This window comes from Paenirhizobium naphthalenivorans, from assembly GCF_007992095.1.
GTDB classification, from domain to species: domain Bacteria; phylum Pseudomonadota; class Alphaproteobacteria; order Rhizobiales; family Rhizobiaceae; genus Allorhizobium; species Allorhizobium naphthalenivorans.
In genome coordinates this window covers 1-111,798 of the sequence record NZ_BJZP01000004.1, presented here as the reverse complement: position 1 = coordinate 111,798, position 111,798 = coordinate 1, and the positions used below count along the sequence as shown (strand labels likewise).

The following is a 111,798-nucleotide window of genomic DNA, read 5'->3' as shown; positions in this document are numbered from 1 at the left end:
TCGCCGAGTGGCTCGATGTCGATAACGCGCCCGCGAAAGAAGCTGATAAGCCGGTGACCGACATGCGCGGCGGAGTAAAGGCGGGCGAGGATGCCAAGCACGCCTGTCCGGCTCGCCCCATGCAAGACGCCGATGTCGAGCAGGCCGTCGCCAAGGTCGGCGAAGGGCACGACATGCATTCCGCCGCCGAACCAGGCGCCGTTTGCCACCGCCACAACCGTGACCGGCCCCTTGAAGACCTCCACCCCGTCGACGACCAGACGAACGCCCTGGGATCGATAGCGGAGAATCTCGCGCACCGAGCACAGCAGAAAGCGCAGCGAACCACTCGCGACGCGCCGCCCTCGGCCGTTGACGGCCTGGACGATGCGGCCCGAGACCCCGACGCTGGCGATATTGGCGAAGTGGCGCTCGACGATGCGGCCGTCCGTGGTCCGACCACGCATGCGGGCAACGTCGATCCTGCGCACCGGCGCGTCGACAATCTGCCGTGCCACGGCCTCAGGATCGTGCGGCAAAGCGAAGTTGCGGGCGAAATCGCAACCCGTACCGGTCGGAGCGAAGGAAAACGGCGTCTCGGGTCTCGCCGAGCGCATGAGGCCGTCGACCACATCGCCGATCGTGCCGTCGCCGCCGAGGGCGATGATCAGTTCGCATCCCGCCTCGACCAACTCGATCGCAAGGCGTGTTGCGTCACCGGCGGAAGCGGTCTGGCGAAAGACGCAGTCGGAAAAATGCGCAGCCAAGGCCGCGCTTATTTCCCGCCCGCGCGCACGGCCGAAACGGCCGCCCGAGACGGGATTGCTGATAATTCCGACTTTCACCCATGCCCCCCGGCATTCGGGCGCGATCGACAGCACAGCGACTGGCGCTCCGTTTCGCTACCGTATTCCCGGAACGCCGCGCCCTGAAGTCGCCTCCCCTTGCTGCTTATTTCTTTACCGGCCCTTCATCGAAACCGATATGAACCTTGACCAGGCCGCCGAGATCGCCTGGCACTGCTACGTCCTTGGTGAAGACGAACTGCGTCGCCTGGGCGACGTCGGCGAGCGTTACAGGGAACTGCGTCAGTTCGGAATAAAGGACCTTGTCACCGTCCGTCACGGCGACCCGGATCGGCAGCGTGACCGGTCCAGCCTTGCCCTCAGGACCGGCCACCAGCCTGCCCTGGACCATGGCGGTGATGGTCAGCGTCGTTTCCGAGCGAGCGCAGGAGCGCGTCGTGTCGGCAAGCGAGGCCTGATAGATGACCTTGGTGGGATCATCCTTGGCGCCCTTGGCATAGGTGCGGTAGTAGGCCGTGCCGTCGCGCAGTGTGATCGGCGGGCAGAAGCCCTGCACCGCTGCGGCGGAACTGGCGGCGGGGGTCGCCGCCGGCTTGTCGGCGGCCGAGCCGAGCACGCCCCCCGGATTGCCAGCGTTGCAGCCGGCGAGAACCATCAACAAGGATGCGGCCAAGATCCCGCGCGATACCTTCACAGACACGATACTCCAACCTTCCGCAATGCTGGCTTGAAGAAGCCAGAAGCCATTCGAATTGAGGCCTTTTCATGCCCCTTGCCGATGGTCTATACCAGCGGCGCAGCGAAAAATCGATTGGGTCGCCGGTGTTTTGGTTTAATTTTCAACGCCTCCGGGGCGGCAATGCCCCAGCTTTGCCGGATGGCGCCATTCCTTCATCGGTGCGAGAACAGGAACAGCCGGGGTCGACCGGCACAAAAAGACGAACAACAGCGCCTGGAAAGGCTTAGCCTTCTCCCGCGAACCAGGCCCTTCCCTTCTTCAAGACCAAGGACAAGCATCGTGGACTATATCTCGACCCGCGGAGAGGCAAAAAGCCTCGGTTTCTGTGACGCTCTTCTCGCCGGCCTGGCCCGCGACGGCGGCCTCTATGTGCCGCGCAAGTGGCCACACCTGACGAAGAAAGAGATCCGGGCGCTGCGCGGTAAGAGCTATCAGGACATCGCCTTTGAAGTGCTCTATCGCTTCACCGGCGGCGAGATCGAGGCCGGTGTCTTCCGTGCGATGATCGACGAGGCCTATGCCACTTTCCGCCATCCGGCGGTGGCGCCGCTGGTCCAGACCGGGCCGAATTCCTTCATCCTGGAACTGTTCCACGGCACGACTCTGGCCTTCAAGGACGTCGCCATGCAGCTGCTGGCGCGGCTAATGGACCATGCGCTTGCCCAGCGCGGCGAGCGCGCGACCATTGTCGGCGCGACCTCGGGCGATACCGGCGGCGCGGCGATTGATGCCTTTGCCGGACGGGCGCGCACGGATGTCTTCATCCTTTTCCCGCATGAAAAGGTCTCACCCGTCCAGCAGCGGCAGATGACAACCTCCAAGGCTGAGAACGTCCACGCGATCGCCGTCAAGGGCAATTTCGACGACTGCCAGAATCTGGTGAAGGCGATGTTCAACGACATCGACTTCCGTGACCGGCTGAAGATCTCCGGGGTAAATTCGATCAACTGGGCGCGCATCATGGCGCAAGTGGTCTACTATTTCACCGCCGCGATCTCTCTGGGCAGCCCGGACCGCAAGGTCTCCTTCACTGTGCCGACCGGCAATTTCGGCGACATCTTCGCCGGCTATGTCGCCAAGAAGATGGGCCTGCCGATCGACAAGCTGGTGATAGCCACCAACGAGAACGACATCCTGGCCCGCACGCTGAAGACCGGCCGCTACGAGATGAAGGGCGTATCGGCCACGACCTCTCCGTCGATGGACATCCAGATCTCGTCCAACTTCGAGCGCCTTCTGTTTGAAGCCTACGATCGAGACGACAGCGCCATCCGCGCGGCAATGGAAAGCCTCAAGCAGTCCGGCGGCTTCGAGATCAAGCCGGCCGCCCTGAAAGCGATCCGCAAGGAGTTCCGCGCTGGCCGCGCCAGCGAGAAGCAGGTCGCCGCGACGATCCGCGACACGCTGGCCGAGACCGGCTATCTGCTCGACCCGCACACCGCCGTCGGCGTCTTCGTCGCCCAGAAGTTCGAGAAGCCGTCGAGCCCGATGGTGACGCTTTCGACCGCTCATCCGGCGAAATTCCCGGCTGCGGTAAAATCGGCGAGCGGTATTGACCCCGCGCTTCCGGCGTGGCTTGCTGACTTGATGGACCGGGAGGAGCGTTTCGACGTCCTCGAGGCGGAACTTAAAGCCGTCGAAACCTTTGTCGACGAGCATGCCCGCCGCGAGAATTAAGAAGCGCAGAAAGACAGATAGATGAGTGTAGAGTGTACCCGACTGCCTTCGGGGCTGACGGTGGTGACGGAAACGATGCCGCATCTCGAATCCGTGGCACTCGGGACCTGGATCAAGTCCGGATCCCGTGACGAGACGGAGGGCGAGCATGGCATCGCCCACCTGCTCGAGCACATGGCCTTCAAGGGTACGAACCGTCGCAGCGCGCGCCAGATCGCCGAGGAGATCGAGAATGTCGGCGGAGAACTGAACGCCGCCACCTCGACGGAGACCACATCCTATTACGCGCGCGTGCTGAAGGACGACGTACCGCTGGCGGTCGACATGCTCGCCGACATCCTGACCGGCTCCACCTTCGACGAGGAGGAACTGGCGCGTGAAAAACACGTCATCCTTCAGGAAATCGGGGCGGCAAACGACACACCGGACGACGTGGTGTTCGACCGTTTCTCGGAACTCGCCTATGCAGGTCAGCCGCTCGGCCGGCCGATCCTCGGCACGCCGGACACGGTAAAGGCCTTCACCAGCGCCGAAATCCGCGCCTATCTCGACCGCAATTACACGACGGACCGCATGTTCGTCGTGGCCGCCGGTGCGGTCGATCACGACACTTTCGTCAAACAGGTCGAGGAGCGCTTCGCCACACTGCGCACCAAGCCCGAGGTCAGCCCGATCATCGAGGCCGCCCGCTATACCGGAGGCGAGGCCCGCGAGGAGCGCGACCTGATGGACGCGCAACTTCTCATCGGCTTCGAGGGCCGCGCCTATCACGCGCGCGACTTCTACGCCTCACAGATCCTGGCCAACATTCTCGGCGGCGGCATGTCCTCGCGTCTTTTCCAGGAAGTGCGGGAGATCCGTGGCCTCTGCTATTCGATCTACGCTTTTCACTGGGGCTTTTCCGACAGCGGCATCTTCGGCATCCATGCCGCGACCGGCGGGGAAAATCTTCCGGAGCTTGTCCCGGTCATCATCGATGAATTGCGCAAGGCCTCGCAATCCATCGACAGTCAGGAGATCGACCGTTCGCGCGCCCAGGTGCGCGCCCAGCTTCTGATGGGCCAGGAAAGCCCGGCCGCGCGTGCCGGCCAAATCGCCCGGCAGATGATGCTCTACGGTCGTCCAATCTCCAACCAGGAGATGATGGACCGGCTCGCCGGCATCACCCCCGAGCGACTGACCGATCTCGGCGGACGGTTGTTCTTCGAAACCACGCCGACACTCTCGGCCATCGGTCCGCTCGAACACCTCGCGCCGATGAGCGAGATCAACGGCGCGCTGTCGGCGGGGCGCGCAACGCCGCTCAAGGCGGCCGGCTGAGTTTGCCGGGATCGCGCTAAAGTAACCGCCGACGGACGCGCTCCCGCCGGCACGGGCCTGAAGGGATTGCGATGACACGTTCGGTCTTTCGGTTTCTGTCGCGGCAGCCGGAAACGCCGGAACTGGTGAATGCCACCCATCGCCTTCGCCTGCCGCGTTACGACGATTTCGAGCAATGGCATGAACTGCGTCGCGACAGCCGTGCCTTTCTGCAACCCTGGGAGCCCACGTGGCGAGCCGATGATCTGACCGAGCGTGCCTTCCGTTCGCGCGTCGTGCGCAACGGCCAGGAGTTCCATTCCGGCCTCGCCGTTCCCTTCCTGCTTTTTGGCGGTCCCGACGAAGTCCTGCTCGGCGGCCTGACCATCGGTCTGATCCGCCGGGGTGCGTCACAAAGCTGCATGATCGGATATTGGATGGGCGAGCGTCATGCGGGCAAAGGCCATATGTTTGCCGCACTTCGCCTGGCTATTCCCTACATCTTCGGGGTGCTTGAGTTGCACCGGATTGAAGCAACCTGTATCCCAGAGAACGAGAAAAGCATCCGGCTCCTCGAGGGGGTCGGATTTGAGCGGGAAGGTCTCTTGCGACAGTATCTGAAAATCAACGGGCAATGGCGCGATCACACGATGCTGTCTCTCCTCAGCGACCGCGCCTCGGGGAACGGGAAAAAAGAAAACTCATGACGTCTGACCGGAACAGGCAAGCGGCAGCCGGCCGTCGGCTTGCCGCCGCGCTGGCCGCGGCAATTCTTGCGTTCGTCGGTCTCTTCTCGTCGCTGGCGCTTGCCGCGGAACCGGTGAAGATCGCCCGCGACGACACCGCGCTCGACCTCACCGCCACAACGGAGATCTACACCAACCAGGGCAATGCCTTCCAGGTCTCGACCGCGGCCGGCGCCGATGGCATTCGCCGGCGCATCGAGGTGCGGGCCTCCTCGGAGGACCACCAGGGCGACTGGGCGGTCTTCGCGCTCGCCAATGTTTCGGAGGAGCAGCTGGAGCGCGTCATTGTCGCCCCGCACTTCCGCCTTGCCGGCTCGCACATCTTCTGGCCGGATCTTGGCTCGCAGCGCATCATCTCGATCACCCCGTCGGAGGGCTTCGCGCTTGACCGGGTACCGAGCCCGGACGCTGACGTGTTCCGCATCACGCTCAACCCCGGCTCCGTGATCACCTTCGTCGCCGAACTCGCGACCCCCAACCTGCCGCAGATCTACCTTTGGGAACCGGACGCCTACAAGGACACAGTCAACGCCTTCACCCTCTATCGTGGCATCGTGCTCGGCATTGCAGGCCTGCTTGCGGTATTCCTGACCATCTTCTTTGTCGTCAAGGGCACGTCCATGCTGCCGGCGGCGGCGGCGCTCGCCTGGGCGGTGCTCGCCTATATCTGCGTCGACTTCGGCTTCCTCGAAAAGCTCATCAGCATTACCTCCAGCGACCAGCGCATTTGGCGAGCGGGCGCGGAAGTGGCACTGGCGTCGAGCCTCGTCATCTTCCTCTTCACCTACCTCAATCTCAATCGCTGGCATGTCCATCTCGGCTATGCGACATTCGCCTGGATCCTTGGCCTCGCCCTTCTGTTCGGCGTGGCGATTTACGATCCGTCGATCGCCGCCGGCATCGCCCGCCTGTCCTTCGCTCTGACCGGGACGGTGGGCATCGCGCTGATCTTCTATCTCGGCTTCAATCGCTACGACCGCGCCATCCTGCTCATACCGACCTGGGCGCTGATCATCGTCTGGTTGTTCGGCGGTTGGCTGACCGTCACCGGGCAGCTCGACAATGACATCATTCAGCCGGCGCTCGGCGGTGGACTGGTGCTGATCGTGCTCCTGATCGGCTTTACCGTCATGCAGCACGCCTTTGCCGGCGGCGCCTATCAGCAGGGCCTGTTCTCCGACCTCGAGCGCCAGTCACTGGCCTTGACCGGATCGGGCGATACGGTCTGGGACTGGGACGTGGCACGCGACCGTGTGGTGACGATCCCCGATATTTCCGTCCGCCTCGGCCTTGCGCCCGGAACCATGCACGGCGCCGCGCGCAACTGGCTGCCGCGGCTCCACCCGGACGACCGGGACCGGTTTCGCGCCACGCTCGACGTGCTTCTCGAGCACCGGAAAGGGCGGCTCAACCACGAATTCCGTATCCGCGCCGAGGACGGCCATTTCCACTGGTTGAAGATCCGCGCCCGGCCCGTGCTCGGATCCAACGGTGAGGTCATCCGCTGCGTGGGCACGATTATCGACGTCACCGAGCAGAAGAACTCGATCGACCGGCTGCTCAGCGACGCCATGCACGACAATCTGACCGGCCTGCCGAACCACGAGGTTTTCCTCGACAGGCTGCAATCGATGCTGACCCTGGCCAGCGGCACTGAGACCGTCCGACCGACCGTTCTTGCGATCGACATCGACCGTTACAAGCTGGTGAACGACAGTCTCGGCATCGCCGCCGGTGACAATATCCTGATTGCACTTACCCGTCGCCTCCGCCGGCTGATGAAGCCGCAGGATACGCTGGCGCGTATCGGTGGCGACGAATTCGGGCTGATCCTCGTCTCCGAACGTGATCCGGTCAAGATCGCCGACTTCGCCGACGCCGTGTCGAAGGCGATCATGGTGCCGATCAACTTCGCCAATCGCGAGGTCATCCTCACCGCCTCGATCGGCCTTGTCTCCTGGGTCGACCAGCAGGAAAACGCCGCAAGTCTGCTCTCCGATGCCGAACTTGCCATGTACCGCGCCAAACGGGCGGGCGGCAATCGCGTCGAACCATTCCGCCCCGCCTTCCGCACCGCCGGCACCGACCGGCTGCAACTTGAGACCGACCTGCGCCGTGCGATAGAGCGCAAGGAACTGTCGATGGTCTACCAGCCGATCGTCCGCCTTGCCGATGGCGAGGTCGCCGGCTTCGAGGCTTTGATGCGCTGGGACCATCCGAAGCGTGGCAATATCCCGCCGTCGGAATTCATTCCGATCGCCGAAATGTCGGACCTGATCGAACCGCTCGGCATGTTCGCGCTCGAACGCGCGACCACCGACCTGATGGAATGGGAGCGGCACACGGGCGAGATCCCGGTCTTCGTCGCCGTCAACCTGTCGAGCGCGCAGCTGCTCTCAAGCGAACTCTACAGCGACATTCGCGCCTTGCTGGGCAAGACACGATGCGACCCGCACCGCATCAGGCTTGAACTGACCGAGAGCGTGGTAATGGAGAACCCGGAACAAGCGCGCCTGCTGCTTGCCAAGTTGAAGGAGACCGGCATTTCCCTGGCGCTCGACGACTTCGGCACCGGCTATTCCTCGTTGGCTTACCTCACCCGCTTCCCGTTCGACACGATCAAGCTCGACAAGGCGCTAGTCAACGACCGCTCCGACAAGCGGTCCGTGCTGCTGAAATCCGTCATATCCATGGCCCGCGGGCTGGAGATGCAGGTGGTGGCGGAAGGGATAGAGAGCGATGCCGACGCCGAGGAACTCGCCAAGCTCGGCTGCGATTTCGGCCAGAGCTACCTGTTCGGCGCGCCGCTCGGCTCGGAATCGATCCAGCGGCTGCTCAAGGAACGGTTCCCGCTGACCAAGCGGGCATAAGAGCCATAGGGGCGCGTGACGCGCGTCCTCTTCACGCGTGGCCGGCTTCCATCGACAGCATGGCGGGGCTCACCCCCATCAGCGCCAAGGCCCGGTCGTATTTGTTGTCGAGCGAGCGGTCGAAGATGATGTCTTCCGTTGCAGGGCAATGCAGCCAGCCATTGGCGGCCATTTCCAGCTCGAGCTGACCCGGCCCCCAGCCGGCATAGCCGAGCAGCATGGTGGCACGGCGCGGGCCGCGGCCAGCGGCAATCTCGCGAACGATGTCGAGCGTCGCCGTCAGCGAGATGTCGTCGCTGACGGGAATGCTGCTGTCCCCGCTATAATCGTCGCTGTGCAGCACGAAACCACGGCCGGTCTCGACCGGTCCACCGCTCTGGATGGGAAAATCGCGCGCGTGCTCCGGCAGCATGATCGCGTCCGTCCTGTCGATCAGATCAAGGTGAAGCAGCACCTCCGCGAAGGTAACCGGCTGAGCGCGGTTGATGATGAATCCCATCGCGCCGGCAGGTGAATGCGCGCAGATAAAGACGACGGAGCGAGCAAAGTTGCCATCTGCCATGCCCGGCATGGCGATCAACAGCTGACCGTCGAGAAGTCCCCGTTCACGATCCTTCTTCAGCGTCGAGAAAGCCATACTTTACCTCCACGGACCCCTTTGGGGCGGCTGATTCAAGGCCGGATCGTCCGGCCATGAACTCGTCAATCAACGGAGGATGGGGCAGGAACGGCAATCAATCAACTAAAAATGATCCGGCTATCGCAAGCGTTACTGGTCGAGCGGCAAACGTTGGAATAAACGGCTTTCCCATGATGAGAACAGTGCGCGCAAATTTTCGTCGACCCGGCCTTGCTCTTGCGGCGCTCGCGGCCGCCCTTATGGGCCAAACCTGTGCAGCCTGGGCCGAGAGCAGCGACTGGGCGGTGAACCAGGGCGGTCGTATGCGGCTGGTGGTCTTGCCGGCCGACGCGCAGGGCACACGCGCTGCGGCTTTGCAGATCGAACCCTCGCCCGGCTGGATCACCTATTGGCGCGAGCCGGGCGATGCCGGCATACCGCCCTCTATCACCATTGCGCCGGAGAGCGGCTATGCGCTGACGGAGGTCGCCTACCCGGTGCCGAAGCGGATCGACAACGGTGACATCCACGACATCGGCTATGACGCCCCGGTGACGCTCCCGCTCACCCTTGTGGCCTCCGGTGCTGGCACCTCTTCTCCGGGCGAGATCAATGCCTCCGTGTTCATCGGTCTTTGCCGCAATATCTGCATTCCCTTCCAGGCGGAGTTGCGACTGACGCCGAACGATGCGGAAGAGGCGGAAGAGACAGCGTTGATCGTTGCGGCGCGCGCGAGACTGCCGGAGCCTCCCGCCGCCGATTTCGCGCTCAAGGCCCACGCACTTTCGGCCGATGGCAAGCATCTCTCGCTGACGCTGACCGTTCCAACGCAGACCAAAGAGCGGGACGCCGAGATCTTCGTCACCGGACCGAGCGGCCATGTCTTTCTCGACGAGAGCGAACGCAAGCTTTCCGGCGACGAACTGACCGTCGTCCTTCCGATCAGTGGGCTGCCGCGCAAATATGACATCCACGGCAAGACCTGGGGAGTGCTAGTCAAGGCCGGCGGTCGCGCGATGGAAACCCATCTTGCCTTTGACTAGCGTCAATCTATATTCCGCAGCGACCGGCCGGCCGAACGGAGCCCGCCCGAACCCAGCGAGGAGATTTTCATGACGATTGCGATTGGCGAGCGCCTGCCCCAGGCGACCTTCAAGGAGAAAACGGCCGATGGTGCGGTAGAGCTGACGACCGACGACCTGTTCAAGGGCAAGCGCGTCGTCCTGTTCGCCGTACCGGGCGCATTCACCCCGACCTGCTCGCTGAACCATTTGCCGGGTTATCTGGAAAACCGCGACGCGATCCTCGCCCGCGGCGTCGACGATATCGCCGTCATCTCCGTCAACGACTGGCATGTCATGGGGGCCTGGGCGCAGCAGAGTGGCGGGCTCGGCAAGATTCATTTCCTTGCCGACTGGGACGCTTCCTTCACCAAGGCGCTCGGGCTCGACGCGGACCTGTCCGCCGGTGGGCTTGGCGTGCGCTCCAAGCGTTATTCCATGCTGGTCGAGGACGGCGTGGTGAAGTCGCTCAACGTCGAGGAAAACCCCGGCCAGGCGACCGTTTCGGCGGCTGCGGCGATGATCGAACAGCTCTGACAACAATCGCCGGATTGCCAAAAGGCGGCGGAGCGATCCGCCGCCTTTTTGTTGTATTCAGATCTCCATATCGAAAACGAGTATCCCGGAAAGCCCGCCATCGGTTGCCTTGACGATGCGGTCGCCGACAGCGATGTGGTCAGGGTGCTTGAGGTAGTAATCCCGCACCATGGTATCTTCGAAGGTGATGATGAATCCATCGAGATAGCCTCCGTGCAACCCTTCCGGCGAGACATTCGGGCCATACTTGACCTCAAGCATGCCGGGTATGATGTTCTTCAGAGCCGCGATACCCTGATAGATCGCCAGTTTCTCGGTTTCTTGCGTCGACGCTTTGAAGCGCAGGAATACGCAATGCTGGATCATGGCGTCTTTCTCCCATGTGGTTTCTTGCCGGCGCAGGATAGGCAGAAAGGTCTGGATGGCAAGGCGAGATGTGTCGCCACGCGGCGCGCTCAGCGCCCCTGCAGCAGCGCTCGCCCGAGATTGGGCTTTTTGAATGGTTCCATTCCCTTGCGCGCCAGCTCGTCGGCACGCTCGTTTTCCGGATGACCGGCGTGGCCCTTGACCCAGTGCCAGGTGACCTTGTGACGCTGATTGGCGACATCCAGCGCCTGCCAAAGCTCGCCATTCTTGACAGGCTTCTTGTCGGCGGTACGCCAGCCGTTTTTCTTCCAGCCGAAGATCCACTTGGAAATGCCGTCCATCACGTATTTGCTGTCAGTGTGCAGATCGACCTCGCAGGCGCTTTTCAGCGCGTTCAAGGCGCTGATCGCGGCCAGAAGCTCCATACGGTTGTTGGTGGTTTCAGCCTCACCGCCGCACAGTTCCTTTTCCGTTTCGCCATGGCGCAGCACCGCACCCCAGCCGCCAGGACCGGGATTGCCGGAGCAGGCGCCGTCGGTGAAAATATCGACATGCTTCATCGGATAAGTCCGTATTCGGCGCTTGTGGCCACCTGACGGTGGAAGCGCAGCTTCTTCAGGTATTCGAGCGGGTCCTTCTTGACCACCAGCGCGCCGGCCGGCGTCATCAGCCAGTCGTAGAGGCGGGTCAGGAAAAAACGCAGCGCCGAACCGCGGCAGAGAGTGGGCAAGGCCGTGATTTCAGCCTCGGACAGCGGGCGGACCGACTGGTAGCCCTCGATCATCGCCATGCCCTTGGTGATATTGTAGGCGCCGTCCTTCTCGAAGCACCAGGCGTTGAGGCAGATCGACAGGTCGTAGACGAGGAAGTCATTGCAGGCGAAATAGAAGTCGATCAGGCCCGACAATTCGTCGTCGAGGAAGAAGACGTTGTCGGGAAACAGGTCGGCGTGGATGACGCCTTGCGGCAGATCCTTCGGCCAGTGTGCGGCGAGGAAAGCAAGCTCATTGCCGATCTCCTCTTCGAGCCCGGTCTCGACTTCGTCGGCGCGATCCTTCGACTTGGCCCACAGTCCCTTCCAGCCCTCCAGCGCGAGCGCATTGGGACGCTTCAGCGCAAAGCCCTCTCCCGCCACATGCATGGCGGCCAGCGCGCGGCCGACCTCGCGGCAGTGCTTGACCTCGGGCTTCCTCAGCCACATGCCCTCGAGAAAGGAGATCAGCGCCGCCGGACGGCCGGACAACTCACCGAGAAGCGCGCCATCCTTGCGCGGCAGAGGCAGTGGGCAGGACAGCCCGCGATCGGCGAGATGATGCATCAGGCCGAGGAAAAACGGCAGGTCGTTCTTCTCCACCCGCTTTTCGTAAAGGGTGAGGATCAGCGGAAATTTGGAGGTATGCAACAGGAAGTTGGAATTCTCCACTCCCTCGGCGATGCCCTTGTAGGACAAAAGCTCTCCCGCATCATATTGCGTGAGGAAGGCCTTGAGATCGCCCTCGTTGATATCGGTATAGACTGCCACGTCAAAAAATCCCGCGCTGCGTTCGTTGTGCCGCCAATGATAGCGCAAGCCATACAGCGGGGGAAAAGGGAGTGCCAGTGCCGGCGGGGAAATGGGCACAGGAATTGAAGGCGGTATTGGCGAACAAGATGCTCAAGGCGAACGTGTTAGGCGGATTGCGCATAGCCACGCAGGTTGCCGGGATTGTCTCCGGTTCGTGTCTGTCGCAAGGCAGCCCGCGCCAAAGATCCAGACCGCGCCAGCCCATGCTCTTCTTGCCTCAAAGTTAGGAAAGAAGGTCTCTACAAATCTCGGGGCTATTCATAGGCATCGACTTCCCGCAGGACATCCTCCGGCAGACGAATATTCAGCCACACCGCTTTCTTTGCCTCGGATTTCAACGGAATGAAGACGGCGACGCCATCCTTGTTGACCGGATCACTCATGATCGCCTCCAGCGAGGATGGTTCGGGAATAGGCGCCATCCTCAATCATGCCTTCGACATGCAGGCCGAGCGCCTCTTGCGCCATACGCTCGTCGAGGTGTCTGCCCGGCCGTCACAACGCCCGGAAAATCGGCAAAGGAGACGTCGACATCGCTGTCAACGTCCTTGTGGACATCGACGGCAGGGCAAACTCGACCGCCGTTTTCTCATCCTTGATCACGGCAGCCAAGACTATTGCCTTGAAGGCGGGGGCTGACGGCGGGGGGGCATTTCGTCATCATAGCTCTTATTCCTAGCAGACTGCCGTCTTCATGAGCCAAAATCCAGTTATCTCAACCGTTCAATTTTCGCGAGCCACCGCTATCGCCATATGGTTCGATTGGCGCCTCAGCCTCATTAACACAAGAAAACAGCATCGGCCGCAACGCGCCCGATGCTGTTTCAGATCACCGATTCTCTCCGACCAAAGTAACGGTGAGAATAATCAGGCGCTTTTCTGTCGCGCCTGAAAAAGAGGGCCTACCAGAGGAACTTGACCGAAACAGTGCCACGATGCTCGGAGACGCCATCACCAATGCGGCCGTTATAGTCCAGCCCCAGAGCTATATTTGACGCGCCATTATTGGCCAAGACGGCGGAAATCCCCGCATTCAAGAGAACGAAGGTATCGCTTCCCGTCGTCACAGGCGTATTCCACCCTGCCGGCAAGCCGCCCACAAAGCTCGTATTGACGGTTCGGTCAGTGTCGCCGAATTCGTGGACAACCATGGCCTTGCCCCGCATGACAAGACTGCCCCAATCCTGCTTCAGCCGATAATCGGTACGCAGGCCGAAGCCGCCTTGAACGGAGCTGATGTCCTGGGAGCCGACGTTCAGCGCGACACCGCCGCCTGCTTCAGTGAAGTCGCCGACTTTGGTGTGGACGATCGACAGGTCACCGACCGGCCCGATTTTCCAGCCGTCGTTTTCATAGTCGTAGCCGGCCTGCACGCGGGCCAAGATTGAATGGCCGGTGGTGTCACCCTCGTAGGTGTTGTTGATCGCGCCAATCGAAACGGTGCGGCTCGAGTTATAATCCGAAAATGCGTACCCCAATGCTCCGTCAAGGTAGAAGCCGTTCGCCCAGTTGGAGCCAAAGTAGCCGGTGAAGGAATAGGTATCCGCATCAAGAGAGCCGACGCCGCCATCAACATTAGCAGAACCAGAGGTGAAGCCGAAGGCGGAACCCAGGAGCAGGGTATCGCTCAGCTTAACGTCGCCACCTACGGATGCCGACCAGCTGTTGTAGTCGAAGCCCATGCTGTCCGCCCGGGCGTCGTTGCTTCCATAGAAACCGCCACCCGCGAAGAAGACGGAGAACGCATCATTATAAGTATGGCTGTTCTGCCCATCGACCGAGGCGGCGCCAAACCCCGTTCCATAACGCGATCCGTCGATGCGGAAGAAAGCGTTGTCCATCTGGTTGCGCGCCGCGCCATTGGTCAGAGCATCAAAGGCGCTAAGAAAACCGAAACCGGTCTGGGCGATGGCGGCAGAACGCTGCGCAGCAGGCAGAGCCTCGATCGCCGTGGCGACATTGTCCAACTCCGGGTCCAGTGCCAAGAATGGAACACGAGCGGCATCGAGATTTGCTGCAATGTCGAACTGATAGTCATCCACCGCAGCGGCTACGACCGGTGCGAAAACAGGCACGACACGGATCGTGAACTCGCCATTGTTGAAGCCATCGAGATCAGCGATGTCGATACCGAAGTTAGCATTTACCTTCGAAATGTCCTCGACAACATCTTGCGAATAGATAGGGTTCGCAAGGAGAGCATCGATTTGGGCCTGCGTTAGAACGACAGCGGTTCCGGCGCCGGTCGGATCCGGGACCAAAGTACCACCGGCAGGAATACCAAGTCCGAGGGTGCTCGGATCTACCACCGCGAAGCTGCCGTCGGCATTGAGCGCCCGGTAGGTCACCCATTGGCCGTTGAGATAGGCCGCCATAAGCACGCCGTCCGTCGAGGGATCGTTGTCGTTATCCCAGAAGATACCCTGCGGGGAGAAAGCAAGCGGAAGCAGCGCGGTATCAGCGCCGAACAGATCGGCATAGGTCGTTCCAACCACCGCGCCGGTGGCCGGATCGAACTGAACCGGCGCGCCAGCATTCAATTGCTCCTGAACACTGCCGGCAGTTGCAACGGCAGGATCAAAGGTCAGAGCAACGCGCTGATCCGGCGTGAAAAAGCCAATAGTAGCGCCGTCATTGGTGCCGTCACCGTTTGTGTCCTGGCCCTCCAGGCCAAACAGACCCGCCGCATAGAAGGTTCTCTGTAGTGGTGACTGGACAAGAGCGGTCGTCGAGCCGGCCCAAGTGGCCGCTGACGGATTTGATGCCAAAGTCTTGGCGATTAGATTGTCGAATTACACCGAAGTGTTGCCGGCAACCGATACGGTCCGGAAATTGTCCCCCGTGCCGTAGCCGATCTGCAACTGATAGCCGGTCATGCGAGCGCCGGTCGTATTGGTGACCTTCGAGATCGCCACATAGTCCGTCGTCCCATCACTCGTATCGATGGTGTCGAAGACCAGATCAAGCGGATTCGCTCCGTTCAGCAAGATCTTGTCACGCTTGCCGCTTTTTTGAGGGGCGTCGCAAGTGATGCCGACGCCGCTTGCAAGTATACAATTTTCATTGTCCTTAAGCGAAAAACCGTTGCCGACGAAGTCCGTCCCGGTGTACCCGGGGAAGGCGGCGTTGTTTCCCGAATTTCCAGTTATGACGGCAACGCCGGGCGCAACAATGCCCTCGGCGGGATCAACGAGGATCGATCCATCTCCGACAGCTTCCAGGAATTCCGAGATGTTATCAGCCTTGGCGCTGCCGGCAATACCGGTTGCGATCAACGCGACAATGGACACCGAACTGGCGTAAGTGAACAACGAGCGCATCAGCCCTCCTCTATTTTGCTTTGTCTAATCCTTGGCCGGATGCGGGAATCAAGACCCAATCAGCAGAATTGCATTATGAAATCACTATGCTTAATTTTTCAATGATCAAATTTCGCAGACAAGCGATCTTGATCGAGGTATTTACGGCATCGTTGCTTATGCGCAACAATGACGGAGCACCGATCGCGTCTTCGTGCAGCCCCCCCCTATCTAACTGAAAACATGTATTTTAATCTGAACTCAAAGCGCTTCGGGTTGAGTCCTTTTTCGCGAAAAACAAGGGCGCCGACATAAATAATGCCTTTCAGCAAATTACGCACCCGAGAGGGTTCTCCTCAAAATTCCTGGAATCGGCCCTGAAGGAAAATCTATTAACCTAGTGGATTGTCCCTAGATTTGTAGACGCCTTTTTCCTCCAAATCGCTATCAGCGTCTTTGTGGAACAATCAGCTATAATTGCGCATCTCACGACATCAACTTCTCCGGGGAGTTCGCTGCTCGAAGCACGCCACAAGCGCGTTTCTCCGGCTTCGCCGAAGCAACTCACCCATTGACCCAGGCCATGTCCTCGTGGGTCAGTTCGATCGAGCGCAGTTCCCGATTAACGAGGAAATGCTCGTTCTCGATCGAGAATTCGGCAAGCTCGATCGTCGCGCCGTAGCGCTGACGGAAGGCCTCGATGATCTCGTTGACGATCACTTCCGGGGCGGACGCGCCGGCCGAAAGGCCGAGCGTCGAGATCGAACCGATCGTATCCCAGTCGATCTCGGCGGCCCGCTGGACGAGGATCGACTGCTTCGCGCCGGCCTTCAGGGCCACTTCGACGAGACGCTTGGAATTCGACGAATTCGGTGCGCCGACGATAAGAAAGAGGTCGCAGCCGGGTGCTGCCTGTTTCACCGCTTCCTGACGATTGGTCGTGGCATAGCAGATACTGTCGGCCGAGGGCGCCGTCAGGTTGGGGAAGCGCTGCCGCAGCCGCGCGATAACGCCGGCCGTGTCATCGACGGAGAGCGTCGTCTGGGTGACATAGCCGAGGTTGTCCGGATCGGCCGGCACATAGCGATCGGCATCCTCGATCGTCTCGATCAGCGACACGGAGCCCTCCGGCAGTTGCCCCATTGTACCGATCACTTCCGGATGGCCGGCATGGCCGATCAGCACCACATGGCGGCCGAGACGCTGATGGCGCATGGCCTGCTTGTGCACTTTGGAAACCAGAGGGCAGGTCGCGTCGAGATAGAACAGGTTGCGCGACTGGGCGTCTGCCGGCACGGATTTCGGCACGCCATGGGCGGAAAAGACCACCGGCTGCTTGCGGTGTTCCTCGGGAATCTCGTCCAGTTCCTCGACAAAGACCGCGCCCTTGGCCTCAAGCCCCTCGACCACATAGCGATTGTGGACGATCTCGTGGCGCACATAGACCGGCGCGCCATAGCCTTTCAGCGCCAACACGACGATCTGGATGGCCCGGTCGACGCCAGCGCAGAAGCCGCGCGGGCCACACAGGCGGATCGTCAATTGCGGTTTGGACACGGTCTCGTTCATCATCAGCCAGCAAAAAGGACAAGGATCAGGGCGACGGCGGCAGGAAGCGCCTGGATATAGAGGATCTTGCGGGAGGCCGTCACGCTTCCATATAGGCCTGCGACGAAGACGCAGCCAAGGAAAAACAGCTTCAGCTGAAAGGTGAAATCCGCATTCGGCTGGACCAGCGACCAGAAAAGGCCAAGCGCCAGGAACCCGTTGTAGAGACCCTGATTGGCGGCCATGACCTTGGTCATTTCGGCCTGCGGCGGTCTCATGCCGAAGGCCTTGAGGCCAGTTGGTTTGGTCCAGAGGAACATCTCCAGCACCAGAATGTAGACATGTTCGAGCGCCACCAACGCGACCAGCAGATCGGCAATGAATTTCATTTCATTCTCCCAAAGGCGCGCCGGGCGCCTCTCCACGTTCAGGTCAAGTCAGGGGACGATCGGTTGACGACCATCCGCGCCCGACGGTTTCAGGACTTTCGGCGAAACATGCCGTAGAGGACAACGCCCGCCAGCGCGAGCGCCAGGCCATACCAGGTGATCGCATATTGCAGATGGCTGTTCGGCAGATCGATCTGGGTCACGCCGCCTTCCGGCAAGCCGCCCGGAACGGGCGTCGCGTCGGCATCGAGGAAGAACGGCAGCACCTTGTCCTCGGGCAGACCGACACTCGCGGCCATACGGTCGAGGTCCTTCCAGTAGAAGACATTCTTGACCTCGTCATTGTCAGGCACCATTGACGACGGCTTTGCGTCCAGACGGGCACGGGCAAGGCCTTTCACGGTTTGCGGGCCACTCAACTGGCCCTCAGGCCGACTTGCCGGCTCCTTCAACTCGTAGGGCACGAAGCCGCGATTGACGAAGAGATAGCGCCCGTCGGCAAGCTCCAGCGGCGTATAAACGTAGAAGCCGGCGCTGCCATGGAAGGTCGCGAGAAAGTGGCGCTCCTTGTCGTTGAGATAGGTGCCTTGCGCTTCGGCGGCGCGATAGTCCACGTCGCCGCCGGCAGCCAAGATCGCCTCGATGGCCTCGAGCGGCAGGGGGGCCGCGTTGCGGCGCTCCTCGATCTCGGCGATCAGCGCCTCCTTCCAGTGCAGTCGTTTCACCTGCCAGGTGCCGAGCGAGAGCAGGATCGCCATGGCAAGGATCACCGCCACCGCCGTGAGGACAAGCCGGACAGGTCCGCGCCGCGCCGTCTCAGCCACGATCAATCGTCCCTTGGGAGGCCTTGTTCTTGTATTGCAGAGCGATCAGCATCGCCTTGATGGTGCGCAGCAACCACAGCGAGACGATGATCGCCATCGGTCCGAACAGGACGAAATGCAGCCAGACCGGCGGGTGGTAGGTGAGTTCGGTCCATACCGCCAGGCCGACAACGAGGAAATCGGCCAAGAGAATGACGAAGATCGCCGGACCGTCGCCCGAATCGACGAAGGAATAGTCCAGTCCGCAGTTGCTGCAACGGGCCTTGATCGTGGAAAAACCGTCGAACAGGCGGCCTTGGCCGCAGCGCGGGCAAGAGGCCGTTAGGCCGGCCTTGACCGGATCGACGGGCGCGAAATGGGCATTGTCCTCGCTCATGGTCTTCCTTTCATCTCGGCATAGGTCGGTCTGCCGCTGGCGACCGCATTTTCATATCCTGGCTTATACGCCGCGATTGGCAAACAGCAAATGCGGCACAATCCTGCCAGGAGCTGTCACCGGCCTTTTGCCCGGCAACAAAAAAGCGGCACCCGTAGGTGCCGCCAGTGTTTCTTGTCGTCTCGCTCGGCTCAACCGTGCGCGAGCGGCGCGCCCCAGCCGCCCCAGATGTAGATAGAGAAGAACAGGAACAGCCAGACGACGTCGACGAAGTGCCAGTACCAGGCGGCCGCCTCGAAACCGAAATGCTGCTTCGGGGTGAAATCACCCTTCATCGCACGCAGCAGGCAGACGAGCAGGAAGATCGTGCCGACAAGCACGTGGAAGCCGTGGAAACCGGTCGCCATGAAGAAGGTCGCGCCGTAGATGCTGTCCTTGAAGCCGAACGGGGCGTGCATGTATTCATAGCCCTGGACGAAGGAGAACAGCACGCCGAGAGCGACGGTCAGAGCGAGGCCGTTCACCAGCCCCTTGCGATCACCATGCAGAAGCGCGTGGTGAGCCCAGGTGACGCAAGTGCCCGACAGCAGCAGGATGATGGTGTTGTAGAGCGGCAGATGCCAGGGATCGAGTACTTCGATGCCGCGCGGCGGCCACTGGCCACCGGTGAATTCGACGCGGCTTGCCTGGATCGCTTCGCTAGGGAACAGGCTGGCGTCGAAGAAGGCCCAGAACCAAGCGACGAAGAACATCACCTCGGAGGCGATGAACATGATCATGCCGTAGCGCAGGTGGAGCGAGACGACGCGGGTATGCGCGCCTTCATGCGCTTCCTTGATGGTGTCCGCCCACCAGCCGACCATCGTGTAGAGAATGATGATCAGGCCGATGTAGAACAGCCACGGATTGGCAAGCTCCAGACCGAACAGCTTGAACGAGCCGCCGTTCAGGTATCGCATATAGCTGACGCCGCCGAAGGTGATGATGAACGCGCCGAGTGAGGCCAGGATCGGCCACGGGCTCGGATCGATGATGTGGTAGTCATGATTCTTCTGATGCGCTTCGGCCATGTCAGCAATCCCCGAATGTCAAATTTCCATGAAGCCCGGCGGACCGGGCTCCTCCTCTCACAGTTTTGGCTGAACCTTGTCACCCTGCTGCGGCAGCGATGCCACAGGCTTCTCCCCCTCATGCGGATAGAAGGTGTAGGACAGCGTAATCGTTCCGATGTCCTTCGTCTCGGCGGCCTCGACTATGGCCGGATCAACGAAGAAGACCACCGGCATTTCCAGGCTTTCGCCGGGTTTCAGCTCGGTTTCCGTAAAGCAGAAGCACTCGACCTTGTTGAAATAGGCTGCCGCTTCCATCGGTGTTACGTTGAAGATCGCCTGCCCCGTCGTCGCAACCGGCGATCGATTGGTCGCAGTGTAGTTGATCCGCACCGTTTCGCCGATCTTCAGCGTGATCTGGCGGTCAATCGGCTTGAAGTCCCAGTTGAGGCCCGAGGAGACATTGGCGTCGAAGGTGACCTTCATCGTCTTGTCCAGCACGACGTCGGAGGCCTGCTCGACCCGTTGCGTCGTGCCGTTGTAGCCCGTCACCTGGCAAAAAATCCGGTAGAGCGGAACGGAGGCGAAGGATGCGCCGACCATGCAACCGACGAAAACAACGCAGGCGACCAGAATCGTCGCGTTGCCGCGCTTCGCCACGTTCTTATCGTTGCCCATCATAGCCATGACCGCCTCCCTGTTCTCAATTGATGGTCGCGCCGAATTTGATCAGCGTGACGACATAGAAAATGGCGACCAGCGCGGCCAGCACAACGCCGAGCGCGATATTGCGTCCGCGGCGGGATTTCTTCTGCGCATCGTTGAGCCGGATCATTTCCATCAGGCGGTACCTCCAAACAGGGTCGCAAGCGTCACGACATAATGATCGACCAAGAGGGCCGAGAAGACGGCGAAGAGGTAGAGGATCGAATAGGCGAACAGCTTCTTGGCCGGCAGCATCTTCTCGTCGCCATCCGCCATCCGCCAGACGGCGATGGAACAGAGCACCAGATAGATGCCGAGCGCGCCAGCGAAGAGGCCGTAGTAGAGCGAGGCGAGACCGGTGAAGGCGGGGATGACCGCCGTGATTGCGGTCAGTACCGCATAAAGGGCGATCTGGTGCTTGGTGACCCGCTCACCCGACACATTGGGCAGCATGGGCACGCCGACCGAGCCGTAGTCGCGCATCTTGAACAGCGCCAGCGCCCAGAAATGCGCCGGGGTCCAGAGAAAGATGATGAGGAAGAGAACAATGCTGTCGAGCGACACACCACCCGTCACGCAGGCCCAGCCGACCATGGGCGGGAAGGCGCCGGCAGCACCGCCGATGACGATGTTCTGCGGCGTCGAGCGCTTCAGCCACATCGTGTAGACGACGGCATAGAAGAAGATGGTGAAGGCGAGCAGGCCAGCGGAGAACCAGTTCACCGTCAAGCCGAGGATGGAGACCGAGAACACCGAAAGCACGAGGCCGAAGGCAAGCGCCTCGCTCGGTTCAATCCGGCCGGCGGGAATGGGGCGCGTCGCGGTGCGGGTCATAACCGCGTCAATGTCGGCATCGTACCACATGTTGAGCGCGCCAGAGGCGCCGGCTCCGACGGCGATGCAGAGAATGGCGATGAAGCCGAGAACCGGGTTGATCGTGCCCGGCGCCAGCACGAGGCCGGCAAAGGCGGTGAAGACAACGAGGGACATGACCCGCGGCTTCAGGAGCGCGAAGAAATCGCGCGCACTGGCTTCCGAAAGGCGTACTTCGCCTTCGAGGCCGGTGATGTCGCGGCTGTCGATTATCGTCATTGTCTCCATCCCATTTTTGTTCTGTCGGGCGCCGCGCCTTTCAAGGAGCGCGACACCCGTAAGTCGTTGAGGGCCAGCCCGCGCTTACTTGATGCGCGGCAGCTGTTCCCACTGGTGGTACGGCGGCGGCGAAGACAGCTGCCATTCCAGCGTGGTCGCACCTTCACCCCAGGGGTTGTCGCCAGCGACGCGCTTCTTGGCGAAGGCTTCGAATACGCCGACCAGGAAAATCAGCACGCCGAAGGCCGAGATGTAGGAACCGATCGAGGATACGTAGTTCCAACCCGCGAATGCGTCCGGATAGTCGATGTAACGACGTGGCATACCGGCTAGACCGAGGAAGTGCTGCGGGAAGAAGACCATGTTGACGCCGATGAACATGACCCAGAAGTGCAGCTTGCCGAGAAACTCGTTGTACATGTAGCCGGACATCTTCGGGAACCAGTAGTACCAGGCGGCGAAGATGGCGAACACGGCGCCGAGCGACAGAACGTAGTGGAAGTGGGCAACCACATAGTAGGTGTCGTGCAGCGAACGGTCGAGGCCGGCATTGGCGAGCTGCACCCCGGTTACACCGCCGACGGTGAACAGGAAGATGAAGCCGATCGCCCAGATCATCGGCGTGCGGAAGGACAGCGTGCCGCCCCACATCGTCGCGATCCAGGAGAATATCTTGATGCCGGTCGGCACCGCGATCACCATGGTGGCGAAGAGGAAGTAGCGCTGCGCGGCCAGCGAAAGGCCGACCGTGTACATGTGGTGAGCCCAGACGATGAAGCCGACGGCGCCGATCGCGACCATGGCGTAGGCCATGCCGAGATAGCCGAAGACCGGCTTCTTCGAGAAGGTCGAGACGATGTGACTGATGATGCCGAAACCGGGCAGGATCAGGATGTAGACTTCCGGGTGACCGAAGAACCAGAACAGGTGCTGGAACAGGATCGGGTCACCGCCGCCTTCCGGCGCGAAGAAAGTCGTGCCGAAGTTGCGGTCGGTCAGCAGCATGGTGATGCCACCTGCCAGAACCGGCAGCGAGAGCAGCAGCAGGAACGCGGTGACGAGAACGGCCCAGGCGAACAGCGGCATCTTGTGCAGCGTCATGCCGGGAGCGCGCATGTTGAGAATCGTCGTGATGAAGTTGATCGCACCGAGGATCGACGAGGCACCCGAGATGTGGATGGCGAAGATCGCCAGGTCGACAGCCGGGCCAGGCTGGCCGGAGGTCGAAAGCGGCGGATAGAGCGTCCAGCCGCCGCCAACACCATAAGCGCCTGCCGGGCCTTCGACGAACATCGACAGAAGGAGCAGCAGGAAGGCGGGAACGATCAGCCAGAACGAGATGTTGTTGAGGCGCGGGAAAGCCATGTCCGGAGCGCCGATCATGATCGGAATCATCCAGTTGGCGAAACCGCCGATCAGCGCCGGCATGACCATGAAGAAGATCATGATCAGGGCGTGCGCGGTGGTGAACACATTGAACATGTGCTTGCCACCGTCGATGGCGGCGTCACCCTCGAAGCCATAGACGAGCGAGGCCAGACCATGGAAGATCTGGATGCCCGGCTCCTGCAGTTCCATGCGCATGGCGACGGACAGCGCACCGCCGATCAGACCGGCGATGATCGCGAAGATCAGGTAGAGCGTGCCGATGTCCTTGTGGTTGGTCGACAAAAACCAACGGGAGAAGAAACCGGGTTTATGGTCATGATGGTCGTGATGCGCGCCTTGACCGTGGGCGTGATCATCATGGGCAACAGGTCCAGCCATTGTCCGCACTCCTCTTCCTTAATTCGAAACGTTTTCGGCGAGCTGCACGGACTTGTCCGCACCGTCGACGGCAGCCATCAGCGCCTTGTTGGCACCAGCGAGATCAGCGCCGGCGGCCTGCAGCCATGCTGCGTATCTCTCATCCGAGACCACACGGATGGCGATCGGCATGAAGGCGTGATCCTTGCCGCAAAGTTCCGAACACTGGCCATAGTACAAGCCTTCGCGATCGGCGCGGAACCAGGTCTCGTTGAGACGACCCGGAACGGCATCGATCTTGATGCCGAAAGCCGGCATGGCGAAGGAATGGATGACATCGGTCGGGGCAGCGGTCACGAGCACACGGACGGTCTTTCCAACCGGAATGACCATCTCGTTATCGACGGCGAGCAGGCGCGGATAGACCCCTTTATCCACCTTTCCGGCGGCAGCGCGGTCCTCCTCCTTCAGCATATAGGAATCGAAGGCAACCTCCGTTTCGCCCTGATACTCATAATTCCACTGCCACTGGGTGGCGGTCGCCTTCACCGTCACGTCCGGATTCTCCGGCTGCGTGAGCTCCATGGACAGCAAATTGAAGGATGGGATCGCGAAAAACAGCAAAATGAGAACCGGCGCGACCGTCCAGACGATCTCGATCGCCGTATTGTGGCTGACTTTCGACGGAACCGGATTGGCCGCGGCGCGGAAACGAACAACAACGATAATGAGCAGCAGCAGCACGAAAATCGTGATCGGCACGATGAACCATAACGTATAGTGTTCAAACCAGCGGATCTGCTCCATGACCGGCGTCGCCGGCTGCTGCAAGTCGATCTGCCACTCGACCGGCTGGTCTGCAAAGCTACCGGAGGCGAAAAGCAGACAGACCACGGCGGCCAATGCTGCAAAAGCTCTCTTCATCACGATTGTCTCTCCCCAAGCGTTTGATCCACATCAAATCATAACGCGAATTTCATGCTATCATGGATGTTTAAAATCACAGATCGGCCACATTCGCAATACGCCCGCCCCAACCCTGGCGGCGCATTTTTGCGCTTCATCAATTCCAACCGCTCGTCATCCCCGAACAATCAGTCTGTGATCACCGTCGCCGTGATGGCGGTCGGTCGCAATTAAGCCGCACTCGCTTGGAAAACACGGGCCGGGGCTTTCATTTTGCCCGCCCGGACGCCATGAATGTCAGGGATGATTCGATTTCCAGAGGTACCCATGGGTCTTCCAAGACTTTACCGGTCGGGCCTGGTCGCTAGCGCCATTGCCATTGCTGCCTTGGCCGCTCCGGCCGGGGCCCAGCAACAGCAACCCGGAACCATCCGTTCCAATCACGGCGCATGGTCGGTGATATGCGATACGCCGGCCGGCGCCTCGGCGGAACAATGCGCCCTGATGCAGAACGTCATCGCCGAGGACCGGCCCGAAGTGGGCTTGTCCGTCGTGGTGCTGAAAACCGCGGACCGCAAGGCCAAGATCCTGCGTATTCTCGCCCCCCTCGGCGTCCTGCTCAAGGATGGCATGGAGCTCTATGTCGACGGCAACAATATCGGCCGCGCCTATTTCACCCGCTGCTTTTCCGAAGGTTGCTATGTCGAAGTCGAGATCGATGACGAGCTGATGAAGATCCTGCGGGCCGGCAAGAACGCGGTGTTCGCCCTACGCGAATCGGCCGACCAGGACCGCGTCGGTATTCCGATCGAGCTTGCCGGCTTCAGCGAAGGCTACGATACGCTGCCCTGACGCTCGCCGTTCTCTCAATCTAAATGTGTCGCGCGACCGGGGCTTGCTCCGGTCGAACCTTGTCGGCGGGTCGCATTGCGCCTACATCGGAGCCAGCACCTCAAGGAGACTTCCATGACCAACGACCTTCTTGGCCTTTTCGACTGCGACGAGGCAACCTTGCAGCGGCGCGTCGCCGAAGCGCTGGCCGGCGCCGACGACGGGGAGTTGTTCGTTGAACATGCGCAGGCGGAATCGCTGACCTTCGACAACGGACGCCTGAAGGGTGGAAGCTTCAACACAGACCAAGGTTTCGGTCTACGTGCCGTTGCCGGCGAAGCGGTCGGCTACGCCCATGCCGGAGAGCTTTCGCTGGCCGCCCTGTCGCGTGCCGCAGACGCCGTGGGCGCCGTCACCAAGGGATATGGCGGCTCCTATGCGAGCGCGCCCCAGCGCACCAATGCCAGGCTTTACGGCGAGGACAATCCGATCGGTTCACCGACCTTCGAGGAAAAGGTCAAGCTGCTGACCGAGATCGATGCCTACCTGAGGGGCAAGGGCGATACCGTCCGCCAGGTCACCGCCTCGATCTCCGCGAGCTGGCAGATGGTCGAAATCCTGCGCGCCGACGGCCACCGGGTGCGCGACATCCGCCCGATGACGCGGATCAACATCTCCGTCATCGCCGGCAAGGGCGAGCGACAGGAGAGCGGATCGTTCGGCACCGGCGGACGCATGGCCTTTTCCGACTTCCTGACGCAGGAGAGCTGGCAGCACGGCGCGGACGAGGCGTTGCGCCAGGCGTTGGTCAATCTCGAGGCGATCGATGCGCCAGCCGGCACCATGGACGTCGTGCTCGGCAACGGCTGGCCGGGCGTCATGCTGCACGAGGCCGTCGGCCATGGACTTGAAGGCGACTTCAACCGCAAGAAGACCTCGGCCTTTGCCGGCCTGATGGGCGAGATGGTCGCCGCCCCCGGCGTCACGATCGTCGATGACGGGACGATCGACGCCCGCCGTGGCTCGATCACCGTGGACGACGAGGGCACCCCCTCCGGCTACAATGTGCTGATCGAGAACGGCAAGCTGGTCGGCTACATGCAGGACCGCCAGAACGCCCGGCTCATGGGCATGAAGGCGACCGGCAACGGCCGGCGTCAGGGCTATTCGCATCAGCCCATGCCGCGCATGACCAATACCTACATGCTGTCCGGCGACAAGAGCCCGGACGAGATCATCGCCTCGGTCAAGAAGGGCATCTACGCGGTCTCCTTCGGCGGCGGTCAGGTCGACATCACCTCCGGAAAGTTCGTGTTCGGCTGCACCGAGGCCTACATGATCGAGGACGGCAAGATCGGAGCGCCAGTCAAGGGCGCCATGCTGATCGGCAACGGGCCGGAAGCGATGAAGCGGATTTCCATGATCGGCAACGATATGGCGCTCGACAAGGGCATCGGCAATTGCGGCAAGGCCGGCCAATGGGTTCCCGTCGGCGTCGGCCAGCCGCATCTGCGAATGGACCAGATCACCGTGGGCGGGACGCGGACCTAGGAAGCCTCCTCCCCACGCGTATCTGATCGAGACATACAGACGAAAAGAGCGCCGCGGTCTTGCCGGGCGCTCTTTTCGTTGTCGAAATTTCGGTGCCCTGCCCTCACCCCCTGGCCGGCATCAGCACACAGTCGTAACGGTTTTTCACCAATTGATCGCAGGCGGAGCGGGCCTCGCTCTTGCTGGAAAATCCGGTGAAGCGGGCGCGGTAGAAGGTAGAGCCGTCGCGGGTCACCGCTTCTGTATAGGTGTCACGGTTGGCGAGCGCGCCGCCGATCTTGGCCTTGGCATCGGCAAGCAGTTCCATCGCCAAGCGCGCGCTGGTGGCGGCGGCGATCTGGATCTGCCAGCCACCCGCCTTCGGTGCCTGTGCCGCAGGCCGCGCCCGCGGGATTTCAGCCTGCGGCGTCAAGGCGGCGACGTCGCTCATTACGGGGGCGGCGGCTACTTCCATCGGATTGGCATAGGCCGTTCCATAGCGGGTGGCCGGGATCGGCGTCGCATTGGCAAGGCTGATCACAGCGGCCACAGCATCGCGCCGCGGCGCCGGAACCGGTATGTCGTCACCGAGACGCGCCAGGTCCATGCCGACCCGTGTCGAATTGCTGGCCAGAAGCCGCGTGCCGCTCGACGCCTTGGCAATGTTACCGGCAATCAGCTTCTCCATGACCTTGTCGCGGCTGGCCGCCGAGCGTCCGCCCATCACGACACCGATCACACGACGCTTGCCGTCCGTGACGGCGCTGACCAGATTGAAGCCCGAGGCATTGGTATAGCCGGTCTTGATCCCGTCCATGCCCTTGTAGCGATACATCAGATTGTTGTGGCCGTTGATGGTGCGTCCACGGAAGGCGAAGCTCTTGGTGTTGAACAGCTTGTATTCCTGCGGGAAGTCGCGCAGCAGCGCGACGCCGAGCGTCGACATGTCGCGCGCCGTGGTGATCTGGCGGTCATCCGGCAGGCCGGAGGCGTTGACGAAGGTGGTGTTCGACATTCCAAGCGCACGGGCCCGCTTGGTCATCATCGCGGCAAACTGGCTTTCCGTGCCGCCGAGCTTTTCCGCCATGGCGGCGGCGGCATCATTGGCCGACTGGACGATCATGCCGAGCACGGCTTCCTTGACCGTGATAGCATCGCCGGCCTTGACGCGCAGCTTCGTCGGCGGCCGCGAGGCCGCGTATTTGGAGAAAGGCACCCGACTGTTCCAGGACAGTTCACCGCGCCGAATGGCCTCAAAGGCCATATAGAGCGTCATCATCTTGGTCAGGGAGGCCGGATGATTGAAGCTGTCAGGGTTTTCCGATGCGAGTACCTCGCCCGTGCGGGCATCGAGGAGAAGCTGGGCGCTGCCGGCCACTGCACTTGTCGAAAACGCGACGATCGACATCAAGAACGAAAGCGCGATCAACAACTTCTTCATAATTCCTCCAAAGGCGACGGGACTGTGGCAGGGCACCACGTGTTCGGCGGCAGGGTCTATCGTGACAAAAGACGGGCTTCGGTAGAACAAGATTGGGGCGACAATTGTGCAAGCGCGGGGCCCTGCATATGTTAACCAAAAGTTTCACGTTCACACTTAACAAAAGGTAAATGTCGCGAGGCTGGATCCGGGGGGCTCAGCTGAAGCGCGACGAACGTCGCGACGCTCTCCGGCCGCCCAGCGGGTGGCGGCTTGCGTCCTTGCCGCCCGGGTTCGCCGCCATTTCGGCGAGGGTCACGGGTCCCGACCCTTCTTCGCCCAGCCGATCATCCGGATACGGCGGTTGATTTCGCCTGACCAGCGGGGGGCGATCTTATTCCAGTCATCGTGATCGGGTGCGCGGTTTTCCGGCAGCACGGAGAGTTGGTCGGCGACCTCGGACAAGGGCACACCGATCTGCTGAGCCAGCTTGATGAGGGCGATGCGCCGTGATCAACCCCTTGCGTTCATAGAAGTGGATGGCCGACACGGCGACGCCGCTGCGCCTGGCTATTTCACCGACGGTCATACCCCGCATTTTATCAGTCCTTCGCCTCTTTACCTCAACATTGGTTTAGGTTGTAGCATCCCGCAGAATCAAAATCCAAGACGGGAAGAAGAGAAGCATGGAGTCGAAGACAGAAACGACAACCGGCACAGATACGTTGGTTGCCAATGCCCTCGATCGAACCGCGGAAGCGCCCGCGAGCGGGCGTTGGATCGAGCTGCTCGCGCCGCGCTATCTCGCGACGACGACGATGCTGTGCATGGGGGTGGCGCTCTATGCTTTCAACGGATTTCTCGTGAGCACCGTCCTGCCGACGGCAGTCGGCGAGATCGGCGGCGCGGAATTGCTCTCGTGGTCGATGACCCTCTATCTCGTCGCGTCCATCGTGGCGGGCGCCAGCGCCGCCCTGCTCAAACAGCGATACGGCGCAAGGACAGTTCTCTTTACCGCCGCCCTGATCTTCCTGGTCGGAACACTGGCCGCCGCCTTCGCCACCGACATGAACACCGTGCTGTTCGGGCGGATCTGCCAAGGGATCGGCGAAGGGATCATCGCCGCCATCTGCTATGCGCTTATCCCGGAAATGTTTCCGCCCGCGCTGGTGCCGAAGGTGTTCGGGGCCGAGGCGAGCGTCTGGGCGGTCGCCGCTTTCGGCGGGCCAGTGCTTGCCGGCTCCTTGACGGAAGCCTTTTCCTGGCGGGTGGCCTTTCTCGTGAATGTGCCGCTCATCGCCCTCTTCCTGTTGCTCGCACTCGTCCTCGTGCCGGCGGGAGCGGAGATCGGCCGGCGGGTGCAATTCCCGACGCTGCGGCTGACCCTGCTTTCCCTTGGTCTCGTTTCCATGCTGGTGGCAGGTCTTGCCGGTCCCATATCCCTCACCGTGGCAATGGTGGCGGGATCTCTGCTCATGGTTCTCGGCGCCGTTCGCCTCGACCGGCGCGCGCAGGATTCGATCCTGCCGCAGGGGGCTTTCTCCACCCGATCGCCGCTCGGTCTGGGACTCTGGGTCATTCTGCTGATGCCGCTCTCGCAAGCGACGAGCAGTGTCTATCTCGTCTATTCGCTGCAATACCTGTTCGGCTACCGCCCGACGTTGGCCGGCGCCCTTGGCGCGCTGATGGCGATCAGCTGGAGTATTACGGCGAACGGCGTCGCCAACCTGAGGACAGAACGGTCGAGGCAGGTCGCGATATGGCTGGGGCCCATGCTGCTGGTGCTGGGCTTCGCGAGCCTTGCCGGCGCAATCGGGACAATGAACATCATCATGCTTGCGATCGCACAGATCATCATTGGCGCAGCCTTCGGGTTGAGCTGGGGTTATCTCAGCCAGATGCTGATGGAGGTGACGCCGGACCACGAACGTGACAAGACTTCGGCGATCCTGCCGACACTGCAATCGGCAGGCTTTGCGCTCGGCGCAGCGCTTGCCGGTCTCAACGCCAATGGTGCAGGGCTTGCCACGGCACAATCCGTCGATACGATGCGTAGCGTGCTGACCTTCACCTTCGCCATTGCGCTGGTTTGGGCCATCCCCGCCTTCCTGGCGGCTCGCCGCGCTGTTCGACTGATGGTCTAGCACTCTGGCCGCGCCGCAAGAAAGACATCGGGAAAACGGGGCTCGATCATTCAGCAAGGCTTAACGCGCGCCTGTTAGGCCTGACCAATGATACTGCGCCGCAAACCCAGGAGGGACGATGAAGGCGATCCTGAAAGGCTTCCTGCGCAGGGCCGTTATTTCCGGTGGTTTGGAGGCATCCCAACTCCTCAACCAGCTCGGCGCGATGCGCAAGGCACGTGGCCGCGGCGTGATCTTCACGCTGCACCACGTGCGTCCGTACCGGTCGCTGCCGGTCAATGTAAATGCTCACCTTGAGATCACACCGGAATTCCTGGACACGGCGATTCGGAGGCTGAAGGCAGAGGGCTACCAATTCGCGGCACTCGACGACGTTCCGCGCCTGCTCGCGGCCCCACCAGACCAGCCACCCTTTGCCGTCTTCACCCTCGACGATGGTAATCGCGACAATGCCGAACATGCCCTGCCCGTCTTCGAGCACCACAATGTGCCGTTCACGGTCTTCGTCACCAAGGGTTTTTCCGAACGCAGCCACACAATCTGGTGGGAAACCGCCGAGGCACTGCTGAACGCCACCGACCGTTTCACGATCGAATCTGACGCGGGTATGAAGAACCACACCATTAAGACCATTCACGCCAAACTGGCGGTCAGCGATCTGATCAACAACGGGATTTGCGGACCACGGGAGCCACTGGCAATCGCGCGGCTCGACGCCGCCGCGCGCCGTGTCGGCGTCGACCCTCAGGCGATTGTTGCTGCACTGGTGATGACGGCCGACGAGTTGAAGACACTGGCGCGTCATCCGCTCGCCAACCTCGGGGCCCACACGATCAGCCACCGGGGGCTGGACTTTCTCGACGATGCGGAAGCGCTGAACGAACTGGTTGGCGGCGCTGACTATGTGGAGTCTCTGACCGGCCGCAGGCCGACATGCCTCGCCTACCCTTACGGCGATGCGCGCAGCGCCTCGAAACGCATCGCCGCACTGGCGGCCAAAGCCGGCTTCACCCTCGCCGTGACGACCCACGCAGGAACCCTTGACGCCGGAGCCCTTGCCGAGCCGCTGCTTCTGCCGCGCGTATCGCTGAACGGCTATTACCAGAAGTCACGCTATGTCGCTGCGCTCGCCTCCGGCATTCCCTTTCGCCTGGCCGGCTGATCCGCTCAAGCCGTATGGCCGGCGACGGCAGATGCGCCGGCCATGCCTTTTCGATCAGGGGTACATCCGCACCTTATGCCACGGCGCGTCCGGCGTCTCGCGGCGGAATTCGATACGATCGTGCAGCCGGAACTTGCGATCGTGCCAGAATTCGATTGAAACAGGCCTGATGCGGAAGCCGGACCAATAGGGTGGTCGGGGAACATTTCCCAGCGCATAACGGGCCGTGTATTCGGCAACCGCCTTTTCCAGCGCGAAACGACCTTCCAGAGGGCGAGACTGTTTCGACGCCCAGGCGCCGATGCGGCTGCCAAGCGGGCGGGACTGGTAATAGGCATCCGCCTCCGCATCCGAGACGATCTCGACCTCGCCCCGCAGACGCACCTGGCGACGCAGCGATTTCCAGTGAAAGCACATGGCGGCCTTTTTCTGACCTAGAATTTCCTGCCCCTTCTGGCTCTCGAAATTTGTGTAGAAAACGAAACCACGGCTATCGAAGTCCTTGAGCAGAACCATCCGCACGTTTGGCAAGCCGTTCTCATCGACCGTCGCGACCGCGACCGCGTTGGGATCGTTGATCTCCGAAGCCGTGGCGTCCTTCAACCAGGCGCCGAAAAGCGCGAAGGGTTCGTTTTCCTCGGTGAAGTCACTGCTTGTTAACTCAGTTTCTGACATATTGATTCGAATGCTCCCGAACTTTATCACCATTGCCCAGAGGCGAAGCACTGGACAGGACGTCTATTGAGAGACATAGCAAAGTCCAACGAGCGCAAAAAGGGCGAGCCATTGGGTAAAAGCAGATTACTCATCGTTCTCGCCGTGACACTGCCGGTCAGCGGCTGTTTCGGTGGAGGAATGGACCTGTTCGGTTCCGATGTCGATCGCTCGATCTCCACCAATACCGTCTCGCCGAAGAAGACCGAGGAGGGACGCTCTGACGAGCTGACGGTGCAGAACGCCGTCTCTTCCGCGGATTTGTCGCGTACCGGGAGCGCCCTCCCCTGGGCCAATGCGAGCACCGGTAGCGCCGGCGTGGTTACAGCGATCGAAGAGCAGAAGGCAAACGGCGTCGTCTGCCGCAATTTCTCCACGACCCGTCATTCCTATGAAGGCATCGCCTATTTCTCCGGCAAGACCTGCACCACGGGCGCCGGCCAGTGGCAGCTGATGAGCTTCGACCGCCGCCCGTAAGAGCCGCAACCTGAAACAAGGACCAAGGCGCTCCGATCCGGGACAGCCTGGCACCTCGTCGCCCGCCTCCCGCGTAACCACTGATTAGCAACTTCTTGCCATAATCTCCGAACTGTAAGGCCGGACTGCCGGAATAAAGGCGGAGCGGACTCTGTTTATCGCAGCGCATTGGCCGTGGGGGCTTGGATGCGCGGTCAATTGTACTGGGTGGGCTAAATGCGCGATTTCTATTCAGTGCTCGGCGTAAAGCGTGATGCGGGCGCCGATGAAATCAAGTCGGCCTGGCGGATGAAGGCGAAGAGCGTGCATCCCGATCAGAACCGCCAGGACCCCGATGCCAACCGCCGCTTCACCGAAGTCGGCCGCGCCTACGAAGTATTGAAGGACCCGGAAAAGCGTAACCGTTACGATCAGCAGCGCGACAAGGTCGAAGCAATCGAGCGCGAGCAAACAATCATGCAGCAGCGCCAGGCCGCGCGCGAAGCCGCTGAGAAGGCCAAGATCGCCAAGGCCAACGCCGAGCGCGTGCTCGCCGAACTCGCGCGCGCCGAAGCCGAAAAGGCCAAAGCCGACAAGCAGGCCCAAGCTCAAGCACAGTCGAAAGCGCAGGCAACCCAGGCCAAGTCGGAAAAGCCGCAGCAAGGCGCGCCCCAGGCGCAAGCCCAGCCACAAGGCCAAGGTCAGGGGCAGGCCGGCCCGCAGGCCCAGAGCAAAGCCAATGCCGCCGGGGAGAGCCCCGAGGATCTCGTGTCGCGCATCTTCGGCGATACGCCGGAAGCGGCCGCTGTCGCTGAGACACTGAAGCGCGATGCGGAGGCAGAGGCCGAGCGGAACGAGAGCGAGCACCCGTCCGGCATCGTCAAGCCCGCCTCAATCCTCGCGCCGATCGAACTGCTGACATCCCTGGTCCGCCGCATCCGCGGCATCCAGCCGCCGCCGGAAAAGGCGCCCGACCTCGTCGTCGAGGCGACCGTCACCATAGATGACCTGCTGGCGCAGAAGTCCGTGCCGATCACGCTTTCCGACGGCCGTGACCTGCGTGTGCCGCTCGACGGCGGCGTAACCCACGGTCAAGTGGTGCGGCTCAAGGGTCAGGGCCTGAGGCTACAAGGCATGGGCCGCGGCGACGTGGCCGTGACCGTGCGGGTAGCAAAGGACGAGAAATTCTCGGTCGATGGCCACGACCTGAAGACCGTTTTGCCCATCACGCTTGAGAACGCGGTTCTCGGCTGCGAGACCAAGGTCGATACGCCAAACGGCACGGTGGACATCACCATTCCGGCGTGGTCGAGTTCCGACCAGGTGATCCGTCTCGACGATCTCGGCCTACCCACCGGCGATGGCGGGCGCGGCGCGCTGGCCGTTGAGCTGCGGGTCATGCTGTGGGAAAAGCCGGACGACAAAGTCACCGACTTGATGCGCGTCATGCGCGAAGGCCTGTTTTTATGAAGTATTTTTGACAGCCACACCCTTTGTTACGCTGCCTAACAGTTGATGATCCGGTGCAATCTTGAACCGTGATGCGGGCTATGCCATAGGCAGGGTCAATTAAAAGTCTCAGGGAAGCAGAACATGGTTCAAGGTTCCGGCCTTATGGCAGGCAAGCGCGGCATCATCATGGGCGTCGCAAACAATCGCTCGATCGCATGGGGTATTGCCAAAGCCTGTCATGAACAGGGAGCCGAAATCGCCTTCACCTGGCAGGGCGAGAACCTGCGCAAGCGGGTCGAACCGCTCGCCCAGGAGTTGGATGCCTTCATGGCCGGTGATTGCGACGTCACCGACCTCGACAGCATTGATGCCGTCTTCAAGAATCTCGAGGACAAGTGGGGCAAGATCGACTTCGTCGTGCATGCCATCGCGTTTTCCGACAAGGACGAGCTGACCGGCCGCTACATCGAGACAACGCGCGACAACTTCGCCAGGACGATGGACATTTCCGTCTATTCGTTCACGGCGGTAGCCGCCCGCGCAGAGAAGATCATGAATGACGGCGGCTCGATCATCACCCTCACCTATTACGGCGCGGAAAAGGTCATGCCGCACTATAACGTCATGGGCGTCGCCAAGGCCGCGCTCGAGGCTTCGGTGCGCTACCTCGCCGTCGACATGGGCGGTCGCGGCATTCGCGTCAACGCCATTTCGGCCGGCCCGATCAAGACACTCGCAGCCTCCGGCATCGGTGACTTCCGTTACATTCTGAAGTGGAACGAGTACAACTCGCCGCTGAAGCGCAATGTGACGACGGACGAAGTGGGCAGATCGGGCATGTATCTGCTGTCCGACCTGTCGACCGGCGTGACCGGCGAAGTCCACCATGTGGACTCCGGCTATCACACCGTCGGCATGAAGGCGGTCGATGCGCCGGACATCTCCGTCGCCAAGGAATAGTCCAAGCTTCGAGGTCACTTGCCGTGCTCATCTATTTGATCCGTCACGGCCAGACCGACTGGAACGCCGAGGGGCGCCTTCAGGGGCAAAAGGACATCGGCCTCAACGCGCTTGGCCGTCGCCAGGCGAGCGAGAACGGCATTCGCCTGGCTGAGGAACTGGGTGAGAGCGCTGTCGATTTCGATTTCGTCGCCTCGCCGCTCGGGCGAACCCGCGAAACCATGGAGCGGGTTCGCGCGGCCATGGGCCTCGACCCCGATGCCTATCGTACAGATCCCCGCCTGATCGAGCTTTCCTTCGGCGACTGGGAGGGGTCGACCATACCGGAATTGCAGCGCATCATGCCCGAACGGGTGGAGGCGCGGGCGCGGCAGAAATGGGACTTCATCCCGCCGGGCAAGGATGCCGAGAGCTACGAGATCCTGTCGTGGCGGGTCGGCGCCTGGCTGACCTCCGTGGAACGACCAACCGTCTGCGTCAGCCATGGCGGCATCGTTCGTAGTGTTTTCCGTATCGTCGGCGGCTGGAGCGGTGACAAGGCCTGCGACATGGATGTTCCGCAGGACCGGATTCTCAAGATCGACCGCGATAACGGCCTGATCGGCTGGCTCTGATGTGCCTGCCTGGAATAGGCTCTCACGCCGGCGTCGCCAGACTTATTGCACGATCTCCAGATCGTCCACGACGCGCTTGCCGTCAACCTCGGTGTAGAACACAATAACCTTCACACCACTTGCGAGGCCGTCGAAATTGAACTCCTCGGGCACGGAATAAGTCTTCCCGTCGTCCAGTACGAGGCTGAGATTGTCGACGTTTACGGCCTGGATCGTGGCCTCCACGTCATCGCTTCCCGCCAGCACGCTGAGCGGCGAGAGAAAGCTCGCTGTCGCCAGAAGCACTGCAATCATCATACGCATGCGGGTTACCTTTGCCAGTATCGACGGGGTTCGGAAAGTTTTCAAATTAGGCCTCCGGAATGTGGCAAAAATCGCCCGCAACAATGACATTTTCGGTGCGATTGATGACCGCAAATGCGGCGAGGTTCAAGCACGTGTAGCGCGCATCGAAGACTATAAACGACTTTTGCGGATACGGCCGATCTGGCAGACGTTGCTGACGTCTCCGGTTTATCGCGAGAACTTATTGGCAAGACAATACTATTAGCGGATTCAATTCTATATTAACCGCGCCCGCTTAGGATGACCTCACAGAACTGGGGGACTTCCTGACTTGAGACTTTTCGATCGGATTCGGCGGGGCAATCACGAGAAGATGCCCGGCGCGGGCATCTTCTTGGTCGGCGGCGTGTTGGTCAGCCTGACGATCATCGCAGCCGGCGTCTTGCTCGACCAACGCAGCAGCCTCGTAGATCGCCAACGGCTTGAGCGCCACGTGGCGGACGACATACGTCTGATCCGTGCAGCCCTGACGGCACGGATCGAAACCGACATCGATTCGGCCAATCGTTTTGCCGATATCCTGGCCAGCGATCCGGGCACGCCTTCGCGTGAGTTCGCGGTCATGGTGGAACATCTGAAGCGGCGCTCTCCTCACATCCAAAGTGTTTCATTCCGTGCCGCCGACGCCTCCACCCCCAAAACGACGGAGCCGAGACTGAGCCTTGTCGGCGGCGACCAGTTTGTCCTTGAGGCTCCGGCAGTGCGTGATAGCGACGGTGCCTCGGATGTTTCGGGCTCGGTGCTATTGACCATGAACGTCGCCGAATTCTTCTCGGCAAGCGCTATTGGCCAATCCTTGCATTCCTCGAACCATGGCAGTGACGTCGCGCCGCATGACGAACTCGGCAAGCTCGCGTTGGCTGTCCGCACCGTCCCGGCATCGGGTGAACCGGTCTATCTTTTCGGCTCCGCCGCCGTGACCGGTGGCGAGCCCTTGATCGAGCGCTTCGACTATCCGGGCGGAGCATGGGACATCCTGGCTCTGCCTGTGGATGGCTGGAACGGGATATCCAACCACCAGTTCATCACGCGACTCATCATCCTTGCCGCCTGTAGCAGCATGATCGCGGCGATTGTTTTCAGTCTCTATCTGCTGCGTGAACGCAATCGCCATATCTCGCAACTCAAGGCCCGCGAGAAAAAACTGCTCGATCTTTCGCGGAGGTTCCACCTCGCCATGGAAACGGCCAATATCGGCATCTGGGAAATCCACGAAGCCGACGGTCTTCTGTCATGGGATGCCCGCGCCGCCGTCCTGCATGGTCTTGCACCGAACGAAGGCCGCGATAGAATCGCGCACTGGTACTCGGTCATCCATCCGGACGACGCCTCCCGCGTCGAGGCGGCCTTCGCTGAGAGGCTCGGCAGCGGTTCGACCGCAAGCTGGGACATAAGCTACCGCGTTACACTGGCCAACGACGGCACGGTCCGTCATCTTCGCTCGGTCGGCGCCTACTCGAGCGGAGACACGGATACACCGCGCCTGACCGGCATTGTCTGGGACGTCACCAACGACACGCTCTTCACCCAGGCACTGCACGAGGCAAAGGCGACCAGCGACATCAAGAACGCCGAGCTGGAACTGGCCCTCGACGAGCTTTCCAGCCGCGAGCACGAGCTGTCGGAACTCTCCCACAAACTCGACCTGGCGCTCGCCTCCTACAACTGCGGCATATGGGAGGGCGATCCGCTGACGACCACCGCGAACTGGGACGACCGGATGCACCAGCTCTACAACCTGCCAAACAACAACCGGCCGGTCACGCGTCAGGAATGGATGAACGCCCTCCATCCCGATGATCGGCAAGAGACCTTGCTGGCAGCCAACCGGGCGACGAGCTTCGGCACGACGCTCAATACCATCCAGCGCATCCAGCTGCCCAATAGTGAGCTGCGCTATGTCCGCACCGTCGGCCACGTTCACCTCAGCAGGGACGGCAAGAAGAAGATCATCGGCATCGCCTTCGACGTGACAGCGGATGCCCTTCTCGCCGAACAGCTACGGACCGCCAAGGCGGAAGCCGACAGCCGCAACCTCGAGCTCGAACTCGCCAAGAATCGCATCGAATTCAACGCGCTGCACGATCCGTTGACCGCGCTCGCCAACCGCCGCAAGCTTGACATCGAACTCGATGAACTCAGCCAGTCCGGCCAGCGCCAGCGTCTCAGGTTCACCATCCTCCATCTCGACCTCGACCGCTTCAAGGAGATCAACGACACGCTCGGCCACGCAGCCGGCGATGCCATGCTCGTTCATGCATCCAGAGTTCTGACCCGCAATGTACCGCATGGCGATCTGGTGGCGCGCATCGGCGGCGACGAATTCGTCATCCTTGCCCGCCGAACGACCACGACGCAGGAAATCTCGGAACTGTCCGAACGGATCATCGAGGAGATGAGCAAGCCGATCGATTTCGAAGGCTTTTCCTGTCGCTGCGGCATATCGATCGGCATCGCCCACTCCGCCGGTCTTTCCGTCGATGCGCGCCGGGTTCTGGTCAACGCCGACCTGGCGCTCTATCAGGCGAAGGAGAAAGGGCGGAACTGCTTCGAGTTCTTCACCCCGGACCTGCAGGCCAACGTCGTTTCCAGGAGGCGCATGGCCGACGAGATCCTGACAGGTCTCGAACGTGATGAGTTCACCGTCTGGTACCAGCCGCAATTCGAGGCGGCGACCATGCGGCTTATCGGCGCGGAAGCCCTGGTGCGATGGAACCATCCCGATCAGGGCGTGCTGGCCTCGGGCCATTTCCTCAAGGTCGCGGAGGAGCTCAATGTGATGGGCCAGATCGATCAACTGGTGCTGGAAAAGGCGCTGCGCGACCAGATGCTCTGGACGGCGCTCGGCGTCAAAGTGCCGCGCATCTCGGTCAATGTCTCGTCCAAGCGCCTGCATGACTCCGCTCTGGTGGATCAGTTGCACGGGCTTGCCATAGACCCGGGTACGATCTGTTTCGAATTGGTGGAATCGATCTTCCTCGACGAAAGCGACGACATCGTCACCGACAATATCGAGCGGATCAAAGCGCTCGGCATCGACATCGAGATCGATGATTTCGGCACCGGCCACACCTCGATCGTCAGCCTCCTCAGGCTCAAGCCCAAGCGGCTCAAGATCGACCGCCAGCTGGTCATGCCGATCGTGAACTCGCCGCAGGAGCGCGCCCTCGTGCGCTCCATCATCGAGATCGCCCGCTCGCTTGGCGTCGAAACAGTCGCCGAAGGGGTCGAGAGCCTCGACCATGCCGGCCTTCTGCGCCAGTTGGGCTGCGACTTCCTCCAGGGTTACGCTTTCGCCAAGCCTCTGCCCTTCAGCGAGTTCACACGCTTCTCCAAGGGCTATCCGCAGCGCAAAGCATCGTGAAACAAGGACGCAGCGTTCGCCAAGTAGGGCTTGTCCCGCTTGGCCCTTTTCCACTATGAGTGAGCCCAACAAAGGCCGCGGCGGCACTGACAGCAATGTGCCGCCCGAACGTTCCGGTGCATAGACATGTCGCACAATACCTTCGGTTACCTGTTCCGCGTCACCACCTGGGGCGAAAGCCACGGGCCGGCGCTCGGAGCCGTGATCGACGGCTGCCCACCCGGTCTCCGCTTCACCCTCGACGACCTGCAGTCCTTCATGGACAAGCGCAAACCCGGCCAGTCGCGTTTCGTCACGCAGCGGCGCGAAGATGACATCGTCAAGGTGCTGTCCGGCGTCATGCCGCAGGACGACGGATCGATGATCACCACCGGCACGCCGGTGTCGCTGATGATCGAAAATACCGACCAGCGCTCCAAGGACTACGGCGATATCGCCAAGCGCTACCGGCCAGGCCACGCCGACTTCACCTATGACGTCAAATACGGCATTCGCGACTATCGCGGCGGCGGACGCTCCTCGGCCCGCGAGACGGCTGCGCGTGTGGCGGCCGGCGCGCTTGCCCGCCTCGTCATCCCCGGCGTCACCATTCGCGGCGCGCTGGTACAGATCGGCAAACACAAGATCAACCGCGCCAACTGGAACTGGGCCCAGGTCGAGCAGAACCCGTTCTTCGCGCCCGACGCGGAAATCGTGCCTGTCTGGGAAGACTATCTCGACGGCATACGCAAGGCCGGCTCATCGGTCGGCGCCGTGATCGAAGTGGTGGCCGAAGGCGTGCCGGCCGGCATCGGCGCTCCGGTCTACGGCAAGCTCGACCAGGACATTGCCAGCCTGCTGATGTCGATCAACGCGGTCAAAGGCGTGGAGATCGGCAACGGCTTCGGATCGGCCGAGATCACCGGCGAGGAAAACGCCGACGAGATGCGGATCGGCCCGGACGGCAGGCCTGTCTTTCTGTCCAACAATGCCGGCGGCATCCTCGGCGGGATTTCGACCGGCGAGCCTATCGTCGCGCGCTTTGCCATCAAGCCGACCTCGTCGATCCTCACCGAACGGCGTTCGATCGACGCCGACGGGCAGGAGGTGGACGTGCGCACCAAGGGGCGTCACGACCCCTGTGTCGGAATTCGGGCGGTTCCTGTCGGCGAAGCGATGCTCGCCTGCGCGATCGCCGATCATTATCTGAGAGATCGCGGCCAGACAGGCCGATTGAAGTGACGAGGAATAATCATGAGCTATGACCAGAGCCGCGTCGTCGACGCCATCCGCGCCTTCGAGGCCGGCGAGATCGTTGTCGTCACCGATGACGACGGCCGCGAAAACGAAGGCGACCTGATCGTCGCCGCCGTGCATTGCACCGCCGAGAAAATGGCTTTCATCGTGCGCTATACCTCGGGCATCGTCTGCGCGCCCATGCCGAAGGAAGAGGCCAAGCGCCTCAACCTCAACGCCATGGTCGCCGAAAACGACAGCGCGCACACGACCGCCTTTACGGTGACCGTCGACTTCAAGCACGGCACGACGACCGGCATTTCGGCCGACGACCGCACGCTCACCGTGCGCAATCTCGCCAATCCGAATGTCGGCCCGGCCGACTTCGTCCGTCCCGGCCATATCTTCCCGCTGGTTGCCCGCGAAGGCGGCGTATTGATGCGCTCCGGTCATACGGAAGCGGCCGTTGACCTGTGCAAGCTCGCCGGCCTTCCGCCGGTCGGCGTCATCGGCGAACTGGTCAACGACAACGGCACCGTCAAGCATGGGCCGGAAGTCTTCGCCTTCGCCGAGGAACACGGCCTCAAGCGCGTTTCCGTCGCCGACCTGATCGCCTATCGCCAGCGCAAGGAAACGCTGATCCAGCTCGCCTCGAGCTTTACCATCGAGACGCCCTACGGCCCGGCCAAGGCCCATGCCTATTCCTTGCCATGGGACCCGATGCAGCATCTCGCGGTCGTCTTCGGCGACATTCGCGACGGCGTCGACATTCCGGTTCGACTTCATCTCGAGCACGTCGGCAAGGACGTGTTCGGCAAGGACCGCCAGATCGACGGCGTCATGAAGAAGATCGCCGAAAAGGGTCGCGGCGTCATTGTCTATCTGCGCGAGGGCTCGGTCGGCGTCGGCGTATCGACCACCGCCAGAGGCGGCCTGCATGAGCGCGAAGCGCATGAGGAGGCCCAGGCGCGCGAAAGCGAATGGCTGGAGATCGGCCTCGGCGCGCAGATCCTCAAGGACCTCGGCGTCACCTCGATCCGCCTCTTCGCCTCTCGCGAGCGCCACTATGTCGGCCTCGAAGGATTTGGCATCCGCATCAGCGGCACCGAAATCGTCTGAGGGGCCTGTGCCACACGATTGAGATCGCCCCCGGTTCGCCGGGGGCAAGACCGATCTTCCCGCTCGATCGCTTGGGCGCCGCTCGCACCTAGCTGGCGAAGCGCTTCGCCCCCGCGACGCAGGCCACAACGGCGGCGGTGACCGCGACCATGGACCCGCTCACCGCCTCGCCGAGCAGGCCGGCCGCCAGCACCAGGCCGAAGAAGGGCTGCAGCAGCTGCAGCTGGCCGACCGCAGCGATGCCGCCCTGGGCAAGCCCGCGATACCAGAAGACGAAGCCAATCAGCATGCTGAACACCGAGACATAGGCAAGGCCCAGCCAGGCCGACTGGCCGGTTCCGGCAAAGGACGGCGGCATGGTGGCGAGCGCCAGCACGACCATGACCGGCAGGGAGAGCACGAGCGCCCAAGAGATCACCTGCCAGCCGCCGAGCGTGCGGGAAAGCTTGGCACCCTCGGCATAACCCAGCCCGCAGACGATGATGGCGCCGAGCATCAGCAGGTCGCCGACCGGCGCGGCCGTCACGCCCTGAAGCAGGGCGAAGCCGGCGACCAGCAGGCTGCCGAGGCCGGAAAACAGCCAGAAGGCCGGCCTTGGCCGCTCTCCGCCGCGCAAGACCGCGAAGCTGGCGGTGGCGAGCGGCAGGAGCCCGACGAAGACGATCGAATGCGCCGAGGTGACGTGTTTGAGCGCCAGCGCGGTCAAAAGCGGAAAGCCGACGACGACGCCGAGCGCGACGACGACCAGGGACACCAACTCGCCGGGCTTCGGCCATTTCTCCCGGAAGGCCAGCAGCAGGACCAGCGCCAGCGCGCCGGCGATCGCCGCGCGGGCGACGGTCAGAAAGACCGGGTCGAAATCGGCCACCGCCACCCGCGTGGCAGGAAGCGAGCCGCTGAAGATCAGCACCCCGAGAAACCCGTTGACCCAGCCGCTTGTCGTCTTGTCCATCCAATCCATCCTCATTGATTGGCCCCAAGGATAGGCGATCGCGGATGGATTTCTCAGAGACAGTGCATTACAGTTTTGCCGAACTGTAATGGTCACGAGAGCAGTACGGATGCTGGACAGGATCGGGCGCGACGACGAGGGCGACGGCGAAGACGGCACGCGCGTCGGCCGCGTCATGGGCGCCATCCGCCGGCGGATCGGCGGGCGCACGCTGGCGCCGGGGGCGAAGCTGCCGTCGATCCGCGGCTTTGCCAAGGTCATGGCGGTCTCCACCTCGACCGTGGTCGAGGCCTATGACCGGCTGGCGGCCGAGGGCTTGATCCAGTCGCGGCCGGGCTCCGGCTTCTATGTCGCCGGCCACCTGCCGCCGCTGTCGCTGGCCGAGATCGGCCCGAAGCTCGATCGCGTCGTCGACCCCTTCTGGGTGTCGCGGCAGTCGCTGGAGGCCGGCGCGGACACGCTGACGCCCGGCTGCGGCTGGCTGCCGGCGGCGTGGATGCCGCAAGACGAGTTGCGCCGGTCGCTGCGCCAGCTGACCCGGGCCGACGACACGGTGCTGGCCGACTACGGCACGCCGCTCGGGCTTCCGCCGCTGCGCCAGCTTCTGTCGCGGCGCATGGCCGAGCGTGGCATTCCGGCCTCACCGGACCAGATCATGCTGACGGAATCGGGCACGCAGGCAATCGACCTTCTCTGCCGCTTCCTGATCGAGCCGGGCGACACGGTGCTGGTCGACGATCCCTGCTATTTCAACTTCCTGGCGCTCTTGCGCGCCCACCGCGTCAAGGTCGTCGGCGTGCCCTATACCGCGACCGGCCCGGACATCGCGCTGTTTGCCGAAGCGCTCACCGAACACCAGCCGCGCCTCTACATCACCAATTCGGCGCTGCACAATCCGACAGGTGCTACGCTTTCGCCGGCGACCGCCCACCGGCTGCTCAAACTCGCCGAGCAATCCGGCCTCACCATCATCGAGGACGACATCTTTGCCGATTTCGAGCCGGAGCCTGCGCCGCGCCTTTCGGCCTTCGACGGGCTGGACCGGGTGATCCATATCGGCAGCTTTTCCAAGACCCTGTCGGCGGCGGCGCGCTGCGGCTTCATCGCTGCCCGCCCCGACTGGATCGAAGGGCTGATCGACCTGAAGATCGCCACGAGCTTCGGCGGCAACCCGGTCTCCGCCGAACTGGTGCTGAACATCCTGAAGGACGGGACCTATCGCAAGCACATCGCGACCTTGCGCGACCGCCTGTCCCGCGCCACGGGCGAGACCAACAGGAAGCTCCAGGGGCTCGGCCTCAAACCCTTCCTCGAACCGCGCGGCGGCATGTTCCTCTGGTGCGAGCTGCCGGACGGCCTCGACGCCGCCGACGTCGCGCGCCGGGCGCTCGCCGACAAGATCGTTCTTGCCCCCGGCAATGTCTTCAGCGTCTCGCAGACGGCGACGCGGTTTCTCAGGTTCAATGTGGCGCAGTCGAGCGATCCGCGGGTGTTTGCGGCGGTGGAGCGGGCGATGCGGGGGTGAGGATGGGGCGCTGTAAGCGACCGAAGCAACGGTGCTTTCTGTCGGTGCACCCGCACGAAGGCCCGGCGCCGGTTGCATATTGGTTTTTTTGGTTTTGCGCCTTGGCCATGAAAACGGCGCTGGATATAATCCTACGCCGTTCTCAAAATGAGTTTATGTCTCCGATCAACGTACGTGGCGGGCATGCATAGCCACATGCTCGCGCACCTCATCCTCAATTTTACTAACCAATTGAGGTATTTCAGTTTCTTCGTAAATCTTAGGCCGGAAAGCAGCTTCACTTAATATCTTAAGAGCATTTTGATAGGCCCCCTGAAGTGCAGGATTTTGCGGCGCACCAACAACAAAATGCAACTCAATATCACTCTTTAGGCCATCATGAACTGCCTCAAGGTGTCCGCGCCAACGGCGAGCCTTGTCCTTGATGCCTTCAGCGTCCGCCAGATCAAAAGATAGAGGTTCGTAAGCGTGCCATACGCCGTTGCGCCACGCACGTTTGAACACGATTTCGTCGGATGTACCTGCTATGATTTTTTCGGCGAAATCGATCGGGACGTTTTTCTCTTCCAGCAACTGACGCACTGGACGCCAAACTTCGTCATCGCTGCGACGATGCGGTGACTTTGCATCGTAGCGGCTGACATATCTTCGGTAAACGCGGTCGAATGTCTTCTCGGCATCTTCCGTTAGTCCACCGGACACGGGGGACCATTGTAGCGAACTATCGTCGGCAACCAGAACCTTCCGGGCAATTGAAGCGGCGTCTCCAAACTCTGCTAGCAAGTCGCCGTGTTCCAAGCCTTTGCTGATTTTTCGCACTGAGCGCTCGGCAGCCTTCACCGCGCTCAAAAATGCCTGGCGGTCCAAATCGGGGAAAACATGCTTGATGCGTCCGATAGATGTGCGTACGGCAACTTTAACGAGATTGCTTTTCGGCGCGTACAGCAACACACCAACGTTGACGAACTCTCCCGTCACCACATCATGTACATAGCGTAGAACCGTGTATGTGTACCTCTGTTTTGATATCATTGCAGCACCCGTTCAATTTCCGTAATGCACGCATCAATGCTATCACGCGCATCCTTAATCAGTTGTAGCGCGCTGGCAACCGAATTCGATGCGCCCGCCCACTCTGCCGGAACAGCGTTCCCATACGCTGAGATTTGGGCATCTGACAAGCCTGCCCATGCCGCACGGATTGGGCTGTAGTCGATTTGCTTTCCTTTCAATCCCGACCGGAAGATATGCGAGCCGGGCGTCTCAAAATTTTGCAGTCCGCCAACCTTCCACGGGGCCTTCCAAAACAGGATCAATCCATGAGCGAATGCCAATTCGTGATCGATTATTCTGATCTCGTCACCGCGAACCAAGCAATTCGGGTTACCGTCACGCCGGTCAGGGTTTTGAATAATCCCGTCGAAAGCGAACACGGCGGCAGCGCTTGGCAACATTGCTTCGGAAATAAGGTTTCCGTTTGTCCAAGCTGAATATTGGCCGGTGATGTGTTTCGATCCAAATGCGACAAAGTTGCTCGCCGCCATCCGTTCCCGATGCACAGCGTCGGGAACGGATGCGATAAACTCCGGGTCCAATTCAACCAGAAACGGCTCAAGAATGGGGAGGCCTAAATCGGCGGCAAGACAAGCTCCGATCACCTCGGCGGCAAGACTTGTTTCCTTTTGTTCGCAACCGGCAGAACATTTCGTCACAACTTCGACATCGTCACCGTTTGCCCTTTGGCAATTGACGAGGGCTGGACCGGTCTTCCCGTTGATCATAGGGCGCATAAATTCTGTGGCAAAAACCCGCGATATCAATAGCGCCCCCGAAAAGTCACACATATCAAAATAGTTGCGTATCTTAATTGAATGCACCTTGTCCATGTCCTGCCTCGCCGTCCGACAAAAATTCCAGTGACGGTTGGAATGATAAGCCGATTGTTGCGGGCGTGGATGCTCTTTACCAGTTCAGCCCAAAGGTTTGATCTTCCGGGAAAACTGTTGGTCGTTGATTTGAGGGGACGTGCAACCGGTTCGCAGAGGCCCGGCGCCGGCAAAGCAAGGATGTGCGAAACCTGTTTGTAGCCCACAAACTGTAGCGCCGTGCAACAGTTGCATAGAGGGACCGGCAGACTGCGGCGATCCCTCCCCTCACCCCAGCCACCCATCCCTCAACTCCACCCGCTCCACACCCGCAAACCTCGCCAGCCGCACCAGCTCCGCCTCCAGCCTCTCCAGCCGCCCGGCCGAGGGTTTGACGCCCTTTTCCAGCCAGAGGCGTTTCACGTCGAGCACGCCGGCCTTGCGGTCCGCCTTCATGTCGATGCGGCCGATCAGGCGGTCGGATTCGAGCAGCGGGAAGACGTAGTAGCCGTATTCGCGCTTCGGCTCGGGCACGAAGATTTCGATGCGATAGAAGAAGCCGAACAGGCGTTCGGTGCGGTTGCGGTCGCGGATCAGCGGGTCGAAGGGGCTTAAAGTGCGGATGCGGGCCGGCGGCTCGGGCGGGTTCAGCAGCGCGGGCAGGCTTTCGGCGAAGGCGAAAGAGGCGCGCGGTTTGCCGTCGACCGTCTCGATCGAGACCTCCTCCAGTTCGTCGCGGTGGCGCTCCACCCAGGCCTTCGCCTCCTGCGGGGTGACCAGATCGAAGAAGGCGGCGATTTCGCCATGGGTGGCAAAGCCGAGCCTTGTCAGCGCCTGTCGGCAGGCCCAGTCGATGAAGGCGTCGGGATCGACTTCAGCGGCGAAATGTTCGGGCGGGATAACGCGCTCGGACAGGTCGTAGACCTTCTGGAAATTGTCGCGCCCTGCGATCGCCAGCTTGCCGGTGTGCCAGAGGAATTCGAGCGCGGTCTTCGATGGATGCCAGTTCCACCAGCCGCCCGACTTGTGGTCCTCTGCCTTGACCTCTCGGGCCATGATCGGGCCGCGCTCGCGGATCTTTTCATAGGTCTCGTCGAAGGCCTGGTCGAAACCCTCGCCCTGCCATTTGCGCCAGTTCTGAAGGATGCCGGCCTCGCGGCGCTGGAAGCGATGCTTCCAATAGGGGAAGAAGGCCGAGGGGATGATCGAGGCGTCGTGGGTCCAGTGCTCGAAGAGGCTGCGGTCCTTTTCCAGAAGGGCCTCCAGATGCTCCGGCCGGTAGGTCTGGTTGCGGGAAAAGAGGATCTGGTGGTGGGCACGCTCGACAGTGGCGATGCTGTCGATCTGGACGAAGCCGAGATCATGGATCAGCTCGTAGAGCCCGGTCTTGCCGAGCGCCCGGTGCGGCGGCCGGGACAGCCCCTGCCGCTCGAGAAAGATTTTTCGCGCTTGAATGTTCGACAGAGGAATCGCCATGGAGAGGAAGCTAACGAATGTTCATGATATGTTCAATGGCCAAACCTGACCTCCAGCCAAGGCTGTGAAAGGAGTATCGCCGGAATCGATGCCCCTGCCCGCTCGCGATGTATATTCCCCTCGCCGCATCGCCGGTCTATAGAGGCGCCAAGACATCCGTGGGGGTCACAGGCTTGCAGATCACATTCGACCGGGCAGAGGTGCGCTATGGCGAAAAAACGGCGCTTGAGGCGCTAACGCTTGCGCTTTGCGAACGGCGGATCGGGGTGATCGGTCTCAACGGGTCCGGCAAGACCACCTTCGCGCGGCTGATCAACGGGCTCGCCAAACCGTCAAGCGGCTCGGTTTCGCTCGACGGGCTGGACACGGTGAAGGACGACAAGGCCGTGCTGTCGAAGGCCGGCTTCATCTTCCAGAACCCGGCCAATCAGATCATCCTGCCGATCATCCGCGACGACATCGCCTTTGGCCCGAAAAGCCGGGGCGTCAAAGGGGCGGCCCTGAACCAAGCGGTCGATGCGGCGCTTGCCCGGTTCGGCATAACCCATCTGGCCGCGCGGCGACCGCACGAGCTGTCTGGCGGCGAGTTACAGCTGGCGGCGCTTTGCGCCGTCGTCGTCACCGCGCCCGAGCTTGTGATCTTCGACGAGCCGACCAACCAGCTCGACATCAGGAACCGCGCCATGGTGAAGGCGGCGATCGAGGGACTGGAGCAGCAGGCGATCGTCATCAGCCACGATCTCGACCTGGTGGCCGATTTCGAACGCGTGCTGGTCTTCCATCAGGGGCGGATCGCCTTCGACGGTGAAGCGGCGGAGGCAATTGCCCACTACCGGGAGATCGCGCTGTCATGAGAAGCCTGTTCGTCTCCGGCAACAGCCTGATGCACCGCCTGCCGCCGGCGGTGAAGATCGGCGGGCTTGCCCTTGTCGCGGTGCTGATCTTTCTCACCCGCGACCCGCGCATCCTGACGCTGGTTCTGCTCGTCGCGACCGGTCTCTATTTCAGCCTCGGTCAGCCGCCGCGCGCCGCGCTTTCGCCCCTCAGACCCGTCTTTCTCACCATCCTGATTGTCGGTCTGTTTCATCTGCTGCTGACCAGCGCGGAGGAAGCCATGGTGACGGTGCTCAGGCTTTCGACGCTGATGCTGCTGGGGGCGGCGGTGACGGCGACGACCACGGTCTCGGCCTTCATCGAGACCGTCACGAAAGCCGCCTTTCCGCTTGAGCGCGCCGGTCTCGTCAAGGCCTCGGACATCGGCCTTGCGGTCGGTCTGGTGGTGCGCTTCGTGCCGGAGATCCTCACGCGCTACGAGGCGATCCGCGAGGCCCATCGCGCGCGCGGCGTCCGCCCGAAGGTCACCACCATCCTCGGACCGCTGATCATCGCCACTCTCAAGGATGCGGATAATATCGCCGCCGCCATTGACGCCCGGGGCATTCGCGGGCAGTGACGTTTTCCGCTGGGGAATTTTCAGGTTTCACGCATGTCGTATTTTCGCAGTTTTGCGCGCCATGCCCAAGGGAGACACCATGCAGACCCGTGACCTCGTGCTCATTTCGCTGTTTGCCGCCATCATCGTCGCGCTCGGTTTCATTCCGCCGATCACGCTCGGTTTCGTTCCGGTGCCGATCACCGCGCAGTCGCTCGGCGTGATGCTGGCCGGCGTCGTTCTCGGTGCAAAACGCGGCGCGCTGGCCGCCGTTCTCGTCATTCTGCTCGTCGCCATCGGCCTGCCGGTGCTGTCGGGCGGTCGTGGCGGCCTGGCCGTCTTCGCCGGCCCGACCGTCGGCTTCCTGATCGGCTGGGTGCCGGCCGTCTTCGCCACCGGCATGATCGCCGAGCGCTTCGCCCGGCCGGGTCTTTCCGCCCTCACACAGACGCTCGGCTTCTTCGCCGCCGCAGCACTTGGTGGCGTCGTCGTGCTCTACGTCTTCGGCATCGGCTATCTCGCCTTCGGCGCCGGCCTTGGCCTCGAAAAGGCCTTCCTCGGCTCTATGGCCTTCATTCCGGGCGATCTCCTGAAGGCGGCGGTCGCCGGTCTTGCCGGACGTGCCGTGATGGTCGGCTATCCGCTGCTGCCGCAGCGGACATAAGCGCGCACGCGTTTTCAAGTGGCGGACCGAACACGGTCCGCCATTCTTTCATGACGGCTCACCGGCTCAGTTGCCGCTGTCGCCTGTCGCGCTGTCGGAAACGAAGGACCAGTGGGTCGCCACGATCCGCCAGCCACCTTCGCCCCGGCGATAAACCTCAGTGCAATACCAGTGCATCCGCGCACCCTCGCTACCGCTATGAGAGATGAAGCGGAAGGTGAGCACCGCCGCGTCGCCGATCTCGATCACGCGCGGCTCTATCATCTCGTGATGCGGCGCGTAGATCTTGCCTCTGATGGCCTCATAATAGTCCGTGAGGGCGGCGAGCCCCTCCATGCGGGTCGGCAGGAACGGATCGAAATAGACCACATCCGGCGCGCATAGCTCGAGAAAGCCTGAGGGATCACCGTTGCACCATCGAGCGAGTGCGGCTTTTTCCAGATCAATCACGGGATGAACATCGGTCGAAACGTCGGACATGGCTTGCTCCTTTGCGAGGTGGAAGCGACAATGAACATCATCAGCGGCAAATGGAAAACAATCCAGCTTCTCCACATTCTCGACGGCGTGAAGCGTTTCAGTGAATTGGAGCGCCTATTGCTGGCCTGACCCAGAGGATGCTGACGAATCAGTTGCGGGAACTCCGGCTCTGTCGCAAACCCACGTCAAGCCGCGCCTGGCGGAGGATGGCTGGACGCAGTCGTCCCCTAGCCTGTCGGCTAAGCGCTCCGCCAATCTCTGGCGGCGAAAAGGCCCCGGCCGGGGTGATCGGCGAAAGGGCGGGGCGTGGCCGGCGGTGCCGTTCGGTCGGCATGATTGACAGCGATAGCTCCTGCCGGATGCGTACCGGACCCCGGTGACCGGTGCGCAGGCGACCGCCGACAGGCGGGCAGCGGGTGTCCAAAACCGATACGTTTCGCTGTGTTGCGCCATGCAAACACCGGCACCTAAGATCGGGGGGCTTGGAGGAGCGTCCGGCCAGCATGCTTCCGATCCGTCGGAAATCGGCCTTTTTTTGCCCATGGCAAAGGACGTCAAGCATGCTCTTCAACCTTGGGAGGAAGTACCATGAAATGGAATGCCCCTAAATTCGTCGAGGTCAGCTGCGGCATGGAAATCAACCGTTACGCTCCGGCGGACGGCGACGAGCCGGTCCTGTTCTGATTGAACGGCAACGGGGCACGAGGCGATGACTCAGGTCCGTTTCCTCGTGCTCGGTGCCGCGGCCGGCGGTGGACTTCCCCAATGGAACTGCGGCTGCCCGAACTGTCGCGCGGCGCGTGATCCGGCGTCGGGCCTCAAACCCCAGACGCAATCGTCGCTGGCGGTCAGCCCGGACGGCGAACGTTGGGTCGTGTTCAACGCCTCGCCCGACATCCGTGCCCAGATCGAGCACAATGCCTGTCTTCATCCGCGCGCGCTCCGCGACAGCCCGATCGCGAGCGTGGTTATCACCAATGGCGACATCGACCATATCACCGGGCTTTTGACGCTGCGCGAAAAACAGGCGTTCACGCTCCATGCCACGCCGGCATTGATGGAGACGCTGGGGCAGAACCCGGTCTTCCAGGTGCTCGACCCGGCTTTCGTGCAGGCGCGGGCGGTTGGTCTCGACATACCGTTTTCACCGCTCCCCGGCCTCGAGATTCGCCTGTTCGCCGTACCGGGCAAAGTGCCGCTTTATCTCGAAGGGGATGATCTCAGGCTCGGCCAGGAGACCGACGACACCGTCGGGGTGGAATTCCGGATCGCCGATCGCCGCGCCTATTACGTTCCCGGCTGCGGCTCGATGCCCGCGACGCTTTCGCAGCGGCTGGAGGGCGCCGACCTCGTCTTCTTCGACGGCACCGTGTTCGAGGACGACGAGATGGTGCAGGCCGGCGTCGGACAAAAAACCGGACGGCGGATGGGGCACATGCCGATCAACGGCGACGGCGGCAGCCTTGCGGCACTCTCGCCCCTTTCGATTGGCCGCAAAATCTTCATCCACATCAACAACACCAACCCGATCTGGCGTCCCGGCGCGCAACGCGCGGCGGTCGAAGCACGCGGTTTTGAAATCGGCCATGACGGAATGGAGGTCATCCTTGCAGCCCAACCCTGACAGACAAGCCGAAGATAGAGTGGCCTTCGAAAAACGCCTGCGGGCGATCGGCGCGGCGCGCTATCATGACAAGCACCCCTTTCACCAGATGTTGCATGGCGGCGGCTGCTCGATGACCCAGGTGCGCGCCTGGGTGATCAACCGCTACTACTACCAGAGCCGCATCCCGATGAAGGACGCGGCCTTCCTGTCGCGCTGCGAGGATCCGCAATTACGCCGCATCTGGCGCAGCCGCATCGAGGACCATGACGGCGGAATATCGGAAGGTGGTGGTATCCGCCGCTGGCTGAAGCTTGCCGAAGCCGTCGGGCTCGACCCGGACTTTGTCGCCTCGACGCACGGGGTGCTGGCCGGCACGCGCTTTGCCGTCGACGCCTATGTGCATTTCGTCCGCGAGAAGCCGCTCCTCGAGGCCGTCGCCTCATCGCTCACCGAGCTCTTCGCGCCCGCGATCCACGAGAACCGGATTGCCGGGCTGCTCAAGCACTATGCCTTCGCCGACGACAGCGCGCTCTCCTATTTCCGCCAGCGGCTGAACGAGGCGCCGCAGGACGTCCGGTTCGGCCTCGCCTTCGTACTCGACCATGCCGACACACTGGAGAAGCAGGATGCGGCGGCCGCGGCGCTGACCTTCAAGACGGATGTGCTGTGGTCGCAGCTCGACACGCTGCATTCGGCCTATGTGGCGCCGGCGCGCATTCCGCCAGGCGGCTGGGACGGGCGCGAGGGCGTGACCGGCGCGCTCGACGAGAACCCCTTGCGCGGGGCAGCGGAATGAGCGGCGAAGGGACGGCCCCAGTGAGCGGAGAAAGCGCGGCCGCCGGCCCCCCGGGCATTGTCGTCACCGGCGCAACGGTGGCCCGGCTGGCGCGCGGCGTGCGTCTGCGCGAAGACCCGGTGCGCGGCCAGACGGTGCTGCTCGCGCCCGAGCGGGCGCTGGCGCTTGACGAGATCGCGGTCGCCATCGTCAAGGCGCTGGACGGCACCCGCGACCTTGACACGATCGCTGCGGATTTCGCCCGCCAGTTCGATGCGCCGCAGGATCAGGTGCTGACCGACGTCATCGCCTTTATCCGCGAGTTTTCCGACCGGCGCCTGCTGGAGATCCTCCGATGAACGAACAGCCCTCGCCCGCCCGTTTCGCCACCCAGCGCCCGCCACCGCCGATCGCCATGCTGGCGGAACTCACCCATCGCTGTCCGCTCGCCTGTCCTTATTGCTCCAATCCGCTGGAGCTTTCCCGCGCCTCGGAAGAGCTTTCGACTGAGCAGTGGATCGACGTTTTCCGCCAGGCGGCAGACCTCGGCGTGCTGCACCTGCATCTCTCCGGCGGCGAACCCGCCTCGCGCCGCGATCTGGTGGCACTCACCAGGGCCGCCTCCGGCTTCGGGCTCTATACCAATCTCATCACGTCGGGCGTCGGGCTGACCGAGGTGCGGGTCGCGGAACTGTCGGAGGCTGGCCTCGACCACCTGCAGCTGTCGATCCAGGGGGTCACGCCGGAAAAGGCGGATCTGGTCGGCGGCTATCCGGGCGGCTATGCCCGCAAGATCGCGGTCGCCGGCTGGACCCATGCGGCGGGCATTCCGCTCACCGTCAATGCGGTCTGCCACAAGCAGAATATGGACGAACTGGAGGCCATGGTGGCGCTCGCCATCGAGCTTGGCGCGCGGCGGATCGAGATCGCCACCGTGCAGTTCCACGGCTGGGCCGAGCACAACCGGGCAGCACTCATGCCGACCCGCACGCAGGTGGAAGCGACCACCGCCTTCGTCGCCGAGGCGCGGACGCGGCTCGCCGGCACGCTGGTGATCGACTATGTGCCGGCCGACCACCATTCGCGCTACCCGAAGGCCTGCATGGGCGGCTGGGGCCGCACGGGGCTCAACGTCAATCCGGCGGGGCGCGTCCTGCCCTGCCATGCGGCAGAGACCATACCGGGGCTCACCTTCGACAATGTCCGCTTGACGAAGCTCTCCGAGATCTGGCTCGAGGGGGCCGCCTTCAACGCCTTTCGCGGCGACGACTGGATGCAGGAACCCTGCCGCAGTTGCGAGCGCAAGCACATAGACTTCGGCGGCTGCCGCTGCCAAGCGATGGCGCTGGCGGGCAATGCCGCCGCCACCGACCCGGTCTGCGTGCGCTCCGACCTCCACGCCGCTCTTGTCGCGGCAGCCGAAGAAGACGGCGAGGCCCAGCCCGGTCCGTTCGTCTATCGGGGACGGTAAGACCAGGAATCACTTCTCCTCCTTCGCTGGCGTCACGAGCGGGCCGATAAGCCGGCTTCCGCGACTGCTCGGCCATCATCCGGAACTAACCGAGGATCTGCGCTGATTTTGCCGAACGTCAGTTCCAAGCGCTTCGGGCTTCGGCTATGGTTCCGGCAGAACACTGGAGGAGAATGACATGACCGCCCTTTTCGCTCGCCTTGTCGCCATGATCGGCGCGGCGATGATCCTGATGCGGCGCTGGGGAAAAAGCCCGGAGCGGCCGGCTCTCGGCGGCGCGCCGATCATTCCGGAAGCCCGGCCGCAGCGAATCCCGACGCTCAAGATGCCGACCGCCAAGGGTTGGGAGGACGGCCATGCACCGACCGCCGCCCCCGGCCTCAAGGCCAACGCCTTTGCGAAGGGCCTCAAGCATCCGCGCTGGATCTATGTGCTGCCGAATGGCGACGTGCTGACGGCCGAGGCGCTCGGCGTCGACGGCGGCCGGATCAGGACGCCGTTCGACTATGCCATGTATTCGACGATGAAGCGGGCAGCAGCCGTCGGCAACAGTCCGAACCGCATCACGCTGCTGCGCGACGCCGACGGCGACGGGGTGGCCGAGGTGCGTCACACCTTCATGGAAGGGCTAAACCACCCATTCGGCATGGCCATGCTCGACGGCACCTTCTATGTCGGCAATACCGACGGCATCATGGCCTTTCCCTATGCCGAGGGCGCGACGAAGATCCAGGCGCAGGGCCGCAAGATCGCCGACTACAAGCCGGCCGGTCACTGGACGCGCAGCATCCTGCCGAGCCGCGACGGCAAGAAGCTCTATGTCGGCGTCGGCTCGCTCAGCAATATCGGCGAAGACGTAATGGACCAGGAGGAAGGCCGCGCCTGCATCTATGAGGTGGACCTCGAGACCGAAACGCAGCGGATTTTCGCCGGCGGCCTGCGCAACCCCGTCGGCCTCGCGTTCGAGCCGACGACCGGCGACCTCTTTACCGTGGTCAACGAGCGCGACGGACTCGGCGATGAGACGCCGCCCGACTATCTCACCTCGGTCAAGGACGGCGGCTTCTACGGCTGGCCGTTCTGCTACTGGGGTCAGACGGTCGACGACCGCGTGCCGCAGGATCCGGCCAAAGTCGCGACCGCGATCCGTCCCGACTATGCGCTTGGCGGACACACGGCTTCGCTCGGCCTCTGCTGGCTGCCGGCCGGCACGCTGCCGGGCTTCCCGGACGGCATGGTGATCGGCCAGCATGGTTCGTGGAACCGCTCGAACCTTGCCGGCTACAAGGTGATCTTCGTGCCCTTCGAGAACGGCCGCCCGTCGGGCCCGCCGCGTGACATCCTCACCGACTTCCTGGCGCCGGACGAGAAATACTCCTACGGCCGCCCGGTCGGCGTGACCATCGGGCCGGACGGCTCACTGCTTATCGCCGACGATGTCGGCGACGTTATCTGGCGCGTGACCGGCGCCTGAGCGCAGAGAAAAATGTCAAAGCAGAACGCCCGGTCATGAGCCGGGCGTTTTCATTTCGGCCAGCACGGCTCTATGCCGTCAGCCGCAAGGCCCACCGAGCGAGTCCGCCCCATGCTTGACCAGCGGCGCCCAGAGCGCCTTGTCGCGCGCCGGATAGCGAAACTCGATGTGATGGAAAAGATCGCCGCCGCAGCCAGGCGGCTGTTCGACGCGCTGGTAGAGGATCTCTCCGCCACGAACCCCGGACAAAACGAACCAGCCATCCCCGGAGGGCGTGTAGGTCAGGTTCCAGCCTTCGCCCCGCAAGGTCTCCATCAGGAAGGCGCGGTAGGTGGCTATCCCGCCGCCGGTGAAATCAAGCGCGCCATAGACGGCGATTGTCCCGCCAGTCGGAGTGCTGAAACGCCGCCCGTCGCCGTTTTCCGGCGCGGGTTCGGGCGCGAAACTCGCCGGCACCTCAGCGTAGGTGCCGAAGCGAGGATTTTCATAGGCCCGCCATTCCGCCGCCTCGGCGCTCGCAGTCGTCATGACCGCCAGGCAGAAAGCTCCCTGCACTATCCTGCGCATGCGCTGATACTCCCATCTAGTTTTCCAGTTGGTGCGAAGTAACAAAGAGTACGTCGAGATCATGCAGCGCCCAATAGCGATCAGCCGCAAGCTCAAGCCGAGATTGCGAGATGCGCTTTGCGCCATCAAGGCAGGCAAAGACGAAATCGAGCGGCTCGCGGGCCTCGATCACCACCTTGAGGTTCATGAGCGGCCAGGGATCACGGCCTTTGACGCCCAGAACAAAGCCGACTTCGTCCGAAAAGGCGGTGTAGGTCTTGCCGTTTGTCCGGCCTTCATGCAGCTCCGCCAATGCCCGCTGATCGTCATCCGAGATGCAGAAGTCGCGCCGGGCGTCGCCTTCATCATCAAGATAGAGGCCAGCAGGCGGATCGAGGTTGTGGTCACTGTAGGGCTGATAGTCCTGCTCGATGACCGTGTCGCGCCCGGCAGCAAGCATCACGGTCCAGTAGAGTGTGGTCGATACCGTCCAGTTGGTCGCGAGATAGTCGTCATCCTGCCGCAGGAGGCCGAGTGCCCGGAAGTCGGCGCGCTGCCGCTGTGTCAAAGCGTTGAGGGCCGCAGCGGGTGCGGCCGGATCAAGCGGCGAGAGATAGGCCTCGAGCGGAATGCCGTGTTCGCGCAGGAGCTCGGTCCGGTCGAGCCCGAGCGCCAGCGCCCGCTGTTCTATCTCGAGCTTGACCGGCTTTCCGTCGACGGCGATGTGGGTTTCGAGGAAATCGGCCGTCGTGCCGATGGCAAAATCAATGCCGGAGTTGTCGCGCAGCGGCGCAATGTCCGGCAGCGGGAAGGCGACGACGACCGTCCGGTCGGTCGCCCCGTCATTGCGGACGACATATTTCAATCGAGCGCGGTCCGGCGATATGTAAATCTCCTGCGCTTTCAGCGAGACGTCGGGCGCCTCGCCGAAAAGCAGCCTGCCGGCGGCCATCCTGCGAGAGATCTCGCTGGCACCGGCCTCGGCGGTCAATAGCATCCCCGAGACCAGCGCGACGCAGCCGACCATCTGTTTGTGCCTCACCGCTCCCTCTCCCGCAGCGTCATCGCCCGGCCTCCATGACCGGTTCGTCAAGAAGACCACGCCGATACGGCCAAGGCCTTGACACACGTCAAATGCAGCGACACAGCGCAGTGGCGGGGTGCGTGCCGGGCCATCCGCGGCCGGGACCCTAAAATGGGCCGTACTTTTGGCCGAGCGAACGGTTAGGATGACCGGCACTGGCGGCCAAAAATCCCGCCCGCCCCACCGCGCCGAGGTTCCCATGCGTCAGACACCGATTTCGATCACCGCGCTTGCCACTGTCTTCATCCTCTTCGGATCGTCTTTGCCATCCCGCGCGCAAGGCTATGACGAGGCCTGCATGCAGGCCGTCGAAAAGCTCTGCGGCAGGACCCCCGTGATGCGTTGCTTTTCCGACGATGCCCAGTGGAGCAAGATCCAGGAGCGTTGTCACGGCGACGTGCAGAGCATGTTCGAGGCGGAAAACGATTCCGCCACCGCCGAAGGGGCCGCGCCCGTCGACGGCAAGGCCATCACCTCGATCGGGGATCTCTCCGCCCTCTCCTATGGCGGCATCCTGCGCTCCGGCCCAAGCATGGCTTCGAAGAAGAAGGCCAGCCTCAGGCCCGGCCAGCCGATCCGCCTGCTCGAGGCGACCGGCATCTGGACCGACGACTACCAGTGGTTCAAGGTCAAGACCACGTCCGGCACCGGTTACCATTGGGGCGGCATTTTCTGCACCGCGGGGGGAGCAAAGCCCGACGGTGTATTGTTCGACTGCGACGAGAACCCGCCGGGGAGTTTTTGAGCGACCAACAGGGCACTTGGGGGCCGACAGAGTCCGCGCTTCTCGACGGGTCCGCAGAATTGCATTCTCCGGATACCGCAACCAAAATACGAGATCGACAAGCGTGATAAACTAAAAGTTGACAATTCGAATGCCGCTGCCTATATGAAGCTTATCGAGATTTGCTTGCTGAGCTTTGGTTACCGCGCGTCTGGCACCGCGCCCTGAACGAACCTTCCTTTCAAAAATCGCTATTCCCATCCGCAGCGCATATGCGCTGTGGTCATTCAATATGCTAAGAAAGGGTTCATCATGACCACTGGCACAGTAAAATGGTTCAATTCCACCAAGGGTTTCGGCTTCATTCAGCCTGACGACGGCGGCCAGGACGCCTTCGTGCACATCTCTGCCGTCGAACGCGCCGGAATGCGCGAAATCGTCGAAGGCCAGAAGATCGGCTATGACATGGAGCGCGACAGCAAGTCGGGCAAGATGTCCGCCTGCAACCTGCAGGCCGTATAATCGGTAACGGCTTTCCTTTGACCACGGATGTACTGGCACTGTCGAAAGCCAAGTTACCAAGCGAGGTCAGGCAAATTGCCTGGCCTTTTTTTATGCTCTGCCGTTCGTCTGACCGTAGTCCGGGCCATTTTCACGGCCGGACGGGCATGGTCGAGCCGCAAGATCGGAGTGACCAATGACAACAGCGGAAAGCGAACTTCAGGCAACCACCACCGCTTGGCAAATCGCCATTCAGGAAATCCTGCGAATCGTCGTGCGCGATATCTACAGGACAGGCAGCGAGGAAGAGTTCAAGGCACATATCAAGCGAATTGAAGAGGCCGCTGTCGACAGCATCTATACCGGTTTGATGCTTCGCGGTACAAACGAATGGACAGAGGTTCTGGTCAAGGAAAAAGCCAGCAACTTCGTGACCAGCCTGTTGACGTCCTTCACCTTTGACCGCGCCTGACACAAGCGGTTTTGCCAAATCTGACGGCAGTGCTCAACGCACAACAGCATGCATGGCGATCGCGGCAGGACTACCGCACGACAGACCGCATTTTCTCCATTCGACGGAAAGCTGACCTATGAACGACCTTGCCAATATGCGGATCAAACCTTGAGCGGGTCCAACACGTCCTCGTCGCTGGAGCGGCTTGGCTGGTCAGATTTCTTTGCCGATCAAGTGAACCCGAGCGAGGCCAACCTTGCACCCAGACGCGTGGCCTCGGTTCACCGGGCCCGCCTGGAGGGGATCGATGCCCAGGGTCAGGCCGGGCTTGAGCTTGCGGCAAATGCCAATACCGCCGACTACGCCGTCGGTGACTGGGTCCTGGCCGATCCGCTCACCGACGTGGTCATGCGCCGTCTCGATCGAAAGACCCTGCTGCAACGGCATACGGAAGCCCGGAACGGGCAGCAACTGGCGGCCGCAAACGTCGACACCCTGTTCATCGCGACTTCGTGCAATGCGGACTTCAACCTGGCACGGCTGGAGCGCTACCTGATCATGGCACATCAGGCGGGAACCACGCCGGTCATCGTGCTGACCAAGGCGGACACGGCCCCTGATGCCGAGGACTATCATCGCCAGGCTATGGCCCTGAAGAAGGACTTGCCAGTCGTTGTCCTCAACGCGCGCTCAACGGATGCAGTCGAGATTTTGAAGCCCTGGTGCGGCATTGGGCAGACCGTGGCTCTGGTCGGATCTTCCGGGGTCGGAAAATCGACGCTGGTCAATACACTGGCCGGTTCCGGGAGCGATACGGCGCAGAAGACCGGCACGATCCGCGAACATGACGCGCAGGGTCGACACACGACGACGGCGCGCTCACTGCATCCCATAGCCGGGGGCGGATGGGTGATCGACACGCCGGGGATCAGGACGCTGTATGTGAGCGACGTGACCGACGGCATCGATATACTGTTCGGAGATATTTCCGATCTGGCGGAACGATGCCGGTTCCGCGACTGCACCCATGTCCATGAACCCGGCTGCGCCGTGCAGGCGGCGGTCGCCTCCGGCCAGCTCGACGCCGAGCGGTTGGGACGGTGGCGCGCACTGCTCGAGGAAAGCCGCAGCAGAACACCCGTGCAAACCGGCCCCCGCGGCAACAAGGTCGTGCGCCGGAATAAATACTGAACGGCCATTGTGAAACGGGATGCCGGCCCATCGAGCTAGGCACCAGCATCCATGGCGGCGCAGGAACATCTGCGCTCCTTTTCCTCTCACCCTTCCGATCTATGGAACCAACCTCGGTATCCCGCCGAGGCCAGCACAACAGGAGACGAGCATGTCCGACATCAAAGCGAGCAATTCAGCAACGAACCAGCCCTACGAGCCCATTCAGTTCGCCAAGAAACACCGCATCTCCGTCGAGGATGCAAAGGCCATCATCGAAAAGCACGGCGCGGACCGCAAGTCGGCCGACAAGGAAGGCCGACGCGTAAGCCTTTGACCAAGTCCTGGTGTCCATGGGCAGTCTGACTGTCCACGACCGCAGCCTGGGGCGCATACTGACGCGTTGTCGAGCATCCCTTGCTGCACCACGGCAATTTGGCGGACCGGCCAAGCCTCTGCCTTGGTTCTTGCCCCAAGGCTGTTTTGGACCAATACCCGCCTGCCAGCAATCCCGCATACCATCCAATGCCTGGCAGGCTGCCAACAGGAGCCACCCTCGCCTTCACGGCCAGGGATAGTCGGCGATCTTCACACCACTCGTTTTGAGGCGCTCGACGATCCGGCGACGGTAGGCGACGACATCGCTGACGGGCTCGGCCCGCCGCTTTTTCACCTCGGCTTCGGTGAACGGTTCGACCGTTTTTGGATCCCCCCATCTGTCGATCACGTAGTTGAGGACGGCGGCGATCTCGACGTCGGTAAGGCCCGTCGCCACGACGCCGGGCACATGGGCGATATAGGTCCGCCCCTCGTCATCACCGGCAAAGGCATCGATATAGCCGGGAAGCGCTGGAATACCGGCGCTCGGCAGGCCCGTCCCGTCCTGGTCGTGACAGCCGGAGCAGCGCAACAGATAGTTGAACTTGGCAGACCGGCCATCGGCCACCGCCGGCGCAACCGATGCCATGAGATAGCAGACGGCGACCAGAGCTTTCCACTGCTTCAACAACCGGTTCATCTCACTCTCCCTTGCGCGTGGCGCGCAATTCCTTGTGCGTCGGCGGTGTTTTGAGGGCCGCCTCAACCGTGGCCGTGCTGGGCCCGGCCGCCAGCCCATTCAGGTCCTTCAGCACATAGGCGGCGATCGCGGCCAGCGCGTCGGCACCATGCTCGGCCTGTGTCGGCATGACGAGCCCGATATAGTCGATGCCGTTCGCGGTGATCTTGCCGCTCATGCCGCCAGCCATGACACCGGCAATATAGAGCGGCGCCTTGTCGCCAAGGGTTTGCCAGAGCGCCGGATCGACCAGCGGCGGCGCAAGCCCCTCGATGCCGACCCCCTTGTCACCATGGCAAGCGGCGCAGATCGACGCAAACATAGCCTCCCCCGTCTCTTCGGCATATGAGGCCGACGGCAAGACGGACAGCAGAAGGGCGGCCGCGGCCGCCCGGTAATGCGGTTTATTCATCGGCAAGCCCGACGAGGACGGCGACCGTGCAGTGATAGCCCTTGTCGTCATTGGCCATGCACCAGTTGATGTCGTTGTAGAGGCCCATGCGGTAGCCTGGACGCTCACGTTCCGAGGTGAAGCAGAAGGTCGAACCGGTGACCGAGGCCTTGCCGCAGCAGTCGTTGTAGGAAACCAGGTAGTCCTTGCCGTCGTTGGGGTTGAGGCAGGTACCGACCCAAGACACTTTGGACGCGGAAGATCCGGGCGGGCAGGACGTCGTCGTGCCGCCGGAGGTATTGCAGAGATTGCCGTCGAGCGCGCAGTAGCGCCAGTATTCGCAGGCCGTCTCGTCTTCCCCTTCGGCGGCGAAGGCGCTGCCGGAGGTGCGGTCGAAGGGCAGGATCGGCAGCAGCGCTCCGCCGATCAGTGCGGCACCGGTCTTGGCCAGCAGGCTGCGGCGACCGTATTGACGGGCGGCCTGGCGGGTGCCCTGTTCGGCGGCCTTGTCGATCATGCGAAGCAGGCCATCAATGAGGTTGATCATCGTTTCTCTCCAGTGGGCTAGAAGATCAGGAATGCGCCGCCGCCGGCGCATTGAGGAAGGTCTGGATCGAGCTGACGCCCATTTCCGCGGCGTTGAACAGACTCTCGAGCTGTTCCCGGCTGTTGATCAGTCCCTTGGCGCGGACGATGCCCTCACCGTCGATCAGCACGGCGAACGGCAGGCGGGAGACGCGGTAGGTGATGCCCAGCTCGGGCGAAAGGGCGTAAGGAAAGTCCTCAAGTCCGGCTTTCTTGATAAAGGCCATGTGCTTGTCCAAGTCGCCGTCGCTAGCGAGCACGATGTCCAGCCACTTGCCCTCGCTGCTGCGCATGGATTGCAGTACCGGCAGCATCTTCTTGCAGATCGGGCAGGTGGTGGACAGGAAGAACACCAGCGTGCTGCGCTGACCGCGCGGACCAATGTAAATGGCCCCGCCATTGAGGCTGGCGAGCGTGAAATTCGGCGTCGCCTCGCCGATCTTGGGACCGGACTCGTTGACCAGCGCGCCGACGGGCGAAATACGCTCGAACAGGATGCCGATCTGACGCGCCAGGGCGAAGACCACACCCACCAGCACGAGGACCAGAACGAACAGGACGGCAACGGCGAAAATTAGAGCATTCATGGGCTTACTCGGCTTTCTGGTAGTTTTGTTCCGGCAGATCCGTCGACGCCCTAGAGCGACAGACGCATGTGCCCATCATTGGCCAGCAATTGCTCGATCACGTTGTAGACGAACCACGCCACCAGGCCGGCCGTGACCGCGACGGCGGCTTCAGCAAGCCCGAGCGGGCTGCCGCCGAAAACGGCCGGCAGGAGCGCGATCGCCGCCAGCAGGGCGTTGCGCAGCAGAAGGGCCTGCGACAGCCGCTGGGCCGCGCCGCCGCAGCCGCATTCGATCCGCGTGCGTCCCCTTGCGATGTTGACCGCCATGGCAAGCCCGTAGAGAGCCAGTAGGGCAACTGAAAGCACCGCGCCCGCACGCACCGTCGCCGGGTAGACCAGCAGGGCGACAGCCAGGAACTCCACGACGGCGAGCGCCTTTGCCGCCAGCTCGACAAGGGCCTCCGGCAGAAGCCGATAGTCAGCCACATAGCCGGAGAAGGTGCCGAAATCGGCGACCTTGTGCCAGGCGGCGCGCAGGAAGACGAGGACCGTGAAGGTCGTTGCCGCCGCCGCTGCCATTGCGGTGAAGGAGCTCTCCATCACTCACCCACGAAAACGAGCGGCGCGAAGGAACCCATTTCCTCCAGCTTGCCGGTCTGCTTGGCGGCGAACTTGGCCTCCGGATCGATGGCATAGCGCGTCAGGATGCCTTCGTCGTCGTTGAGGCCGAACAGTGTGGGTGTCTCGCCCTGAGTAACGGCGATCGACTTCACGCCCTCAACCGCCGAGCGGTAAAGGACTTTCTTGGCCTTCATGTCGACCGGCCAGATCTCGGTCGCCGCATCCTTGTGGCTGCCTTCCTTGGCATCCGGATGCATGGTGACGAACAGCACGTCGTTCGCCGCGTTATAGGCGATCACCTCGATACCGCCCGGCGCCCAGCCGCCCTCGACGCCCTCGGTGATCGAGAACTTGTCGACGAGCTTCGGCGCACCGTCCTTGTCGAAGATCGAGTAGACATTGCCGTTGAACGACATGAAGATCAGCTTGTCGCCGGCGCGCTCACCAACCACGTAGAGCGGGTCGGTGTCGGCATCGAAAATCTTCTCGCTCTTGAGCGGAGCCTCGAACTTGCCGTCAGCGGTAACCGTGAAGGTCTGAAGCGTGCCGTCGCCGCAGAGCGTCGAGAACTGGATGCCGGAAAGCGCCGGATGAATCGACCAGCAGCCCGGCGTCGGCACCTCGGCGATCTCCTTACCGGCGGTCAGATCGACAACGCTGACCGAAGTCGCCGGCGTGGCATTCTGGACGAAGGCATATTTCTCGTCGGCCGAGAGCGCCAGCAGGCTCTTCTGCGGCGCCACCTGCGCCATCTTCGGCGACACGATGATCTCGCGCTTGACCGACATGGTCTCGATATCGAACTCCTGCAACACGGCTTCCGTCGGGCCATAGGTGATGCGCTTGGCATAGGCCGAAGCCGTATAAGCGGTCTTCTTGTCCTTGGTCAGTACGAACTGGGTCACCAGACCGACGCTAAGGTTGCCCTTGCGATCCAGCTCGCCGGCACCGACAACGTTGATCCGGCTCGCCCCGGTCCAGCTCTGGTCGACAGCGAAGACGTTCGGACCGGGCTTGATCCGTTCCTCGACCGTGATCTTCTCGGGAACGAAATCCTCTTCGGCGAAGGCCTGGCCAATGGCGAGCGTACTGACCGCAGCGGCCAGACATGTTCTCAGAAACCGCATCGTTAAGTCTCCATTCGATTGCCGTTGAGCGACTCGTAGCGACTCGGCACGCCGCGATCTATCCACCCGCAATCTCATGAATGCCTATTTTTTATTCATTTTTAATTTTGCTCCTTTCTGTTGCAGACTTTCACATGGCATCCTATTATGTTGCAGTGCGAACGGCGGCCTAAGCTGCGAGGCGCGATCGACTGGGATTTCACCGACCATGTTCAACGAGACGGCCTTCACCGACGCATCGGAACAGGAGAAGTCACTGCCCGGCTGGGACCAGGAATACCGGCAACTGTCGCCAGGTCCGTTCGAGGGCAAGGTCACGATGCTCCAGTTTCCGGGATTGACCATCATTCGCGAGCGCATGAACGCCGCGGTGGAACAGCACTACACATCGCCGGACAGCAGCCTGATCTTCTTCGGCCAGTCGGCCGGATCAAGCAGCGCGCGCGTCGACGGACAGGTCTACGGCGGCAAGACAATCGGCTTCGGGCATCGCTGGCAGGAACAGCTTTCCGTGACAGGACCGATGAGCGACCATCTGATGGCCGTCGTCGAACTCTCCGATCTTCCCGAGCGGGCACCGGTCCGCACGGGCCTCCTGCACGGTCCGGCGGCCGCTCAGGCCGATGGCGTCTGTCAGTGGCTAAACACGCTTCTCGAACTTTACAACTCCGGAACTGACAGCCTGCCGGAACAACTCGACGGTCTGTTACCCGAGATGATCCGCGACCGGCTGTCTCTGTTGCAGGAAAGCACCGTACCCCAGCAACCGCAGGCGGACCCGCAGCACCAGGCGGACCTGCGCATCTATCGCCGCATGGAAGAATGGCTGAAGGACAATCCGCGCGAACCGATTTCTGTCACCGCCCTTTCGCGCGAACTGCACCTGCCGAGCCGCACGCTGCGCGCAGCCTGCCAGCGCATCATCGGTTACCGCCTCGACGACGTCTTGCTGATCCGCCGACTGAACTACGCCCGGCGCGACCTGATTGCCGCGCGAAACGCGCCTCGTCGCGTCTCCGACATCGCGCTGGACTGGGGCTTTTTTCACTGGGGCCGTTTCTCGACCCGCTATCGCGCCATGTTCGGGGAAACCCCGTCCCAGACCATGCAGGTGCGCTCCTGACCGTCAGGTGGCAACCGGATTATGAAGCCCCCGCGGCACCGCTTCCGGGCGCTTCAGCCCTCCTATTTCAAATAGCCGTACAGCCAGTCGCGGATATCCTCCGGCAGACCCACCGGGTCGCCGGTCTCGGGATCGGTCGACGCCCAAACCATCTCGACCTCGGCGGACAGCACATTGTCCTTCTCGATCGCCACATTGAAACCGATCGATTTGCCGCCGATCTTGTCGATGGTGACGGTGAGGCGGGCCGTGTCATCAAGGTGGAGCGGTTCGTGCAGGCGTATCTCGATCTTGCTGGCCTGGAAATGCGGCTCGTCCTCGAGCGGCGGGCGGTAGCGCCAGAAATGCGAGAGCGCGCTTTCGGCATAGGCGAGATAGGCGGAGTTATGCAGCTGGCCGTTCATGTCGATGTCGCGATAGGGGACACGAATGTCCGTCACCTCGACACGTTCTACGTCGTCCATGGAACTTCCTCCCCCTTTGCCAATTGCCCCTTCGCATTCAAGGGCATTTTCCAGGCAACCACAAGGCACGGTCAAAAATCGCCGCGCCGGGCGGCGGCGTCCCGCCGCCGGGCGTCTTCCCCGCTGTCCACAGGGCAAGGCGTCTGGTTTTGCCGTGGCCGGTGGAACATGACGGCCCGGCGCACTATGTTGGCCTCGACCTTCGAGGAGAACGAGCGATGACCACACGCCTCTACGAGAACGCCGTCTTTCTCGAGCACAATACACCCGCGGGCCATCCGGAACGGGCCGACCGGCTGCGCTCGCTCAACATCGCGCTGGAGCATCCGAATTTCTCAAGCCTTCAGCGCGTCGAGGCGCAGATCGCCAATGAAGACGCCGTGACGCTTGTTCATCCGGAGGAGCATCTCTTTGCCATCATGCGGCAAATTCCGGAGGAAGAAAACGAGATCAACCGGATCGAGACCGACACCTATGCCTCGCCGAAAAGCCTGCAGGCGGCGTTGACGGCGATCGGCGGGGCGATGGCCGCCGTCGACGCGGTAATGACCGGCGAGATTTCCAACGCCTTCATCGCCGGGCGCCCTCCGGGGCATCATGCGGAAAAATCGAAGGCCATGGGTTTTTGCCTATTCAACACGGTGGCGATCGCCGCGCGGCACGCGCAACGGAAATACGACGCCGAACGGGTGGCGATCGTCGACTGGGACGTGCATCACGGCAACGGCACACAAGACATCTTCTGGGATGATCCGTCCGTGCTGTTCTGCTCGACGCACCAGATGCCGCTTTATCCCGGTACCGGCGCCAAGGACGAGACGGGGATCAAAAACAATGTGGTCAACGCGCCCTTGTCGCCCAATGTCGGCTCGGAGCATTTTCGCGAGGCGTTCAAGAGCCGGGTCCTGCCGGCGCTCAACAATTTTTCGCCGGACCTCATCCTGATCTCGGCCGGGTTCGATGCGCATCACCGCGATCCCCTGGCGCAGATCAACCTCGTCGGCGAGGATTTCGACTGGGCGACGGGGCGGCTGATGGAAGTGGCCGACCGTTTTGCCCACAACCGGGTCGTCAGCATTCTCGAAGGCGGCTATGATCTCGAAGGCCTTGCCGAGTCGGCGGGCCTGCATATCATGAGACTGATGAAGGGTTGAGTATGACCGAAAGCGCCGTTTCCGCCGAAATTTCCGGCTATTCCTTCGAGAAGGCCGTGGCAGAGCTCGAGAGCATCGTGGCCCGGCTGGAGCGGGGGGACGTGGCGCTTGACGAGTCGATTTCCATCTACGAGCGCGGCGAACTGTTGAAAAAGCACTGCGAAACCCTGCTCAACGCCGCCGAAAGCCGGATTGAGAAAATCCGTCTGGACCGCGCCGGCAAGCCCGCCGGCACAGAGCCGCTCGATCCGCAATAACCGGCCAACGCGGGGCACCGCCGACCATGGATCCCATTGCAACGCTAATGCATCTCTCCGCCATCCACATACTGATGGCGATGCTTCCGGGTCCGAACACGGTTGTGGTCAGCTATTGCTCCGCCAGCCTCTCGCGCCGCTCAGGGCTCACCGCCGCGCTTGGCGTCGCCTCGGCCTCGCTGGTCTGGCTGACGCTCAGCCTTGCCGGCATCAGTGTGCTTCTCATGCAGGTGGGTGATCTCTTTCGCGTCGCGCGGCTCGCCGGCGCCCTCTATCTGGTCTATGTCGGCGTAAGGATGCTGCGCTCGCGCGGCGGATCGCTGGAGGCCTCTGGGCGACCGGTCTATCGTTCGCCCTTCATGGCCGGTGCGCTCACGACCCTCAGCAATCCCAAGTCGGCGATCTTCTGGACCAGCGTTTTCAGCGTCGTGCTGCCAAGCGAAGCGCCCGGCTGGTTCTACCTTGCCGTGGTGGCCCTGATCGGTGCCCAGGCGTTCCTTTGGTACAGCGCCGTCGCGCTTGTCTTCTCGGCCCCGTTCAGCCGCAAGCAATACGCCCGCGTCTCGACCGCGCTCAACCGCATCGCCGGCATCTTCATGGTGCTCTTCGGCCTGAAGATCGCCGATGAGCTGCGTCGCGAGATCGTCATCCGCGTCTGAACCGCTGGGGCGACCCGTTCCATACCGGCAGGGGATCGCTACAATCAAGAAAAGTAAAAATCATACTCTCGATTGACGCGGGCATGCCGCCTCCCCCATGATGGCTGCACTACGACATTGGTTTGGGAGGACCTCATGAAACAAACGAAACTCGCCACCATTCTTGCCAGCACGCTCGTGCTGTCCACCACGCTCGGCGCAACTTCGGCCAAGGCATCCGAATTCATCAACGTCCTGACCGGCGGCACGTCCGGGGTCTACTATCCGCTCGGTGCGGCGCTGTCGAAGATCTACGGCGAGAAGATCGAAGGGGTTCGCACCCAGGTCCAGGCCACCAAGGCCTCGGTCGAGAACCTCAACCTCTTGCAGCAGGGCAAGGGCGAAATCGGCTTCGCACTCGGCGACAGCGTCAAACTTGCCTGGGAAGGCAATGCCGACGCCGGCTTCAAGGCGCCGCTCGATAAGCTGCGGGGCATTGCCGCCATCTATCCCAATTACATCCAGATCGTCGCCGCCAAGGAAACGGGCATTACCAACCTCGCGGACCTGAAGGGCAAGAGCCTTTCGGTGGGCGCCGCCAAGTCCGGCACCGAACTCAACGCCCGGGCGATCTTCGCCGCCGCCGGCATGAGCTACGAGGATCTGACCAAGACCGAATATCTGCCGTTTGCCGAATCGGTCGAACTGATGAAGAACCGCCAGCTCGACGCGACCCTGCAATCGGCCGGTCTCGGCGTTTCCTCGATCAAGGACCTCGCGACCTCGGTGGCGATCCAGGTGGTTGCCGTGCCAGAAGACGTGGTGACCAAGCTTGGCGCGCCCTATATCCCCGCGACCATTCCGGCCGGCACCTATCAGGGCCAGGATGCCGACGTGCCGACAGTGGCCGTGGTCAACTTCCTGATCACCCATTCGGATGTCTCCGACGAGACCGCCTACCAGATGACCAAGCAGTTGTTCGAGAACCTGCCGGAAATGGAAGCCGCGCATAAGGCCGCCGCGCAGATCAAGCTCGAGAACGCCCTCAAGGGCATGCCGGTGCCGCTGCATCCGGGCGCCGAACGTTATTACAAGGAAAAGGGCATGCTTTAATGCCTGTTGCGGCCCGGCTTCGACCGGGCCGCTTCATTCCATGACCACATACGTCAATCGACATGCCCGGTGCGCGTCGCCGGTTTCAGGAGCGTTTCATGCTGCATGACACGGTCAAGCACGACATGCCGGCCGACAGCCGCGAACTTGGTCTGCACGATCCCCTCGCCGAGAGTTTTCCGCCCGGACGCGAAGGACGCTTCCTGTTTTATCTGGCGATCGTCTTTTCGCTGTTCCAAGTCGCCACGGCCGCCCATCTCATCGACTTTCCAAGCCAGGTCGTGCGCGCCGTCCACGTCGGCTTCGTCACCGCGCTGATCTTCCCGCTGCTGGCTCTTGCCCGCGGCTACGGATCGCTCGGCAAAGCCGTCGCCTGGGGACTGGCGCTGCTCGGCGTGGCCGTCGCCGGCTATCAATGGTTCGAATACTCGGCACTGCTGGTCAGGGCCGGCGATCCATTGCCGCTCGATCTGGCAATGGGTGTGCTCGCGCTGTTTACCGTTTTCGCCGCCGCCTGGTTCGCCATGGGACCAACTCTGCCGGTCATTTCCGGGCTTTTTCTGGCCTATTGCCTGTTCGGCGAATATCTGCCCGCGCCGTTCGACCACCGCGGCTATGATTTCGGCCAGGTCATCGAGCACATGACCTATGGCACCGAGGGGATCTACGGCATCCCGATCTATGTCTCCTCGACCTACATCTTCCTTTTCATCCTGTTCGGCGCCTTTCTCGAAAAGGCCGGCATGATCCGGCTGTTCACCGATATTTCGCTCGGTCTCGTCGGACACAAGCGCGGCGGCGCGGCGAAGGTGGCGATCATATCATCAGGCCTAATGGGCACGATCTCGGGCTCCGGCGTCGCCAATGTCGTGACCACCGGCCAGTTCACCATTCCGCTGATGAAGCGCTTCGGCTATCGCGCCGCCTTTGCCGGCGGGGTGGAGGCAACCTCGTCGATGGGCGGTCAGATCATGCCACCGGTCATGGGCGCAGTCGCCTTCATCATGGCCGAGACGCTCGGCGTCGAATACCACGAGATCGTCAAGGCGGCGCTCATTCCGGCGCTGCTCTATTTCGGCTCGGCCTTCTGGATGGTGCATCTCGAGGCCGGAAAACACGGGCTCCATGGCCTGCCGAAATCGGAGCTTCCCTCGCCGATGAAGGCCCTGGCCAGCCAGTGGTATCTGATCCTGCCACTGGCCGCGCTCGTCTGGCTGCTGTTCTCCGGCTACACGCCGCTGTTTGCCGGCACGGTCGGACTGGCCTTCACGCTTCTCCTCATCCTCGGCAGCTCGATCGCGTTCGGCCTGCCGTCCATGGTGGTGCGGGTCCTGTTCTGGATCGGCCTCGGCCTGCTTGCCGCATCCTTCTTCAAGTTCGGCATGGGCGTGGTTCTGGTCACCATCGCCGTACTGGTCGCCTGGAACGCCTTTTCCAAGGGTGGACGCGAAACGCTGCTCGTCTGCCGCGATTCGCTCGCCGAAGGCGCCAAGACCGCGCTGCCGGTGGCGATCGCCTGCGCCGTAGTCGGCGTGATCGTCGGAACGATGACGCTCACAGGGGCCGCCAATACCTTCGGCCAGTTCATCGTTTCGGTCGGTGGAACGAGCCTCTTCCTGTCGCTGGTGCTGACGATGATCACCTGCATCGTGCTCGGCATGGGCATTCCGACGATCCCGAACTATATCATCACCTCGTCGATCGCCGGCCCGGCATTGCTCCAGCTTGGCGTCCCGCTGATCGTCTCCCACATGTTCGTCTTCTATTTCGGCATCCTTGCCGACCTGACGCCGCCGGTGGCGCTCGCCTGCTTTGCCGCAGCCCCGATCGCCAAGGAAAGCGGACTGAAAATCTCGATCGAAGCGATCAAGGTCGCCGCGGCCGGATTCGTCATCCCGTTCATGGCGGTCTATACGCCGGCGCTGATGCTGCAAGACGGCGGAGCTCTGGCCCAATCGATCGGCTTTCCAGCGGCCGTCGCCTACATCGTCTTCAAGACCGCCGTGTCGATCGGCCTGTGGGGCGCGGCCGTGATCGGCTTCCTCAGCGTGCGGCTCGGCATCCTGGAAAGGGCGCTTGCCGTGCTCGCCGCCTTCACACTGGTTGCCGCCCTGCCTATGACGGATGAGATCGGCTTCGGTCTGGCGATCCTTTTTGTGCTGGTGATCTGGCGTCGGTCGACTGCCGCCAGACGGGCCGCGACGACCTCCGGCGGAACGGCATGACCACGTCCGTCTGCATCGTCGCGGGCGCCAAGGCGATGAGCTTTGCGGTTTCGTTGTTCTCGCTCGCCTGGACCCATTCGGTGCAGAAGACGGAATGGCAGGAGGATTGGACCGTGACACCGGCCGGTCTCCAGCTGATGGCGGCCCGCGTCAAGGGCTCCGGCGCCGGCATGGATCCGGGCGACGGCGCCGTCCTCAAGGACGGTTGGTGGGAATGGCAACCGGCCAATCCGCCGGTCAGCGACCTGCGTCTTGCCGCTTCTGGCATGACCGGCGGCGGCTGGCATTTCTGCCACGCCGGCGGCTGTGCCGAACTGGGCGCCAAGGCTGGCGAGGACGTCGTGATCCGCCCGTGTCCGGATGGCGAGACGCTCAAGCAAGGCTAGCGGCAACGACACACTGTCGCCTGGATGGCATCTTCAGCCCCTGACGGGTTGTGCTAGGATACAGACCTCTTCTCCAGCGAGGATTGGATCCCATGTCCTTCTTTCCCGGCAACGACCCTCTTCCCGGCGACGCCTTTGCCAGCGATGCGATCGAGCAGTTGATCATCCCTCGCTCCAGCGACATCGGCGGCTTTGCGGTCAGACGCGCCTTACCCACTGTCAGACGGCGGTTGGTCGGACCGTTCATCTTCTTCGACCGCATGGGCCCGGCCTTGCTGCGCGCCGGCGAGGCACTCGACGTCAAGCCGCATCCGCATATCGGCCTTTCAACCGTCACCTACCTGTTCGACGGCGAGATCAAGCATCGTGACAGCCTGGGCACCGAACTGGTCATCGAACCGGGCGACATCAACCTGATGACCGCCGGGCGCGGGATCGTTCATTCCGAACGCACGCCTGAAAAACTGCGCGGCAAGCCGCATTCGGTGTCCGGCTTGCAGACCTGGCTGGCGCTCCCCGACGAGCGCGAGGAGATAGACCCGGCCTTTGCCCATACGGAAAAGAGCGCCATGCCGCCGTTCGATGCGGATGGTGCTAGCGGCCGGGTGGTAATCGGCTCGATGGCCGGGCTCTCCTCTCCAGTCAAGGTCTTCTCCGATACGCTCTATGTCGACGTCACCCTTCAGCCGGGCGGTCGCTTCCACTTCGAGGCAGAGCAGGAGGAACGCGCGGCCTATCTGCTTTCCGGCGAAATCGAGATTTCCGGCGATCGTTTCGCTCCCGACCAGTTGCTGGTCTTTCGCCCCGGTGATGCGCTGACGCTCGTCGGCGGTCCACAAGGCGCGCATGTGATGCTGTTCGGCGGTGCGGCGCTTTCCTCCAGGCGGCATATCTGGTGGAACTTCGTCTCCTCCTCCAAGGAACGCATCGAGCAAGCCAAGGAAGAGTGGAGAACCGGTCGCTTTGACATCGTCCCCGGCGACGAAGAGGAGTTTGTGCCTTTGCCACCAGGCATTTGAACTCTATATAGGAAGAGGCCCACCGCCCCGCACACGAGCTTTCGCCTCAACGGTAAAATCTCTATAAGGCGAGCGACACGCCGAAAGACGACAACGACAAGAGGCACGAGCCCCGTGACATCCCAGCCCCAGACACCCTTGCTGGACAAGGTCCGCTATCCCGCAGACCTGCGCGAGCTCGAAGACCGTGACCTGCCGCAACTGGCGCACGAAGTGCGCGACGAGATGATCGACGCGGTGTCGAAGACCGGCGGGCATCTGGGCGCGGGGCTTGGCGTCGTCGAACTGACCATTGCCATCCACAAGGTGTTCGATACGCCGAACGACCGGCTGATCTTCGACGTCGGCCACCAGTGCTATCCACACAAGATCCTGACCGGCCGGCGCGACCGCATCCGCACGCTACGGCAGGAAGGCGGTCTTTCCGGCTTCACCAAGCGCGCGGAAAGTGTCTACGATCCCTTCGGCGCCGCGCATTCCTCGACCTCGATCTCGGCCGGCCTCGGCATGGCGGTTGCCGCCGATCTTTCCGGCAGCGACCGCAAGGTGATCGCCGTGATCGGCGACGGCGCGATGTCGGCGGGCATGGCCTATGAGGCGCTCAACAATGCCGGCGCGCTCGACGCGCGCCTGATCGTCATCCTCAACGACAACGATATGTCGATCGCTCCGCCGACCGGGGCGATGAGCGCCTATCTGGCGCGCCTCGCCTCCGGCCGCACCTATATGGGCTTCCGCGACCTCGGCAAGAAGCTGACGGCCTATCTCGGCAAGAACATCGATCGCGCGATTACCCGGGCCGTCGGGCATGCGCGGGGCTATGTGACCGGCGGCACGATGTTCGAGGAAATGGGTTTCTACCATATCGGCCCGATCGACGGGCACTCCTTCGAGCACCTGCTGCCGGTGCTGCGCAATGTGCGTGACAATGGCCAGGGGCCGGTGCTGATCCATGTGGTGACGCAGAAGGGCAAGGGCTACGCCCCGGCCGAAGCCGCCGCCGACAAGTATCATGGCGTCAACAAGTTCGACGTCATCACCGGAACACAGGCCAAGGCCAAGCCGAATGCGCCGAGCTATACCGCCGTGTTCGGCGAGGCGTTGGTGCAGGAAGCGACACTCGATGAGAAGATCGTCGGCATCACCGCCGCCATGCCATCCGGCACAGGGCTCGACAAGCTTGCCGAGATCTTCCCCAAGCGCACCTTCGATGTCGGTATTGCCGAACAGCATGCCGTGACCTTCGCGGCCGGCCTTGCCGCCGAAGGATTCAAGCCGTTCTGCGCGCTCTATTCGACATTCCTGCAGCGCGGCTACGATCAAGTCGTCCACGACGTGGCGATCCAGGGCCTGCCGGTGCGCTTCCCGATCGACCGTGCCGGTTTCGTCGGCGCGGACGGCCCGACCCATGCCGGTTCGTTCGACACCGGCTTCCTTGCCTCCCTGCCCGGCTTCGTCGTCATGGCGGCCGCCGACGAGGCGGAACTGAAGCATATGGTGCGCACCGCCGCCGCCTATAATGAAGGGCCAATCTCGTTTCGCTACCCGCGCGGCGAAGGGGTCGGCGTGCAACTGCCCGAACGCGGCGAGATCCTTGAGATCGGTAAGGGCCGCGTGATGAAGCAAGGCACCAAGGTCGCGCTATTGTCCTTCGGCACCCGCCTTGCCGACTGCCTGCTCGCCGCCGAAGACCTCGATGCGTCGGGCCTGTCGACCACGGTTGCCGATGCACGCTTCGCCAAGCCGCTCGACCATGACCTGATCCGCCAATTGGCGCGAGAACACGCGGTTCTGGTCACGGTGGAGGAAGGTGCTGTGGGCGGCTTTGGCAGTCAGGTCATGCAGTTTCTTGCAATGGAAGGTCTTATGGACAATGGCCTGAAGGTTCGCCCGCTGGTTCTGCCGGACCTCTGGATGGAGCAGGCCAAACCGGAAGTGATGTATGCCAAGGCCGGCCTCGACGCCGCGGGCATTGTCTCGACCGTGTTCAAGGCGCTTGGCCAGAGCGGCGTCGGGGTGAATGCCGCAGGGTAACCCCTGGAAAGAGGCTTCCGAGGCAATGGAAAGGACGATGCGAACATCCATCGCCGCCGTGGCTTTTACGCCCGCATTCCTTGCCTTTTTCCTTGCTCAATCGGCCGCAGCCGAGAATGCCGGACAGACGATGCGGAGCATGAGGGAATTCCTCATCAAGGAGCCGGACTGCGCCGAGTTCACCGACCAATGCAGCATCTGCAAGGTCAAGGACGGCCTGCCGGTCTGCTCGACGCCATCGACCGCCTGCATCAAGGCGGCATATACGTGTACGCGACGAACGCAGCAGTAACAGCGCCACGCCCATGGTTTCCCTCTTCCCCCCGCTGGGAGAAGAGGGGCGTCATCTCTCGGCGCTCCCGCCCCGCTCGCTGGACTTAGACGCGCCGCCCAGCTAGCTTCATGACAAGCTCCGGGGCGTGGGAACCCGGGCACCCGCGACATAGAATAATACGCCGCCCCGAGGGAGGCCGTGATGCAAACACCCGCCATCGCTGAGGATTTCGCGCCCGACTGGGCGGCGATCGCCGTGGTCATTCTCGGCGTCACGGCCTTTTCCGTCGGCCAGGGGCTCACTTATCCGCTGATCGCGCTGGTGATGGACAGCCGGGGCGTATCGTCGAGCCTTGCCGGTCTGAACGCCTCCGTCTTTGCCGCGGGCCTCGCCACCTCGACACTGATGATCACCCGGCTGACGGCGCTCTTGCGCGGCGACCGGCTGATCGTCGCGGGGCTGATCGGCGCATCCGTGTCGCTCGCCGCCTTTGCCCTTTTCGATAGCCTTGCCGTGTGGTTCATCGCCCGCTACCTGCTCGGCTTTTCGACCAGCATCATCTTCACGGTCAGCGAGGCATGGCTGAACACGGCCTGCCCGGATCGTCTGCGCGGCCGCGTGTCCGGTATCTACGGCGCCAGCATGTGCGCAGGCTTTGCCGCAGGGCCGCTCGCCATACCGTTCGTTGGCACAAAGGACGGTTTTGCCTTCGCGCTGATTGCCGTCTACGTCGCCTTCGTCGCCTTCGCCTCCGTCATGCTCGGCCGCTTCGCCAAGACTCGTCCGGAGGCGTCCAGCGCCGGAGGCTTGATGCGGTTCGTGCGGGCCGCGCCGATTCTTGCCCTCATGGTCGTCGCCTTCGGGTTTTCCGACATCGCGGCGATCTCAACGATCCCGCTCTATTTCGTCGCGCGCGGCTATTCGGATAACTTCGCCGCCCTGGTGGTCACCATGGTGGCTTTACCGACAGCCCTTGCCCAGCCGCTGGTCGGCTGGCTGCTCGACCATGCCTCGCGCCCGCTGATCGCCGTTGGCTCGGCGCTCGCCTGCGGCGCAAGCTTCCTTCTGCTTCCCTTCCTCTCGTCAGAATACGCGCTGCTGGCAACCGTCTCCCTGCTCGGGGCGGCGAGCTTCTCGCTCTACACCTGCGCACTGACCCTGCTCGGAGACCAGTTTCGCGGCGGACTGCTGGTGTCGGGGGCGGCGGCCTATGGGCTGGCCTATGCGCTCGGCAGCGCCGCGGGATCCGGCGCGACCGGGGTCATCATGGACCTTTCACTGAACGCCGGACCGCTTTCTGTGGGCGCCATCATGCTGCTTTTTGCCTTGGCCTTCGCCATCGGCCTCAGGCGCCGCGCGCCGGCGGCCTGACCGGCCGGCAGTTCGGGCTGGATTTTGCCACGCCGATCTGCTTTGACCAGTGGATGCTGGAAACCTCGCCACCCGACATCTTCGACTGCCAGAGCTGCGGCGCCTGTTGCGCCTATTCGGCGGAGTGGCCGCGCTTTTCGCTGGAGACCGACGAGGAGATAGCCCGGATCCCCGACAAGTTCATCGCTGCCGATCTTTCCGGCATGAAGTTCGAGGCTGGCCGCTGCGCGGCACTGACTGGCGAGGTCGGCAAGCATGTCGGTTGCGCGGTCTATGCCGACCGGCCACAGGTCTGCCGCACCTGCATGCCGGGCGACGAGGAATGCAAGATGGCACGCGCAGAGTTCGGCTTCAGCCTCGACGGGTTGCCGGATCCGGAACGGTTCGTCTAGGCGGACTTGCCAGGAAGCGTGATCCCGGCCGTCTCCACGTCATGCCTATTTCCAGGCCGCGCGTCGGCAATCGGCAGGCAAGGATAGACGCGATACGGGAGATCGGAGCCGTCTTTGCAACAGTCAGCAACGGGCAAACGGTGGGGAGAAAAGACTGTTCGGGCCAGCCGGATCGCTGAGAGAAATCTTACAGCAAAGTCAGTGATTTTGATCTTTGACAGGTTGCCTCGATAGGGTTCCGCTCCTATGTTCCCGATCACAAGTTTTTCGCATTCTGTTGCCAAAAGGAGATACGACCATGGCTTTTGAATTGCCCGAACTGCCCTACGCTTATGACAGCCTCGCGCCCTATATGTCGGCCGAGACGCTCGAATATCACCACGACAAGCACCACAAGGCCTATGTCGACAACGGCAACAAGCTGGCTGCCGAAGCTGGCATGGGCGACCTGTCGGTCGAAGAAGTCGTCAAGAAGTCCTTCGGCACCAATGCCGGCCTCTTCAACAATGCCGCCCAGCACTACAACCACGTCCATTTCTGGAAGTGGATGAAGAAGGACGGCGGCGGCACCAAGCTGCCCGGCAAGCTGGAAGCGGCCATCGCTTCCGACCTCGGTGGCTACGACAAGTTCAAGGCTGACTTCATGGCTGCCGGTGCAACCCAGTTCGGCTCCGGCTGGGCCTGGCTCACCGTCAAGGATGGCAAGCTTGCCATCGCCAAGACCCCGAACGGCGAAAACCCGCTGGTTCATGGCGCGTCCCCGATCCTCGGCGTCGATGTCTGGGAACATTCCTACTACATCGACTACCGCAACGCCCGTCCGAAGTACCTCGAAGCCTTCGTCGACAACCTGATCAACTGGGACTACGTCTTGGAAATGTACGAAGCCGCCACGAAATAAGCCTCGTTCTCCGCGAGTCTTGAAAAAGCGCCCGGTGCATCTCGTTGCCCGGGCGTTTCCTTTTTGCCTGATCGGCACTGCGCCGATGACGGAACCTTAGCACCATCCGGGCGTTTCCCTCGGGAGCAGCCTTCAACAGGAAAGGATTTCCCATGGCCAACAACAACGACATGATGAACGAACTTCGCAGCCTCCAGGCCCAGGTCATGCATTTCAAGGAGTTGCTCTCTGCGGAAGGCGAAAAGGCCTCAGACGACGCGCGCGGCCGTGCCGCCGCCCTGATGAACGGCGCCGGTCGCAAGGTGCAGGACGCAGCGAGCCTTGCCAGGGACGAAGTCGTCAGCATGGGTTCGATCGTGCGCGAACATCCGACCGCGACGTCGACCGCCCTGCTCACCGCTGGTATTGTCGGCGGCCTCATCGGCTATTTCCTGGCGACCGCATCGCACTCGCCGTCCTACACGCCGCGCCGCTGGCTTTAAATTCACCATTTCCGCCAAACGAAACACCCGGCCTCTCGCGAGCGCCGGGTGTTTTGTCATGTATCCGATATTATGCCGGTGATCAGAATTCCGACCATTCCGGCTTGGTGGCAGCACCTCCACCGGAGAAGGCCTGACTGATGCGCCCGGCAAGGGCGCGCGCCGGCGAGGCGGCAGGCTTCGCATTGCTATCAGCGACGACCGGAGCCAGCGTGGATGATGCCCGTGCCTCTATCCGTGGCGGAACGGGCCGGGCCTGACGAACCGACGCGACCGCCTCAACCTGACCAAGCTGGAACTGGGCGATCAGCGCATTCAGCGAGGCGGCTTCGGTCTCCAGCGAGTGGCTGGCGGCCGTCTGTTGCTCAACCATCGCGGCGTTCTGCTGTGTGCCCTGGTCCATGGTGTTGACCGCTGTGTTGATCTCTTGCAACCCGGTCGATTGTTCGCGGGAAGCCGTGACGATCGCCGAGACATGCTGGCTGATCTCCCCGACGGCGGTCACGATCTTCTCCAGTTCCTTGCCAGTCTCGCCAACCAGCGCAACGCCGTTGCCGACCTGGGTCGTGGAGTTCGAGATCAACTGCTTGATCTCTTTGGCCGCGTTGGCGGAACGCTGGGCAAGCTCACGCACTTCCTGGGCAACCACGGCAAACCCCTTTCCGGCATCACCGGCACGAGCCGCTTCCACTCCGGCGTTAAGCGCAAGGAGGTTGGTCTGAAAGGCGATGTCCTCGATCACCCCGATGATATTGCTGATTTCGCCGGAGGATTTCTCGATCTCGGTCATCGCCTGGACGGCATTGCGCACAACCGTGCCGGAGCGCTCGGCCCCGGTGCGCGTGCTCGCGACCAGCTGACCGACATCTTCGGCACGACGCGCGGTGTCCTTGACCGTTGTCGTCACCTGTTCGAGCGCGGCTGCCGTTTCCTCAACGGAAGCGGCCTGCTGTTCGGTGCGCCGGGCGAGATCGTCGGCCGAGGCACGGATTTCGGAGGCGCCGGCATTGATCGCCGCGGCGTTGGCGCCGACGGAGCGTAGCGCGCTCTGGAGCTTCTCCAGCGAAGCGTTGAAGTTGACCCGGAGCGCATCCAGATGCTCGGCAAAACTTGTACTGATACGATAGGCGACATTGCCGTCGGCAAGGGCGGTCAGACCGGTTGCCAGCTGATCGACGGCAAAGGCGATTTCCTCGGCCTCACGCGCCTTGTCGGCCTCGGCACGACGGCGTTCCTGCTCGGCGCTGGCGCGCATAGTTTCAGTCTCACCGGCAAGCCGCAGCTTCTCGACTGCGGCATCCTTGAACACGACAACGGCCTTGGCCATTTTGCCCACTTCGTCCTCGCGGTCGAGGGCGGGCACGGTGACATCATGATCGCCGCCAGCGAGCCGCGACATGGCCTCGGTCATGCCGACGATCGGCGTGACGATCGCACGCGACAAAAGCCAGATCAGCACGACGGCGACGATACCGGCAATCGAGCCGCCAACCAACAGCGCGAGTTCAAGCGTGAGATGGGCGTTCGCCAGCGCAACCTGGTTCCTTGCGGACATAGTCGCAAGCTGGTCCTTGATCTTGCCCGCCTCCTCACGGAAGGCATCGAGCTGCCCCTTGGAAGCGTTGCGGCCAATCTCGATAACCTCGGCGATCGGCGCCTCGGTGTTCTTTCGTGCGGCGAGCTGCGGTTCGGTCAGCTCCTTGTGGAAGACATCGGCCGCAGCCTTCATCGCGTCGAGCGAGGCGATGATCGCGGCGTCGCCGGCGGCGGCTTTCTTCGCCTCTTCGATGTAACCAAGCATCTTCTCGCGCTGGGCGAAGACGTCATTATAGGTGCTCTCGCTGCGGAACAGCAGGTAGCCGCGCTGGTTCACCGCTTGCTCGAGCATGGATTCCAGGGCACGGTCGGAAAGAGAAAGGATATTTTCCGAACGCTGCTGCTCCACGGCCGCGAGCTTGGCGCGATAGGCCTCGACAAAAACAACCGCCGTCGCGAGAAAGCAGCTCGCCATGATGCCGAGGAAGGTGAGGATCAGCTTCTTGTTCAGGGAAACGTTCTTGAGGGACATGCGGGCTACTCTCTCGCGGATGCTCGCTCCGAAGGGATCGTGATACGGGCATCTGGGCACACTGGGGCTCGGACATGATTGGATCCTGCCGCGGCGGCGCCCGTCATGGTGCACCGTTCTATCCGCGCAGTCCGAACAATCACATCGAACATGCACAATCGCTATTATGATTCAGTTATGTCCCAGTGCGAGATTTCGCCTATGCAGATTTACTTACTCGGAACCACCAGGAGGATGTGCAGGTCCTTTTCCGGATAGAAATCGGTAGCGGTCATCTCGAAGGTCGTCGGACCGACCTTGCGGACGTTCTCACCACAGAAACTCACGTAGTTCTTCGTGTCCCCCTTATCGACGGTCAGCTTGAACTTGCCGATCGATCCACCCCAGTTGGCGCCGGTGGTGAGGATATAGGACATCCATTTTTCATAGAAATAGATGCCCGCATCATAGTCCTGCTGCTTTTCCAACTTGATCGCGGTCTTGAGGAAGGCATCGTCGAGGCAATAGCGTTCGCGATATTCGGCAAGCTGTTCCGTGGGCTTGCCGTCCTGCACGAAGGTCATCGCGACGGTGCCGCCAACGCTCGGTTTGTAGCTGTGATGGACCTTCACCTCGCGGCCGGCCGGGAAGGTTGTCCGCCACCAGTAAACCGTTTCCAGCTTCCACAACGGATAATAGTCCGGATCGGCTGGCTTGTCGGGGTCATAAGCCATGTTGACGATAAGCCCCCGCGTCTCCCAGTCCTTCAGCACATCCTGCGGCAGCTTGGCGATCGCCGCCCTTGTCACCTCGCTGAGCGGCAGGAGCGAGACGCCGCGGCTGACGATCTCGTCTGTCATGTCGATACCGTTGACGCTTGCCCGCTGCTGCAGGTTCGGTTCTATGCTCTGCCCGTCCTGCTGCACGGAGAAGCCCATGAAATTGGCGTGCTCGTAGTCATCAAGCGCGGCATTGAAGTCCATGAAGCCGCCGATCGCCGGCATCGGGAAGGCGACCAGCGTCTCGAGGTCGGTATCCGCCTGGTTCTTGAAGACGTAATCGACCCGAACCTCGCTCGGCGAGATGAACAGGTCCTCGCTCAGCATGTCGACCGCCTCCTGCCGAGTGTAGACGAGCCCACCGGCCTCCAGCACGGCGGAGGTGTCATTGGCCTTGGCCGGCGCAGCCAACGTCAAGGCGGCAAGGCCTGCAAGCACGACATTCTTCATAGCGTCATCCCCGAATTGAAAAGCGGCCGGAGCGGCCCTGTACCCAGTTAGAGGGCAAGACGAAGCCAAGTCAATCGGTCGGTGCGGCCTCATCTGGGCAAGTGGCAGCCATTGCCGCAAGACGGTGGTTCACGCGACTGAAGGTGGAGATGCAACGAACGAGAAAGGCTCTCGGAGCAAAGAAATTGCCACGCCGCGACCCGTTACGCCCCTTCTCCAACAAAAGGCTTGCACTTGTTGCCCCGGACCGCCATTGACAAGCCATGTCAGCACTTCCAGAACCCCAGCGTCTCGACCAGCTCCTGGTCGCCCTCGACCTTTTCGCCAGCCGCTCGCGCGCGCGCGACGCGATCCAGCGCGGCACCGTCAAGATCGACGGCAAGGTCGTCACCAAGCCGAGCCTGGTGTTTTCCGCCGAGCATGAATTCTCGATCGACGATCCGGCCCAGGATTACGTTTCGCGCGCCGCGCTGAAACTGGTCGCTGGCCTCGACCATTTCGGTCTGGACCCCGCAGGCTGCGACTGCCTCGACGTCGGCGCCTCGACTGGAGGCTTCACCGAAGTGCTGTTGAAACGCGGGGCCGCTCATGTCACGGCACTCGACGTCGGGCATGGCCAGTTTCATCCCCGCCTCGCCGCCGATCCCAGAGTGACCAGTATCGAGGGAGTGAACGCCCGTTACCTTGAGCCGGAAGACATCGACAGCAGGCCGATCGATTTCATCGTCTCCGACGTCTCCTTCATCTCGCTGAAGCTGGCGCTGGTGCCGGCACTCGACATGGCCGAGCCGGGTTGCCACTGTCTTTTGCTGGTCAAGCCGCAGTTCGAGGCCGGCCGCGACGCGATCAGCAAGGCAGGTTTGCTGAAGGAGCCGGAGACGGCACCGGCGGTCGCTGCAGAACTGGAGCGCTGGCTGACCGAGGATATGGGCTGGACGAGCCTTGGCCTCATTCCCTCGCCCATCGCCGGCGGCGACGGAAACGAGGAATTCCTGCTGGCCGGACTGAAGCCGGAGGCCGAAGAATGAGCGCGGAAACCGTCACTATCGACAGCCTCGGCGCCCAGGGCGACGGCATCTTCTATGCTTCGAATGGGCCGGTCTATGTGCCCTTCTCGCTGCCGGGCGAAACGCTCGCCATCGCGCGGGTGAAGGACCACGGCACGATCATGTCCTATGGCGAGACCTCGCCGGACCGCATTACCCCTGCCTGCCGGCACTTTGGTCCGGATGGCAAGGGCGGCAGTTGTGGCGGCTGCTCCCTGCAGCATATGGCAAAGCCCGCCTACAACGCCTTCAAGCGATCCCTCGTCGTCGCGGCGCTGAAGTCGAAGGGCATCGATGTGCCGGTCGGTGATCTGATCGAGGCCCATCCCGGCGAACGCCGGCGGGTGGTCTTTGCCGCACGCAGCACCGAAAAGGGATTGCTGATCGGCTTCAACCAAGCCGAAAGCCACCATATCGTCGCCATCGAGGAATGTCCGATCGCCTCTCCCGGCATCCTCGCCGGGCTCGAGGCCCTAAAGAAGATCGGCAACGCCGCCGCCACCACGGCCGAACCGTTCCGCATGACCGTGATCGAGACGCTGACGGGTCTCGACGTGGCAATCGACGGCATCAAGAAGCTCTCCGACAAGGAGCGCCGGGCGATCACCGAAACCGTGCTTGCTATGCGCGGTATCGCCCGCGTCGCGTTCAACGGCGAGATCGTGATCGAGCAGCGCAAACCGCTGATCGACATGTCCGGCGTCAGCGTCGCACCGCCACCCGGCGCCTTCACCCAGGCAACGGTCGCCGCCGAAGAGGCCATGGTGCGCCTGACGCTCGAGCATATCGGCAAGGTCAAACGCGTCGCCGACTTATTTGCCGGGGTCGGCACATTCGCGCTCAGACTGGCGCGCATTGCCCAGGTCCACGCGGTCGAAAGCGAAGAGCGGGCACTGAAGGCGCTCGACCATGCGGCCCGCAACACCCAGGGCCTGAAGCCCGTCTCGGTCGAGCGGCGTGATCTTTTCCGTCGCCCGCTGATGGTGTCGGAGCTGAAGACCTTCGACGCGGTCATCTTCGACCCGCCGCGGGCGGGTGCCGAAGAGCAATGCAAGGAACTGGCCCGTTCGGTGGTGAAGAAGATCGTTGCCGTCAGCTGCAATCCGCTGACGCTGGCGCGCGACCTGTCGATCCTGACCGCCGCCGGCTATCGCATCACCTCGGTAACGCCGATCGACCAGTTCCTCTGGACGTCGCATGTCGAAGTGGTAGCGACCCTGGTCAAGGGCTGAGGGCGGCGCGGACTACCGCGCGTAGAGCGTACCGCTGCCAACCATGCCGGAACAGCGGCAACGGCCGCCGACCCGTCCCGGACTGGCCGGACAGGAATACATCATCGAGGTCTCGGCACTGTCAGGCGGCTGGATCACGCAGAAGAAGCGCTGCGGCCGCACGCCGGGCGGTGGTGGTGCGCGGTTCGACTGGCTCTCGACGATCACGTTGTCGCTGTCAGCCAGAGCGGCTGTCGCGCCGGTCAGCACCGGCTCGGCCGCTCCCGCCAGGATGGCCACGAGCACCATGGCAAGACCCTTCATCCGTTTCCGCATCGTCCGCTCCTTCTGCTCGGTCGGTCCCGAACAGGAAACCGCGAAATCATTAAAGAAGCGCGAAGGGGCACAAATGTGGCCTATCGCGATCAGCGTCAAAGCAAGGCGGCGCCGGCTTGAGGCCCACGCCGTCGTCCCTGGGAGGGACCTCCTTGGAGAATACCCACCACAGAGGCGTCCGATGGGTTTTCGGCGAGACGGTTTTCAGTTCCGTGCCTTGGTCATGAAAGCTTCGAAAGCGGCGCGAGCCTCGGCGCTGGTCAGGCGCTCGACGAAGAACTTCAGCTCCTCCTCCATGCGTGCGAGCAGCTCGCCGCGATCGCCACGGATCAGATCGCGGGCTATGCGCATGGCTTCCGGCGGCTTGGCGGCGAGCGAAGCGGCAAGCCTCAGCGTCTCGGCCTCGACCTCGACCGGGGCAACGACCTTCCAGATCAGACCGGCTTCCCTGGCTTGCTCGGCGGAAAAGCCTTCGCTGGCAGCCAGCATGGCAAAGGCGCGCTGGTGTCCCATTGCTCTCGGCGCAAGCAGGCTGGAACCGGCTTCCGGAACGAGAGCCAGGTCGACGAAAGGCGTCTTGAACAGGCTACGGTCGGAAGCGATCGTCATGTCGCAATGCATCTGGATCGTCGTACCGATGCCGATGGCAAGACCATCGACGCCCGAGACGACTGGCTTTGAAACACTCCACAAAGCCCGGAGGAAGCCGAAGGCGGCCGGTTCGCCCACCGCGCCGGCCATAGCGAAGGCGAGGAAATCAGCCATATCGTTGCCGGCCGAGAAACAGCCTTCGGTGCCGAGGAAAGCGACAGCGTGGATCGCCGCGTCATCCTCAGCCTGAAGCAGACCTTCGGCCATTCTGGCATACATGGCCTGGGTAATGGCGTTCTTCTTTTCCGGCCGGTTGAAGCGGATCACCAGCACGCCTGGGTAAGCTTCAGGACGTTCGAGCAGGATGTGGTCGGTCATGGATATCTCCCAGTTGGTGTCTCAGTTCCTATGAGGGAGATCGTTTCAAACGAAAACTCCCGCGCCGGCCCGCCGGCCATCTCCCCGCAAGGAGCGAGAAAACTGCAGCCAGCTTTCGGCCGTATGTCCAACAGTGGCGGCACGCTAGGCCCCTCCCCTTCGTGGGGAGGGGTTGTTGGGGAAGGGATCCTCAGGCGAACAGCACACGCGCGGCTGTCAGGCTCGCTTCGCCGTTGATGACACGGTCCTTCAGTGCCGCGGTCTCGGCGATCAGGTTCTCAGCGGCGAAGCGGCAGAGCGCGACGCGATGATCGCGACCGTGGCCCTCGTCGGCGAGCGCACCCTTGGCAAGATATGTGCCGGTCAGGGCCAGACCGAACAGGCGCTGGTAGGCGGTGGCGCCGGCGAGAGCGGCGGCCACATTGCCTTCACCAAGACGGGCGAGCAGCCATTCGGTCGTCTCCTCGAGGTCGGCAAGACTTGCGTCCAGCCGGTCGGCGGTGGTGCCGAAGCCGTCGAGGTTGGAACCACGCACCGCCTTGGCGATGTCCTTCAGTTCGGCGATGAAGCCGCGCACCTGGCCGCCATCCGATAGCGGCAGCTTGCGGGTGACAAGATCGGCCGCCTGGATGCCATTGGTGCCTTCATAGATCGGAGCGATACGGGCGTCACGCAGATAGCGGGCAGCACCGGTCTCTTCGATGAAACCCATACCACCGTGTACCTGGATGCCCATCGACGCGACATCGACGCCGGCATCGGTGGCAAAGGACTTGGCGATCGGTGTCAGAAGCGCGCCGCGCTCCGCCCACTTCTTCGCCTCCGCGCCGTCCGTGTGATGCGACATGTCGATGGCATGGGCGCAGGAATAGCAGATGGCGCGCGAGCCCTGCGTCAGCGCCTTCATGGTGACAAGCGTGCGGGCGACGTCCGGATGCTCGATGATCGGGCTCATGCCGGCCCCGGTCCAACCCGGCGCCCTGCCCTGGGTGCGTTCCTTGGCGTATTCGACCGCCTTCTGGGTCGCCGCTTCACAGATCGCCACACCCTGCATGCCGACCGCGAGGCGGGCGTTGTTCATCATGGTGAACATGCAGGCGAGCCCCTTGTTCTCCTCGCCGATCAGATAGCCAACGGCGCCCGGTTCGTCACCGAACTTGCCGTCGCCGTAGATCATCGTGCAGGTCGGCGAGCCATGGATGCCGAGCTTGTGTTCGAGCGAATGGCAATGCAGATCGTTGCGGGCGCCGATCGAGCCGTCGTCATTGAGCAGGAACTTCGGCACGAGGAAGAGCGAGATGCCACGCGTGCCGGCCGGCGCGTCTGGCAGACGGGCGAGAACCAGATGGACGATATTGTCGGTGATCTCATGTTCGCCCCAGGTGATGAAGATCTTCTGACCGAAGATGCGATAGCTGCCGTCGTCGCGGCGCTCAGCGCGCGACTTCATCACGCCGAGGTCGGAGCCGGCATGCGGCTCGGTCAGGTTCATCGAGGCGGTCCATTCGCCGGACACCATCTTGTGCAGGAATTTTTCCTTGAGTTCGGCGCTGCCGTGGGTGGCAAGCGCTTCCGAAGCGCCCATGGTCAGCGTCGGCCCGAGCGCGAAGGCCATGGAGCCGGAATTCCACATCTCCAGCGCCGCGACGTTGAGCATATGCGGCAGGGCCTGCCCGCCGAACTCTTCCGGCGCGACCAGCGAATTCCAGCCGCCTTCGGCCCAATGCCGGTAAAGCTCGGCCCAGCCGTCCGGAACGATGACCTTGCCGTCGACCATGCGGGCACCCTGCTTGTCGCCGATCTCGGCGAGCGGTGCCACCTCGTCGGAGGCAAAACGTCCGGCTTCAACCAGGATGGCATCGACGAGGTCGTCGCTCAGATCACCCAGTCGCCCCTGTTCGAGCGCATCTGCCATTCCGGCGACATGCTTGAGGGTGAACGCGATTTCGTCTACCGGCGCCTTGTACATGGGTTTCTCCTCCTGGATACGACTGGCGGTTTCCCGCGCGGCCGGCTTCGCGGCGACGGCGGAAACGTGTCGTTTTGGCTAGTTGATTTTTACGTAAACGTCAAACCGTTTTGCGGTCCGACTACCCCGACAGACCAGACCAAGAGCTAGCCGATCCGGGCCAGGTCGAACAGTGGCGGCGCGCCGAATAAGCCCAAAGTTGGACGATGCACGTTGTAGACAAATGGCCTAGCTGAGGGATCCAGCGAAGCTGCCCCCCGGAACCGATGCCATGACTCTCGACCGATCTCTCGCCATCACCACCGCTGCCTTTTTCGCCCTCATCCTGTCGATCAGCGGCTTGGTCGTGGTCGGCGGCAGCCAGAGGCAGCTCGACACCGGCAAGATGAACGAAATGCAGGCGACGGCGCTGCTTCTGACCTCGTCCATGGCGCAGGCGGCGAGCCTCTCGGCCACCCATGCGGACCGGATCGCCAACGATCCGCAAGTCGTGGCGCTGATGAAGGCCGGCGACCGGGACGGTCTCGCCCGGATGCTGAAGCCCAGCTACGAAGCGCTTGCCAGCGAGGCAGGTGTCAACATGCTGCATTTCCACACCGTGGACATCAAGAGCTTCCTGCGCGTCCAGGACCCCACGAATTTCGGCCAGGACCTGTCGGCCATCCGCCCGATGATCCTTGCCGCCAACCGCAGCCGTGTCTTGCAGAAGGGGCTAGAGGTGGGACTGGCCGGCTTGAGCCTGCGCGCCGTCGCACCGATCCAGGACGGCGAAACGCTGGTCGGCACGGTCGAAGTGGGCGTGGATCTCAAGAGCCTGCTCGAACTGGCGAAATCCGCCTCGGGCGCCGACTTCGCCCTGTTCCTCAGCCAGGCGATGACCGGCGTCGTACCAAAGGGCGCCGACGCCTCGAAGGAGCCAGCAGGCCTCGCCATCGAAGCGGCCACAAATACGACACTGTTCCAGGCGCTCCAGGACCGCCGCGCCATCGGCCTGTCGCGTGAACCCGTGCAAGGCACGGCTCGCATCGACGACCGGCGCTACGGCACCTTCTCCCAGCCGCTCCTCGACTACAGCGGGCGAATGATCGGCGCGATCCTGATCGTGCGCGATTTCTCCGGGCTCGACAGCGGCTTTCTCCGTGCCGTGGCGACGGCAATGATCGTCGTGGTCGTCGGGATGATCGCCGCCTTTTCTGTCGTCATGATCGCGGTGCGCGCCATGGTCGTCCGGCCGCTGGCAGCCCTTGCCACATACGCCGAGATGCGCGCGAGCGGAAAGCCGCTCGATGATGCTCCTGCCGCAAGCGGCCTTGCCGACTACACCCGCCTGCATGACGCGATCGATGCCCTGGCGGCCGGACACAGCCCGCCCCGCGGCGGGGCCGACGGAGGCTCCGCATGAAGCCCACGCGATTGCCACGACTGTTTCTCATCCTCCTTTCCGGCTGGTTGGCGCTTGCCCATTCCGCCGCCGCCGCGCAGGACACCTCACCGCCTTTACCGCGGGAAATCCGTCTGCCGGTGTCTGTCCATTTCGCCATGCGCGTCCTCGGCCTTTCCCGCCTCACCGAAACAACCGGCGAGGCATCGATGACGATCGAAATGACCGAGCGCTGGCGCGACCCGAGCCAGGCCTTCGACCCGAAGGTGACCGGTTTCGGCCGTTTCGATTATGTCGGCGCCGATGCGGACGCCAGGCTCAGACAGATGTGGACACCCGGCACGGAGATCGAGAACCAGATCAGCGAACCACGGTCCAGCTCGGTATCGCTTTCTGTGCGCAGTGATGGCACCGTGACCCGCATTCGCCGGCTGGATGCGGACTTCCGGGTCGACGTCGACATGCAGACCTTTCCGTTCGATCAGCAGCAGTTGACGCTTTCGCTCGTAACACCCCGCCATTCGGCGGACGAGGTGATCTTCGTGATGAACGACATCGACCGGGAACTGTCATCGGTCGCCAAGGAGCTTTCGGCATCCAACTGGACCGCACGCTCGCTCCAGTTCGTCATGGAGCGGTTCTACGGCTGGAACGCCAAACCCTTCGTACGAATCAGGGCCTCGACTGTGGTCTCTCGGCAGTGGCCACACTACCTGCTGCCAATCTTCATTCCGTTTGTCGCCGTTCTGTCAGTATCGCTGTTCATCCTCTGGGCACCGGAGAAGCTTCTTGGCGATAAGGCGCCGATGACCTACTCGGCGCTTCTGGCACTCGCGGCCTTGAGCTTCACCTATGAATCAAGCTTTCCAGGCTCGATCTCGATGAATTCGCCGGTCGCCTTCATGGTCTCGCTCGGCTATTTCTATCTCGTCCTGGTGCTGCTGCTGAACATCATTCTGGTCTATTCGAACTTCCCGGGAAAGCTGCGCTTTGCCCATCTCGAACCGGCGATTCGCGCCAATATCCGCTACAGTGTGCCGGCGAGTTTTGTGCTGATCTGCGTCTGCTCGGTCGCGCGCTCGCTGCTGTAAAGGCTTGAGCAAAGGCTTGAGCGCAGGCCCAGCCTGCCGCAGGGTGGTTGCCGATTCCAACGGCGCAAAAAGGGTTCGGTGTGCTTAATCCAGGAGCGCACCACAGGCAATGGCACTTGAGCCGCACCCTTGCGGACAAAAAAATGCCCGGCTGATGGCCGGGCATTTTCATCCATCACGGCCTTGCGGCGCCGGTTCAGTAGTAGGGCGAATAGCAGCGCTGACGTGGGCCGTGATACGGCTGGAACGTGTTGCTATAGGCATCATAGGACCGATAGCGGTTCGCGCACCACTGATAATGCTTGGGGTTGATGCCTGCGGCACGCGGCGCGGTAGGCGTCGCGATGGCGCCGCCGATGATCGCGCCGGCGGCAAAAGCGGCAAGCGGGAACCAATATCCATTGTGGTAACGGTAGCCCGGCCGGCGATGAAGGGAACCACGATAGCCACGATAGTACCGCGGCGGGCGACGGTAATCGACATTGGTTACATCGGACGGAGCCTTGATGACCGGGGCGGGCAGTGGCATGGCCGCCTGGCTAGGCACGAAGCTCGTGAGGACGACTGCTGAGGCCAGCACAAGCGCGGCCAGGCGCTTCATCTTGGTTTTCATTTCAGTTCTCCATTCCCTGCGTTTGTGGTGCATGCACTATGACGAGACGCGCTTCGCATCACCGCCACGATCGGCTTCGCCGAAGGAGAGCATGATAAGCGAAAGCCAGCGTCGACAGTAGGTAAATCTGCCTGAACACGACATTAACAATCGGAGAATCGCACCTGACTGCCCGGAGGACATCACCGTGTCGAAACCCCGTCTCCAAACGCACCTCGGGCCCTTCGGTTCCGTCCCAAAACGAACGACGGTCGGCCACCGACACAGCGTCCGCCGTCACTGACATAAAGAAGCAAGGCAAGGCGGTAATCGCGGATCAGGCCTCGATTTCAACGTCGCCTTTCGGCCGCGAGCAGCAGGCGAGGATGTAGCCTTCGTCGATCTCGTCGTCGAGAATGCCGCCATTGTGGTTCATCTCGACCTCGCCGGACAACTTCATCACCTTGCAAGTGCCGCACAATCCGGATTCGCAGGCAGCACCGATGCGCACACCGCTGGCGCGGGCGGCCTGGAGCAGCGTATGGCCCGGCTCACACAGCCCCTGCTTGCCGGACATGGTAAAGGTCACCTTTGTCGGCTTCGCCTCGTCGCCATAGTCAGCGACAACGACCGGCAGTTCCGGCGCGACCGGCTGGAAGGTCTCCTCGTGGTAGCGACTCATGTCGAAGCCGGCGCCTTCCAGAGATTCACGCACGGTCGCCATGAACGGGGCCGGACCGCAGCAAAACACCGTGCGGTCGAGATAGTCAGGTGCCAGAAGAGCAATCTTGGCCTTGTCTATGAAACCCCGCAGACCCGACCAGAATTGCGACCGCTGCAACTGCTCGACAATGACGCCAAGCTGGAAATAGGGCAGATGGCGGGCCCGGTATTCCAGTTCGGCGCGGAAGATGATGTCGTCGGGCGAGCGGGCACAATGAATGAAGGCCATATCCGTGTCCGGCTCGCGGTCGGCCATGTCGCGGGTCATCGACATCATCGGCGTAATGCCGGAACCAGCCGAGATGAACAGATATTTCTCGCCGGGATGCTTCACATAGGAGAAGTCGCCGAGCGGGCCGATCGCCTTCAGCTTCATGCCGGGCTTGAGATTGTCGAACATCCAGCGGGTGCCGATCGAATCCTTCTGCGCCTTGACTGTCACTGCGATGGTGTAGGGGCGCGACGGGCTGGATGACAGCGTGTAGGTGCGCATCACCGGTTCCGGCCCGACCGGGATTTCCAGCGTCACGAACTGACCAGGCAGATAGCGGAACCAGTGTCCGGGACGCTCGGGCTTGAATGTGAAGGTCATCACATCCGGCGCTTCCGGCGTCCAGGCCACGCATTCGAGCAGGTGTTCGCGGTCCGACCAGGGCCGCATCTCATCGACGTGTCTGTATGCGCTCGCCTTGCTCATGCCACGACCGAAAGCTTGGCCTTGTCGCCCTGCAGGCGTTCGACCATGAAATTGGAATACCATTCGACGAACTGCATCACACCGCCCTCATGATCGACGGAATAGGGCCCCGGCTCATAGGCCGGAGACCTGATGCCAAAGGCGTTTTCCTCGACGATGGCGCGGTCCTGATCGTTGGTCATCTTCCAGACATGGGTGAGTTCGTCGACATTGTAGTCAACGCCTTCGACGGCATCCTTGTGGACAAGCCAGGTGGTGGTGACGGCGGTTTCCTCGGCCGAGATCGGCAAGACACGGAAGGAGATAGCGTGGTCGACGAGAATGTGGTTCCAGGTGGTCGGATAGTGAAACAGCAGCATGGTTCCGATGTGCGAAACGGTGACGTCATCGGAAAGCGGCCGCTTGACGGCACGCTTGCCGGACATCGTATAGCTTTCGGCATCCTGGATCAGCGGCATACGGGCGACGCGGAACTGGCCGGACGGATCCATGGTGAACTCCGACGGCAAGCCGGCGGCCTCGCAGCGCGCCCAGTGTTCGGTGATGACCGGATCGTCCTTGGCGCCCTGCACGCCGGTGGCCGAGGGGGCCTCGGGATAGGTGCGGCAGAGTTCCGGATGATTACCGGCGCAATGATAGCACTCGCGATTATTCTCCCAGACGAGCTTCCAATTGCCCTTCTCGATGATCGTGTTGCGATGTGCGACCTTGGCTTCCGACAGCCGATGCGGCTTGAGATAGGGCTCGATCGTCGCCCGGACCGGTGCGAAGTCCGATGCCTCGTTGGCCAGGCAGATAAAGATATAACCGCCAACGCTTTCGCAATGGACCGGCTTCAGGCCGAAATCCTGCTTGTCGAAGCTCTCGCCCATCTGCCGGGCGAAGACCAGCGAACCGTCAAGGTCGTAGGTCCACTGGTGATAGGGGCAGACAAGCTTGGCGGATGCGCCGCGCTCCTGGGTGCAGACGCGGTGGCCACGGTGGCGGCAAGTGTTGTGGAAGGCACGGATCACCTGATCCTTGCCGCGCACGATCACCACCGGGTAATCGCCGATCTGGGCGGTGACGTAATTACCGGCGCGCGGGATCTCGCAGTCATGGCCGACGAACAGCCAATCACGATACCAGATCGTCTCCATGTCGAGTTTGAAATAGTCCTGGTCGATATAGAAGGGTTGCTCCAGGCTGAAACCATCCCGGCGGTTCTTCAGCTGCCGCAAAACTGTGTTGTGCAAGTCCATTGTCGTCCTCGTTATCCGTTCGTCGTGGCAGAGAACGAGGCCATGCGCGGACCGAGACGTCGTGCGACGCCGGCCTGAGCCGTCTCGGGCCGCCCGCCGCGACCGTCAATCCATTCCATTCTCAAAGGCTGGTTTCCGGGCTCTGGAGCGGTCCTTCCCCGGACCGCATGCGGCACCTTCCCAGGACAATCGCCCCAGTGGTCTTTGGCCGTCACGCATTCTCCACTACCGTTGCGGGGGCAGCGCCGGAATTCGACCGGCTTCCCGATTTCCCGCCCTTCCCTAGCCGGGCGGCACCTCGAGTTCAGGGTCATATAAGCACAGAGACAGAGCGTCGCCGCATTGCGAAACGACACGGCCTCAAGCGTTTGCGACACGCGAATTTTCTTGCCAGACCGAGTGACGTCACAATTTCAATAGCGCTTTCAAGCACATGGATTTCGACCTCACCATGCCGCGCAAAAATGATGACGCAAAATGACCAGCCAACAGAAAAAACATCCAGGACAGGTGCGCAAGCCTCGCGAAACCGACGGCGCTCAGGATACGGAAAAATGTCATTAATCTCGGTGTCGTATGATCGGCGCATCGGCCTTAGGATCAGAGCCAGCCCATGCAAAAGCTGCGATATTTCGCCGCCCCCAAATCCGGAGCAAAGCCCGGCCTGCCGGTCAAGGCCGTGCATACCGAATTCCTGCGCACCGGACGCATTTCCCGCCATCGAGAAGACTGGCTGGCGGAAGAGAAGCGCTATCTGACCTACGAGGAAGTGGCGGAGCGCACCGCGCGCAAGCTGGAGGCGGCGGGTGAAAAGACCCACGAACGCATCAACGGCTTCCACCGCTCGATCCAGTTCCCCAAGCTGATCTTCCACAAGACGCTCGAAAACCGCCCGCATCTCGGCTATTGCCACGTGACGGCGGCGAAAGCCAACTTCGCCAAATATGCCGACGTCAAATGGGCCTTCTACATCGCCAATTTCTTCGCCGAAGTGGGCGGCGGAGAGCAGTTCTTCCAGCATATCCGGCCGAACTACTCGCGCATGTATTTCGCCGTCGCGATCCATCCCGACAAGGAAACGCGGTCTATGGCGATCGACCGCTCGGTCCGCGACAACGGCCTTCTCTTTCGCACCCACGATCCGAAGGAAGCGCTGAAGAACGTGCTGATGCTCGGCGCACGCGACGCGGAGCTGCGCAAGATCATCGCCAAGCTTTGACTTTCGCCCTCCGCCATTCCGGCGGGGTAAAGGAGAGAGCGACCTTGTCCGCAAGACCGGCGCGGGAGCAAGGCGCGTAACGACCGCCGGCCGATCCTCAGAACCCGCCGACCGGCTGTTTCTTGTAGATCAACCAATCCTTCGGCGCATAGTCGCTGGCGCCATAGATCGTCACCGTATTGCCCCCGGCGGCCTTGGACGCGGCGAGCGCCTTTTCGGTGAAGCTCGTGAAGTCGAAGGCATTTGGCGCCTGCTGCGAGAAGCAGATGCCAAAGGACATCGGCACTTGACCAAGCGCGCGACCGTTGCCGGAGTTGACGACGGTCGTGTTGAGCTTGGAGCGGACGAGATCAACGATACGGTTCACCTCCTGCTGATCGGACGTATAGAGCAGAATGCCAAATCGGCCACCGTCGAAACGGCAGGCGAGATCCTCGGTGCCGGCCACCGCTTCCACGACCTTGGCGACCTGCTTGAGGAAGCGCTCGGAGACGGCCGGCCCCATCAGTTCGGGCAGTTTCGCGAACTCGTCGATCTCGCCGATCACCATGCTGCACAGCACCGGCATTTCCGGATTTGCGTAGACCTTGGCGACTGCGTTGTTGAACGCCCGGCGGCTGGCAAGCCCGGTCAGCGGATCGACGAACTTCGTCGCTTCGGCATCCTCAGCTTCGCGCTGTAGATCGGCAAGGGTGGCGGTCTTGTCAACGACGGCACGGACGACATTGCTGTTCTGGCTGGCGCGCTGCTCGGTCGCGGCTTTCAGCGCCTTGATCGAATGGCCGAGTTCGACATGGTCGATATCCTCGGTCATGATCGCCTTGGAAGCATGACCGATCAGCCGGCCATAGTCGGTCAACGAGACCTTTTCCTGGTTGAGCAGACTGATGAAATTGCTCATCTCGGCACGCACTTGGCCGTTCTGCCGGCTGAGAATACCGTCCTCGTGATGATGCGGCAGAAATTTGCGCCCGAGCGCATCGAGCGCCTCCTGCGTCTTGTTCTTGCCCAGTGCGATGAACTCGCGAACCAGTTCCGGATTGCTGCCGGCATAGGCCTCATAAACGAGCTCATAGTTTCGCGGCAAACCGTCTATGCCCATCTGATGCATGGCCGTGGCGACACGAAGCGCGATGCTCGAGGCAGGGTTCTTGACTTGTTGCATGGTCCGGTTCCCGAAGATAAGGCAATTGGCTCGAATGGGCGGAACTATAGGCGCAAGTTTTCTTTCTTTCGGTTACGCCGATGGATAGAATTCTAACGATCGGCATATCGGTAATTTTCAAGGGGCTTTTTAAGCTCTCCCTGACCTACGAGCAGGGCTTGTCAAATGAGGATTTGATCGACCCGGTGCTGTCGCGCTAAGGACGGAAAGAAGCAAGCAGGAAGGCTTTTGCTATGGCGCGGATCATCCCGAGCGATCCCGACGAACAGGCGGCGATCGATGCCGCGATCACGGTTTTGTCCAGGGCGCGCCCGGTCGCGATCCCCACCGAGACCGTTTATGGGCTTGCCGCCGATGCGACAGATGCCGGCGCGATTACCAGCATCTATGAAACCAAGGGCCGGCCACGATTCAATCCGCTGATCTGCCATATGGCCGATCTCGCCATGGCCGAGCGATATGCCATCTTCGACCCGATTTCGCGCCAGCTCGCCAGGCGTTTCTGGCCCGGACCGCTGACGCTGGTGCTGCCGCTTCAATCGGCAAGCACGATCCACCCGCTGGCGACCGCCGGGCTCGATAGCGTCGGTATCCGTGTGCCCAAGGGGTTTGCCGGCGCGCTCATCCGCGCCTTCGGCCGACCGCTGGCAGCGCCCAGCGCCAATTCCTCCGGCCGGATCAGCCCGACCACGGCCGCGCATGTCGACGCCGATCTAGGCGCTCGCATCGACCTTATCGTCGATGGCGGCCCCTGCCCCGTGGGCGTGGAATCGACCATCATCAAGGTAGAGGACGGCCGAATCCGCTTGCTCAGGCCCGGCGGTGTGCCGGTCGAGGCCATCGAAGCCGAAACCGGCCTGACCGTCGAGCGACCCAAGGCGGCCGGCACGGCAGCGATCGAGGCGCCCGGCATGCTCGCTTCGCACTATGCGCCAAACGCCCATGTCCGACTCGATGCCACAAGCGTATCGGCCGGCGAGGCGCTGATTCGTTTCGGTGACCAGCCGGTCGAGGGAATGGACATGGCAGTGGCCGTATTTGATCTCAGCCCGCTGGGCAACCTCGCGGAGGCCGCCGCCAATCTGTTCGGCTTGCTGAAGCGCGCCGACCAGACCGACGCTTCCGGCATCGCAATCACGCCGATTCCCGACTACGGGCTGGGTGAGGCAATCAATGACAGGCTGAAGCGGGCAGCAGCCCCACGGGACGCATAGGAGAGACAAAGTGAGTGCAAGCGACAGCCTGTTGTCCGAGACGCTGAAGGCCTTCGTGGCGATCGTCGGCGATGCCTATGCGCTGAGCGCGCCGGCCGATGTCGCACCCTATCTCACCGAGAACCGCGGCCTTTATCACGGCGCCTCGCCACTGGTGCTGAAGCCTGGCTCGACGCAAGAGGTCTCGGCCATCCTGAAGCTTGCCAGCGAGACTGCAACCCCGATCGTGCCGGCCGGCGGACGCACCGGCCTTGTCGGTGGACAGGTACCGCGCGAGGGTGGTTCCGATGTCATCTTGTCGCTGGAACGGATGAACCGCATCCGCGAAATTGACACGCTTGCCGATGTCATCGTCGCCGACGGCGGCACGATCCTCGCCGACATTCAAAAGGCGGCCGAAGAAAACGGGCGGTTTTTCCCGCTGTCGCTTGGCTCGGAGGGTTCGTGCCGGATCGGCGGCAATCTGTCGACCAATGCCGGCGGCACGGCGGTGCTGGCCTATGGCAATGTGCGCCAACTCTGCCTGGGGCTTGAAGTGGTGCTGCCGACCGGTGAGATCTGGGACGGACTGCGGCGTCTCAAGAAGGACAATTCGGGCTATGATCTCCGAGACCTCTTCATCGGCGCGGAAGGCACACTCGGCGTCATCACCGGCGCCGTCCTGAAACTCTTCCCCCAACCGCGTGGCCATCAGGTGGCATTTGCCGGGCTCAAGAGGCCGGACGACGCGCTGGCGCTGTTCGAGCGGACCTCGCTTCTGTGCGGCACGGCGCTGACCGGTTTCGAACTGATGCCGCGGATCGGCATCGATTTCACCACGAGGCATATTCCGGGCGTGCGCGATCCGCTTTCCTCGCCGCATGACTGGTACGCGCTGATCGATATCTCGACCTCGGATTCGGCCGAGACAGCGGAAACTATGATCAACACGCTGCTGGAGGAGGCTTTCGAGGCCGGGCTGATTGAGGACGCGGCGATCGCCAGTTCGCTTGCCCAGCAGACGGCTTTCTGGCACCTGCGCGAGAGCATGTCGGAGGCGCAAAAGCCGGAAGGCGGATCCATCAAGCATGACGTCTCTGTGCCGGTATCGCGCGTGCCACGCTTCCTGGCAGAGGCCGATGCCGCCGTTCTCGCGCTGATGCCGGACGCCCGCATCTGCGCATTCGGCCATCTCGGCGACGGCAATATCCACTACAACATCAGCCAGCCGGTTGGCGCTGACAAAGCCGGCTTCATCGCCCGCTGGCGCGAGCTCAACGCCGTCGTCCATGCGATCGTCCATGCCCATGGCGGATCGATCTCGGCCGAGCACGGGGTCGGCCAGCTGAAGCGCGACGAACTAATCCAAAGCCGTCCGGCGATCGAGACCGAGCTGATGAACCGCATCAAGCGCGCCTTCGACCCGGCAGGCATCATGAATCCCGGCAAGATGGTCCAGGTTCCATGAGTGGCAAGGCGACGAGGCTGACGCTACGGATCGACCTGGCCAATGACGTGCGCCTCGGGCCGGGCAAGGTGGCGCTGCTTTCCGGCATAGCCGAGCACGGTTCGATCCGCGCCGCAGGCGGCGCCATGGGCATGTCCTACCGCCGCGCCTGGCTTCTTGCCGACGAGATCAACCGGATGTTCAAGGAACCGTCGATTTTCACCCGCCATGGCGGCAAGAGCGGCGGCGGCGCAGGCCTCACACCCTTCGGCGAGACTTTACTTGCCTGCTACCGGCGAATGGAGACCGATGCCCGAAAGGTCGTATCCGGCGATCTCGCCTGGCTTGAAGCGATGGCGGATCCGACATTCCAAACACCGGACAAGGCTTCAAAGGCATCCGACGACGAGTAAAACCCTCCGGCCACAAGGGCGATCGACAGCCTAGGCGCTTCGATAAATCCCTTCGGTAGCGATCGAGACCGCCTTGAACAACAAGTGGACCGGCATGCCAGGGGCAAGGGTGAGCACGCGGGCCGAGCGGCGCGTGACCTCGGCGATCAGCCTTTCCCCGGCGCAATCGACCGCAACCATGGCCGACGCCCCCTCGTCCCGGATGTCGGTGATTGTGCCGGACAAGCGGTTGAGCATGGAAATCCCGTCCGGCAAGCTGGTGGCAAGCGCGATCTCGCTCACTGGCACGAAGGCGCGGATATGGGTGCCGACGGCCACATCGGTGCGACGCAGGAAAAGCGGACCCGCCGGACTATCGGCAAGCGTCAGCCCTTCCTCAACGCTGTGACTGGTGACAACGGCATGAAGAAAATTGCCTGGCGGCATGCCGTCCACCCGCGACACCGTTTCCAGCACCGCGTCGGGAGAGCCGAGTGGCTTCGCCCGGCCATGATCCATGGCGACAACCTGGGTGGCGAGGCGCGACACCTCCTCCAGCGAATGACTGACATAGAGAATGGGAATGCCGACCTCGTCGCGGATGCGCTCGATGTCGGGGAGGATCGCGGCTTTCAGCTCGACGTCAAGGGCCGAGAGCGGTTCGTCCATCAACAGTAGATGCGGACTGGCGAGCAGAGCGCGACCAAGCGCCACCCGTTGCTTCTCGCCGCCGGACAGACCGGCTGGCCGGCGCTCGACAAGCGGGCCAAGCCCGAGCAATCCGACAACGCGCTCCAAGCTCTCGCGCCGCTGCCCGGCGGGCGTGAAACGCTGGCCGTAGAGGAGGTTCTGACGCACAGTCAGGTGCGGAAAAAGCCGCCCCTCCTGAAAGACATAGCCAATACGCCGACGGTGCGGCGGCCGGAAATGGCCGGTCGCGCTGTCACTCCACACCTCACCATCCAGGGCAATGCGCCCCTGCGTCGGGCGCAAGAGACCGGCCACGAGGTTGATCAGCGTCGTCTTGCCCGATCCGGAGGCGCCGAACAAGGCGGTGAGGCCGGAGCCAATCGACAAATCGGCCTCCAGGACGAAGTCGCCCTGGGCGTGGCGCACAGCAATCTCCAGCATCAGCCGCCCCCCTGCCGAGCCGCCAGCCGGCGGGCGAGAATTTCCGAGGCTATCACCGCGGCAAGCGAGATGACGATGGAGATCGCCGTCAGCCGCATGGCTGCGAGTTCCCCGCCGGGAACCTGGGTATAGGTGTAGATCGCCGAGGCGAGCGTCTGTGTCTCACCCGGAATGTTCGAGACAAAGGTGATGGTTGCACCGAACTCGCCCATGGCCTTGGCGAAGGCCAGTACGGCGCCGGCGGCTATGCCGGGCAGGATGAGGGGCAGCGTCACGGTCAGGAAGACAAAGGGCGGCGGCGCGCCGAGCGTGGCGGCGGCGGCCTCGAGCTTGCGGTCGACGGCATCGAGCGACAGGCGGATCGAACGCACCAGAAGCGGAAAGCCCATGACGGCGGCAGCAAGTGCTGCCCCCGTCCAGCGGAAGGAAAAGACCAGGCCGAACCATTGATCGAGGAAGGCGCCAACCGCACCGCGGCGACCAAACGTGAGCAGCAGCACATAGCCGGTCACTACGGGCGGCAGGATCAGCGGCAGATGCACCACACCGTTGAGCAGCGTCTTGCCCCAAAAGTCACGCCGCGACAGCAACCAAGCCATGGCGACGCCTAACGGCAAAGAGAAGATCACGGCGGTTGCCGCGACCTTCAGGCTGAGCAGCATGGCGGTCCATTCTTCCGGGGTCAGAGCCACGGCTGGACGACCTCAGTTGGTCTTGGCCAAGACCGTGAAACCGGCATCCGTGAAAATCTGATGGGCCTTCGCGCCCTGCAGATAGGCGAGGAAGGCGGCGGCGTCTGCGGCATTCGTCGCGTCCTTCAACACAGCTGCGGGATAGATGATGGCAGGATGGGTCGATTCGGGGAAACGGTCCACGACTTTGACGCCCTTGTCGGCCTTCGCATCGGTCTCGTAGACGATTCCGAGCGGAGCCTCGCCACGCGAGACGAGCAGCAGCGCGGCGCGCACGTTTTCCGCCTGGGCGACCTTATCCTTGACGCCATCCCAGACACCGAGCTTCTGCAGCGCCGCCTTGCCATAGGTGCCGGCGGGAACGGAGTCGGTATTGGCCATGGCCAGATGCTCCTCACCCAGCAGGTCCTTCAGCGGGAAGCCTTCGGCAATCGTCGCCGATACGGCCGAATCCTTCGGCGCGATAAGCACGATGCGGTTGGCGAGAAGTTCGACACGACTGTCGGCGGCGACAAGGCCGGCCTTGTCGAGATAGTCCATCCATTTCAGATCTGCCGAAAGGAAGAGATCAGCCGGTGCGCCCTGCTCGATCTGCTTGGCGAGCGCCGAACTGCCGGCGAAGGACAGAACGGCGTCCTTGCCCGTTTCCGCCTTCCATGCCTCGGAGATGTCGCCGAGCACATCCTTGAGGCTGGCGGCGGCGAAAACCGTCACCGGGCCTTCTGCGAAGGCCGACGTTACCGGCTGGGCGAGAAAGGCTGTAGCGACCACCGCCACTTTTGCCAGGATGCGGAGCGAGCGAAAACAAGCGTGCATGAAGTCCTCCAACGGATTCGATATATTCCAATAGATATATCGATAACCGAAAAGAAATTGCCCGGCAAGAGACGCGGGCGGCCCATTGGTCAGCTCTTGAGGGTGGCTATGGACAGGAGCAGATCGGCGCTGATGCTGGCGCTGCCGCCGCTCAAGACTGATAACGCCGAGGAGGAGTAGTCACCGTTTTCGCTGTCATACATGGCGGTGAAGCGGTGGAGGAATTTCTTGAGCTTCTCCGGATCCTGCATGTCCGACAGTTTGAGGTTCTTTTCGACCAGGGATGCTTGCATGTCGATGTCCATATTGGAAAAGTCCGAGCTGAAGCCGAAGGTCACACGGAAAGTCTCCAGCAGAGCGTCGTCACCGAGCAGATCGTAGGCGTCCGTAAGCGTCGGGGCGACGCGCTCGAAATAGAGCGCCAGGCGGACCCCGGCATTGCTGTTGCCCTGATCCTCCTCAAGCATTTGATGAAGGTAGAGGTTTTGCGTCTCCAGCACTGCGCCGCGCTGTTGAACGGTACCAACTGCATCGCGCGTCAACAGGCCTTTACTGTCGAAATTGAAGGATGAGAGCAACTCGGCCCAACGCTCGTCATCCTGCTTATTGACGAAGCTCTTTTTGTCCGACAGGTCGGACTGGAAAATCTGCTTGAGAAAGTCGTCCGTCACCTCCTTCGGGTCGAACCCCTTGGCGGCAAGGACCACGTCGACGAGCCGACGGTCAGCCAGAAGCTCAGCCGCACTGGTGATGCCGATGATGTTCTTCTGGTAGTATTCGGCCTCGGCCTGCGCATCCGCTTTGGCCGTCTTCAGCTCGGGGTCCTTAAGATAGCGAATCTCATTGACGATATAGGCCTTGGCTATCGTCGTAATGGTGATTTCGTTCTGCGCCAGCAGGGGCGGTTCGGCCTCGCCGTCGCCGTCGAAATTGAAGGCGCTGGCAAGATTGATCAGACGCTGATCGCGACTCTTGTTGGCATAGCTCTTTGGATCGGTAAGGTCGCTGGTCAACGCCTTCTTGAGCTGGGCGTCGGAATACTCACCCTCCTCAATACCGAAAGCCTTGAACAGGATGGCACGGATCGAGCTATCGTCCAGCAAATCGCCAACCGAGGTGATGTCGGTCAACGTATTGGAATAATAGTCGAGCAAGGTCGCCATGTCTTCCGCATCGGCATCGTCGTAGTGGTTAGCATAGGCCGACTGGGTGATGGCAAGCTGCGTCTCATCCTGGGCCGTCATGCCACTCTTGACGGTGCCATCCGTGCCGAAATTGAACATGGCCGCCACGCTGGTCCAGGCGGAGCCTCCGTTCATGGCCGCATAGTTCGTCGGGTCGCCAAGGTCGCTGGTGACGATGTTGTAAAACTCCGACCTCAAGAGGTTGCTGTCGAGCTGGAAGGCAGCCTTCACATACTCGAACAGCCGATCGTCGCCGGTGATTTCATCAACCGTGCTGATCGTGGCGATCTTGCCGGTATAATAGGCCTGTTCACGCTCCAACGTGTATTCCGAGGCATAAGTGGTGTTGGCCTCCACGTAGGCCGATATGGTCGCTTCCTTCTGCGCATCGGTCTGGGAGCTGGTACCCGACACGGAGCCGTCCGTATTAAAGCTGAAGGCCTTTGCTAGGGTGAGAAAGGCCGCTGAATTATAGTCGTTATCGGATGCTGCATCGATGGCGACCAGCTGATTGACATAGCTGTTTGGATCGCTGACGTCGCTCGTCAGCACTTGAACGAAGTGATCATCACTGTAATAGGTACGATCAATGCCGTAAGCGTCGAGAATGTAGCCGAACAGGGTATTGGTGCTGACCAGCTGCTCAGCCGAGGTGACGTTGTCTATCACCGATTGATAATAGGCGGTCGCTTCCTTGATGCTAGTGGTCTCGTCGAGCTGAGCCTGGGAATAAAGGTTGAAGACGGCCGTCTCCTGCGCATCGGACTGAGCGTCGCTGGCCGCCGTGTTGAACTGGTAAGCCGTGGCGAAATTGCGATAGCGGTCGTCGGTCAACTTGTTGGCGTAGCTATCCTGGTCCGTCAGATCGCTTTCCAACACCTTCTTCATGAAGGCCTTGGCATAGATCATATCTTCCAGACCATGAGCCTTCATCGCGTAGGAGTAGAGCCGATAATCGTCGAGGAACTCGTCGACTGAGGAGACCTTGTCGATATTCGCCTCGTAATAGGCCGCTTCGCGCGACACCTGTGCATCAGAGGCCGTTCGGTTGAGAGTCGCCTTCATGTCGCGCACGACGAGATCATAGCTCAGGTAGGTCGAGACCATGGAGGCTCCTCAAGAATAGAAGTGAATTTTAGTTATCTATCGTGACGTTCGGAGCTTGCCCGGGGCTTTATCGACCGCCGAAGGCAAGATGAAAGCAGCCATTACGTTCATCAAGCGCGCATCCCGGACCGGTCAAAACCATGGAGCAGTTCTGTTTAGAGCCAAGCCCATCTCATCGAGAATAATAAACGCACGGGGCCTGTCCCGACCTGACACGCCTCCCTCATATTCACATTTTCGAAACCGTGCCACATTCGAAAACGCTAACCATTTGAGCTGGCAAAGTTTTTTTAACCTCGATTTTTAAGCTGTCTCTCAGAGAGCGGCGCTACCTTCCAGCCATAGAGGACGAAAAGTCCCATTCAGACGAACGCATGAAGCGCTCTCGGGTAAAACAAGGGTAGCATGAAGATGACGAACACGGTTATGAAGCCCGCATGGGCAGGCGCGACGTTGCGACTGGATCCGGCTCGGTTTCCGCAACAGGTCACCTACGCAGGGCGAGGGACCTCCGGCGATGTGACGATAACCATCGACGAACGTGGTGCCGTGCTGCGCAAGATTCTGGCCTCGAGCGGCCTGCCACTCTCATTCGCCTTGCCGGCGCGCGCTTTCAAGGGTGTCGCGGCACGGGCGATCGACCATGGAGACGGGGAAGTGACCGTTACACTCGAACTGCACCACGAGGATCCGGAACTCTGCATTCCGCTTCTGGTCGCCCATGACCTCTGCGACATCGCCGCCGACTGGCGCGGTTGGTCGGATGCCTTCCGCATTCCCATGCTGATGGTCGAGGCCGATGGCATCGCCCGTCCGCTCGAAGAACACCTCGGCGACCTGCGCGCCCGCGAAGCGCAGCCGCGCCGCCGTCATTCCTATTTTGCCGACCGCCGTCCGCGCTTTCTGGTGCGCCGCACCACCGGCAAGCTCGGAGTGACGATGAAGATCTCCGGCAAGGAGATCATCGCCCGCAACTGAGGCTGACCGGCGCAGAGCCGAGCCGACCCGTTAATGTCAACTGATCGAGAAACGGCCCGGATGCGAATCCGGGCCGTTTGCATGTTCCACATCGGGACAGAAAGGATCAGGCGAAGGGCAAGGCCGCCAGAAGTCCGAGGAAAAGCATCGCCCCGACCTTGTTGTTGAACTTGAACAGCGCCAGGCACTGCACCGGATCGTCGATGTCCAGCACCCTGATCTGGTAGGCGAACATGCCGGCCGCGATAGCCAGGCCGACATAGGCAAAAAGCCCAACGCCGGCGAGCGCAAAGGCGACAAACAGGAGGAAAAGGGTCAGGCCGTAAAGCCCGATCAACCAGGCTTGGGTCTTCTCGCCGAACAGCCGGGCCGTCGAGCGGACGCCGACCAGCGCATCGTCCTCCTTGTCCTGGTGGGCATAGATCGTGTCATAGCCGATCGTCCAGGCGATCGCCGCCCCATAGAGGAACAGGCTGGCAAGCGACAGCCAGCCGGCCAGCGCCGCCCAGCCCATCAGCGCCCCCCACGAGAAAGCCAACCCAAGAAAGAACTGCGGCCAGTCGGTGAAGCGCTTGGCGAAAGGGTAGATGGCGACGATGAGAAGCGAGGTGATGCCCAGCGCAATGGCAAAACGGTTCAGACAGAGAAGAACCACCAAGCCGACCAGGGCTTGTGCCACGAGGAAGAGCTTGGCCTGGCGCCGTGTCACACGGCCCGACGGCAGCGGTCGCGAGCGGGTACGGGCGACCGCCATGTCGATCTCCTCATCGACAAGATCATTGTAGGTGCAGCCGGCGCCGCGCATGGCGACCGAGCCGGCAAAGAACAGGAACAGATGGAAGGCGAACAGGACGACGTTCAGTTGCCCGCGTTCCGCCAGCACATTGGCCGCCAGCGCCGAGGACCAGAAACAGGGCCACATCAGCAACTGCCAGCCGACCGGCCGGTCCCAGCGGGCAAGCTGCGCATAGGGCCAGGCGGCGGGCGGCAGCACCCGGTAGACCCAGTTGTCGGATGGCGCGTCGGAGACACGCCCGTTCTGATCGGCGGTGATGTTCATAGTCGGATTGATAGAACAAAGTTTCGGGCAAGGGAACCGGCGGTTTTTCGCCGCGAGGCCCCATATGCCTGTCGGCAGTGTTCAAAATGCAACCGTCTCCAGCGCGGGCCGGGTCGCGTCGAAGGCTGCGAGCGCGCTCTCCCGCTCGGCGATGTAATCCCGGTTGTCCGGGACCGCGCCATTGCTCTTCGACAGCTGCATCTGGAAGATGAAGAAGTTCTCGTGGGTGAAGGCCATTTCCGAGCCGGCGAGGTAGAACTCCCACATGCGCACGAAGCGCTCGTCATAAAGCGCGGTTGCCTCTTCCCTTCGAGCCAGGAAACGTTCGCGCCAGTGGCGTAGTGTCCGGGCATAATGGTGCGGCAGGATTTCAATGTCGCGCACCAGAAGACCGGCCTTCTCGACCGCCGGCAGCACTTCGGCGAGCGACGGGATGTAACCGCCCGGAAAGATGTATCTTTCAATAAAGGGATTGGTGAAACGGGACGGATAAGGCTGACCGATCGAATGCAGCAGCATCACGCCGTCATCCTTGAGAAGTTCGGCGACCTTGCGAAAAAAAGTGGAGAAGTTGTTGCGCCCGACATGCTCGAACATGCCGACCGAGACGATTCTGTCGAAAGGAGCTGCCTTCATCGTGCGATAATCCTGCAGATCGAAACGCACCCGCGACGATAGCCCTCGCTTGTCGACGCGCCCACGCGAGACCCGCAACTGCTCGGTCGACAGCGTGATGCCCTCCACCTCGACCTGCGAGGATTCCGCCAGGTACATCGCCATTCCGCCCCAGCCGGAACCGATCTCCAGCACGCGCTGTCCCTCCTCGAGCAACAGCTTGGCGGCGATGTGCCGCTTCTTGGCCACCTGGGCCTCGTCGAGTGAAATGCCCTCAGGATGAAAATAGGCGCAAGAGTATTGCCAGTCGGCATCGAGAAAGAGATCGAAGAGCTTAGCCGACAGGTCGTAGTGGTGGGAGACATTGCGCTGATTGTGGTTGACCGGCAGGAGACTGCGCAATTCGGATGCGATGTAGCGCGCAATCCCACGCCACATCATGCCGAAGGTCAGGTCCTCGGAAAGCGTGTTCGACTTGATAAGCGCCAGCAGCTGGTAGATGTCGCCGGCCTCGACCACCATCCGCCCGTCCATGTAGAGCTCGGCGAGCTTGAGTTGGGGATCGTCATGGAGCTGTCGCTCCGCCTCCGCATCGGTGAAACGCAGCGAGATCATTTCACCGCCGCCATCACCGAACGTCTCGATCCGGCCGTCCGCCCCGGTCACCTGCAGTCTCCCCTTGCGGACGATCTTTTTCAGCAAAATGCGTAATGAAGAGGTCATGCAATGCCCCCGAAAATACGATTAGCTTCATTGAACGATAAAACTCTAACGCGGTCCGCTCCGAAGACAAGCGTCAGTTTGTTATAGAAGCTTCATATTTTTTGAGGCACGGCTTGGCGGGGGCACCGATCGGCGCCCCCGATGGGCTCATTTCTTGCGCATCGCCTCCGCGAGGGCAGCCCCAAGGCCGCCGATCGCCGGCGTTTCCGGCTTGCCGGCGGGTTTGGCATTGGCATGGCGCATGGCACCGGGGCCGCGATTGTCGCGAGCCGACGGCGGCGGGGCTTCGCCCCCATCCTTGCGCATGGTGAGCGCGATGCGCTTGCGCTTGACGTCAACCTCGACGACGCGGACCTTCACGACGTCGCCCGCCTTCACCACCTCATGCGGATCCTTGACGAAACGATCGGCCAGTTGGGAGACGTGCACCAGTCCGTCCTGATGGACGCCGATGTCGACGAAAGCACCGAAGGCGGCGACGTTGGTCACCGTGCCTTCCAGCAGCATGCCCGGCTTCAGGTCGGTGATCTCATCGACGCCATCGGCGAAGGTCGCGGTCTTGAAGCTCGGGCGCGGGTCGCGGCCGGGCTTCTCCAGCTCGGCGATGATGTCCTTGACGGTCGGCAGACCGAACTGCTCGTCGATGAACTTGCGCGGATCGAGACCCTTAAGGGTGGCGCTATCGCCCATCAGCGCGCGCAAGTCGCGGCCGCAGGCTGCAACGATCTTCTTCGCCACACCATAGGCCTCGGGATGCACCGAGGAGGCGTCGAGCGGCTCCTTGCCGTTCGGGATGCGCAGGAATCCGGCGCACTGCTCGAAGGTGCGGGCACCAAGCCGTGGTACTTTCAACAGATCCTTACGGCTTTCAAACGGGCCGGTCTGGTCGCGATGGGTGACGATGGCTTCGGCGATCGATCCGCCGAGACCGGACACGCGCGCCAGCAAGGGAACGGAGGCCGTATTGAGATCGACGCCGACGGCATTCACTGCGTCCTCGACCACGGCGTCGAGCGATCGGCCGAGCTTGCCCTGGTCGACATCGTGCTGGTACTGGCCGACCCCGATCGACTTGGGCTCAATCTTGACAAGTTCGGCCAGCGGATCCTGGAGACGGCGAGCGATAGAGACGGCGCCGCGCAGTGAGACGTCGAGGCCGGGAAATTCCTTGGCTGCCGTTTCGGAGGCAGAATAGACCGAGGCGCCGGCTTCCGAGACGATGACCTTGGTCGGCTTCGGCGCTGTGGCCGGAAACTGGGCCAGCATGTCGGCGACCAGCTTTTCCGTCTCGCGGCTGCCGGTGCCATTGCCGATGGAGATCAGCTCGATCTTGTGTTTGCGGATCAGCGCGGCAAGCTCGGCCTGGGTTCCGCGAATGTCGTTCTTCGGCGGGAAAGGATAGACGGTCGTCGTCTCCAGCACCTTGCCCGTGCCGTCCGTTACGGCAACCTTGACGCCTGTGCGGATGCCCGGGTCAAGGCCCATGGTCGGACGCGAACCGGCGGGCGCCGCCAGCAGAAGATCCTTGAGGTTGCGGGCGAAGACGTGGATGGCCTCCTCCTCGGCGCGCTCGCGCAGATCGCGCATCAGGTCGAGCGACAGCGAGACGGAGAGCTTGACGCGCCAGGTCCAGCCGGCAACGTCCATCAGCCATTTGTCGGCCGGACCCTTGGCCGCAATCTCGTAGGCCGCGGCGATAGTGCGCTGCGCCGGCTTGACCGGCGAAGGATCGTCCCTGTCGACCTCGATCGACAGCGTCAGCATTTCCTCGTTCCAGCCGCGCAGCATGGCAAGCGCTCGGTGGCCTGGAACCGTCGCCCAGCGTTCGGAATGGGCGAAATAGTCGGCGAATTTCTCGCCGGCCTGTTCCTTGCCCTCGACCACCTTGGAATAAAGGATGGCGCGATCCTTCATGTCGTTGCGCAAACGGCCGATCAGGTCGGAGTTCTCCGAGATCGTTTCGGCCACGATGTCGCGCGCGCCTTCAAGCGCCACCTTCACATCCGCGACGTCGGCGGTGACATAGGCCTCCGCAAGCTTGGCCGGATCGGCGGTGCGGTCGGCCCAGATCGCATCGGCGAGCGGCTGAAGGCCCTTCTCGCGCGCGATCTCGGCGCGGGTGCGACGCTTCGGCTTGAAGGGCAGATAGATGTCTTCCAGCTCGGCCTTGGTGGCGACGCGGAAGATCTTCACCATCAGCTCGTCGGTCATCTTGCCCTGCGAATTGATCGACTCGACGATCGCCTTGCGGCGGGCGCCGAGTTCGCGCAGATAGGTCAGACGCTCTGCGAGATTGCGCAGCTGGGTATCGTCGAGACCGCCGGTCACCTCCTTGCGGTAGCGGGCGATGAACGGCACGGTGCCCCCCCCGTCGAGAAGCTCTACAGCAGACGTCACCTGCTCGGGTCGGGCATTGATCTCGGAAGCGATGATCGCGGCAATGGATTTGATGTCGTCGGCCATGGGGTCTTCTCCAGAATTGCGAGCGGCGACCATAGCTGCGACAGCGCCGAAGGCAACAAATCGTGCCGCCCCTCCACAGGAATGCAGAGCTTCGGGGTTTTTCCTTGACCTTTGCGCCCCCTGCCCTTAACCGCCGGCTATCCAAGGCATTCGGAGGACGGGCGATGAAGGTTCTGTTGATCGGTTCGGGTGGGCGTGAGCATGCGCTGGCCTGGAAATTGGCGCAGTCTCCGCTTCTGACGACGCTCTTTGCTGCTCCCGGCAATCCGGGCATCGCCGAGCATGCGACACTGGTTCCGATCAGCGCCGACGACCAGGAGGAGATCCTCGCCTTTTGTCGCGGTCACGAGATCGATTTCGTCGTGGTCGGGCCGGAAGCGCCGCTCGTCGCCGGGCTTGCCGACAGGCTGCGCGCCGAGGGCTTTGCCGTTTTCGGCCCGTCGGCGGCGGCCGCTCAGCTCGAGGGCTCCAAAGGCTTCACCAAGGATCTCTGCGCCCGCTACAACATTCCGACCGGCGCCTATCAGCGTTTCAACAATGCGCCGAAGGCAAAGGCCTATGTCCGTGCCCAGGGCGCGCCGATCGTCATCAAGGCCGATGGGCTGGCCGCCGGCAAGGGCGTGACCGTGGCGATGACCATGGAGGAGGCGCTTTCGGCGATCGACGACTGCTTCGAGGGCGCGTTTGGCGAGGCCGGTGCGGAAGTGGTGGTCGAGGCCTTCCTCGACGGTGAGGAAGCGAGCTTCTTTTGCCTTTGCGACGGCAAGACGCTGCTGCCGCTTGCCGCGGCCCAGGATCACAAGCGAGTCGGCGACGGCGATACCGGCCCGAATACCGGCGGTATGGGCGCCTATTCCCCGGCGCCGGTGATGACGTCGGCCATGATTGAGCGCACATTGACGGAGATCATCGAGCCGACCATGCGCGGCATGGCGGACATGGGGATGCCCTTTTCCGGCGTATTTTTCGCCGGGCTGATGATTACCGACAAAGGCCCGGAGCTGATCGAATACAATGTGCGCTTCGGCGATCCGGAGTGTCAGGTCCTGATGATGCGGCTGAAGAGCGACCTGCTGGCGCTTCTACATGCGACCGCGACCGGTCGGCTGAACGAGGTTTCCGCCGAGTGGCGCGACGAAACGGCTCTGACCGTGGTGCTGGCTTCGAAGGGCTATCCCGGCGCTTATGAGAAGAACACGCCGATCGGTTCACTGCCGGATGCCACACTGGACGCCAAGGTGTTCCACGCCGGCACGGCGCTGATAGATCACCAGTTGGTCGCGACCGGTGGACGTGTGCTGAACGCGACCGCGCTGGGCATGAGCGTGGAACAAGCCCAGGCCGCCGCCTACCGGCTCGCCGACAAGGTCGACTGGGACAACGGCTTTTGCCGGCGCGATATCGGCTGGCGCGCGATCGGTCGAGACTGATACCGAGGCGTCCCGGAAACAAACAAAAAGTCCGGGTTCGGTAAAATTTGAATGATCGATCTGACTGGATGGCAATAAAGCAGGCGTAGAACTGCCCGTGAAAGCAATTCGCGGAGTTCGCCATGCGCAACCTGGTTCTTACAGCAGTGCTACTGACAGTCGCCGGCCCGGCGCTCGCCTCGTCGATCGAACGCGTCGGCGCAGCCCCCGCCAATGGCTCCAGCATTGTCGTCCTGACCTGTACGGCCTGCCCTGCGCCCATGCCCAAGGACGACGCGAAGGCGTACAAGGTGCCGCAGATCGCCCCCGGCACCCAGTCCGCGGAAATCATCGACATCGACGGCGAGAAAAAATTGAAGCGGACTGAAGCCTGGCTCGGCGGGTCGCCGGTCGTTTTCATCAGCAAGGCTGAGGGCTGGACCACGAATGGCAGCGTGATTGCCGCTGCGGCCATGGGTCCGGCGGATGGAATCGACGTTGACGCAACCACAGCGGCGGTCTCAGCCGGTACGATGGCCGCGCCGGTCTCCGCATCGCTCGGTGCTGCTCCTGCCGCAGCCAAGACGCTCGATCTCACGAAATTTGAACTGCGCGGTGACTGAAGCAGTTCGCAGCTTCTCTGCCCCGAACCAGCCATACGATCCGGGCTGCACGGGCCTCCCGCTGAAAAAGCGGGACAGACGCCTCGGCCCGGCCGGGGCGTTTTCTTGTTAAATGGTATTCCGGCCGAATTACGCGAATTCCGGGCAAGGCGGACCGCTCTCACCCTTTGATCGTCGACCTTGATTTACGCTTATGCAACCTATTCGTTTTTATGATGCAAACAGTCCTTATTCCGAGCAATTCAGTCTCATTCGATACTGTTTTCCTATCAATTTTTATGGTTTATTTATAGGGACGTCAGCATAAATAGAATTTTACGCATTTAAGCGGATTGTGTCGATACAACCCGGTGGCAGCATGATGCACGCGCTGGCGAGCGCTTAAGAACCTCGCAGGATCGGTAGAAAACCGACCCGGATCATTCGATTGAGCGAGGACTTATGAAAAATCTGAAGATCTCCCATCAACTCTTCCTGCTGATCGGTGCCTTGATGGTCGCCTTCGGCGTGGCGACCTACTTCCAGATCAAGACGGCATCAGACTCCATCTATGCCGAGCGCTACGACATGCTGCGGACCCAGGTCGAGTCCGGCATCGCCATCATGAAGGGCTATGACGAGCGGGCAAAGGCGGGCGAGATGAGCCTCGAGGACGCCAAGGCTCAGGCTTTCAAGACGCTCACCTCTATCAAGTTCGAGCCGAACGGCTATCTGTTCGGTCTGGACTATAACGTGACCATGGTCTTCCACCCGATCCAGCAGCAGGTCGGCCTCACTCAGAAGGGCATGCCCGACAAGAAGGGCAACCTCTTTCGCGAAGAGATGATCGAAAAGGGGCGCAAGGGCGGCGGCATCACCGAATATTGGTGGGAGAAGCCTACCGCCCCGAACGGCGACGCCTTCCAGAAAGCCGCCTATAGCCAGGCCTATGAGCCTTGGCAGGTCGTGGTCGGCACCGGCGTCTACATCGACGACCTTCAGGTCAAGATCAATGCGATGATCTGGAAGGCCGTGATGATCGGCGGCGCCGTTGTCGCGCTCGGCCTGATCGCCGCCTACTTCATCATCAACGGCATCACCAAGCCGCTGACCGCGATCCACGATGCGCTGGAAGCCGTTGCCGACGAGAATGTGTCGATCGCCAT

110 protein-coding genes, 2 pseudogenes and 1 riboswitch (1 of these 113 only partly in view) are annotated in these 111,798 nt (G+C 62.2%); of the genes and pseudogenes, 59 read left to right on the top strand and 53 right to left on the bottom strand.

What is annotated here, in order from left to right:
* Window positions 1–824, bottom strand: partial view of a diacylglycerol/lipid kinase family protein gene (locus tag RNA01_RS05595; protein ID WP_170253372.1) — the 5' portion only. Its footprint begins 94 nt before the window's first position; the window shows 824 of its 918 coding nt (coding positions 1–824); the start codon lies at window positions 822–824; its stop codon lies beyond the left edge, outside the window.
* A gap of 106 nt (window positions 825–930) precedes the next feature.
* Entirely contained in the window at window positions 931–1,485 is a 555-nt protein-coding gene (locus tag RNA01_RS05590) for a hypothetical protein (RefSeq protein ID WP_147178979.1), read from the bottom strand.
* A gap of 318 nt (window positions 1,486–1,803) precedes the next feature.
* Between RNA01_RS05590 and thrC the strand changes: the two genes are divergently transcribed.
* From thrC to RNA01_RS05570, 4 genes are all read left to right on the top strand, one after another.
* A complete protein-coding gene (gene thrC, locus RNA01_RS05585) occupies window positions 1,804–3,201 on the top strand; it encodes a threonine synthase (RefSeq protein WP_170253371.1) in 1,398 nt (465 codons plus the stop codon).
* Between the two features lie 21 nt (window positions 3,202–3,222).
* Complete coding sequence (locus tag RNA01_RS05580; protein WP_147178977.1) at window positions 3,223–4,521, top strand: M16 family metallopeptidase; 1,299 nt, start codon at window positions 3,223–3,225, stop codon at window positions 4,519–4,521.
* A gap of 71 nt (window positions 4,522–4,592) precedes the next feature.
* A complete protein-coding gene (locus RNA01_RS05575; protein WP_147178976.1) occupies window positions 4,593–5,207 on the top strand; it encodes a GNAT family N-acetyltransferase in 615 nt (204 codons plus the stop codon).
* A complete protein-coding gene (locus RNA01_RS05570; RefSeq protein ID WP_147178975.1) occupies window positions 5,204–8,116 on the top strand; it encodes an EAL domain-containing protein in 2,913 nt (970 codons plus the stop codon). The genes RNA01_RS05575 and RNA01_RS05570 overlap by 4 nt, the downstream gene beginning before the upstream one ends.
* 31 nt (window positions 8,117–8,147) lie before the next feature.
* Here RNA01_RS05570 and RNA01_RS05565 read toward each other — a convergent pair whose 3' ends face one another.
* Window positions 8,148–8,753, bottom strand: a complete 606-nt coding sequence (locus tag RNA01_RS05565) for a YqgE/AlgH family protein (protein ID WP_147178974.1) — start codon at window positions 8,751–8,753, stop codon at window positions 8,148–8,150.
* A 176-nt stretch (window positions 8,754–8,929) separates the two neighbouring features.
* Here RNA01_RS05565 and RNA01_RS05560 point away from each other — a divergent pair, with 176 nt between their 5' ends.
* Window positions 8,930–9,778, top strand: a complete 849-nt coding sequence (locus RNA01_RS05560; RefSeq protein ID WP_147179142.1) for a protein-disulfide reductase DsbD domain-containing protein — start codon at window positions 8,930–8,932, stop codon at window positions 9,776–9,778.
* 69 nt (window positions 9,779–9,847) lie between these two features.
* Window positions 9,848–10,333 carry a peroxiredoxin gene (locus tag RNA01_RS05555; protein WP_147178973.1) on the top strand — a complete coding sequence of 162 codons (486 nt, stop codon included), beginning with the start codon at window positions 9,848–9,850 and terminating at the stop codon, window positions 10,331–10,333.
* Between the two features lie 57 nt (window positions 10,334–10,390).
* Here RNA01_RS05555 and RNA01_RS05550 read toward each other — a convergent pair whose 3' ends face one another.
* The 15 genes and pseudogenes from RNA01_RS05550 to coxB form a co-directional block, all read right to left on the bottom strand.
* Entirely contained in the window at window positions 10,391–10,699 is a 309-nt protein-coding gene (locus RNA01_RS05550; protein ID WP_147178972.1) for a Dabb family protein, read from the bottom strand.
* An 89-nt stretch (window positions 10,700–10,788) separates the two neighbouring features.
* Window positions 10,789–11,259, bottom strand: a complete 471-nt coding sequence (gene rnhA, locus RNA01_RS05545) for a ribonuclease HI (protein WP_147178971.1) — start codon at window positions 11,257–11,259, stop codon at window positions 10,789–10,791.
* Window positions 11,256–12,221 carry a homoserine kinase gene (locus RNA01_RS05540; protein ID WP_147178970.1) on the bottom strand — a complete coding sequence of 322 codons (966 nt, stop codon included), beginning with the start codon at window positions 12,219–12,221 and terminating at the stop codon, window positions 11,256–11,258. Before RNA01_RS05540 ends, rnhA begins: the two co-directional genes overlap by 4 nt.
* 296 nt (window positions 12,222–12,517) lie before the next feature.
* Window positions 12,518–12,646, bottom strand: coding sequence for a type II toxin-antitoxin system HicB family antitoxin (locus tag RNA01_RS24420; RefSeq protein ID WP_371864048.1), 129 nt, complete (start codon window positions 12,644–12,646; stop codon window positions 12,518–12,520).
* 519 nt (window positions 12,647–13,165) lie between these two features.
* Window positions 13,166–15,583 (bottom strand): annotated as a pseudogene (locus tag RNA01_RS24540) (choice-of-anchor F family protein).
* 543 nt (window positions 15,584–16,126) lie between these two features.
* A complete protein-coding gene (gene ispH, locus RNA01_RS05515; RefSeq protein WP_170253369.1) occupies window positions 16,127–17,131 on the bottom strand; it encodes a 4-hydroxy-3-methylbut-2-enyl diphosphate reductase in 1,005 nt (334 codons plus the stop codon).
* Window positions 17,132–17,133: 2 nt separating this feature from the next.
* Complete coding sequence (locus tag RNA01_RS05510; RefSeq protein WP_147178965.1) at window positions 17,134–17,499, bottom strand: DUF1304 domain-containing protein; 366 nt, start codon at window positions 17,497–17,499, stop codon at window positions 17,134–17,136.
* An 89-nt stretch (window positions 17,500–17,588) separates the two neighbouring features.
* Window positions 17,589–18,323, bottom strand: coding sequence for an SURF1 family protein (locus RNA01_RS05505; protein ID WP_284728025.1), 735 nt, complete (start codon window positions 18,321–18,323; stop codon window positions 17,589–17,591).
* Window positions 18,316–18,699, bottom strand: a complete 384-nt coding sequence (locus tag RNA01_RS05500; protein ID WP_147178964.1) for a DUF983 domain-containing protein — start codon at window positions 18,697–18,699, stop codon at window positions 18,316–18,318. Before RNA01_RS05500 ends, RNA01_RS05505 begins: the two co-directional genes overlap by 8 nt.
* A 191-nt stretch (window positions 18,700–18,890) precedes the next feature.
* A complete protein-coding gene (locus RNA01_RS05495) occupies window positions 18,891–19,769 on the bottom strand; it encodes a cytochrome c oxidase subunit 3 (protein ID WP_147178963.1) in 879 nt (292 codons plus the stop codon).
* 57 nt (window positions 19,770–19,826) lie between these two features.
* Window positions 19,827–20,435 (bottom strand): cytochrome c oxidase assembly protein, encoded by a 609-nt coding sequence (locus tag RNA01_RS05490; protein ID WP_147178962.1) that lies wholly within the window; start codon window positions 20,433–20,435, stop codon window positions 19,827–19,829.
* Between the two features lie 16 nt (window positions 20,436–20,451).
* The gene (locus RNA01_RS05485; RefSeq protein WP_147178961.1) at window positions 20,452–20,589 is read right to left on the bottom strand and encodes a cytochrome c oxidase system small membrane protein; all 138 of its coding nucleotides are present in this window, start codon (window positions 20,587–20,589) and stop codon (window positions 20,452–20,454) included.
* Complete coding sequence (locus RNA01_RS05480) at window positions 20,589–21,545, bottom strand: heme o synthase (RefSeq protein WP_147178960.1); 957 nt, start codon at window positions 21,543–21,545, stop codon at window positions 20,589–20,591. Before RNA01_RS05480 ends, RNA01_RS05485 begins: the two co-directional genes overlap by 1 nt.
* A gap of 84 nt (window positions 21,546–21,629) precedes the next feature.
* Complete coding sequence (gene ctaD / locus RNA01_RS05475) at window positions 21,630–23,312, bottom strand: cytochrome c oxidase subunit I (protein ID WP_147178959.1); 1,683 nt, start codon at window positions 23,310–23,312, stop codon at window positions 21,630–21,632.
* 18 nt (window positions 23,313–23,330) lie between these two features.
* Entirely contained in the window at window positions 23,331–24,215 is an 885-nt protein-coding gene (gene coxB, locus RNA01_RS05470; protein ID WP_147179140.1) for a cytochrome c oxidase subunit II, read from the bottom strand.
* A 309-nt stretch (window positions 24,216–24,524) separates the two neighbouring features.
* Between coxB and RNA01_RS05465 the strand changes: the two genes are divergently transcribed.
* Window positions 24,525–25,049, top strand: coding sequence for an invasion associated locus B family protein (locus RNA01_RS05465; RefSeq protein ID WP_147178958.1), 525 nt, complete (start codon window positions 24,525–24,527; stop codon window positions 25,047–25,049).
* Window positions 25,050–25,163: 114 nt separating this feature from the next.
* Entirely contained in the window at window positions 25,164–26,579 is a 1,416-nt protein-coding gene (tldD, locus tag RNA01_RS05460; RefSeq protein WP_147178957.1) for a metalloprotease TldD, read from the top strand.
* Window positions 26,580–26,682: 103 nt separating this feature from the next.
* On the opposite strand, the gene RNA01_RS05455 is transcribed toward tldD, so the two are convergent.
* From RNA01_RS05455 to RNA01_RS24415, 3 genes and pseudogenes are all read right to left on the bottom strand, one after another.
* Entirely contained in the window at window positions 26,683–27,999 is a 1,317-nt protein-coding gene (locus tag RNA01_RS05455; protein WP_147178956.1) for a D-alanyl-D-alanine carboxypeptidase, read from the bottom strand.
* Window positions 28,000–28,293: 294 nt separating this feature from the next.
* Window positions 28,294–28,482 (bottom strand): MerR family DNA-binding protein, encoded by a 189-nt coding sequence (locus tag RNA01_RS24010; protein ID WP_284728046.1) that lies wholly within the window; start codon window positions 28,480–28,482, stop codon window positions 28,294–28,296.
* Window positions 28,481–28,567 (bottom strand): annotated as a pseudogene (locus RNA01_RS24415) (MerR family DNA-binding transcriptional regulator); the annotation flags it as partial. The pseudogene RNA01_RS24415 and the gene RNA01_RS24010, both read right to left, overlap by 2 nt.
* A gap of 97 nt (window positions 28,568–28,664) precedes the next feature.
* Here RNA01_RS24415 and RNA01_RS05445 point away from each other — a divergent pair.
* Both RNA01_RS05445 and RNA01_RS05440 read left to right on the top strand, forming a co-directional pair.
* Window positions 28,665–30,122, top strand: a complete 1,458-nt coding sequence (locus tag RNA01_RS05445; RefSeq protein ID WP_147178955.1) for an MFS transporter — start codon at window positions 28,665–28,667, stop codon at window positions 30,120–30,122.
* A 118-nt stretch (window positions 30,123–30,240) separates the two neighbouring features.
* Window positions 30,241–31,284 carry a polysaccharide deacetylase family protein gene (locus RNA01_RS05440; RefSeq protein ID WP_147178954.1) on the top strand — a complete coding sequence of 348 codons (1,044 nt, stop codon included), beginning with the start codon at window positions 30,241–30,243 and terminating at the stop codon, window positions 31,282–31,284.
* Between the two features lie 54 nt (window positions 31,285–31,338).
* Here the strand turns inward: RNA01_RS05440 and pdxH are convergent, their stop codons facing one another.
* On the bottom strand, window positions 31,339–31,959 hold the full coding sequence (gene pdxH, locus RNA01_RS05435; RefSeq protein ID WP_147178953.1) for a pyridoxamine 5'-phosphate oxidase: 621 nt from the start codon (window positions 31,957–31,959) through the stop codon (window positions 31,339–31,341).
* 66 nt (window positions 31,960–32,025) lie between these two features.
* On the opposite strand from pdxH, the gene RNA01_RS05430 reads away from it, so the two are divergent.
* The 4 genes from RNA01_RS05430 (at window position 32,026) to RNA01_RS05415 (ending at window position 35,480) form a co-directional block, all read left to right on the top strand.
* A complete protein-coding gene (locus RNA01_RS05430) occupies window positions 32,026–32,475 on the top strand; it encodes an RT0821/Lpp0805 family surface protein (protein WP_170253368.1) in 450 nt (149 codons plus the stop codon).
* Window positions 32,476–32,691: 216 nt separating this feature from the next.
* On the top strand, window positions 32,692–33,924 hold the full coding sequence (locus RNA01_RS05425) for a DnaJ C-terminal domain-containing protein (protein WP_147178952.1): 1,233 nt from the start codon (window positions 32,692–32,694) through the stop codon (window positions 33,922–33,924).
* A 123-nt stretch (window positions 33,925–34,047) separates the two neighbouring features.
* Window positions 34,048–34,866: an enoyl-ACP reductase FabI gene (fabI, locus tag RNA01_RS05420; RefSeq protein ID WP_147178951.1), complete on the top strand. Its 819-nt coding sequence runs from the start codon at window positions 34,048–34,050 to the stop codon at window positions 34,864–34,866.
* A gap of 23 nt (window positions 34,867–34,889) precedes the next feature.
* Window positions 34,890–35,480, top strand: coding sequence for a histidine phosphatase family protein (locus RNA01_RS05415; RefSeq protein ID WP_147178950.1), 591 nt, complete (start codon window positions 34,890–34,892; stop codon window positions 35,478–35,480).
* Window positions 35,481–35,522: 42 nt separating this feature from the next.
* Here the strand turns inward: RNA01_RS05415 and RNA01_RS05410 are convergent, their stop codons facing one another.
* A complete protein-coding gene (locus RNA01_RS05410) occupies window positions 35,523–35,783 on the bottom strand; it encodes a DUF1344 domain-containing protein (RefSeq protein ID WP_147178949.1) in 261 nt (86 codons plus the stop codon).
* Between the two features lie 313 nt (window positions 35,784–36,096).
* Between RNA01_RS05410 and RNA01_RS05405 the strand changes: the two genes are divergently transcribed.
* The 3 genes from RNA01_RS05405 (at window position 36,097) to ribB (ending at window position 41,523) form a co-directional block, all read left to right on the top strand.
* On the top strand, window positions 36,097–39,189 hold the full coding sequence (locus RNA01_RS05405; RefSeq protein WP_235916438.1) for a putative bifunctional diguanylate cyclase/phosphodiesterase: 3,093 nt from the start codon (window positions 36,097–36,099) through the stop codon (window positions 39,187–39,189).
* A 126-nt stretch (window positions 39,190–39,315) separates the two neighbouring features.
* A complete protein-coding gene (aroC, locus tag RNA01_RS05400) occupies window positions 39,316–40,410 on the top strand; it encodes a chorismate synthase (protein WP_147178948.1) in 1,095 nt (364 codons plus the stop codon).
* Window positions 40,411–40,422: 12 nt separating this feature from the next.
* A complete protein-coding gene (gene ribB, locus RNA01_RS05395; RefSeq protein ID WP_147178947.1) occupies window positions 40,423–41,523 on the top strand; it encodes a 3,4-dihydroxy-2-butanone-4-phosphate synthase in 1,101 nt (366 codons plus the stop codon).
* Window positions 41,524–41,611: 88 nt separating this feature from the next.
* Here the strand turns inward: ribB and RNA01_RS05390 are convergent, their stop codons facing one another.
* Window positions 41,612–42,475, bottom strand: coding sequence for a DMT family transporter (locus tag RNA01_RS05390; protein WP_147178946.1), 864 nt, complete (start codon window positions 42,473–42,475; stop codon window positions 41,612–41,614).
* Window positions 42,476–42,563: 88 nt separating this feature from the next.
* Here RNA01_RS05390 and RNA01_RS05385 point away from each other — a divergent pair, with 88 nt between their 5' ends.
* Window positions 42,564–44,000, top strand: a complete 1,437-nt coding sequence (locus tag RNA01_RS05385; protein ID WP_371864047.1) for an aminotransferase-like domain-containing protein — start codon at window positions 42,564–42,566, stop codon at window positions 43,998–44,000.
* A 165-nt stretch (window positions 44,001–44,165) separates the two neighbouring features.
* Here the strand turns inward: RNA01_RS05385 and RNA01_RS05380 are convergent, their stop codons facing one another.
* From RNA01_RS05380 to RNA01_RS05370, 3 genes are all read right to left on the bottom strand, one after another.
* Complete coding sequence (locus RNA01_RS05380) at window positions 44,166–45,032, bottom strand: DUF3037 domain-containing protein (RefSeq protein WP_147178945.1); 867 nt, start codon at window positions 45,030–45,032, stop codon at window positions 44,166–44,168.
* A complete protein-coding gene (locus RNA01_RS05375; RefSeq protein ID WP_147178944.1) occupies window positions 45,029–45,886 on the bottom strand; it encodes a HipA family kinase in 858 nt (285 codons plus the stop codon). The genes RNA01_RS05380 and RNA01_RS05375 overlap by 4 nt, the downstream gene beginning before the upstream one ends.
* 267 nt (window positions 45,887–46,153) lie before the next feature.
* The gene (locus RNA01_RS05370) at window positions 46,154–47,341 is read right to left on the bottom strand and encodes a winged helix-turn-helix domain-containing protein (RefSeq protein ID WP_147178943.1); all 1,188 of its coding nucleotides are present in this window, start codon (window positions 47,339–47,341) and stop codon (window positions 46,154–46,156) included.
* Between the two features lie 173 nt (window positions 47,342–47,514).
* On the opposite strand from RNA01_RS05370, the gene RNA01_RS05365 reads away from it, so the two are divergent.
* The 3 genes from RNA01_RS05365 to RNA01_RS05355 all read left to right on the top strand — a co-directional run bounded on the left by RNA01_RS05365 (window position 47,515) and on the right by RNA01_RS05355 (window position 49,437).
* Complete coding sequence (locus tag RNA01_RS05365) at window positions 47,515–48,195, top strand: energy-coupling factor ABC transporter ATP-binding protein (protein ID WP_235916436.1); 681 nt, start codon at window positions 47,515–47,517, stop codon at window positions 48,193–48,195.
* Window positions 48,192–48,794, top strand: a complete 603-nt coding sequence (locus RNA01_RS05360; RefSeq protein WP_147178941.1) for an energy-coupling factor transporter transmembrane component T family protein — start codon at window positions 48,192–48,194, stop codon at window positions 48,792–48,794. Before RNA01_RS05365 ends, RNA01_RS05360 begins: the two co-directional genes overlap by 4 nt.
* A 79-nt stretch (window positions 48,795–48,873) precedes the next feature.
* Window positions 48,874–49,437 (top strand): biotin transporter BioY, encoded by a 564-nt coding sequence (locus RNA01_RS05355; RefSeq protein WP_147178940.1) that lies wholly within the window; start codon window positions 48,874–48,876, stop codon window positions 49,435–49,437.
* 66 nt (window positions 49,438–49,503) lie between these two features.
* Here RNA01_RS05355 and RNA01_RS05350 read toward each other — a convergent pair whose 3' ends face one another.
* Complete coding sequence (locus RNA01_RS05350; RefSeq protein WP_147178939.1) at window positions 49,504–49,917, bottom strand: YybH family protein; 414 nt, start codon at window positions 49,915–49,917, stop codon at window positions 49,504–49,506.
* Window positions 49,918–49,947: 30 nt separating this feature from the next.
* Here RNA01_RS05350 and RNA01_RS24000 point away from each other — a divergent pair, with 30 nt between their 5' ends.
* From RNA01_RS24000 to RNA01_RS05315, 7 genes are all read left to right on the top strand, one after another.
* Complete coding sequence (locus RNA01_RS24000) at window positions 49,948–50,046, top strand: winged helix-turn-helix transcriptional regulator (protein WP_235916434.1); 99 nt, start codon at window positions 49,948–49,950, stop codon at window positions 50,044–50,046.
* Between the two features lie 459 nt (window positions 50,047–50,505).
* A complete protein-coding gene (gene pqqA / locus RNA01_RS05340) occupies window positions 50,506–50,601 on the top strand; it encodes a pyrroloquinoline quinone precursor peptide PqqA (protein ID WP_028736886.1) in 96 nt (31 codons plus the stop codon).
* 25 nt (window positions 50,602–50,626) lie between these two features.
* Complete coding sequence (gene pqqB / locus RNA01_RS05335; protein ID WP_147178938.1) at window positions 50,627–51,541, top strand: pyrroloquinoline quinone biosynthesis protein PqqB; 915 nt, start codon at window positions 50,627–50,629, stop codon at window positions 51,539–51,541.
* Window positions 51,504–52,319, top strand: a complete 816-nt coding sequence (pqqC, locus tag RNA01_RS05330; protein ID WP_147178937.1) for a pyrroloquinoline-quinone synthase PqqC — start codon at window positions 51,504–51,506, stop codon at window positions 52,317–52,319. The genes pqqB and pqqC overlap by 38 nt, the downstream gene beginning before the upstream one ends.
* A gap of 20 nt (window positions 52,320–52,339) precedes the next feature.
* Entirely contained in the window at window positions 52,340–52,657 is a 318-nt protein-coding gene (gene pqqD / locus RNA01_RS05325; protein WP_235916432.1) for a pyrroloquinoline quinone biosynthesis peptide chaperone PqqD, read from the top strand.
* Entirely contained in the window at window positions 52,654–53,769 is a 1,116-nt protein-coding gene (gene pqqE, locus RNA01_RS05320) for a pyrroloquinoline quinone biosynthesis protein PqqE (protein WP_147178935.1), read from the top strand. The genes pqqD and pqqE overlap by 4 nt, the downstream gene beginning before the upstream one ends.
* 178 nt (window positions 53,770–53,947) lie before the next feature.
* Window positions 53,948–55,243: a PQQ-dependent sugar dehydrogenase gene (locus RNA01_RS05315; protein WP_147178934.1), complete on the top strand. Its 1,296-nt coding sequence runs from the start codon at window positions 53,948–53,950 to the stop codon at window positions 55,241–55,243.
* Between the two features lie 78 nt (window positions 55,244–55,321).
* Here the strand turns inward: RNA01_RS05315 and RNA01_RS05310 are convergent, their stop codons facing one another.
* A complete protein-coding gene (locus tag RNA01_RS05310) occupies window positions 55,322–55,810 on the bottom strand; it encodes a hypothetical protein (RefSeq protein WP_147178933.1) in 489 nt (162 codons plus the stop codon).
* A 16-nt stretch (window positions 55,811–55,826) separates the two neighbouring features.
* Window positions 55,827–56,831, bottom strand: a complete 1,005-nt coding sequence (locus RNA01_RS05305) for a DUF4424 family protein (RefSeq protein ID WP_170253366.1) — start codon at window positions 56,829–56,831, stop codon at window positions 55,827–55,829.
* A 241-nt stretch (window positions 56,832–57,072) separates the two neighbouring features.
* Between RNA01_RS05305 and RNA01_RS05300 the strand changes: the two genes are divergently transcribed.
* The 5 genes from RNA01_RS05300 (at window position 57,073) to RNA01_RS23630 (ending at window position 60,059) form a co-directional block, all read left to right on the top strand.
* Complete coding sequence (locus RNA01_RS05300) at window positions 57,073–57,618, top strand: SH3 domain-containing protein (RefSeq protein WP_147178931.1); 546 nt, start codon at window positions 57,073–57,075, stop codon at window positions 57,616–57,618.
* A 291-nt stretch (window positions 57,619–57,909) separates the two neighbouring features.
* Window positions 57,910–58,119, top strand: a complete 210-nt coding sequence (locus RNA01_RS05295) for a cold-shock protein (protein WP_028736877.1) — start codon at window positions 57,910–57,912, stop codon at window positions 58,117–58,119.
* 175 nt (window positions 58,120–58,294) lie between these two features.
* On the top strand, window positions 58,295–58,570 hold the full coding sequence (locus tag RNA01_RS05290) for a hypothetical protein (RefSeq protein WP_147178930.1): 276 nt from the start codon (window positions 58,295–58,297) through the stop codon (window positions 58,568–58,570).
* 150 nt (window positions 58,571–58,720) lie between these two features.
* Window positions 58,721–59,743 (top strand): ribosome small subunit-dependent GTPase A, encoded by a 1,023-nt coding sequence (gene rsgA, locus RNA01_RS05285; RefSeq protein ID WP_235916430.1) that lies wholly within the window; start codon window positions 58,721–58,723, stop codon window positions 59,741–59,743.
* A 151-nt stretch (window positions 59,744–59,894) separates the two neighbouring features.
* The gene (locus RNA01_RS23630) at window positions 59,895–60,059 is read left to right on the top strand and encodes a hypothetical protein (protein WP_170253365.1); all 165 of its coding nucleotides are present in this window, start codon (window positions 59,895–59,897) and stop codon (window positions 60,057–60,059) included.
* 225 nt (window positions 60,060–60,284) lie between these two features.
* Here RNA01_RS23630 and RNA01_RS05280 read toward each other — a convergent pair whose 3' ends face one another.
* From RNA01_RS05280 to RNA01_RS05255, 6 genes are read right to left on the bottom strand one after another with little or no spacing between them, the layout of a single operon-like run.
* Window positions 60,285–60,740, bottom strand: a complete 456-nt coding sequence (locus RNA01_RS05280) for a c-type cytochrome (RefSeq protein WP_147178928.1) — start codon at window positions 60,738–60,740, stop codon at window positions 60,285–60,287.
* A 1-nt stretch (window position 60,741) separates the two neighbouring features.
* Complete coding sequence (locus RNA01_RS05275; protein WP_170253364.1) at window positions 60,742–61,191, bottom strand: c-type cytochrome; 450 nt, start codon at window positions 61,189–61,191, stop codon at window positions 60,742–60,744.
* Window positions 61,184–61,717 carry a methylamine dehydrogenase light chain gene (locus tag RNA01_RS05270; RefSeq protein WP_147178926.1) on the bottom strand — a complete coding sequence of 178 codons (534 nt, stop codon included), beginning with the start codon at window positions 61,715–61,717 and terminating at the stop codon, window positions 61,184–61,186. Before RNA01_RS05270 ends, RNA01_RS05275 begins: the two co-directional genes overlap by 8 nt.
* 25 nt (window positions 61,718–61,742) lie before the next feature.
* The gene (locus RNA01_RS05265; protein ID WP_147178925.1) at window positions 61,743–62,342 is read right to left on the bottom strand and encodes a redoxin domain-containing protein; all 600 of its coding nucleotides are present in this window, start codon (window positions 62,340–62,342) and stop codon (window positions 61,743–61,745) included.
* 50 nt (window positions 62,343–62,392) lie between these two features.
* Window positions 62,393–62,923: a MauE/DoxX family redox-associated membrane protein gene (locus tag RNA01_RS05260; protein WP_147178924.1), complete on the bottom strand. Its 531-nt coding sequence runs from the start codon at window positions 62,921–62,923 to the stop codon at window positions 62,393–62,395.
* Window positions 62,923–64,071 carry an amine dehydrogenase large subunit gene (locus RNA01_RS05255; protein WP_170253363.1) on the bottom strand — a complete coding sequence of 383 codons (1,149 nt, stop codon included), beginning with the start codon at window positions 64,069–64,071 and terminating at the stop codon, window positions 62,923–62,925. Before RNA01_RS05255 ends, RNA01_RS05260 begins: the two co-directional genes overlap by 1 nt.
* 208 nt (window positions 64,072–64,279) lie before the next feature.
* On the opposite strand from RNA01_RS05255, the gene RNA01_RS05250 reads away from it, so the two are divergent.
* The gene (locus RNA01_RS05250; protein ID WP_170253362.1) at window positions 64,280–65,194 is read left to right on the top strand and encodes a helix-turn-helix domain-containing protein; all 915 of its coding nucleotides are present in this window, start codon (window positions 64,280–64,282) and stop codon (window positions 65,192–65,194) included.
* A gap of 62 nt (window positions 65,195–65,256) precedes the next feature.
* Here RNA01_RS05250 and RNA01_RS05245 read toward each other — a convergent pair whose 3' ends face one another.
* Window positions 65,257–65,658: an acyl-CoA thioesterase gene (locus tag RNA01_RS05245; RefSeq protein WP_147178921.1), complete on the bottom strand. Its 402-nt coding sequence runs from the start codon at window positions 65,656–65,658 to the stop codon at window positions 65,257–65,259.
* Between the two features lie 218 nt (window positions 65,659–65,876).
* On the opposite strand from RNA01_RS05245, the gene RNA01_RS05240 reads away from it, so the two are divergent.
* The 13 genes from RNA01_RS05240 to RNA01_RS05180 all read left to right on the top strand — a co-directional run bounded on the left by RNA01_RS05240 (window position 65,877) and on the right by RNA01_RS05180 (window position 77,904).
* The gene (locus tag RNA01_RS05240) at window positions 65,877–66,812 is read left to right on the top strand and encodes a histone deacetylase family protein (protein ID WP_147178920.1); all 936 of its coding nucleotides are present in this window, start codon (window positions 65,877–65,879) and stop codon (window positions 66,810–66,812) included.
* A 2-nt stretch (window positions 66,813–66,814) separates the two neighbouring features.
* Window positions 66,815–67,069, top strand: a complete 255-nt coding sequence (locus RNA01_RS05235) for an exodeoxyribonuclease VII small subunit (RefSeq protein WP_147178919.1) — start codon at window positions 66,815–66,817, stop codon at window positions 67,067–67,069.
* A 26-nt stretch (window positions 67,070–67,095) separates the two neighbouring features.
* Window positions 67,096–67,728 (top strand): LysE family translocator, encoded by a 633-nt coding sequence (locus tag RNA01_RS05230; protein WP_147178918.1) that lies wholly within the window; start codon window positions 67,096–67,098, stop codon window positions 67,726–67,728.
* 135 nt (window positions 67,729–67,863) lie between these two features.
* A complete protein-coding gene (locus RNA01_RS05225) occupies window positions 67,864–68,820 on the top strand; it encodes a TAXI family TRAP transporter solute-binding subunit (protein WP_147178917.1) in 957 nt (318 codons plus the stop codon).
* A 98-nt stretch (window positions 68,821–68,918) separates the two neighbouring features.
* On the top strand, window positions 68,919–71,045 hold the full coding sequence (locus RNA01_RS05220) for a TRAP transporter permease (protein WP_147178916.1): 2,127 nt from the start codon (window positions 68,919–68,921) through the stop codon (window positions 71,043–71,045).
* Complete coding sequence (locus RNA01_RS05215; protein ID WP_147178915.1) at window positions 71,042–71,431, top strand: DUF1850 domain-containing protein; 390 nt, start codon at window positions 71,042–71,044, stop codon at window positions 71,429–71,431. Before RNA01_RS05220 ends, RNA01_RS05215 begins: the two co-directional genes overlap by 4 nt.
* A gap of 92 nt (window positions 71,432–71,523) precedes the next feature.
* Window positions 71,524–72,450 carry a pirin family protein gene (locus RNA01_RS05210; RefSeq protein WP_147178914.1) on the top strand — a complete coding sequence of 309 codons (927 nt, stop codon included), beginning with the start codon at window positions 71,524–71,526 and terminating at the stop codon, window positions 72,448–72,450.
* A gap of 114 nt (window positions 72,451–72,564) precedes the next feature.
* On the top strand, window positions 72,565–74,484 hold the full coding sequence (gene dxs, locus RNA01_RS05205; protein WP_147178913.1) for a 1-deoxy-D-xylulose-5-phosphate synthase: 1,920 nt from the start codon (window positions 72,565–72,567) through the stop codon (window positions 74,482–74,484).
* A 37-nt stretch (window positions 74,485–74,521) separates the two neighbouring features.
* Window positions 74,522–74,776 carry a hypothetical protein gene (locus tag RNA01_RS05200; RefSeq protein ID WP_147178912.1) on the top strand — a complete coding sequence of 85 codons (255 nt, stop codon included), beginning with the start codon at window positions 74,522–74,524 and terminating at the stop codon, window positions 74,774–74,776.
* A gap of 183 nt (window positions 74,777–74,959) precedes the next feature.
* Window positions 74,960–76,129: an MFS transporter gene (locus RNA01_RS05195; protein ID WP_147178911.1), complete on the top strand. Its 1,170-nt coding sequence runs from the start codon at window positions 74,960–74,962 to the stop codon at window positions 76,127–76,129.
* Between the two features lie 53 nt (window positions 76,130–76,182).
* On the top strand, window positions 76,183–76,521 hold the full coding sequence (locus RNA01_RS05190) for a YkgJ family cysteine cluster protein (RefSeq protein WP_147178910.1): 339 nt from the start codon (window positions 76,183–76,185) through the stop codon (window positions 76,519–76,521).
* 298 nt (window positions 76,522–76,819) lie between these two features.
* The gene (locus tag RNA01_RS05185; RefSeq protein WP_147178909.1) at window positions 76,820–77,422 is read left to right on the top strand and encodes a superoxide dismutase; all 603 of its coding nucleotides are present in this window, start codon (window positions 76,820–76,822) and stop codon (window positions 77,420–77,422) included.
* Window positions 77,423–77,574: 152 nt separating this feature from the next.
* Window positions 77,575–77,904, top strand: a complete 330-nt coding sequence (locus tag RNA01_RS05180) for a hypothetical protein (protein WP_147178908.1) — start codon at window positions 77,575–77,577, stop codon at window positions 77,902–77,904.
* A gap of 82 nt (window positions 77,905–77,986) precedes the next feature.
* Here RNA01_RS05180 and RNA01_RS05175 read toward each other — a convergent pair whose 3' ends face one another.
* Together RNA01_RS05175 and RNA01_RS05170 are read right to left on the bottom strand one after the other, a co-directional pair.
* Complete coding sequence (locus tag RNA01_RS05175) at window positions 77,987–79,972, bottom strand: methyl-accepting chemotaxis protein (protein ID WP_147178907.1); 1,986 nt, start codon at window positions 79,970–79,972, stop codon at window positions 77,987–77,989.
* A 209-nt stretch (window positions 79,973–80,181) separates the two neighbouring features.
* Window positions 80,182–81,180 carry a DUF4424 domain-containing protein gene (locus tag RNA01_RS05170; protein WP_147178906.1) on the bottom strand — a complete coding sequence of 333 codons (999 nt, stop codon included), beginning with the start codon at window positions 81,178–81,180 and terminating at the stop codon, window positions 80,182–80,184.
* Window positions 81,181–81,443: 263 nt separating this feature from the next.
* Between RNA01_RS05170 and RNA01_RS05165 the strand changes: the two genes are divergently transcribed.
* A complete protein-coding gene (locus tag RNA01_RS05165; protein ID WP_147178905.1) occupies window positions 81,444–82,208 on the top strand; it encodes a TlyA family RNA methyltransferase in 765 nt (254 codons plus the stop codon).
* Complete coding sequence (locus RNA01_RS05160; protein ID WP_147178904.1) at window positions 82,205–83,458, top strand: class I SAM-dependent RNA methyltransferase; 1,254 nt, start codon at window positions 82,205–82,207, stop codon at window positions 83,456–83,458. Before RNA01_RS05165 ends, RNA01_RS05160 begins: the two co-directional genes overlap by 4 nt.
* A gap of 12 nt (window positions 83,459–83,470) precedes the next feature.
* Here RNA01_RS05160 and RNA01_RS05155 read toward each other — a convergent pair whose 3' ends face one another.
* From RNA01_RS05155 to RNA01_RS05145, 3 genes are all read right to left on the bottom strand, one after another.
* Window positions 83,471–83,773 carry a hypothetical protein gene (locus RNA01_RS05155; protein ID WP_147178903.1) on the bottom strand — a complete coding sequence of 101 codons (303 nt, stop codon included), beginning with the start codon at window positions 83,771–83,773 and terminating at the stop codon, window positions 83,471–83,473.
* Between the two features lie 204 nt (window positions 83,774–83,977).
* Window positions 83,978–84,742, bottom strand: a complete 765-nt coding sequence (locus RNA01_RS05150) for a crotonase/enoyl-CoA hydratase family protein (RefSeq protein ID WP_147178902.1) — start codon at window positions 84,740–84,742, stop codon at window positions 83,978–83,980.
* A 190-nt stretch (window positions 84,743–84,932) separates the two neighbouring features.
* Window positions 84,933–86,711: an acyl-CoA dehydrogenase family protein gene (locus tag RNA01_RS05145; protein WP_147178901.1), complete on the bottom strand. Its 1,779-nt coding sequence runs from the start codon at window positions 86,709–86,711 to the stop codon at window positions 84,933–84,935.
* Between the two features lie 271 nt (window positions 86,712–86,982).
* Here RNA01_RS05145 and RNA01_RS05140 point away from each other — a divergent pair, with 271 nt between their 5' ends.
* Together RNA01_RS05140 and RNA01_RS05135 are read left to right on the top strand one after the other, a co-directional pair.
* Window positions 86,983–88,113 (top strand): cache domain-containing protein, encoded by a 1,131-nt coding sequence (locus RNA01_RS05140; protein WP_147178900.1) that lies wholly within the window; start codon window positions 86,983–86,985, stop codon window positions 88,111–88,113.
* Window positions 88,110–89,183, top strand: a complete 1,074-nt coding sequence (locus RNA01_RS05135; protein ID WP_147178899.1) for a ligand-gated ion channel — start codon at window positions 88,110–88,112, stop codon at window positions 89,181–89,183. The genes RNA01_RS05140 and RNA01_RS05135 overlap by 4 nt, the downstream gene beginning before the upstream one ends.
* Window positions 89,184–89,379: 196 nt before the next feature.
* Here the strand turns inward: RNA01_RS05135 and RNA01_RS05125 are convergent, their stop codons facing one another.
* The 3 genes from RNA01_RS05125 to RNA01_RS05115 all read right to left on the bottom strand — a co-directional run bounded on the left by RNA01_RS05125 (window position 89,380) and on the right by RNA01_RS05115 (window position 92,436).
* Complete coding sequence (locus tag RNA01_RS05125; protein WP_147178898.1) at window positions 89,380–89,796, bottom strand: BA14K family protein; 417 nt, start codon at window positions 89,794–89,796, stop codon at window positions 89,380–89,382.
* A gap of 316 nt (window positions 89,797–90,112) precedes the next feature.
* On the bottom strand, window positions 90,113–91,195 hold the full coding sequence (locus tag RNA01_RS05120) for an FAD-binding oxidoreductase (protein ID WP_147178897.1): 1,083 nt from the start codon (window positions 91,193–91,195) through the stop codon (window positions 90,113–90,115).
* Window positions 91,192–92,436 carry an aromatic ring-hydroxylating oxygenase subunit alpha gene (locus RNA01_RS05115; protein WP_147178896.1) on the bottom strand — a complete coding sequence of 415 codons (1,245 nt, stop codon included), beginning with the start codon at window positions 92,434–92,436 and terminating at the stop codon, window positions 91,192–91,194. The genes RNA01_RS05120 and RNA01_RS05115 overlap by 4 nt, the downstream gene beginning before the upstream one ends.
* Before the next feature lie 108 nt (window positions 92,437–92,544).
* A riboswitch (cobalamin riboswitch) is annotated at window positions 92,545–92,752 on the bottom strand.
* A gap of 297 nt (window positions 92,753–93,049) precedes the next feature.
* Here RNA01_RS05115 and RNA01_RS05110 point away from each other — a divergent pair.
* Window positions 93,050–93,655, top strand: coding sequence for a DUF6656 family protein (locus RNA01_RS05110; RefSeq protein ID WP_147178895.1), 606 nt, complete (start codon window positions 93,050–93,052; stop codon window positions 93,653–93,655).
* Between the two features lie 97 nt (window positions 93,656–93,752).
* On the opposite strand, the gene RNA01_RS05105 is transcribed toward RNA01_RS05110, so the two are convergent.
* Complete coding sequence (locus tag RNA01_RS05105; protein ID WP_147178894.1) at window positions 93,753–94,820, bottom strand: GGDEF domain-containing protein; 1,068 nt, start codon at window positions 94,818–94,820, stop codon at window positions 93,753–93,755.
* 233 nt (window positions 94,821–95,053) lie between these two features.
* Between RNA01_RS05105 and RNA01_RS05100 the strand changes: the two genes are divergently transcribed.
* From RNA01_RS05100 to RNA01_RS05090, 3 genes are read left to right on the top strand one after another with little or no spacing between them, the layout of a single operon-like run.
* Window positions 95,054–96,034 (top strand): L-threonylcarbamoyladenylate synthase, encoded by a 981-nt coding sequence (locus tag RNA01_RS05100; RefSeq protein ID WP_147178893.1) that lies wholly within the window; start codon window positions 95,054–95,056, stop codon window positions 96,032–96,034.
* A 10-nt stretch (window positions 96,035–96,044) separates the two neighbouring features.
* Window positions 96,045–97,481, top strand: a complete 1,437-nt coding sequence (locus RNA01_RS05095; protein WP_147178892.1) for an FAD-binding oxidoreductase — start codon at window positions 96,045–96,047, stop codon at window positions 97,479–97,481.
* Window positions 97,478–97,873, top strand: coding sequence for a winged helix-turn-helix domain-containing protein (locus tag RNA01_RS05090; RefSeq protein ID WP_147178891.1), 396 nt, complete (start codon window positions 97,478–97,480; stop codon window positions 97,871–97,873). Before RNA01_RS05095 ends, RNA01_RS05090 begins: the two co-directional genes overlap by 4 nt.
* 30 nt (window positions 97,874–97,903) lie before the next feature.
* On the opposite strand, the gene modC is transcribed toward RNA01_RS05090, so the two are convergent.
* From modC to RNA01_RS05070, 4 genes are all read right to left on the bottom strand, one after another.
* The gene (gene modC, locus RNA01_RS05085; protein WP_170253379.1) at window positions 97,904–98,986 is read right to left on the bottom strand and encodes a molybdenum ABC transporter ATP-binding protein; all 1,083 of its coding nucleotides are present in this window, start codon (window positions 98,984–98,986) and stop codon (window positions 97,904–97,906) included.
* The gene (gene modB, locus RNA01_RS05080) at window positions 98,983–99,675 is read right to left on the bottom strand and encodes a molybdate ABC transporter permease subunit (RefSeq protein ID WP_147178889.1); all 693 of its coding nucleotides are present in this window, start codon (window positions 99,673–99,675) and stop codon (window positions 98,983–98,985) included. Before modB ends, modC begins: the two co-directional genes overlap by 4 nt.
* Window positions 99,676–99,687: 12 nt before the next feature.
* Window positions 99,688–100,491, bottom strand: a complete 804-nt coding sequence (modA, locus tag RNA01_RS05075; protein ID WP_147178888.1) for a molybdate ABC transporter substrate-binding protein — start codon at window positions 100,489–100,491, stop codon at window positions 99,688–99,690.
* 89 nt (window positions 100,492–100,580) lie between these two features.
* On the bottom strand, window positions 100,581–102,782 hold the full coding sequence (locus RNA01_RS05070) for a DUF1217 domain-containing protein (protein ID WP_147178887.1): 2,202 nt from the start codon (window positions 102,780–102,782) through the stop codon (window positions 100,581–100,583).
* A gap of 411 nt (window positions 102,783–103,193) precedes the next feature.
* On the opposite strand from RNA01_RS05070, the gene RNA01_RS05065 reads away from it, so the two are divergent.
* The gene (locus RNA01_RS05065) at window positions 103,194–103,760 is read left to right on the top strand and encodes a DUF6101 family protein (protein ID WP_147178886.1); all 567 of its coding nucleotides are present in this window, start codon (window positions 103,194–103,196) and stop codon (window positions 103,758–103,760) included.
* Between the two features lie 106 nt (window positions 103,761–103,866).
* Here the strand turns inward: RNA01_RS05065 and ubiA are convergent, their stop codons facing one another.
* The 3 genes from ubiA to RNA01_RS05050 form a co-directional block, all read right to left on the bottom strand.
* Window positions 103,867–104,820 carry a 4-hydroxybenzoate octaprenyltransferase gene (gene ubiA / locus RNA01_RS05060; RefSeq protein ID WP_147178885.1) on the bottom strand — a complete coding sequence of 318 codons (954 nt, stop codon included), beginning with the start codon at window positions 104,818–104,820 and terminating at the stop codon, window positions 103,867–103,869.
* 81 nt (window positions 104,821–104,901) lie between these two features.
* Window positions 104,902–106,158, bottom strand: a complete 1,257-nt coding sequence (locus tag RNA01_RS05055) for a cyclopropane fatty acid synthase (protein ID WP_147178884.1) — start codon at window positions 106,156–106,158, stop codon at window positions 104,902–104,904.
* A 147-nt stretch (window positions 106,159–106,305) separates the two neighbouring features.
* Window positions 106,306–108,621 carry a Tex family protein gene (locus tag RNA01_RS05050; protein WP_147178883.1) on the bottom strand — a complete coding sequence of 772 codons (2,316 nt, stop codon included), beginning with the start codon at window positions 108,619–108,621 and terminating at the stop codon, window positions 106,306–106,308.
* Window positions 108,622–108,785: 164 nt separating this feature from the next.
* On the opposite strand from RNA01_RS05050, the gene purD reads away from it, so the two are divergent.
* The 3 genes from purD to RNA01_RS05035 all read left to right on the top strand — a co-directional run.
* A complete protein-coding gene (gene purD, locus RNA01_RS05045) occupies window positions 108,786–110,051 on the top strand; it encodes a phosphoribosylamine--glycine ligase (protein ID WP_147178882.1) in 1,266 nt (421 codons plus the stop codon).
* 122 nt (window positions 110,052–110,173) lie between these two features.
* A complete protein-coding gene (locus RNA01_RS05040) occupies window positions 110,174–110,653 on the top strand; it encodes a plant virulence effector HPE1-like domain-containing protein (protein ID WP_147178881.1) in 480 nt (159 codons plus the stop codon).
* Window positions 110,654–111,094: 441 nt separating this feature from the next.
* The coding region (locus tag RNA01_RS05035) for a cache domain-containing protein (RefSeq protein ID WP_174824537.1) at window positions 111,095–111,798 on the top strand (704 nt) is incomplete at its 3' end.

What these genes read in the sequence shown, in the direction of transcription:
- RNA01_RS05580 (WP_147178977.1), top strand. Translation starts at nt 3,223, where the DNA reads ATGAGTGTAGAGTGTACCCGACTGCCTTCGGGGCTGACGGTGGTGACG.
- RNA01_RS05575 (WP_147178976.1), top strand. Translation starts at nt 4,593, where the DNA reads ATGACACGTTCGGTCTTTCGGTTTCTGTCGCGGCAGCCGGAAACGCCG.
- RNA01_RS05570 (WP_147178975.1), top strand. Translation starts at nt 5,204, where the DNA reads ATGACGTCTGACCGGAACAGGCAAGCGGCAGCCGGCCGTCGGCTTGCC.
- RNA01_RS05565 (WP_147178974.1), bottom strand. Translation starts at nt 8,753, where the DNA reads ATGGCTTTCTCGACGCTGAAGAAGGATCGTGAACGGGGACTTCTCGAC.
- RNA01_RS05560 (WP_147179142.1), top strand. Translation starts at nt 8,930, where the DNA reads ATGAGAACAGTGCGCGCAAATTTTCGTCGACCCGGCCTTGCTCTTGCG.
- RNA01_RS05555 (WP_147178973.1), top strand. Translation starts at nt 9,848, where the DNA reads ATGACGATTGCGATTGGCGAGCGCCTGCCCCAGGCGACCTTCAAGGAG.
- RNA01_RS05550 (WP_147178972.1), bottom strand. Translation starts at nt 10,699, where the DNA reads ATGATCCAGCATTGCGTATTCCTGCGCTTCAAAGCGTCGACGCAAGAA.
- rnhA (WP_147178971.1), bottom strand. Translation starts at nt 11,259, where the DNA reads ATGAAGCATGTCGATATTTTCACCGACGGCGCCTGCTCCGGCAATCCC.
- RNA01_RS24420 (WP_371864048.1), bottom strand. Translation starts at nt 12,646, where the DNA reads ATGAGTGATCCGGTCAACAAGGATGGCGTCGCCGTCTTCATTCCGTTG.
- ispH (WP_170253369.1), bottom strand. Translation starts at nt 17,131, where the DNA reads ATGAACGAGACCGTGTCCAAACCGCAATTGACGATCCGCCTGTGTGGC.
- RNA01_RS05510 (WP_147178965.1), bottom strand. Translation starts at nt 17,499, where the DNA reads ATGAAATTCATTGCCGATCTGCTGGTCGCGTTGGTGGCGCTCGAACAT.
- RNA01_RS05500 (WP_147178964.1), bottom strand. Translation starts at nt 18,699, where the DNA reads ATGAGCGAGGACAATGCCCATTTCGCGCCCGTCGATCCGGTCAAGGCC.
- RNA01_RS05495 (WP_147178963.1), bottom strand. Translation starts at nt 19,769, where the DNA reads ATGGCCGAAGCGCATCAGAAGAATCATGACTACCACATCATCGATCCG.
- RNA01_RS05490 (WP_147178962.1), bottom strand. Translation starts at nt 20,435, where the DNA reads ATGGCTATGATGGGCAACGATAAGAACGTGGCGAAGCGCGGCAACGCG.
- RNA01_RS05485 (WP_147178961.1), bottom strand. Translation starts at nt 20,589, where the DNA reads ATGGAAATGATCCGGCTCAACGATGCGCAGAAGAAATCCCGCCGCGGA.
- RNA01_RS05480 (WP_147178960.1), bottom strand. Translation starts at nt 21,545, where the DNA reads ATGACGATAATCGACAGCCGCGACATCACCGGCCTCGAAGGCGAAGTA.
- ctaD (WP_147178959.1), bottom strand. Translation starts at nt 23,312, where the DNA reads ATGGCTGGACCTGTTGCCCATGATGATCACGCCCACGGTCAAGGCGCG.
- coxB (WP_147179140.1), bottom strand. Translation starts at nt 24,215, where the DNA reads ATGAAGAGAGCTTTTGCAGCATTGGCCGCCGTGGTCTGTCTGCTTTTC.
- RNA01_RS05465 (WP_147178958.1), top strand. Translation starts at nt 24,525, where the DNA reads ATGGGTCTTCCAAGACTTTACCGGTCGGGCCTGGTCGCTAGCGCCATT.
- tldD (WP_147178957.1), top strand. Translation starts at nt 25,164, where the DNA reads ATGACCAACGACCTTCTTGGCCTTTTCGACTGCGACGAGGCAACCTTG.
- RNA01_RS05455 (WP_147178956.1), bottom strand. Translation starts at nt 27,999, where the DNA reads ATGAAGAAGTTGTTGATCGCGCTTTCGTTCTTGATGTCGATCGTCGCG.
- RNA01_RS05445 (WP_147178955.1), top strand. Translation starts at nt 28,665, where the DNA reads ATGGAGTCGAAGACAGAAACGACAACCGGCACAGATACGTTGGTTGCC.
- RNA01_RS05440 (WP_147178954.1), top strand. Translation starts at nt 30,241, where the DNA reads ATGAAGGCGATCCTGAAAGGCTTCCTGCGCAGGGCCGTTATTTCCGGT.
- pdxH (WP_147178953.1), bottom strand. Translation starts at nt 31,959, where the DNA reads ATGTCAGAAACTGAGTTAACAAGCAGTGACTTCACCGAGGAAAACGAA.
- RNA01_RS05425 (WP_147178952.1), top strand. Translation starts at nt 32,692, where the DNA reads ATGCGCGATTTCTATTCAGTGCTCGGCGTAAAGCGTGATGCGGGCGCC.
- fabI (WP_147178951.1), top strand. Translation starts at nt 34,048, where the DNA reads ATGGTTCAAGGTTCCGGCCTTATGGCAGGCAAGCGCGGCATCATCATG.
- RNA01_RS05410 (WP_147178949.1), bottom strand. Translation starts at nt 35,783, where the DNA reads ATGCGTATGATGATTGCAGTGCTTCTGGCGACAGCGAGCTTTCTCTCG.
- aroC (WP_147178948.1), top strand. Translation starts at nt 39,316, where the DNA reads ATGTCGCACAATACCTTCGGTTACCTGTTCCGCGTCACCACCTGGGGC.
- ribB (WP_147178947.1), top strand. Translation starts at nt 40,423, where the DNA reads ATGAGCTATGACCAGAGCCGCGTCGTCGACGCCATCCGCGCCTTCGAG.
- RNA01_RS05390 (WP_147178946.1), bottom strand. Translation starts at nt 42,475, where the DNA reads ATGGACAAGACGACAAGCGGCTGGGTCAACGGGTTTCTCGGGGTGCTG.
- RNA01_RS05385 (WP_371864047.1), top strand. Translation starts at nt 42,564, where the DNA reads ATGGTCACGAGAGCAGTACGGATGCTGGACAGGATCGGGCGCGACGAC.
- RNA01_RS05380 (WP_147178945.1), bottom strand. Translation starts at nt 45,032, where the DNA reads ATGATATCAAAACAGAGGTACACATACACGGTTCTACGCTATGTACAT.
- RNA01_RS05375 (WP_147178944.1), bottom strand. Translation starts at nt 45,886, where the DNA reads ATGGACAAGGTGCATTCAATTAAGATACGCAACTATTTTGATATGTGT.
- RNA01_RS05370 (WP_147178943.1), bottom strand. Translation starts at nt 47,341, where the DNA reads ATGGCGATTCCTCTGTCGAACATTCAAGCGCGAAAAATCTTTCTCGAG.
- RNA01_RS05360 (WP_147178941.1), top strand. Translation starts at nt 48,192, where the DNA reads ATGAGAAGCCTGTTCGTCTCCGGCAACAGCCTGATGCACCGCCTGCCG.
- RNA01_RS05355 (WP_147178940.1), top strand. Translation starts at nt 48,874, where the DNA reads ATGCAGACCCGTGACCTCGTGCTCATTTCGCTGTTTGCCGCCATCATC.
- RNA01_RS05350 (WP_147178939.1), bottom strand. Translation starts at nt 49,917, where the DNA reads ATGTCCGACGTTTCGACCGATGTTCATCCCGTGATTGATCTGGAAAAA.
- RNA01_RS24000 (WP_235916434.1), top strand. Translation starts at nt 49,948, where the DNA reads ATGAACATCATCAGCGGCAAATGGAAAACAATCCAGCTTCTCCACATT.
- pqqA (WP_028736886.1), top strand. Translation starts at nt 50,506, where the DNA reads ATGAAATGGAATGCCCCTAAATTCGTCGAGGTCAGCTGCGGCATGGAA.
- pqqB (WP_147178938.1), top strand. Translation starts at nt 50,627, where the DNA reads ATGACTCAGGTCCGTTTCCTCGTGCTCGGTGCCGCGGCCGGCGGTGGA.
- pqqC (WP_147178937.1), top strand. Translation starts at nt 51,504, where the DNA reads ATGACGGAATGGAGGTCATCCTTGCAGCCCAACCCTGACAGACAAGCC.
- pqqE (WP_147178935.1), top strand. Translation starts at nt 52,654, where the DNA reads ATGAACGAACAGCCCTCGCCCGCCCGTTTCGCCACCCAGCGCCCGCCA.
- RNA01_RS05315 (WP_147178934.1), top strand. Translation starts at nt 53,948, where the DNA reads ATGACCGCCCTTTTCGCTCGCCTTGTCGCCATGATCGGCGCGGCGATG.
- RNA01_RS05310 (WP_147178933.1), bottom strand. Translation starts at nt 55,810, where the DNA reads ATGCGCAGGATAGTGCAGGGAGCTTTCTGCCTGGCGGTCATGACGACT.
- RNA01_RS05300 (WP_147178931.1), top strand. Translation starts at nt 57,073, where the DNA reads ATGCGTCAGACACCGATTTCGATCACCGCGCTTGCCACTGTCTTCATC.
- RNA01_RS05295 (WP_028736877.1), top strand. Translation starts at nt 57,910, where the DNA reads ATGACCACTGGCACAGTAAAATGGTTCAATTCCACCAAGGGTTTCGGC.
- RNA01_RS05290 (WP_147178930.1), top strand. Translation starts at nt 58,295, where the DNA reads ATGACAACAGCGGAAAGCGAACTTCAGGCAACCACCACCGCTTGGCAA.
- RNA01_RS23630 (WP_170253365.1), top strand. Translation starts at nt 59,895, where the DNA reads ATGTCCGACATCAAAGCGAGCAATTCAGCAACGAACCAGCCCTACGAG.
- RNA01_RS05280 (WP_147178928.1), bottom strand. Translation starts at nt 60,740, where the DNA reads ATGAACCGGTTGTTGAAGCAGTGGAAAGCTCTGGTCGCCGTCTGCTAT.
- RNA01_RS05275 (WP_170253364.1), bottom strand. Translation starts at nt 61,191, where the DNA reads ATGAATAAACCGCATTACCGGGCGGCCGCGGCCGCCCTTCTGCTGTCC.
- RNA01_RS05270 (WP_147178926.1), bottom strand. Translation starts at nt 61,717, where the DNA reads ATGATCAACCTCATTGATGGCCTGCTTCGCATGATCGACAAGGCCGCC.
- RNA01_RS05265 (WP_147178925.1), bottom strand. Translation starts at nt 62,342, where the DNA reads ATGAATGCTCTAATTTTCGCCGTTGCCGTCCTGTTCGTTCTGGTCCTC.
- RNA01_RS05260 (WP_147178924.1), bottom strand. Translation starts at nt 62,923, where the DNA reads ATGGAGAGCTCCTTCACCGCAATGGCAGCGGCGGCGGCAACGACCTTC.
- RNA01_RS05255 (WP_170253363.1), bottom strand. Translation starts at nt 64,071, where the DNA reads ATGCGGTTTCTGAGAACATGTCTGGCCGCTGCGGTCAGTACGCTCGCC.
- RNA01_RS05250 (WP_170253362.1), top strand. Translation starts at nt 64,280, where the DNA reads ATGTTCAACGAGACGGCCTTCACCGACGCATCGGAACAGGAGAAGTCA.
- RNA01_RS05245 (WP_147178921.1), bottom strand. Translation starts at nt 65,658, where the DNA reads ATGGACGACGTAGAACGTGTCGAGGTGACGGACATTCGTGTCCCCTAT.
- RNA01_RS05240 (WP_147178920.1), top strand. Translation starts at nt 65,877, where the DNA reads ATGACCACACGCCTCTACGAGAACGCCGTCTTTCTCGAGCACAATACA.
- RNA01_RS05235 (WP_147178919.1), top strand. Translation starts at nt 66,815, where the DNA reads ATGACCGAAAGCGCCGTTTCCGCCGAAATTTCCGGCTATTCCTTCGAG.
- RNA01_RS05230 (WP_147178918.1), top strand. Translation starts at nt 67,096, where the DNA reads ATGGATCCCATTGCAACGCTAATGCATCTCTCCGCCATCCACATACTG.
- RNA01_RS05225 (WP_147178917.1), top strand. Translation starts at nt 67,864, where the DNA reads ATGAAACAAACGAAACTCGCCACCATTCTTGCCAGCACGCTCGTGCTG.
- RNA01_RS05220 (WP_147178916.1), top strand. Translation starts at nt 68,919, where the DNA reads ATGCTGCATGACACGGTCAAGCACGACATGCCGGCCGACAGCCGCGAA.
- RNA01_RS05215 (WP_147178915.1), top strand. Translation starts at nt 71,042, where the DNA reads ATGACCACGTCCGTCTGCATCGTCGCGGGCGCCAAGGCGATGAGCTTT.
- RNA01_RS05210 (WP_147178914.1), top strand. Translation starts at nt 71,524, where the DNA reads ATGTCCTTCTTTCCCGGCAACGACCCTCTTCCCGGCGACGCCTTTGCC.
- RNA01_RS05200 (WP_147178912.1), top strand. Translation starts at nt 74,522, where the DNA reads ATGCGAACATCCATCGCCGCCGTGGCTTTTACGCCCGCATTCCTTGCC.
- RNA01_RS05195 (WP_147178911.1), top strand. Translation starts at nt 74,960, where the DNA reads ATGCAAACACCCGCCATCGCTGAGGATTTCGCGCCCGACTGGGCGGCG.
- RNA01_RS05190 (WP_147178910.1), top strand. Translation starts at nt 76,183, where the DNA reads ATGCTGGAAACCTCGCCACCCGACATCTTCGACTGCCAGAGCTGCGGC.
- RNA01_RS05185 (WP_147178909.1), top strand. Translation starts at nt 76,820, where the DNA reads ATGGCTTTTGAATTGCCCGAACTGCCCTACGCTTATGACAGCCTCGCG.
- RNA01_RS05180 (WP_147178908.1), top strand. Translation starts at nt 77,575, where the DNA reads ATGGCCAACAACAACGACATGATGAACGAACTTCGCAGCCTCCAGGCC.
- RNA01_RS05175 (WP_147178907.1), bottom strand. Translation starts at nt 79,972, where the DNA reads ATGTCCCTCAAGAACGTTTCCCTGAACAAGAAGCTGATCCTCACCTTC.
- RNA01_RS05170 (WP_147178906.1), bottom strand. Translation starts at nt 81,180, where the DNA reads ATGAAGAATGTCGTGCTTGCAGGCCTTGCCGCCTTGACGTTGGCTGCG.
- RNA01_RS05165 (WP_147178905.1), top strand. Translation starts at nt 81,444, where the DNA reads ATGTCAGCACTTCCAGAACCCCAGCGTCTCGACCAGCTCCTGGTCGCC.
- RNA01_RS05160 (WP_147178904.1), top strand. Translation starts at nt 82,205, where the DNA reads ATGAGCGCGGAAACCGTCACTATCGACAGCCTCGGCGCCCAGGGCGAC.
- RNA01_RS05155 (WP_147178903.1), bottom strand. Translation starts at nt 83,773, where the DNA reads ATGCGGAAACGGATGAAGGGTCTTGCCATGGTGCTCGTGGCCATCCTG.
- RNA01_RS05150 (WP_147178902.1), bottom strand. Translation starts at nt 84,742, where the DNA reads ATGACCGACCACATCCTGCTCGAACGTCCTGAAGCTTACCCAGGCGTG.
- RNA01_RS05145 (WP_147178901.1), bottom strand. Translation starts at nt 86,711, where the DNA reads ATGTACAAGGCGCCGGTAGACGAAATCGCGTTCACCCTCAAGCATGTC.
- RNA01_RS05140 (WP_147178900.1), top strand. Translation starts at nt 86,983, where the DNA reads ATGACTCTCGACCGATCTCTCGCCATCACCACCGCTGCCTTTTTCGCC.
- RNA01_RS05135 (WP_147178899.1), top strand. Translation starts at nt 88,110, where the DNA reads ATGAAGCCCACGCGATTGCCACGACTGTTTCTCATCCTCCTTTCCGGC.
- RNA01_RS05125 (WP_147178898.1), bottom strand. Translation starts at nt 89,796, where the DNA reads ATGAAAACCAAGATGAAGCGCCTGGCCGCGCTTGTGCTGGCCTCAGCA.
- RNA01_RS05120 (WP_147178897.1), bottom strand. Translation starts at nt 91,195, where the DNA reads ATGAGCAAGGCGAGCGCATACAGACACGTCGATGAGATGCGGCCCTGG.
- RNA01_RS05115 (WP_147178896.1), bottom strand. Translation starts at nt 92,436, where the DNA reads ATGGACTTGCACAACACAGTTTTGCGGCAGCTGAAGAACCGCCGGGAT.
- RNA01_RS05110 (WP_147178895.1), top strand. Translation starts at nt 93,050, where the DNA reads ATGCAAAAGCTGCGATATTTCGCCGCCCCCAAATCCGGAGCAAAGCCC.
- RNA01_RS05105 (WP_147178894.1), bottom strand. Translation starts at nt 94,820, where the DNA reads ATGCAACAAGTCAAGAACCCTGCCTCGAGCATCGCGCTTCGTGTCGCC.
- RNA01_RS05100 (WP_147178893.1), top strand. Translation starts at nt 95,054, where the DNA reads ATGGCGCGGATCATCCCGAGCGATCCCGACGAACAGGCGGCGATCGAT.
- RNA01_RS05090 (WP_147178891.1), top strand. Translation starts at nt 97,478, where the DNA reads ATGAGTGGCAAGGCGACGAGGCTGACGCTACGGATCGACCTGGCCAAT.
- modA (WP_147178888.1), bottom strand. Translation starts at nt 100,491, where the DNA reads ATGCACGCTTGTTTTCGCTCGCTCCGCATCCTGGCAAAAGTGGCGGTG.
- RNA01_RS05070 (WP_147178887.1), bottom strand. Translation starts at nt 102,782, where the DNA reads ATGGTCTCGACCTACCTGAGCTATGATCTCGTCGTGCGCGACATGAAG.
- RNA01_RS05065 (WP_147178886.1), top strand. Translation starts at nt 103,194, where the DNA reads ATGACGAACACGGTTATGAAGCCCGCATGGGCAGGCGCGACGTTGCGA.
- ubiA (WP_147178885.1), bottom strand. Translation starts at nt 104,820, where the DNA reads ATGAACATCACCGCCGATCAGAACGGGCGTGTCTCCGACGCGCCATCC.
- RNA01_RS05055 (WP_147178884.1), bottom strand. Translation starts at nt 106,158, where the DNA reads ATGACCTCTTCATTACGCATTTTGCTGAAAAAGATCGTCCGCAAGGGG.
- RNA01_RS05050 (WP_147178883.1), bottom strand. Translation starts at nt 108,621, where the DNA reads ATGGCCGACGACATCAAATCCATTGCCGCGATCATCGCTTCCGAGATC.
- purD (WP_147178882.1), top strand. Translation starts at nt 108,786, where the DNA reads ATGAAGGTTCTGTTGATCGGTTCGGGTGGGCGTGAGCATGCGCTGGCC.
- RNA01_RS05040 (WP_147178881.1), top strand. Translation starts at nt 110,174, where the DNA reads ATGCGCAACCTGGTTCTTACAGCAGTGCTACTGACAGTCGCCGGCCCG.